This is a genomic window from Paenarthrobacter nitroguajacolicus (genome assembly GCF_031455195.1).
GTDB classification, from domain to species: Bacteria; Actinomycetota; Actinomycetes; order Actinomycetales; family Micrococcaceae; genus Arthrobacter; species Arthrobacter nitroguajacolicus_D.
This window is the reverse complement of the sequence record NZ_JAVDSH010000003.1, coordinates 1-115,343: the sequence shown is the minus strand read 5'-3', so window position 1 is coordinate 115,343 and position 115,343 is coordinate 1. Positions and strand designations below refer to the sequence as shown.

Annotated in this window: 96 protein-coding genes, 2 tRNA genes and 1 riboswitch (1 of these 99 running past the window's edge); of the genes, 62 read left to right on the top strand and 36 right to left on the bottom strand. The window is 63.4% G+C overall.

Annotated features, from left to right (window positions below; translation table 11 throughout):
- Positions 1 to 507, top strand: the 3' portion of a protein-coding gene (locus tag J2Y68_RS07885; RefSeq protein WP_309991902.1) for a hypothetical protein. Its footprint begins 405 nt before the window's first position; 507 of the gene's 912 nt are visible here — the last part of the coding sequence; its start codon lies off the left edge, out of view; its stop codon occupies positions 505 to 507.
- Between the two features lie 31 nt (positions 508 to 538).
- On the top strand, positions 539 to 931 hold the full coding sequence (locus J2Y68_RS07880) for a Sec-independent protein translocase family protein (protein ID WP_309991900.1): 393 nt from the start codon (positions 539 to 541) through the stop codon (positions 929 to 931).
- Positions 932 to 978: 47 nt separating this feature from the next.
- Here the strand turns inward: J2Y68_RS07880 and J2Y68_RS07875 are convergent, their stop codons facing one another.
- Genes J2Y68_RS07875 through J2Y68_RS07865 form a run of 3 tightly spaced genes read right to left on the bottom strand, consistent with a single transcriptional unit; the run spans position 979 to position 4,106 of the window.
- Positions 979 to 2,106 (bottom strand): Mrp/NBP35 family ATP-binding protein, encoded by a 1,128-nt coding sequence (locus J2Y68_RS07875; protein ID WP_309991897.1) that lies wholly within the window; start codon positions 2,104 to 2,106, stop codon positions 979 to 981.
- Between the two features lie 4 nt (positions 2,107 to 2,110).
- Positions 2,111 to 2,842, bottom strand: a complete 732-nt coding sequence (locus tag J2Y68_RS07870) for a DUF1003 domain-containing protein (RefSeq protein ID WP_309991894.1) — start codon at positions 2,840 to 2,842, stop codon at positions 2,111 to 2,113.
- Positions 2,823 to 4,106: a magnesium transporter MgtE N-terminal domain-containing protein gene (locus tag J2Y68_RS07865; protein ID WP_211714270.1), complete on the bottom strand. Its 1,284-nt coding sequence runs from the start codon at positions 4,104 to 4,106 to the stop codon at positions 2,823 to 2,825. Before J2Y68_RS07865 ends, J2Y68_RS07870 begins: the two co-directional genes overlap by 20 nt.
- A gap of 76 nt (positions 4,107 to 4,182) precedes the next feature.
- Here J2Y68_RS07865 and J2Y68_RS07860 point away from each other — a divergent pair, with 76 nt between their 5' ends.
- Positions 4,183 to 4,992: a YflT domain-containing protein gene (locus tag J2Y68_RS07860; protein ID WP_309991889.1), complete on the top strand. Its 810-nt coding sequence runs from the start codon at positions 4,183 to 4,185 to the stop codon at positions 4,990 to 4,992.
- A gap of 86 nt (positions 4,993 to 5,078) precedes the next feature.
- Here J2Y68_RS07860 and J2Y68_RS07855 read toward each other — a convergent pair whose 3' ends face one another.
- Positions 5,079 to 6,662, bottom strand: a complete 1,584-nt coding sequence (locus J2Y68_RS07855) for an aminopeptidase P family protein (RefSeq protein WP_309991887.1) — start codon at positions 6,660 to 6,662, stop codon at positions 5,079 to 5,081.
- Between the two features lie 80 nt (positions 6,663 to 6,742).
- On the opposite strand from J2Y68_RS07855, the gene J2Y68_RS07850 reads away from it, so the two are divergent.
- The gene (locus J2Y68_RS07850) at positions 6,743 to 7,588 is read left to right on the top strand and encodes a PHP domain-containing protein (protein ID WP_309991885.1); all 846 of its coding nucleotides are present in this window, start codon (positions 6,743 to 6,745) and stop codon (positions 7,586 to 7,588) included.
- Positions 7,589 to 7,601: 13 nt separating this feature from the next.
- Positions 7,602 to 8,210: a MarC family protein gene (locus tag J2Y68_RS07845; RefSeq protein ID WP_309991882.1), complete on the top strand. Its 609-nt coding sequence runs from the start codon at positions 7,602 to 7,604 to the stop codon at positions 8,208 to 8,210.
- A 10-nt stretch (positions 8,211 to 8,220) separates the two neighbouring features.
- Here the strand turns inward: J2Y68_RS07845 and J2Y68_RS07840 are convergent, their stop codons facing one another.
- From J2Y68_RS07840 to J2Y68_RS07830, 3 genes are all read right to left on the bottom strand, one after another.
- Positions 8,221 to 9,099 carry a DNA-methyltransferase gene (locus tag J2Y68_RS07840; protein ID WP_309991879.1) on the bottom strand — a complete coding sequence of 293 codons (879 nt, stop codon included), beginning with the start codon at positions 9,097 to 9,099 and terminating at the stop codon, positions 8,221 to 8,223.
- A gap of 8 nt (positions 9,100 to 9,107) precedes the next feature.
- On the bottom strand, positions 9,108 to 10,832 hold the full coding sequence (locus tag J2Y68_RS07835) for a DEAD/DEAH box helicase (RefSeq protein ID WP_309991876.1): 1,725 nt from the start codon (positions 10,830 to 10,832) through the stop codon (positions 9,108 to 9,110).
- Between the two features lie 276 nt (positions 10,833 to 11,108).
- Entirely contained in the window at positions 11,109 to 12,611 is a 1,503-nt protein-coding gene (locus J2Y68_RS07830) for an RNB domain-containing ribonuclease (protein ID WP_309991874.1), read from the bottom strand.
- A 279-nt stretch (positions 12,612 to 12,890) separates the two neighbouring features.
- On the opposite strand from J2Y68_RS07830, the gene J2Y68_RS07825 reads away from it, so the two are divergent.
- Complete coding sequence (locus J2Y68_RS07825) at positions 12,891 to 13,958, top strand: TerC family protein (protein WP_309991872.1); 1,068 nt, start codon at positions 12,891 to 12,893, stop codon at positions 13,956 to 13,958.
- A 110-nt stretch (positions 13,959 to 14,068) separates the two neighbouring features.
- Here J2Y68_RS07825 and thiE read toward each other — a convergent pair whose 3' ends face one another.
- Positions 14,069 to 14,755 carry a thiamine phosphate synthase gene (gene thiE / locus J2Y68_RS07820; protein ID WP_309991870.1) on the bottom strand — a complete coding sequence of 229 codons (687 nt, stop codon included), beginning with the start codon at positions 14,753 to 14,755 and terminating at the stop codon, positions 14,069 to 14,071.
- 27 nt (positions 14,756 to 14,782) lie between these two features.
- A riboswitch (TPP riboswitch) is annotated at positions 14,783 to 14,902 on the top strand.
- On the opposite strand from thiE, the gene thiO reads away from it, so the two are divergent.
- From thiO to J2Y68_RS07805, 3 genes are all read left to right on the top strand, one after another.
- Positions 14,895 to 16,148, top strand: coding sequence for a glycine oxidase ThiO (thiO, locus tag J2Y68_RS07815; protein ID WP_309991868.1), 1,254 nt, complete (start codon positions 14,895 to 14,897; stop codon positions 16,146 to 16,148). (Overlaps the previous riboswitch by 8 nt.)
- A complete protein-coding gene (gene thiS, locus J2Y68_RS07810) occupies positions 16,145 to 16,381 on the top strand; it encodes a sulfur carrier protein ThiS (RefSeq protein ID WP_211714260.1) in 237 nt (78 codons plus the stop codon). The genes thiO and thiS overlap by 4 nt, the downstream gene beginning before the upstream one ends.
- Before the next feature lie 3 nt (positions 16,382 to 16,384).
- Entirely contained in the window at positions 16,385 to 17,182 is a 798-nt protein-coding gene (locus J2Y68_RS07805) for a thiazole synthase (protein ID WP_211714259.1), read from the top strand.
- Between the two features lie 71 nt (positions 17,183 to 17,253).
- Here the strand turns inward: J2Y68_RS07805 and J2Y68_RS07800 are convergent, their stop codons facing one another.
- The 3 genes from J2Y68_RS07800 to J2Y68_RS07790 are packed head-to-tail and all read right to left on the bottom strand — an operon-like array spanning position 17,254 to position 18,603.
- The gene (locus tag J2Y68_RS07800) at positions 17,254 to 17,556 is read right to left on the bottom strand and encodes a hypothetical protein (RefSeq protein ID WP_211714258.1); all 303 of its coding nucleotides are present in this window, start codon (positions 17,554 to 17,556) and stop codon (positions 17,254 to 17,256) included.
- Positions 17,557 to 17,593: 37 nt separating this feature from the next.
- Positions 17,594 to 17,818: a DUF3107 domain-containing protein gene (locus J2Y68_RS07795; RefSeq protein WP_211714257.1), complete on the bottom strand. Its 225-nt coding sequence runs from the start codon at positions 17,816 to 17,818 to the stop codon at positions 17,594 to 17,596.
- A 50-nt stretch (positions 17,819 to 17,868) separates the two neighbouring features.
- A complete protein-coding gene (locus J2Y68_RS07790; protein ID WP_309991863.1) occupies positions 17,869 to 18,603 on the bottom strand; it encodes a TetR/AcrR family transcriptional regulator in 735 nt (244 codons plus the stop codon).
- Between the two features lie 6 nt (positions 18,604 to 18,609).
- On the opposite strand from J2Y68_RS07790, the gene moeB reads away from it, so the two are divergent.
- Together moeB and J2Y68_RS07780 are read left to right on the top strand one after the other, a co-directional pair.
- Positions 18,610 to 19,812, top strand: coding sequence for a molybdopterin-synthase adenylyltransferase MoeB (gene moeB, locus J2Y68_RS07785; RefSeq protein WP_309991861.1), 1,203 nt, complete (start codon positions 18,610 to 18,612; stop codon positions 19,810 to 19,812).
- A 38-nt stretch (positions 19,813 to 19,850) separates the two neighbouring features.
- Positions 19,851 to 20,840 (top strand): SDR family NAD(P)-dependent oxidoreductase, encoded by a 990-nt coding sequence (locus J2Y68_RS07780; protein ID WP_309991858.1) that lies wholly within the window; start codon positions 19,851 to 19,853, stop codon positions 20,838 to 20,840.
- Between the two features lie 9 nt (positions 20,841 to 20,849).
- Here J2Y68_RS07780 and J2Y68_RS07775 read toward each other — a convergent pair whose 3' ends face one another.
- Positions 20,850 to 22,169, bottom strand: a complete 1,320-nt coding sequence (locus tag J2Y68_RS07775; RefSeq protein ID WP_309991855.1) for a glutamyl-tRNA reductase — start codon at positions 22,167 to 22,169, stop codon at positions 20,850 to 20,852.
- A 158-nt stretch (positions 22,170 to 22,327) separates the two neighbouring features.
- On the opposite strand from J2Y68_RS07775, the gene hemE reads away from it, so the two are divergent.
- The 10 genes from hemE to J2Y68_RS07725 all read left to right on the top strand — a co-directional run bounded on the left by hemE (position 22,328) and on the right by J2Y68_RS07725 (position 33,617).
- Positions 22,328 to 23,443, top strand: a complete 1,116-nt coding sequence (gene hemE, locus J2Y68_RS07770; protein ID WP_309991854.1) for a uroporphyrinogen decarboxylase — start codon at positions 22,328 to 22,330, stop codon at positions 23,441 to 23,443.
- Positions 23,444 to 23,448: 5 nt separating this feature from the next.
- Entirely contained in the window at positions 23,449 to 24,948 is a 1,500-nt protein-coding gene (gene hemG, locus J2Y68_RS07765; protein ID WP_309991851.1) for a protoporphyrinogen oxidase, read from the top strand.
- A 72-nt stretch (positions 24,949 to 25,020) separates the two neighbouring features.
- On the top strand, positions 25,021 to 25,722 hold the full coding sequence (gene hemQ, locus J2Y68_RS07760; protein ID WP_309991848.1) for a hydrogen peroxide-dependent heme synthase: 702 nt from the start codon (positions 25,021 to 25,023) through the stop codon (positions 25,720 to 25,722).
- Complete coding sequence (locus J2Y68_RS07755; protein ID WP_309991845.1) at positions 25,719 to 26,942, top strand: ferrochelatase; 1,224 nt, start codon at positions 25,719 to 25,721, stop codon at positions 26,940 to 26,942. Before hemQ ends, J2Y68_RS07755 begins: the two co-directional genes overlap by 4 nt.
- Positions 26,939 to 27,937 (top strand): hydroxymethylbilane synthase, encoded by a 999-nt coding sequence (gene hemC, locus J2Y68_RS07750; RefSeq protein WP_309991843.1) that lies wholly within the window; start codon positions 26,939 to 26,941, stop codon positions 27,935 to 27,937. Before J2Y68_RS07755 ends, hemC begins: the two co-directional genes overlap by 4 nt.
- Entirely contained in the window at positions 27,924 to 28,799 is an 876-nt protein-coding gene (locus J2Y68_RS07745; protein WP_309991840.1) for a uroporphyrinogen-III synthase, read from the top strand. Before hemC ends, J2Y68_RS07745 begins: the two co-directional genes overlap by 14 nt.
- The gene (hemB, locus tag J2Y68_RS07740; RefSeq protein ID WP_211714246.1) at positions 28,796 to 29,776 is read left to right on the top strand and encodes a porphobilinogen synthase; all 981 of its coding nucleotides are present in this window, start codon (positions 28,796 to 28,798) and stop codon (positions 29,774 to 29,776) included. The genes J2Y68_RS07745 and hemB overlap by 4 nt, the downstream gene beginning before the upstream one ends.
- Complete coding sequence (locus J2Y68_RS07735; RefSeq protein ID WP_309991836.1) at positions 29,776 to 30,855, top strand: LLM class flavin-dependent oxidoreductase; 1,080 nt, start codon at positions 29,776 to 29,778, stop codon at positions 30,853 to 30,855. Before hemB ends, J2Y68_RS07735 begins: the two co-directional genes overlap by 1 nt.
- A 43-nt stretch (positions 30,856 to 30,898) precedes the next feature.
- Positions 30,899 to 32,218, top strand: a complete 1,320-nt coding sequence (gene hemL / locus J2Y68_RS07730; RefSeq protein WP_309991834.1) for a glutamate-1-semialdehyde 2,1-aminomutase — start codon at positions 30,899 to 30,901, stop codon at positions 32,216 to 32,218.
- 112 nt (positions 32,219 to 32,330) lie between these two features.
- A complete protein-coding gene (locus J2Y68_RS07725; protein WP_309991832.1) occupies positions 32,331 to 33,617 on the top strand; it encodes a glycoside hydrolase family 3 N-terminal domain-containing protein in 1,287 nt (428 codons plus the stop codon).
- 86 nt (positions 33,618 to 33,703) lie between these two features.
- Here J2Y68_RS07725 and J2Y68_RS07720 read toward each other — a convergent pair whose 3' ends face one another.
- The 4 genes from J2Y68_RS07720 to J2Y68_RS07705 all read right to left on the bottom strand — a co-directional run bounded on the left by J2Y68_RS07720 (position 33,704) and on the right by J2Y68_RS07705 (position 37,216).
- Positions 33,704 to 34,441 (bottom strand): amino acid ABC transporter ATP-binding protein, encoded by a 738-nt coding sequence (locus J2Y68_RS07720; RefSeq protein ID WP_211714242.1) that lies wholly within the window; start codon positions 34,439 to 34,441, stop codon positions 33,704 to 33,706.
- Positions 34,438 to 35,202, bottom strand: coding sequence for an amino acid ABC transporter permease (locus J2Y68_RS07715; protein ID WP_211714241.1), 765 nt, complete (start codon positions 35,200 to 35,202; stop codon positions 34,438 to 34,440). The genes J2Y68_RS07720 and J2Y68_RS07715 overlap by 4 nt, the downstream gene beginning before the upstream one ends.
- Positions 35,203 to 35,214: 12 nt before the next feature.
- Positions 35,215 to 36,165 carry an ABC transporter substrate-binding protein gene (locus tag J2Y68_RS07710; protein ID WP_309991829.1) on the bottom strand — a complete coding sequence of 317 codons (951 nt, stop codon included), beginning with the start codon at positions 36,163 to 36,165 and terminating at the stop codon, positions 35,215 to 35,217.
- A gap of 340 nt (positions 36,166 to 36,505) precedes the next feature.
- Positions 36,506 to 37,216 carry a 3'-5' exonuclease gene (locus tag J2Y68_RS07705; RefSeq protein ID WP_309991826.1) on the bottom strand — a complete coding sequence of 237 codons (711 nt, stop codon included), beginning with the start codon at positions 37,214 to 37,216 and terminating at the stop codon, positions 36,506 to 36,508.
- A gap of 66 nt (positions 37,217 to 37,282) precedes the next feature.
- On the opposite strand from J2Y68_RS07705, the gene J2Y68_RS07700 reads away from it, so the two are divergent.
- Genes J2Y68_RS07700 through J2Y68_RS07690 form a run of 3 tightly spaced genes read left to right on the top strand, consistent with a single transcriptional unit; the run spans position 37,283 to position 44,531 of the window.
- Entirely contained in the window at positions 37,283 to 37,699 is a 417-nt protein-coding gene (locus J2Y68_RS07700; RefSeq protein ID WP_309991823.1) for an MGMT family protein, read from the top strand.
- Positions 37,696 to 41,028 carry an ATP-dependent helicase gene (locus tag J2Y68_RS07695; protein WP_309991820.1) on the top strand — a complete coding sequence of 1,111 codons (3,333 nt, stop codon included), beginning with the start codon at positions 37,696 to 37,698 and terminating at the stop codon, positions 41,026 to 41,028. The genes J2Y68_RS07700 and J2Y68_RS07695 overlap by 4 nt, the downstream gene beginning before the upstream one ends.
- The gene (locus J2Y68_RS07690; RefSeq protein WP_309991817.1) at positions 41,025 to 44,531 is read left to right on the top strand and encodes an ATP-dependent helicase; all 3,507 of its coding nucleotides are present in this window, start codon (positions 41,025 to 41,027) and stop codon (positions 44,529 to 44,531) included. Before J2Y68_RS07695 ends, J2Y68_RS07690 begins: the two co-directional genes overlap by 4 nt.
- 3 nt (positions 44,532 to 44,534) lie before the next feature.
- Here J2Y68_RS07690 and J2Y68_RS07685 read toward each other — a convergent pair whose 3' ends face one another.
- Complete coding sequence (locus J2Y68_RS07685; RefSeq protein ID WP_309991814.1) at positions 44,535 to 45,791, bottom strand: macrolide 2'-phosphotransferase; 1,257 nt, start codon at positions 45,789 to 45,791, stop codon at positions 44,535 to 44,537.
- Between the two features lie 172 nt (positions 45,792 to 45,963).
- Between J2Y68_RS07685 and nudC the strand changes: the two genes are divergently transcribed.
- The 3 genes from nudC to J2Y68_RS07670 are packed head-to-tail and all read left to right on the top strand — an operon-like array spanning position 45,964 to position 49,705.
- Complete coding sequence (gene nudC, locus J2Y68_RS07680) at positions 45,964 to 46,953, top strand: NAD(+) diphosphatase (protein ID WP_309991811.1); 990 nt, start codon at positions 45,964 to 45,966, stop codon at positions 46,951 to 46,953.
- Positions 46,950 to 49,082 (top strand): ATP-dependent DNA helicase UvrD2, encoded by a 2,133-nt coding sequence (locus tag J2Y68_RS07675; RefSeq protein ID WP_309991808.1) that lies wholly within the window; start codon positions 46,950 to 46,952, stop codon positions 49,080 to 49,082. The genes nudC and J2Y68_RS07675 overlap by 4 nt, the downstream gene beginning before the upstream one ends.
- On the top strand, positions 49,082 to 49,705 hold the full coding sequence (locus J2Y68_RS07670) for a M48 metallopeptidase family protein (protein ID WP_309991806.1): 624 nt from the start codon (positions 49,082 to 49,084) through the stop codon (positions 49,703 to 49,705). The genes J2Y68_RS07675 and J2Y68_RS07670 overlap by 1 nt, the downstream gene beginning before the upstream one ends.
- A gap of 65 nt (positions 49,706 to 49,770) precedes the next feature.
- Here the strand turns inward: J2Y68_RS07670 and J2Y68_RS07665 are convergent, their stop codons facing one another.
- Positions 49,771 to 51,207, bottom strand: coding sequence for a zinc-dependent metalloprotease (locus J2Y68_RS07665; protein ID WP_309991803.1), 1,437 nt, complete (start codon positions 51,205 to 51,207; stop codon positions 49,771 to 49,773).
- A 212-nt stretch (positions 51,208 to 51,419) separates the two neighbouring features.
- Here J2Y68_RS07665 and J2Y68_RS07660 point away from each other — a divergent pair, with 212 nt between their 5' ends.
- From J2Y68_RS07660 to J2Y68_RS07640, 5 genes are all read left to right on the top strand, one after another.
- Positions 51,420 to 52,556 (top strand): YlbL family protein, encoded by a 1,137-nt coding sequence (locus tag J2Y68_RS07660; protein ID WP_309991802.1) that lies wholly within the window; start codon positions 51,420 to 51,422, stop codon positions 52,554 to 52,556.
- Positions 52,557 to 52,682: 126 nt separating this feature from the next.
- Positions 52,683 to 55,679, top strand: coding sequence for a UPF0182 family membrane protein (locus J2Y68_RS07655; RefSeq protein ID WP_309991799.1), 2,997 nt, complete (start codon positions 52,683 to 52,685; stop codon positions 55,677 to 55,679).
- Positions 55,680 to 55,813: 134 nt separating this feature from the next.
- Positions 55,814 to 55,887 (top strand) — tRNA-Met (locus tag J2Y68_RS07650).
- A 220-nt stretch (positions 55,888 to 56,107) separates the two neighbouring features.
- Positions 56,108 to 56,181, top strand: a tRNA-Met gene (locus J2Y68_RS07645).
- Between the two features lie 97 nt (positions 56,182 to 56,278).
- Entirely contained in the window at positions 56,279 to 57,133 is an 855-nt protein-coding gene (locus tag J2Y68_RS07640) for a GntR family transcriptional regulator (protein ID WP_309991796.1), read from the top strand.
- A 111-nt stretch (positions 57,134 to 57,244) separates the two neighbouring features.
- Here the strand turns inward: J2Y68_RS07640 and J2Y68_RS07635 are convergent, their stop codons facing one another.
- Both J2Y68_RS07635 and J2Y68_RS07630 read right to left on the bottom strand, forming a co-directional pair.
- On the bottom strand, positions 57,245 to 58,033 hold the full coding sequence (locus J2Y68_RS07635; RefSeq protein WP_309991793.1) for a PspA/IM30 family protein: 789 nt from the start codon (positions 58,031 to 58,033) through the stop codon (positions 57,245 to 57,247).
- A 100-nt stretch (positions 58,034 to 58,133) separates the two neighbouring features.
- The gene (locus J2Y68_RS07630; RefSeq protein ID WP_309991790.1) at positions 58,134 to 60,191 is read right to left on the bottom strand and encodes a TPM domain-containing protein; all 2,058 of its coding nucleotides are present in this window, start codon (positions 60,189 to 60,191) and stop codon (positions 58,134 to 58,136) included.
- A 320-nt stretch (positions 60,192 to 60,511) separates the two neighbouring features.
- On the opposite strand from J2Y68_RS07630, the gene J2Y68_RS07625 reads away from it, so the two are divergent.
- The 6 genes from J2Y68_RS07625 (at position 60,512) to J2Y68_RS07600 (ending at position 66,988) form a co-directional block, all read left to right on the top strand.
- Positions 60,512 to 62,152: a trypsin-like peptidase domain-containing protein gene (locus J2Y68_RS07625; protein ID WP_309991788.1), complete on the top strand. Its 1,641-nt coding sequence runs from the start codon at positions 60,512 to 60,514 to the stop codon at positions 62,150 to 62,152.
- Between the two features lie 260 nt (positions 62,153 to 62,412).
- Complete coding sequence (locus J2Y68_RS07620) at positions 62,413 to 63,216, top strand: electron transfer flavoprotein subunit beta/FixA family protein (protein WP_309991785.1); 804 nt, start codon at positions 62,413 to 62,415, stop codon at positions 63,214 to 63,216.
- Between the two features lie 13 nt (positions 63,217 to 63,229).
- On the top strand, positions 63,230 to 64,183 hold the full coding sequence (locus J2Y68_RS07615) for an electron transfer flavoprotein subunit alpha/FixB family protein (protein ID WP_309991782.1): 954 nt from the start codon (positions 63,230 to 63,232) through the stop codon (positions 64,181 to 64,183).
- Positions 64,184 to 64,188: 5 nt separating this feature from the next.
- Entirely contained in the window at positions 64,189 to 64,968 is a 780-nt protein-coding gene (locus J2Y68_RS07610) for a PIG-L deacetylase family protein (RefSeq protein ID WP_309991779.1), read from the top strand.
- Positions 64,969 to 65,042: 74 nt separating this feature from the next.
- The gene (locus tag J2Y68_RS07605) at positions 65,043 to 65,588 is read left to right on the top strand and encodes a gluconokinase (protein ID WP_211714223.1); all 546 of its coding nucleotides are present in this window, start codon (positions 65,043 to 65,045) and stop codon (positions 65,586 to 65,588) included.
- Entirely contained in the window at positions 65,585 to 66,988 is a 1,404-nt protein-coding gene (locus tag J2Y68_RS07600) for a GntT/GntP/DsdX family permease (RefSeq protein WP_309991776.1), read from the top strand. The genes J2Y68_RS07605 and J2Y68_RS07600 overlap by 4 nt, the downstream gene beginning before the upstream one ends.
- Positions 66,989 to 67,074: 86 nt before the next feature.
- Here J2Y68_RS07600 and J2Y68_RS07595 read toward each other — a convergent pair whose 3' ends face one another.
- The 4 genes from J2Y68_RS07595 to J2Y68_RS07580 all read right to left on the bottom strand — a co-directional run bounded on the left by J2Y68_RS07595 (position 67,075) and on the right by J2Y68_RS07580 (position 70,157).
- A complete protein-coding gene (locus J2Y68_RS07595) occupies positions 67,075 to 67,905 on the bottom strand; it encodes an anti-sigma factor (protein ID WP_309991773.1) in 831 nt (276 codons plus the stop codon).
- Position 67,906: 1 nt separating this feature from the next.
- A complete protein-coding gene (gene sigK / locus J2Y68_RS07590; RefSeq protein WP_309991771.1) occupies positions 67,907 to 68,512 on the bottom strand; it encodes an ECF RNA polymerase sigma factor SigK in 606 nt (201 codons plus the stop codon).
- Between the two features lie 189 nt (positions 68,513 to 68,701).
- Entirely contained in the window at positions 68,702 to 69,169 is a 468-nt protein-coding gene (locus tag J2Y68_RS07585; protein ID WP_309991768.1) for a tRNA (cytidine(34)-2'-O)-methyltransferase, read from the bottom strand.
- A gap of 43 nt (positions 69,170 to 69,212) precedes the next feature.
- Positions 69,213 to 70,157: a J domain-containing protein gene (locus J2Y68_RS07580; RefSeq protein WP_309991765.1), complete on the bottom strand. Its 945-nt coding sequence runs from the start codon at positions 70,155 to 70,157 to the stop codon at positions 69,213 to 69,215.
- Positions 70,158 to 70,268: 111 nt separating this feature from the next.
- Here J2Y68_RS07580 and J2Y68_RS07575 point away from each other — a divergent pair, with 111 nt between their 5' ends.
- The 4 genes from J2Y68_RS07575 (at position 70,269) to J2Y68_RS07560 (ending at position 73,988) form a co-directional block, all read left to right on the top strand.
- Complete coding sequence (locus J2Y68_RS07575; protein ID WP_397334722.1) at positions 70,269 to 71,210, top strand: diacylglycerol/lipid kinase family protein; 942 nt, start codon at positions 70,269 to 70,271, stop codon at positions 71,208 to 71,210.
- An 82-nt stretch (positions 71,211 to 71,292) separates the two neighbouring features.
- The gene (locus J2Y68_RS07570; RefSeq protein ID WP_309991759.1) at positions 71,293 to 71,961 is read left to right on the top strand and encodes a hypothetical protein; all 669 of its coding nucleotides are present in this window, start codon (positions 71,293 to 71,295) and stop codon (positions 71,959 to 71,961) included.
- A gap of 65 nt (positions 71,962 to 72,026) precedes the next feature.
- Positions 72,027 to 72,698, top strand: coding sequence for a helix-turn-helix transcriptional regulator (locus tag J2Y68_RS07565; RefSeq protein ID WP_309991756.1), 672 nt, complete (start codon positions 72,027 to 72,029; stop codon positions 72,696 to 72,698).
- Between the two features lie 66 nt (positions 72,699 to 72,764).
- Positions 72,765 to 73,988: a cysteine desulfurase family protein gene (locus J2Y68_RS07560; protein ID WP_309991753.1), complete on the top strand. Its 1,224-nt coding sequence runs from the start codon at positions 72,765 to 72,767 to the stop codon at positions 73,986 to 73,988.
- Positions 73,989 to 74,003: 15 nt separating this feature from the next.
- Here the strand turns inward: J2Y68_RS07560 and J2Y68_RS07555 are convergent, their stop codons facing one another.
- Complete coding sequence (locus J2Y68_RS07555; protein ID WP_309991750.1) at positions 74,004 to 75,242, bottom strand: NAD(P)/FAD-dependent oxidoreductase; 1,239 nt, start codon at positions 75,240 to 75,242, stop codon at positions 74,004 to 74,006.
- Between the two features lie 176 nt (positions 75,243 to 75,418).
- On the opposite strand from J2Y68_RS07555, the gene mnmA reads away from it, so the two are divergent.
- Together mnmA and J2Y68_RS07545 are read left to right on the top strand one after the other, a co-directional pair.
- Positions 75,419 to 76,540, top strand: a complete 1,122-nt coding sequence (gene mnmA, locus J2Y68_RS07550) for a tRNA 2-thiouridine(34) synthase MnmA (RefSeq protein ID WP_309992597.1) — start codon at positions 75,419 to 75,421, stop codon at positions 76,538 to 76,540.
- A gap of 93 nt (positions 76,541 to 76,633) precedes the next feature.
- Entirely contained in the window at positions 76,634 to 78,259 is a 1,626-nt protein-coding gene (locus J2Y68_RS07545) for a gluzincin family metallopeptidase (protein ID WP_309991747.1), read from the top strand.
- 20 nt (positions 78,260 to 78,279) lie between these two features.
- Here J2Y68_RS07545 and J2Y68_RS07540 read toward each other — a convergent pair whose 3' ends face one another.
- Positions 78,280 to 79,107: a caspase family protein gene (locus J2Y68_RS07540; protein WP_309991745.1), complete on the bottom strand. Its 828-nt coding sequence runs from the start codon at positions 79,105 to 79,107 to the stop codon at positions 78,280 to 78,282.
- A gap of 246 nt (positions 79,108 to 79,353) precedes the next feature.
- Here J2Y68_RS07540 and J2Y68_RS07535 point away from each other — a divergent pair, with 246 nt between their 5' ends.
- The 4 genes from J2Y68_RS07535 (at position 79,354) to J2Y68_RS07520 (ending at position 84,925) form a co-directional block, all read left to right on the top strand.
- On the top strand, positions 79,354 to 80,982 hold the full coding sequence (locus J2Y68_RS07535; protein WP_211714210.1) for an ABC transporter substrate-binding protein: 1,629 nt from the start codon (positions 79,354 to 79,356) through the stop codon (positions 80,980 to 80,982).
- 132 nt (positions 80,983 to 81,114) lie between these two features.
- Positions 81,115 to 82,206, top strand: a complete 1,092-nt coding sequence (locus J2Y68_RS07530; protein WP_211714209.1) for an ABC transporter permease — start codon at positions 81,115 to 81,117, stop codon at positions 82,204 to 82,206.
- 2 nt (positions 82,207 to 82,208) lie between these two features.
- Positions 82,209 to 83,222: an ABC transporter permease gene (locus J2Y68_RS07525; protein ID WP_309991739.1), complete on the top strand. Its 1,014-nt coding sequence runs from the start codon at positions 82,209 to 82,211 to the stop codon at positions 83,220 to 83,222.
- Positions 83,219 to 84,925: an ABC transporter ATP-binding protein gene (locus tag J2Y68_RS07520; protein ID WP_309991737.1), complete on the top strand. Its 1,707-nt coding sequence runs from the start codon at positions 83,219 to 83,221 to the stop codon at positions 84,923 to 84,925. Before J2Y68_RS07525 ends, J2Y68_RS07520 begins: the two co-directional genes overlap by 4 nt.
- An 81-nt stretch (positions 84,926 to 85,006) precedes the next feature.
- On the opposite strand, the gene J2Y68_RS07515 is transcribed toward J2Y68_RS07520, so the two are convergent.
- Positions 85,007 to 85,663: an NADPH-dependent F420 reductase gene (locus J2Y68_RS07515; protein ID WP_309991734.1), complete on the bottom strand. Its 657-nt coding sequence runs from the start codon at positions 85,661 to 85,663 to the stop codon at positions 85,007 to 85,009.
- Between the two features lie 160 nt (positions 85,664 to 85,823).
- Here J2Y68_RS07515 and J2Y68_RS07510 point away from each other — a divergent pair, with 160 nt between their 5' ends.
- Positions 85,824 to 86,213 carry a chorismate mutase gene (locus tag J2Y68_RS07510; RefSeq protein WP_309991731.1) on the top strand — a complete coding sequence of 130 codons (390 nt, stop codon included), beginning with the start codon at positions 85,824 to 85,826 and terminating at the stop codon, positions 86,211 to 86,213.
- A 3-nt stretch (positions 86,214 to 86,216) separates the two neighbouring features.
- Complete coding sequence (locus J2Y68_RS07505; protein ID WP_309991728.1) at positions 86,217 to 87,251, top strand: uroporphyrinogen decarboxylase/cobalamine-independent methonine synthase family protein; 1,035 nt, start codon at positions 86,217 to 86,219, stop codon at positions 87,249 to 87,251.
- On the opposite strand, the gene J2Y68_RS07500 is transcribed toward J2Y68_RS07505, so the two are convergent.
- Genes J2Y68_RS07500 through J2Y68_RS07475 form a run of 6 tightly spaced genes read right to left on the bottom strand, consistent with a single transcriptional unit; the run spans position 87,248 to position 93,494 of the window.
- A complete protein-coding gene (locus J2Y68_RS07500; RefSeq protein ID WP_309991725.1) occupies positions 87,248 to 87,973 on the bottom strand; it encodes a DUF4166 domain-containing protein in 726 nt (241 codons plus the stop codon). The genes J2Y68_RS07505 and J2Y68_RS07500 overlap by 4 nt on opposite strands.
- An 11-nt stretch (positions 87,974 to 87,984) precedes the next feature.
- A complete protein-coding gene (locus J2Y68_RS07495; protein ID WP_309991722.1) occupies positions 87,985 to 89,277 on the bottom strand; it encodes a DUF58 domain-containing protein in 1,293 nt (430 codons plus the stop codon).
- 32 nt (positions 89,278 to 89,309) lie between these two features.
- Positions 89,310 to 90,350 (bottom strand): AAA family ATPase, encoded by a 1,041-nt coding sequence (locus J2Y68_RS07490; protein ID WP_309991719.1) that lies wholly within the window; start codon positions 90,348 to 90,350, stop codon positions 89,310 to 89,312.
- Positions 90,347 to 91,549: a DUF4350 domain-containing protein gene (locus tag J2Y68_RS07485; RefSeq protein WP_309991716.1), complete on the bottom strand. Its 1,203-nt coding sequence runs from the start codon at positions 91,547 to 91,549 to the stop codon at positions 90,347 to 90,349. The genes J2Y68_RS07490 and J2Y68_RS07485 overlap by 4 nt, the downstream gene beginning before the upstream one ends.
- Positions 91,546 to 92,229, bottom strand: coding sequence for a DUF4129 domain-containing protein (locus J2Y68_RS07480; protein ID WP_309991714.1), 684 nt, complete (start codon positions 92,227 to 92,229; stop codon positions 91,546 to 91,548). The genes J2Y68_RS07485 and J2Y68_RS07480 overlap by 4 nt, the downstream gene beginning before the upstream one ends.
- A complete protein-coding gene (locus tag J2Y68_RS07475) occupies positions 92,226 to 93,494 on the bottom strand; it encodes a DUF7847 domain-containing protein (RefSeq protein ID WP_309991711.1) in 1,269 nt (422 codons plus the stop codon). The genes J2Y68_RS07480 and J2Y68_RS07475 overlap by 4 nt, the downstream gene beginning before the upstream one ends.
- 223 nt (positions 93,495 to 93,717) lie before the next feature.
- On the opposite strand from J2Y68_RS07475, the gene mtrA reads away from it, so the two are divergent.
- From mtrA to secA, 7 genes are all read left to right on the top strand, one after another.
- Positions 93,718 to 94,392 carry an MtrAB system response regulator MtrA gene (gene mtrA, locus J2Y68_RS07470; RefSeq protein WP_211714198.1) on the top strand — a complete coding sequence of 225 codons (675 nt, stop codon included), beginning with the start codon at positions 93,718 to 93,720 and terminating at the stop codon, positions 94,390 to 94,392.
- 163 nt (positions 94,393 to 94,555) lie between these two features.
- Complete coding sequence (mtrB, locus tag J2Y68_RS07465) at positions 94,556 to 96,340, top strand: MtrAB system histidine kinase MtrB (RefSeq protein ID WP_309992593.1); 1,785 nt, start codon at positions 94,556 to 94,558, stop codon at positions 96,338 to 96,340.
- Positions 96,337 to 98,055 (top strand): LpqB family beta-propeller domain-containing protein, encoded by a 1,719-nt coding sequence (locus tag J2Y68_RS07460; protein WP_309991707.1) that lies wholly within the window; start codon positions 96,337 to 96,339, stop codon positions 98,053 to 98,055. The genes mtrB and J2Y68_RS07460 overlap by 4 nt, the downstream gene beginning before the upstream one ends.
- A gap of 89 nt (positions 98,056 to 98,144) precedes the next feature.
- Positions 98,145 to 99,146, top strand: coding sequence for a ComF family protein (locus J2Y68_RS07455; protein ID WP_309991704.1), 1,002 nt, complete (start codon positions 98,145 to 98,147; stop codon positions 99,144 to 99,146).
- Between the two features lie 142 nt (positions 99,147 to 99,288).
- Entirely contained in the window at positions 99,289 to 100,017 is a 729-nt protein-coding gene (gene hpf / locus J2Y68_RS07450; RefSeq protein ID WP_211714290.1) for a ribosome hibernation-promoting factor, HPF/YfiA family, read from the top strand.
- A gap of 29 nt (positions 100,018 to 100,046) precedes the next feature.
- Positions 100,047 to 101,336, top strand: coding sequence for a winged helix-turn-helix domain-containing protein (locus tag J2Y68_RS07445; protein WP_309991700.1), 1,290 nt, complete (start codon positions 100,047 to 100,049; stop codon positions 101,334 to 101,336).
- Between the two features lie 42 nt (positions 101,337 to 101,378).
- Positions 101,379 to 104,120: a preprotein translocase subunit SecA gene (gene secA / locus J2Y68_RS07440; protein ID WP_309991699.1), complete on the top strand. Its 2,742-nt coding sequence runs from the start codon at positions 101,379 to 101,381 to the stop codon at positions 104,118 to 104,120.
- Positions 104,121 to 104,228: 108 nt separating this feature from the next.
- On the opposite strand, the gene J2Y68_RS07435 is transcribed toward secA, so the two are convergent.
- Positions 104,229 to 104,651 carry an Rv3235 family protein gene (locus J2Y68_RS07435; RefSeq protein WP_309991696.1) on the bottom strand — a complete coding sequence of 141 codons (423 nt, stop codon included), beginning with the start codon at positions 104,649 to 104,651 and terminating at the stop codon, positions 104,229 to 104,231.
- Between the two features lie 152 nt (positions 104,652 to 104,803).
- A complete protein-coding gene (locus J2Y68_RS07430; RefSeq protein ID WP_309991693.1) occupies positions 104,804 to 105,577 on the bottom strand; it encodes a LysM peptidoglycan-binding domain-containing protein in 774 nt (257 codons plus the stop codon).
- A gap of 140 nt (positions 105,578 to 105,717) precedes the next feature.
- On the opposite strand from J2Y68_RS07430, the gene J2Y68_RS07425 reads away from it, so the two are divergent.
- Entirely contained in the window at positions 105,718 to 106,290 is a 573-nt protein-coding gene (locus J2Y68_RS07425; protein WP_309991689.1) for a hypothetical protein, read from the top strand.
- On the opposite strand, the gene J2Y68_RS07420 is transcribed toward J2Y68_RS07425, so the two are convergent.
- Positions 106,287 to 106,508, bottom strand: coding sequence for a helix-turn-helix domain-containing protein (locus J2Y68_RS07420; protein WP_211714191.1), 222 nt, complete (start codon positions 106,506 to 106,508; stop codon positions 106,287 to 106,289). The two genes, J2Y68_RS07425 and J2Y68_RS07420, sit on opposite strands and share 4 nt — an antisense overlap.
- A 155-nt stretch (positions 106,509 to 106,663) precedes the next feature.
- Here J2Y68_RS07420 and J2Y68_RS07415 point away from each other — a divergent pair, with 155 nt between their 5' ends.
- From J2Y68_RS07415 to J2Y68_RS07400, 4 genes are read left to right on the top strand one after another with little or no spacing between them, the layout of a single operon-like run.
- Positions 106,664 to 107,308, top strand: coding sequence for an SAF domain-containing protein (locus J2Y68_RS07415; protein WP_309991687.1), 645 nt, complete (start codon positions 106,664 to 106,666; stop codon positions 107,306 to 107,308).
- Complete coding sequence (locus J2Y68_RS07410) at positions 107,305 to 108,615, top strand: AAA family ATPase (protein ID WP_309991686.1); 1,311 nt, start codon at positions 107,305 to 107,307, stop codon at positions 108,613 to 108,615. Before J2Y68_RS07415 ends, J2Y68_RS07410 begins: the two co-directional genes overlap by 4 nt.
- Before the next feature lie 57 nt (positions 108,616 to 108,672).
- The gene (locus J2Y68_RS07405) at positions 108,673 to 113,529 is read left to right on the top strand and encodes an NAD-glutamate dehydrogenase (protein WP_309991684.1); all 4,857 of its coding nucleotides are present in this window, start codon (positions 108,673 to 108,675) and stop codon (positions 113,527 to 113,529) included.
- A 32-nt stretch (positions 113,530 to 113,561) separates the two neighbouring features.
- Positions 113,562 to 115,031, top strand: a complete 1,470-nt coding sequence (locus J2Y68_RS07400) for a sensor histidine kinase (protein WP_309991682.1) — start codon at positions 113,562 to 113,564, stop codon at positions 115,029 to 115,031.
- Positions 115,032 to 115,343 lie beyond the last annotated feature (312 nt).

The window sequence follows — 115,343 nt, the reverse complement described above, 5'->3', positions numbered from 1 at the left end:
GGGGCGTGGAGCGCTGGACCAGTGGACGCCATGGATCCGACGTTCAAGGCCGGCAGCACCATGAGCCTGACTGCGTCGCAACTGGACGCCCTGCGGGACCAAGGGTGGGCCTGTCCGGAACTCCTGGCGATGGGCTTCCACGTCGTCTCTGCCCAAGCCTCGATGCTCAACGGACATCCCGCAGTTGAAATCCATCTCGAAAGAAACGGCCATTACGCCACAATCACGGAGGAGCACCTGCCACCCGCCCGGCAATCCGCTGGCCAGTCGGGCACTGCGCAGCTCTCCGTCACCCAGGGAACGCCGTGGAAGGCTGTCTACGCCATGCCCGCCGCCGTGATCAGTTACGCCTCTGACTTGCCTCCGGAAAGCGCTGATGATGCGGTCCCCGAAATCGTCCGGGCCGGCGATTCCATGACGCGGGAGGGGCACGGGGAGACCTCCGAGTCCTGGTACGGGCGACTCCTGCGCGGCCTCCAGACCCTCCTCCGTCCCGCCGGTTTATGAGCGGCACCACAGACAAGGTAATCTTCGTAGCGTGTTTGGAATCAACGGCCCGGAGTTCATACTCCTTCTGATTATCGGCGTACTCGTGATCGGTCCCAGCCGTTTGCCCGAATACACTCAAAAGCTCGCCAACCTGGTCAAGGAAGTCCGCCGGATGGCATCCGGCGCACGCGAGCAGATCAAAGAAGAAGTCGGCATAGACATCGATGAGGTCGACTGGAAGAAGTACGATCCGCGCCAGTATGACCCCCGGCGCATCATCAAGGATGCACTCCTGGAGGACGACACCAAGCCGGTCAGTGCCGGTGCGCCGGTCGCCGCAGCGGCTGCCTCTGCTGCGGACACCAAACCCAAACCTCCGGCGAGGATCATCGAGCGGCTTGCAGATGGCGAAGCCGCGCCTTTCGACACTGAAGCCACCTGAGGCGAACCGCAGCGGTTCGCTCGCCTGGACATGCCAGGCTGGGCCGGTCAGCGGGGTTGGATTCCCAGAGGCATGCCGGATAGTCCACGCGGCCGGTTAGCCAAGGCTGAGGCAATACCCTCCAGGGCCTTAGCGGCAGCCGTTTCCGGCGCAGCCAAGACCACGGGCTTTCCGGCGTCCCCGCCTTCCCGCAAGCGGATGTCCAGGGGAATCTGGCCCAGCAGCGGAACGTCGGTGTCCACGGTGGCGCTCAACCGCTCAGCCAGGGTGGCGCCACCGCCGCTTCCGAACAATTCCATGCGGCCGCCGTCGGGCATTTCCAGGAACGACATGTTCTCGATGACGCCGGCAACTTTTTGACCCGTCTGGGTGGCTATGGTTCCGGCGCGTTCAGCAACGTCAGCGGCGGCTGCCTGCGGTGTGGTGACCACCAGGATCTCCGCGTTGGGCAGTAGTTGCGCCACGGAGATGGCGATGTCGCCCGTGCCGGGAGGCAAGTCGAGGAACAGCGCGTCAAGGTCACCGAAATACACATCCGTGAGGAATTGTTCCAAGGCCCGGTGAAGCATGGGGCCACGCCACGCCACGGGCGTGTTGCCTGCCACGAACATGCCGATGGAAATGACTTTCACGCCATAAGCCACCGGAGGGAGGATCATGTCGTCAACCTGTGTGGGCTTCTGAGTGATTCCCATAAGGGCTGGAACCGAGAAGCCATGGACGTCCGCATCCACTATTCCGACGCGCAGGCCCTGGGCTGCCAGGGCGCAGGCGAGGTTCACGGTAACGGAGGACTTGCCCACACCGCCCTTCCCGCTGGCAACCGCGTACACCTTGGTCAACGAACCCGGCTTGGTGAACGGAATTCCGCGCTGGCCGCCGGGACCACGGAGCTGCTCCTTGAGTGCTTCGCGCTGGGCCGGTGTCATGACCTTGAGTTCCACGTCCACCCCGGTCACGCCCGGCACCCTGGACAACGCCGCAGTGGCGTCCCCGGTGATGGTTTCGCGCAAGGGGCAACCAGCGATGGTCAGGAGGACAGCAACGTGGACAGCGCCGGCACTATCGGCAGACACCGATTCCACCATTCCGAGCTCGGTGATGGGGCGGCGGAGCTCCGGATCAATGACGGTTGCCAGGGCAGCACGGAGCGCCTCGGCAGATACGGTGCTCATACGCTCAGGCTCGGCTTTCGGGGTTTTCGGGTGTTTGCTTGGCGGTGGAATGCTGTGGGCCGGCGGACCGCGGCGGACGGACCTTGGGGATCTGCTGGGTGCGGGGTCCGCGCGACTTGTCCCGTTTCTCCTTCAGCTTCTCCTTGACTTTGTCTCCCGAGGATTCGCTGCCGTCGGTGGCCGGATCATGCTCGCGAAGTTCTTCCTGGGCGTCGATGATGTCTTCCAGGAGGCTCCGCAGCTCGGCGCGGACGTAATCACGGGTGGCCACTTCACGCAGGGCAATGCGCAGCGATGCCAGTTCCCGGGTCAGGTACTCGGTATCGGAAAGGTTGCGCTCGGCGCGCTGGCGGTCCTGCTGGAGGGAGACACGGTCGCGGTCATCCTGTCGGTTTTGTGCCAGGAGGAGCAGCGGGGCTGCGTAGGAAGCCTGCAGCGACAACATGAGGGTCAGCAGGGTGAAGCCAAGCTCCATCCGGTCGAATTGCCACTCGGTGGGCGCAAAGGAGTTCCAAGCCAGCCAAAACACACAGAACACCGTCATGTAGACGAGGAACGTCGGCGTGCCCATAAACCTGGCGAAGCCCTCAGTGGCGTTGCCGAAAGCGTCCGGGTTGGGGGAGAACTTAGGCAGGATGCGTTGGCGCCCGCTCAGGGGAGTGTCCAGGCTGCTGCCCGAACGTCCAGTGGACTTGGGTGATCGGGTGGCGTTGTTATCAGCCAATGCGGCCTCCAAGTCTCCTTATAGGGGCGTCGTCCTCGTGGGCGCGCCAGTCATCCGGCAACAGGTGATCCAGCACGTCATCAACAGTCACCGCCCCCACAAGGCGGCCGTCGTCGTCGACAACTGGAAGTGAATTCAGGTTGTAGGTGGCCAACGTCCTGGCTACCTCGCTGATGTGGGCCTGGTCCGAGAGCGGCTCAAGGTTTTTATCCACAAGGTTGCCCAGCGGCTCCGGCGGTGGGAAACGCAGGAGCTGCTGGATATGCACCACGCCGAGGAAACGGCCCGTGGGTGTCTCCAGCGGAGGGCGGGCAATGAAGATCGACGACGCCAGGGCAGGGGAAAGCTCCTCGCGCCGGACGTGGGCGAGGGCCTCCGCGACCGTGGCCTCGGGCGGGAGGATGACAGGGACAGGGGTCATGAGGCCGCCGGCGGTGTCTTCGTCGTACTCCAGGAGCCGGCGCACATCCTCGGCTTCCTGCGGCTCCATGAGCTGCAGGAGCTCCTCGGCCTGCGCTGTGGGGAGCTCAGCCAAGAGGTCAGCGGCGTCGTCAGGGTCCATCTCTTCAAGGACGTCGGCGGCGCGCTCCACGTCCAGGGCCGAGAGGATCTCCACTTGGTCGTCCTCGGGCAGTTCCTGAAGCACGTCCGCGAGGCGCTCGTCCTGGAGCTCGCTGGCTACTTCGAACCGGCGTTTATCGCTCATTTCCTGCAGGGCTTCGGCGAAGTCGGCAGGCTTAAGATCCTCGTGGGTGGCCACGAACTGCGTCGCCGCCTGTGGTTCGTTGTGGGCGCCGGTCTGGGCGTCGGCCCAGTCGATGATCAGGGTCTCGTTGCGGCGAAGCCGGCTCAATGGCGACAGGGAATGGCCACGGCGGACGAAAAGTTTGCTGACGAACCAGTCCTTGGACCTGTGTTGGTCCATGGCGATGTCCTCGATGGTGGCATCTCCACTGCCGTCCGCCAAGGTAACGCGGCGATCGAACATCTCGGCGACCACCAGTGTCTCGGCTCCCCGCTGCTCGAAGCGGCGCAGGTTAACCAGGCCGGTGCAGATGATCTGCGTTTGGTCGATGGACGTAATGCGGGTCATCGGCACGAAAACGCGCTTCTTGCCCGGCACTTCAACCACGATGCCCACCACATGGGGGGCTCCACGGGTGCCCCTGGAGAGCACCACGACATCGCGCAACCGGCCAAGACGATCGCCCAGGGGGTCGAAGACGTCCAAGCCGAGCAGGCGCGCGACAAAGACGCGTGAGGGATGTGTGCTCATGTTTACAGGCTACCGAGTCTGCTCTCTTTTAGCTGAATTCCAGCCGCTTCACATGTCCATGGGACACAATGGGGCTATGTCTAACATTTTTGGTGGTCCCAAAGCCGTCGAGGAGTCCCGGAGCGTCCCCCAAGGAGACACCGTTGGCTCGTACACTTCGTATTTGGATGCCCAAAAGGCGGTGGATTACCTGGCGGACCAGCAGTTCCCGGTTCAGCTGGTGTCGATCGTGGGCAACGACCTCAAAATGGTGGAGCGGGTGACGGGTCGCCTGAGCTACCCGAGGGTGGCTTTGTCAGGTGCCTTGAGCGGTATGTGGTTTGGCCTTTTCGTCGGCGTGATGCTGTCCTTCTTTACCCCGGGCGGCGGACCGTTCTCCATCATCACCTCGGTCCTGATGGGCGCGGCCTTCTTCATGCTGTTCGGCATCGTCACCTATGCCACCCAGCGCGGGAAGCGCGACTTCACATCCACCAGCCAGGTGGTGGCCACCAACTATGACGTCATCGTCGCCATTGAAGCAGCCCACGAGGCCCGTCGCCTGCTCCACCAGCTCCCGATGAACCCCTCGCAGGCGGGAGCGCCGCAGGCCACCAACTACAACCAGCACAGCGCTCCGCTGCAACAGCCGGGCCAGGCGCCCGAGCGGCCGTCCACCTGGAACGACCCCTACGGTCAGCGCGGTAACGGTGAAGCCGGCGCGCCGGAAAGCGGTAACACCCACGCCGGTGCTGCGCCGTCGAATCAACAGCCCCCGGCAGCTGTCCGCTACCCTGACCTGCCCGACGGGCGCCCGCAGTATGGTGTCCGCGTGACGGAGGGCCAAAACGCGCCCCAGGAAGACGGGCAGCAAGCCGGGTCCGAGGACACACCCAAGCAGCAGTAGCCCCCGGCAAAGCACAAAGGGAAGGCCACCGGATCTCCGGTGGCCTTCCCTTTTGCGCTGTTGGCGGTTCCCTTGAGCTGCTGGGGCTAGCCCTGCGCCTCCTGGTAGATACCGGCCATCCAGGATTCAACGTCGTCTGCCTTGCGGGGCAGGGCGGCGCTGAGGTTGACCGGGCCATCGGCAGTCATCAGGATGTCGTCCTCGATCCGGACACCGATTCCGCGGTATTCGGCAGGGATCGCGAGGTCCTCGTCCTTGAAGTACAGGCCGGGTTCGATGGTGAAGACCATGCCCTCGGTGAGGATCCCGTCCAGGTAAAGTTCACGCTTGGCCTGTGCGCAGTCGTGGACATCCAGTCCGAGGTGGTGGCTGGTGCCGTGCGGCATCCAGCGACGGTGCTGCTGGCCTTCGGGGCTGATGGCTTCCTCCACGGAGACGGGGAGCAGGCCCCACTCGGCGAGGCGTTCGGCCAGGACGGTGGTTGCGGCCGTGTGGATGTCGCGGAACTTCACGCCCGGTTGCGCGGCTGCGAAACCAGCATCAGCTGCGTCCAGGACGGCTTCGTAGACCTTGCGCTGGACATCAGTGAAGGTGCCGGTGGCGGGGAGGGTACGGGTGATATCGGCAGTGTAGAGGGAATCAGCCTCCACGCCTGCATCGAGGAGGAGGAGTTCGCCTGCGTTGACCTTGCCCGTGTTCCGGGTCCAGTGCAGAACGGTGGCGTTGTTTCCCGAGGCGGCGATGGTGTCGTAGCCAAGCTCGTTGCCTTCCTCGCGGGCGCGGGCGAAGAAGGCGCCCTCTACGACACGTTCGCCACGAGCGTGGGTCAGGGCCCGCGGAAGGGCACGAACGACGTCGGCGAAGCCCTCCACGGTGGCCGCCACGGCGATCTTCATCTGTTCGATTTCCCACTCGTCCTTGAGGAGGCGCAATTCGGAGAGTGCTTCGCTGAGCTTCTCGTCCAGGGCGTCGAGTTCGCCGAGGTCAAGGGTTTCGGGGTCTTTGGCGGTGTTGTAGCGGGCGGTGTCCACCAAGGCGTCAATGTTCTCGTCCACCTTGCGGACAAGGCGAATCGAGATACCACCGATTTCCGGGGCACCCACGTTCTTGGTGATTGCCATTTCGAGTTCGGCGATGTGGGCGGTGGGCAGTCCCAGGCGGGCCTCGAATTCCGCCAACGTCGGACGTGCGCCGATCCAGAACTCACCGGAGCGTGAGTCGGCGTAGAACTGTTCGGTATCCCGGCCCGCCAACGGACGGAAGTAGAGCGTCGCGGTGTGGTGACCGCCGTCGTCCCCCTTGCCTTCAGCCACCGGCTCAAGAATGAGGACGGCGTCGGGCTCGTGGTCCAGGCCCAAGCCCGTGAGGTGCGCGAAACCGGAGTGGGGTCGGAAGCGGTAGTCGCAGTCGTTGGAGCGGACCTTCAGCGGACCGGCCGGGATGACAAGACGTTCGCCTTTGAACAGTTCGGAGATAGTACGACGGCGGCGCGCAGCGTGGTCTGCAACGGCGTCGCGCGCAGGGGTCACCTGCGGGGCGGCAGCCCAATTGCTGGCCATGAATGCTTTGAAAGCATCGGATGTTGGCCTCTGTGAGCGGTTGTTAACGCGCTCCTGCAGCGGCTGGGAATTTGCGGAGTCCATGTTTTGGGTGTTTTCGGCATCGTTCACCGTTACATCGTCCCACCAGTTCGGTGAGGAGGCCAACGGCGCAACGCTCCAAGGAGCCCCGCATCCCATAGGCTGGGAAAGTGAGGATAGACCTGCATGCGCACTCCAATGTTTCCGATGGAACCGAGACACCCTCCGGGGTGATCATTTCCGCGGTATCGGCTGGCCTGGACGCCGTGGCGTTGACGGACCACGACTCCACGGATGGCTGGGAGCAGGCGGCGGCAGCTGCCCTGGAACACGGTATTGAGTTTGTCCCTGGCATGGAGATCTCCTGCCGGACGGAGCAGGGCATCAGCGTGCACTTGCTCAGCTACCTCCACGACCCGGCCCACCCGGGCCTCCTGGAGGAAATCACCAAGTCCAAGGATGCGCGCCTCACCCGCGCCGAACATATGGTCACGCTGCTGTCGGAGGACTACCCGTTGACCTGGGACGACGTCATCCACCACGTGGCGCCCGGTGCAACGGTGGGCCGCCCGCACATCGCCGACGCGCTGGTGGCCGCCGGAGTGGTCGCGGACCGCACCGAAGCCTTCACGTCCATCCTTACCTCGCATTCGCGCTACTTCGTCCAGCACTATGCGCCAAACCCTGCTCTCGCCGTCGAGCTGGTGCGGGCGGCAGGTGGCGTTCCGGTGTTCGCCCATCCGGTAGCTTCGTCCCGGGGACGGATCGTGGGGGAGGGCACCTACCGTGAAATGATCGACGCCGGCCTGCTCGGAGTTGAGGTGGACCACCGGGACAACCCGGAGGACGGCAGGCGGTTCCTTCGCGATCTGGCTGCCGCGCACGGGCTGCTGATGACGGGATCCTCCGATTATCATGGCGCCGGCAAACCGAACCTCCTCGGCGAAAACACGACGCCGCCGGAGGTATTGGCGCGGATCGAGGAGTTGGCAACGGGCAGCACGGTGGTTCGGTGAAGGGGGCCCGCTGATGGACCTGCAGTTGCTGGCCTCGGTGATCGTTACCCTGTTCGTCATCATGGATCCGCCGGGTACGGTGCCGATTTTCATGTCACTGACGGCCCAGATGTCATCCAAGGACCGGAACCGCTCGGCTTTCCAGGCTCTTCTGGTGGCGACGGGCGTCATTGTGGTTTTTGCGATCTTCGGCCAGTCGATCCTGAACTACATGCACATTTCATTGGCCGCCCTGCAGGGTGCCGGTGGCCTGCTGTTGGTACTCATTGCCCTGCAGCTGTTGACTGGGTCCACCAGTGGCGAGGAAAACGCAGCCAAGTACAAGAACGTGGCATTCGTTCCCCTCGGTACGCCGCTGATGGCCGGACCGGGAGCCATCGTGGCGGTCATGGTGTTTGTCCAGCAGTCCGAGGACCTGTCCGGCTACCTTGCCGTAGGCCTGGGCATCGCCGCGGTGCTCGCCTCGCTGTACCTGGCCATGCGGTTCGCCGGCGTGGTCCAGCGGGTGCTCGGGGAGAACGGAGTGGAGCTGGTCACCCGGATTGCGGGCCTGTTGCTCTCTGCCATCGCCGTACAGATGATCGCCGACTCCGTGACAGCTTTCGTGAAGGGTGTCGCCTGACCGTTCCTGGCTAGGGGGCGGTGGCTTGGTCCTGGTGGAACACGGCCTTGCTGCCCAGGCGTTTCCGCATGACCTCAATGGCCTGTTCATTCTGGTCGACGCACACGAAGTTTCGGCCCAGTTTGGCCGCGACAGCTCCGAGGGTTCCGGAACCGGCAAAGAAGTCCAGGCACCAGTCGCCCTCGCGGCTTGATGCGGAAACAATGCGGCGGACCAGGCCTTCGGGTTTCTGCGTGGGGTAGCCGGTCTTTTCCCGGCCGGTCGGCGAAACGATGGTGTGCCACCAGACGTCCGTGGGCAACTTCCCCAGTTCGCGTTTGGCGGGGGTCACCAGGCCCGGGGCCATATAGGGCTCGCGGTCCACTTCGGCGTTGTCGAAGTGGTATTTGGTGGGGTTCTTCACGTACACCAAGATGTTGTCGTGCTTGGTGGGCCAGCGGTTTTTGGCCCGGGCTCCGTAATCGTAGGCCCAGATGATCTCGTTCAGGAAGCACTCCCGGCCGAAGATGGCGTCGAGCATCACCTTGGCGTAGTGCACCTCGCGGTAGTCCAGGTGCAAGTACAGGGTGCCGTCGTCTGCCAGCAGGCGCCAGGCTTCCACGAGCTTGGGCTCCAGGAACGACCAGTAGTCGCTGAAGGCGTCGTCATAGCTGTGCAGGGCGCCCTTGATGGTGTCGTAGGAGCGGCCCTTGAAGCCCACGCGGTCGCCGTCGCCGTCCGAGTTACGGACCATCCGGGTTTCCTGGCGTCGTTGGACCCGACCCGTGTTGAACGGAGGGTCCACGTAAATGAGTGTGAAGGCGCCGTCCGGCAGCGTTGGAAGGAACTCCGCGTTATCCGCGTGCACCACCAGGTTGCCGCCGTCCGGCGCCCAAACAGTTTCAGTCATTGAGGGATTTAGGCCTCGGTGCTGCCGGACTGGGCAGCTGCCGTCTCACTGGAGACCACTTCGCCGTTGCGGCGACGGGTCCGGGTGCGACGTGTGCGTGCAGGCTTCTCGGAGTTGTCCGTTGCCGTGCCCGTTTCCGACGCAACGGCAGCCGGGGCTGCTTCGCCTTCGGAGGTACGACGGCGGCGCGTACGGTTGCGTCCGCCCTCGCCGTTGGATTCGCCGGAGTCGGTCTTGCCCGAACGGCCACGGCCGCCATCGCGGTCGCCGTCGCGTCCGCGGCCACCGTCACGGCCACGCCCGCCGTCCCGGGAGCCATTGCGGTCCGAACCACCAGAGCGGGAGTTCTTCTTGCCTGTCTCACCCAGGTCCTCCAGGACCTCGGCGTCCACACCTGCCAGGGTGCGCTTGTTCCGGGGCAGGCGTCCCTTGGTGCCCTCGGGAATGTCAAGGTCGGTGTAGAGGTGCGGCGAGGAGGAGTACGTTTCAACGGGCTCAGGAACACTGAGTCCCAGGGCCTTGTTGATGAGGCCCCAGCGGGGCATGTCGTCCCAGTCAACGAACGTGACTGCGGTGCCCTTGTTGCCGGCGCGGCCAGTACGGCCGACACGGTGCAGGTAGATCTTCTCGTCTTCCACGCATTGGTAGTTGATCACGTGCGTGACGTCATCAACGTCGATGCCACGGGCGGCGACGTCGGTGGCAACCAGGACGTCCACCTTGTTGTTGCGGAAGGCGCGGAGGGCCTGTTCGCGGGCGCCCTGGCCGAGGTCGCCGTGAATGGCTGCAGCCGCGAACCCGCGGTCAACGAGTTCCTCGGCGACCTTAGCGGCGGTGCGCTTGGTCTTGGTGAAGATGATGGTCCGGCCACGTCCGCGGGCCTGCAGGATGCGGGCAACAACTTCGGTCTTGTCCATGCTGTGCGCACGGTAGATGAGCTGGCGGATGTCCCGCTTGGTCAGGCCCTCATCGTTCGGGTCTGCTGCACGGATGTGGGTGGGCTGCGTCATATAGCGCCGGGCCATTGCGATCACGGGACCGGGCATGGTCGCGGAGAAGAGCAGCGTCTGGCGTACGGCGGGAGTGCCGGCGATCAGGGTCTCAACGTCCGGAAGGAAGCCAAGGTCCAGCATTTCGTCGGCCTCGTCAAGAATGACCATCTTGACGTTCTTGAGGCTCAGGTGCTGCTGCTTGTAGAGGTCGATGAGTCGGCCAGGGGTGCCCACTACGATCTCGACGCCCTTCTGCAGCGCATCGATTTGGGGTTCGTACGCCCGGCCGCCGTAGATGGTGGCGATGCGTGCGTTGCGCTTGCGTGAGGCCGTCTGGAGGTCGTTGGCGACCTGCACGGCAAGTTCGCGGGTGGGGACGATGACCAGGGCCTGCGGTGCACCGGGGACGGCGAGCTTCTCATAGCCGGCGTCGTCGCGCCCAGAGACCCGCTGAAGCGCGGGAATGCCGAATCCGAGCGTCTTGCCGGTACCCGTCTTGGCCTGGCCAATGATGTCATGTCCGCTCAAGGCGACAGGGAGGGTCATGGCCTGGATGGGGAACGGGTGGGTGATTCCGGCGTCGGCCAAGGACTCAACGATGTCGGCCCGGACGTTGTAGTCCGCGAACGACTTTTCTTCGATCTCGTGGGGCGTCTCGTCCGAGACGATCGTTTCCTCGGGTTCGATGGTTTCAGTTCCGGTGGAGTCCGTCAGGACTTCGTGGGTATGCAATTCACTCACAGGGAGTTTCCTTATTCATTTGGGCAATGGCGCTGCATGCTCAACGGAGCGGTGGAGCCGTACCGGAGCACGAACGGGCGCGCAAGCAAGTCCAGTGGAAGCCGATCGCGGGCTATCTAAGTACTGGCACTGGTGACCAGTTGGTACATCTCAAGATCGCGTAGGGGCGGGCTTGTTGAGTTCAAAAATTAACTGAATCAACGACCGGGCATCCATTACTACACGCCCAGTCTATCCTCTGGGAGCCGGAAAGCCCGGATCCCGGGTGGAACGGTACTACGGCAGCAGTTCAAACCGAATCTCACGGCTTGCGATGTCAGCCTTGACGAGCCGGACGCGGACTTCGGTCCCGGACTCCAGTTCGCCATCGCAGCGGGCGGTCACGGCGGGTTCCCTTATCTGGACGATTCCGTAGGGGCCGCCGTTCCCGTTGGCCTTCCCGGTGCCGTTGCCCTTGCCGTTCCCATTGCCGTTTCCCGATCCGTTTGGCTTTGAGCCGGAAATGACGACGGCATCGAACTCCTGGCCGATGTGGTTGGCGACCAGCGCCGCCTCCACCGTGTCCAAGGCGGCACGTTCGAGGCGGCCAGCCAACTGGTCGGACGAGGCCATGATCTCGGGCAGGGATGGCAAGGCTTCCCGGGCCCAGGCAGGGATGTCGTGGTTGTTGCTCAGTGCCTCGCAGATGACCAGGACGAACCGGTCAATCAGGCGCCGCAACGGTGCAGTCGTATGGGCGTACGGTGCGCCGATCGCTGCTTGGATGACAACCTCAGGTACCTCACCGTCGAAAGGTGTGTAGTTGGCACCCCTGAACAATGTCCCGGCTGAGTGCAGGATGGCGAGTTGCTTCGGGTCTGATGCGTCCAGGGTCCGCAGGTATTCGCCGTAGCTGATCCGTCCGTTCCAGGGTTTACCAAGGGCCGTGGTCTGCGTTTTGAAGTGCCGCAGGGAGCGTTCGTCCGGTGCGGGCATGGTGCGCAGTATGCCAACCTTGCCGTCCAGCATCAGCTGTGCTGCCGCCATCCCGGTCATGAGTGAAATCTGCGCGTTCCAGTCCTCCACCGGCAACGACGGGGCAGCAACGATCCTGTACCCGCCGCCGTCGGCCGCTTGGACGATCTCCTGTTCGGGCATGTTCAGGCTCGCGCCGCCGCGGAGGCGTTCGAGTTCAACCCGCTTCAACCCCACTTCCTTGAGGAGCTGCAATACGGGCGGTGCCGTTCCGTCGTCGATCTGCTCCTGGACGCCCTTGTAACTTAGCTTGGCCCGGCTGCGCACGGTGGCGCGGCCTACTGTCACCGTCACTGTTTCGGCCTGCGCGTCCAGGACGAAATCCCAGACGAAGGCGCCACAGTCCTGCTCTGCCAGCAGGCTGCCGGCATGTTCGCTGATGACTTCCGGGTGCAGGGGAATGCGTCCATCCGGAGCATAGAAGGTCTGGCCGCGCCGGCGTGTCTCCGTGTCGAGGGCACCACCGGGAGCCACGAAGGAGGGAACGTCGGCGATCGCGTAGAGGACCTTGTAACCGTCACCGGCGCGCTCTATGAACAGCGCTTGGTCCAGGTCTGTCGACGTGGCGGGGTCGATGGTGACAAACGGAATGTCCCGAAGGTCGCGTTCAGGCAGCTTCAGGTCCGCCACGGCTTCTCGGGCTTCTTCCACTGCCCCCGCGGGGTAGGCGCCTGGGAGTTCCAGCTCCGTCCGGAGTGCGGCGAGGGCCGCTGCGAGCTGGTCCGACGAGTCGTCGACGTTGGGTGCAATCCGATGATGTGACACGAAAATCAGGGTAGCCCGAAACAGGCGGATAGTCTTGGACGCTTCCAGGAACATCAGAGTCCGGCAGCTGTTCCGGCGCATGTTTCCGGACTTGAATGGAGACCAACGAAGACCGTTGCCACAACAGGTGAAGCATGCTTCACTATTTCCACGGAGGGGAGTATCCCCTGATTGTTCCGTCGTCAGTCCGGCCGGCTCAGTCCGGCCCGGTGGAACAGGCTCCTGCGGGCGCCGGGAAAGACCTCCAGTTGGGTTTACTGACTGGAAGCGGGTTTCCTGATGAATGCTCCCTTATGGGCTTGGTTGGCTGTTATCGGCGTCATTGTCCTGATGCTGGCAGTTGACCTGTTCGCCCACCGTAAAGCGCACGTGATCAGTGTCCGGGAAGCGGCCCTCTGGTCGGCCGTGTGGGTGGCCTTCGGTGTCGGCTTCGGTGTGCTCGTGTGGCAGCTCTACGGGGCGGAGTTTGGGCAGCAGTACTTCGCCGGCTATCTGATCGAGAAGTCCCTCGCCGTTGACAACGTGTTTGTCTGGGCCATCATTTTCACGTACTTTGCCGTACCGCGTGTATATCAGCACAGGGTCTTGTTTCTGGGGGTCCTGGGAGCCTTGGTCTTCCGGGGGATCTTCATTGCTGCAGGATCGGCCATCATCGCCAGTGCCGGCTGGGTGCTGTACCTGTTCGCGGCGCTCCTGCTGGTCACCGGCTACCGAATGATCCGGCACCGCAATGATCCGCTGGACCCGGAGAAGTCCAAGGCCTTGGCGTTCTTCCGCAACAGGGTGCCCATGACCAACGACTTCCACGGCCAGCGGTTCCTGATCCGCAGGAACGGCGCCCTGCTCGCCACCCCGTTACTCGCCGTACTTGTCCTGGTGGAAGTCACGGACATCATCTTCGCTGTCGACTCCATCCCGGCCATCTTCGCTGTCACAGATGAGGTTTTCCTCGTCTTCACCGCGAATGCTTTTGCGATCCTCGGACTGCGTGCAATGTACTTCCTCCTGGCCGATCTGATCCATAGGTTCATTTACCTCAAGATCGGCCTGGCACTGGTACTGATCTGGGTGGGCATCAAGATGCTCCTCAAGATCGACATCTATTACATCCCCACCCCCATCTCGCTGGCAGTCATTGCCGCGATCCTGGGTGTATCCATTGCGGCCAGTCTCTGGGCGACCCGGGGTCAGGGCCGCCGGGAACTTCCAGCACCGGCGAAGCCTCCCTTCGGAACGGCTACCATCCAGGATATGCAGGCACTGGATCCGCTGTTTGGATACCGCCGCAGCACCTCCGGCGCACGCATTGATGACGAACCGCCAAGGAGCAACCATGACCGGCGATAGCGACCCGGAGGCATACCCGGCCGTGACGTCACCCACGGTCCTGCCACGGCGCCTCGGCCAACGTGGACCTTCCTGACCAACCACCGACAGTGTGCGGCCCTTGAGGACCGTTACGCGGCGGCGTCCAAGGCTTCGAGCAACGCCTTGGCCGCCGCCGTCGGGTCTCCTGCTTCCGTGATGGCACGGACGACGACGATCCTGCTGGCTCCCGCAGCAAGGACCTGTTCCACGTTGCCCAGGTCAATGCCCCCGATCGCGAACCAAGGCAGCTGCACGGCACCACCTGTCGCTTCGTCGGCACGCTTCATCGCTTCTGCGGCATATGTGACCAGGTCCGGCCCTACTGCTTCGCGCCCCGGTTTGGTGGGTGTCGCCCAGACCGGACCAACACAGAAGTAGTCCAGGCCGCCGTCGCCGGTCGAAGCCGCGATGGCAGCATTGACCTGCTCCGGAGTATGCGTGGAAAGCCCGATCGCGGCAGGGGAGGGGAGGAAGGTGCGGGCAACCGTCAAGGGCAGGTCCTTCTGGCCCACGTGGAATACAGGAGCCCCGGAAACACTGGCAATATCGGCCCGATCGTTGACAGCCCACAGCCGTCCATGCCGCTCGGCCACACTGCGCAGGATGGCCAAGAGTTCCAGTTCTTCGGCTGCCTCGATCGACTTGTCCCGGAGCTGGATAATGTCCACCCCACCTTCGAAGGCGGCATCGATGAAGTCTTCGAAATCGCCCTGCCGCTTCCGGGCATCGGTGCACAAATAGAGTCGGGCTGAGGCGAGGGATTCAGGCTGGGTCATGGGAACCAGAGTAGTTCCTCTAAACTGGGCACGTACTGCGGGAGCCGCGACGTTCGACTTTGTGACCGTCCGGCTGAGAGGGCTTCAGAGCCGACCGCTTGACCTGATCCGGCTAATACCGGCGTAGGGAAGGGAACACATGGCAGACGCCATTCATGCAGATGTGGCCATCATCGGCGGCGGCATCATCGGATTGGGCATCGCCCACCAGGCGCGCAGGCTGGCCCGCTCAGTCGTCCTCATCGACCCCCACCCCGCCAGCGGCGCAACCTTCGCAGCTGCCGGGATGTTGGCACCCGTCAGTGAACTGCACTACCAGGAAGAAGACCTCCTGGAACTCATGGTCGAATCCTCGCGGCTGTGGCCGTCTTTTGTCGCCACACTCACCGGAGGCGTGGACGCAGCCGGATACCGCACGACGCCGACCCTCGCCGTGGGTGCCGACGCCGCCGACCGACGGGCGCTCGCAGACCTCCGTACGGTACAGACGGCTGCCGGCCTGGGCGTGGAACCCCTTGCCCTCCGGGACGCGAGGGCGCGTGAACCCCTGCTCAGTCCACAAATTTCCTGCGCCTTCGACATCCCCGCCGACCACCAGGTGGACCCGCGCAGGCTCGCGGACTGCCTCCTGGCCGGGCTGGCCGCGCATTCGCCGGATGATCCCACGTGGGTCGCGGGGGCGAACCATGGATTCGCCCTGGAAGCCCTGGCGGAGCGCGTGCTGTGGGACGAGGGGAGGGTTGCAGGAGTCGAACTCGACTCGGGCGTCAGCGTGGTTGCCGCCGAGACCGTGGTCGCCAACGGGCTCGGCGCAGCCGGCTTGACGGGCCTGCCCGAGGGACTCACGCTTCCCCTGCGGCCTGTCTATGGCGACATTCTCAGGCTTCGGGTTCCGGAAAGCCTGCAACCACTGGTCACCTCCACCGTGCGGGGGATAGTGCGGGGTGTTCCGGTCTACATCGTCCCCCGCGACGACGGCACGGTGGTGATCGGTGCCACCCAGCGTGAGGACGGACTGTCCACGGCGTCCAATGCCGTCTCGGCCGGTGGCGTGTACCAACTCCTGCGCGACGCCCAGGTCCTGGTCCCCGCGGTCGCGGAACTGGAACTCCTCGAGGCAACAGCCCGAGCCAGGCCAGGGACGCCGGACAACGCGCCTTTGCTTGGCCGCGTCGCCGGAACCGAGGGCGACATCGAGGGCCTGGTGGTTGCCACCGGGTTCTTCCGTCACGGAGTCCTGCTGACACCGGTAGCCGCAAGGATTGTCGGCGAACTGATCAACGGCTCAGCCGATCCACGGTGGGCCCCTTTCCGCCCTGACCGCTTTACGGCCAGCGCCCCCGATCCACGGAACTTCATCCCAGCACACGTCCGCAGCAAGGAAACCGCATGAACATCAAACTCAATGGATCCGACCATGCAGTGGCCGATGACGCCTCTGTCAGCACGCTCGTCACCGCCATCACCGGCCGTGTCCTGGACCACCGCGGACAGGCGGCCGACGGCGGCAAGCTGGGTGTCGCCGTCGCGCGCAATTCCGAGGTGGTGCCACGCAGCCAGTGGGCGGCAACAGCGCTCGCCGACGGCGATGAACTCGAACTCGTTACAGCAGTCCAGGGAGGCTGAACAATGACCACAACAAGCACTGCCCCCAGCACCGACGCCTTGGTGATCGACGGCGTCGACTTTGGTTCGCGACTGATCATGGGAACCGGGGGTGCCCCGAGCCTGGACGGTTTGGGCGCTGCGCTCCTGGCCTCCGGCACGGAGCTGACCACCGTTGCCATGCGGCGCTATTCCCCGGCCGAAACCGGGTCGCTCTTCCAGCTCCTGGTGGACCACAACATCCGGGTGTTGCCCAACACGGCCGGCTGCTTCACAGCGAAGGACGCCGTCATGACCGCCGAACTTGCCCGCGAGGCGCTGGAGACCGATTGGGTGAAGCTGGAAGTCATCGCGGACGAGCACACACTCCTGCCCGATGCCGTGGAACTGGTGGAAGCCACAGAGCAGCTGGTGAACCGCGGATTCAAGGTCTTCGCTTACACCAATGACGACCCTGTCCTTGCCCTGCGGCTGGAAAACCTCGGCGCCACCGCGGTGATGCCCCTGGGCTCACCCATCGGCACGGGCCTGGGAATCCTGAACCCGCACAACATTGAGCTGATCGTGTCGCGGGCGTCGGTGCCCGTGGTTCTCGACGCCGGGATCGGAACCGCTTCCGATGCGGCGCTGGCGATGGAACTGGGCTGCGACGCCGTCCTCCTGGCCACCGCCGTGACGCGCGCGCAGAACCCGGTGCAAATGGGAGAAGCCTTCAAGCACGCCGTCATAGCCGGCCGTTTGGCCAAAAAGGCGGGCCGGATTCCCCGGCGGGAACACGCTCTGGCGTCCTCCGCCATGGAGGGACGGGCCGAGTTCCTTTAGGGGTACTGGGAGCGCGTTAACCACCAATGGCCATCACCCGCGCGGGTGATGGCCATTGGTGTCAGGTGCCGTTAGAGCCGGAGGGCCTTGGTGAGGGCCTCGGTATCGTGCTTGGTCCGCGTCCGGCCCAGGTAGACCACTACGGCCGCAGCTGCTGCGGTTCCAATGACGATGGGGAGAACCCACGGAATCCACGTGACCCCCGGCTGGTAGCCCAGGCCGGCGCTGATGAAGGCAATCCAGCTCAGCGCCGCAACAGCCGTTGAGACACCCACCGGAAGGGCGACGCCGTATCTGCCGTGCCGCTTGTCGTTGGCCCAGACAATAAAGCCTGTGGCAATGGCTGCAAGAACCACCACGACGAGTGAAAGCATGAAGACTCCTTAGCGGACGACGGGTGTTGGGGGACTGCTAGAGGGCGCCGAAGCCCACGCGGCGGACTTCCTCGGCGCCGATCTCCACATAGCCCAAAACGCTGCCAGGAACGATGACCTGGCGGCCCTTCTCATCCGTGAGGCGCAATTCCGAGCCCTTGGACACGGCCTCCGCCACGATCTTGGCAACGGCGTCGGCATCCAAAGCGGATTCGAGCACAATTTCGCGGCCAACGTTCTGAATGCCGATCTTTACTTCCACAGCAAGGCCTCCAAGCCAATCAAGTGTTAAGTCAGTCCTCTATTTGTAGCTTAGGACTCTTTGGGGAATCGACTGATTCCGCGCCAAGCTAAACGATAGATCAGATCACTGGCCACATCGAGGTCCAGGTTTCCGTCCGTCTCAAGCCAATACCGGGCGCTGACCTGCGCCATTCCTGCCAGGCCCCGGCCCAGGAGCTGCGCTTCCAAGGGCGGTAGCTTGGTGTCCTCGGCGATGACGTGGGCTACGGCGTCCGCGAACGTTTTGTTGAACGTTTCCAGACGGGAACTGACGTCGGGATCGTTGATCAGGTCCGACTCAAACACCAGGCGATGGGCTTGGTCGTCGTCGGCAATGAACCGGTAGTAGGCCCGCATCACTGCCTTGACGCGCTCTTTGTTGTCCGTGGTGGAGTTCAGGGCGCTCAGCATCAGGTCCGTCAACGTTGCGAGATGGCTGTCCAGGAGCGCCATGTAGAGCTCGCGTTTGGACGGGAAGTGCTGGTAGAGCACCGGTTTGCTCACACGAGCGGTCTCTGCGATTTCGTCCATTGCTGCGCCGTGGAACCCGTTGGCGACGAAGACTTCCAACGCTGCGTTAAGCAACTGCGCGCGACGCTCGTCCCGCGGCAATCTTGGCGAACGAAGCGAACCGGTCCGTTCCTGCTTCGCGGGTGCTCCATCGTTTGCCCGTGTGCCGTCAGCCACAGTCTGCCGCCTTTCCTTTGCAGTTATGACCACTCTACCGGTGGGTAATATGACCGGGCGGTATCTGCAGGCATACATTGGGGTATGGCCTCAATTGCTGCTGTCCGCACCGCTGCGCCCACCGTCCTTCCGCCCCTTGTGGAACCGGCCGCCGAACTTACTCCGGCCGAGGTGGAGCGGTACTCCCGGCACCTCATCATTCCGGAAATCGGCGCTGTGGGCCAACGCAGGCTTAAGAATGCGAGAGTCCTTGTCATAGGCGCCGGCGGGCTTGGCTCCCCGGCCTTGCTGTACCTGGCTGCAGCGGGAGTGGGAACCCTGGGAATCGTGGACGACGACAACGTGGACCTCAGCAACCTCCAACGCCAGGTCATCCACGGCGTGAAGGACGTGGGTACGCCCAAGATCGAGTCCGCCCGCAACGCCATCGCCGAGCTCAACCCCTTGGTGGACGTGGTCCTGCACAACGTCCGCCTGGACTCCTCCAACGCCTTGGATTTGTTTGCGCAGTATGACCTCATCCTGGACGGTGCCGATAACTTTGCCACGCGGTATCTCGTGAACGACGCCGCCGCCATCCTCGGCAAACCCTACGTGTGGGGCTCCATCTTCCGCTTCGATGGGCAAGTCAGTGTCTTCTGGGCCGAACACGGACCCACGTACAGGGACCTCTATCCCGAAGCGCCTCCGGCCGGTTCCGTACCGTCCTGTGGTGAGGGCGGCGTGTTCGGCATGTTGTGCGCGGCTGTTGGATCGCTCATGGTGACCGAAGCCGTGAAGCTGATTACCGGCGTCGGCCGTTCCTTGCTGGGACGCGTGGCACTCTTTGACGCCTTGGGCGGCAGTTGGCGGGAAATCAAGGTGTCCAAGGATCCAGAAGCCGAACCAATCACCGAACTGACCGACTACGAGGCCTTCTGCGGCATCACTCCCATCTCCGCCACCGACCAGGACCACACCGTCACTGCCACCGAGCTTGCAGGGATGCTGGCCGAGCGGGCGTCGGGGGAGCGGGACTTTGAACTGGTGGATGTCCGTGAATCGGGCGAGTACAGCATCGTCAATATTGATGGTTCCGTCCTCATCCCGCAGGGCCGGATCCTGGCCGGAGAAGCGTGGGCCCACCTGCCACAGGATAAGGACATCGTGTTCCACTGCAAGGCCGGCACCCGCTCGGCTGCGGTCCTGGATGCGGCGCAGAAGGCCGGCTACACGCGTGTTAGCCATCTCGACGGCGGTATCCTCGCTTGGGTGCGTGAGGTGGAACCCCACAAGCCCGTCTACTGAGCGTTGCCCGTTCCGGCTTTTATCTGCAAAGCTCAACCATGAGCGAAGAACTGGCAGAAACCCTGCAACACCCTATTGGTTCCGGTTTTGGACACGGTTCCACCGCCCGGGAAGTCATTGACGGGATCGACCTCTCCGGCAAGTCGGCTATCGTTACTGGCGGATATTCGGGGCTGGGCCTGGAGACAGTGCGGGCGCTGGCCTCAGCCGGCGCCGCCGTGACCGTCCCCGCAAGGCGCTTGGAGCATGCCAAGGAAGTGCTTGCCGCGGCCGGGCTCGCCGATTCGGTCACAGTAGAAGAAATGGACCTGGCCGACCAGGCCAGCGTCAAGGCATTCGCGCTGCGATACTTGGCCGGGCACGGTTCCTTGGACATCCTGATCAACAACGCCGCCATCATGGCCAGCCCGGAACAACGGGTAGGTCCGGGCTGGGAGGCGCAGTTCGCGACCAACCACCTGGGGCATTACACCCTGGTGAATGCCTTGTGGCCGGCCCTTGCCGCCTCGGGTGACGCCCGCGTCATCTCCCTCTCATCCACGGGCCACAAGTTGTCGCCCATCAGGTTCGACGACGTCAACTTTGACGGCGGCTACGACAAATGGCGCGCCTACGGCCAGGCAAAAACGGCGAACGCCCTCTTCGCCGTGGAATTGGACCGCCTCGGCAAGGACTCCGGAGTCCGGGCCTTCGCCGTTCATCCGGGTGGCATCATGACCGAGCTCCAACGGCATTTGCCCAAAGAGGAGATGGTCGCAGCGGGGTGGATGGATGCGGAGGGAAACGTCCGCGAAGGATTCAAAACGCCGGAACAGGGCGCTGCCACCTCAGTATGGGCCGCGACTCTTCAGGCGCTGTCCGGTAAGGGCGGCGTCTATTGCGAGGACTGCGATATTGCCAATCCCACGGACAAGGAATCGCCGTTGGCGAGGTACCAAGGCGTGGACGCACACGCCATCGACAAGGCCGATGCCACCAGGCTATGGGATTTGTCCGCGAAGCTGACAGGGATCAACGCTTTCGCCTAACAGGCGGTGTCAGGCGCTTTCGGAGCGGAGCTGCCCATGATCCACAGGGCACTCCGCGGCCGGGGCTGCGGCCGGTTGCTCAACCTGAATGCCGTACAGGGCCTCCAGCGCTGCGACGTACTCCTCCTGCTGGCCGTTGGCGGCCAGTTCACGGGCCCTGACGGTGGGAATGTGAAGGAGCTGCTTGACCATCCGGCGCAACGCGAATTCGACTTCCTCCGCGGCAGCCGTGCAACCGTGGCGGGCGCGGACCTTCTCCATCTCCGCATCCAACACGTTCATGGTGTGCCGGCGCAACGCGACGATGGCCGTGTCCACGGAGCGTGCCTCGCGCTCGGACTCAAAGGAAGAGGCCGCACCGGTCACGATCGCGCTGGCCTGGGACAGCGATTCTGCTTGTTCCTGTGGTGCGGCGAGCCGGACCGACTCGAGGGTGAGGAGTTCAACGCCGTCGAGTTCGCCAACGGCGGGATCAAAGTCATGGGTCAAGGCGAGGTCGATCGCAATCAACGGCTTATCCGACTCTGCCCGGACGCGTGCCAGGTCCGCAGCTTCCACGCGGTTGTCTGAACCGCTGCACCCGATCATGACGTCAGCTGCTGCGACAGCGGCGGGCAACGTCTCGGCGTCGAGCGCTGTACCCCCGCGGGTGGCCACGAAAGCCTCGGCGCGGCCGGAGGAAGAATAGACCGAGATCGCGGTGCAGCCGCGTTCGCGCAGGAGTGACATGGTGGCACCCGCATACGCGCCAGTGCCGAAGACCACTACTTTCTTGGTGGACCAATCATCGTTCTCGGCGAGGTCGGTAGCGAGGTCCAAAGCAACGGAGACAATCGACAAGCCGCGGGAGCCCAACGCGGTCTGCGCACCCACGTCCTTGGCGGTCTTGGATGCAGCCTGGAAAAGCCGGACCAAGCCGGAGCTCGCTGTGCCTTCCTGCTGGGCAGTGATCAGGGCGCGACGGACCTGGCCTGCGATTTCGCGCTCACCCACTACTGCCGAATCCAGTCCAGCGCTGACGGCAAAGAGGTGCCGGGTGACTTCGGGACCGGTGTGGGTTGCAAAAGAGCGGGAGACGAGTTGCTCGTTCAAGCCACTCAGTTCGCTGATCTGGGAAACCAGGGCCGAGCGGGCTGCTTCGAGATCAGCCCCGTTGGCCGTTTCGCCGTAAACCTCATAGCGGTTGCAGGTGGCCAGAACCACCGCTCCGGAAACCACAGGGGAATCGGTGAGGGCTGCGGAGGCAAGCCCGGAGGAACCGTTGCTCAACTGAGCGACAGTTTCGAGGTCGATGTCGGCGTGTGTAGCCACCAATGAGAAAAGAACCACAGCAACCCCATCATAGCTTTTTCGTAGCCCGGTAGAACAATATGGCGCCGTGGTGATCCACACGCTGACGCGTGATCCCCGCCATAGCGGCCCCCTTGGGGCGCGACGTGACAGCTTGTCGTTATCTTTTGCCCCGGATTTTCGGCACAATCGAAGGCATGACTTCTAGCTCGGCAGCATCCCAGAGTACGGCCTCCAACGCCCCGGCGGGAGCCCTCGGCCCCAACCACCCGCTGAAGGACGGCCGTACCCCGGACTCACCGCTGATCACGGCATACCGTGGCGGCAAGCCGTCACGCAGGCCTGTGTGGTTCATGCGCCAGGCTGGCCGCTCCCTTCCTGAGTACTTGAAGGTCCGCAAAGGCGTTGCCATGCTGGACTCGTGCCTGCGCCCCGAACTCGCCGCCGAGATCACGCTGCAGCCCGTCCGGCGCCATGACGTCGATGCCGCCATCTTCTTTTCGGACATTGTCATTCCCTTGAAGCTTGCAGGCGTCGGCGTGGACATCGTCCCCGGTGTGGGCCCGGTCCTGGACAAGCCCGTCCGCACGGCCGCCGATGTCGCCGCGCTTCCCACCCTGACATGGGAGGCGCTGGAGCCAATCCGTGAGGCCGTGCGCCTGACAGTCGCGGAACTGGGCAAGACTCCGCTGATCGGTTTCGCGGGTGCTCCGTTCACGCTCGCTGCCTACATGGTTGAGGGCAAGCCCTCCCGCGACCACCTCGGCCCGCGGACCATGATGCACGCCGACCCTGAGACGTGGAATGCCCTGGCCAACTGGGCCGCCGATACGTCGGGAATGTTCCTCCAGGCGCAGCTTGAAGCAGGCGCCTCGGCCGCGCAGCTCTTTGACTCCTGGGCAGGTTCCCTGGGCCTTGCCGACTACACCAAGTACGTAGCACCGGCCTCCGCCCGGGCGCTCGACCATGTCCGGGACCTCGGCGCTCCGTTGATCCACTTTGGCACGGGCACGTCCGAACTCCTGGTTGCCATGCACGATGTGGGGGTTGACGTGATGGGCGTGGACTACCGCCTTCCCCTTGATGAAGCGAACCGTCGCCTCGGCGGGACCGTTCCGCTGCAGGGCAACATCGATCCGGCACTGCTGTCCGCGCCATGGGATGTCCTTGAAGCGCACGTCCGCGAGGTCATTGCGGCCGGCTCGCACGCCCCGGGCCACGTCCTGAACCTCGGCCACGGCGTTCCTCCGGAGACGGATCCAACCGTCCTGACCCGAGTCGTGGAACTCATCCACTCGATTCCGGCAGAGTAGGGCCCATGCGCGGCGTACATCCAACGCCTACAGCCCTTCCGGCAGGACCACGTGCCGTGGTGGTGGGTGGTGGCGTCTCAGGGCTGCTGGCTGCGCGGGAACTCGCCATGGCCGGCATGTCGGTCACTGTCCTCGAGGCAACTGGCGCGTGGGGTGGTTGCGTGGGCAGCCATGTTGTTGCAGGGCTCCAACTGGACAGCGGCGCAGAGTCATATGCCACGAGGTCCTCGGCGGTAGCCGACCTTGCGCGGGAGCTCGGACTCGGCGACAGGATCGTAGCCCCGCACCCCGGTGGTGCCTGGGTGCAGTTGCCCGACGGCCCGCAGGAATTGCCTAAAACCGGGGTCCTCGGCATTCCGGCGAACCCGTGGGACCCAGAGGTCCGGCGTTCACTGGGTTTCTTCGGTGCGCTGCGGGCCTCCTGGGATCGTTGGTTGCCGGCGTCATTGGGAACGTCCTCGGATGTCACCAGTGTTGCCTCCCTTGTGCGGACCCGGATGGGCAGGAAGGTCCTGGAGCGGCTTGTTTCCCCGGTGGTAGGCGGTGTCCACTCCGCGGACCCCGCACTCCTGGACGTGGACATGGTTGCGCCGGGGCTGCGGGCCGGAATCCGAACGCACGGCTCGTTGTCGGCGGCCGTTGCAGCCCAACGCAAGGTTGCTGCGGTCCGCAGTGGCAAAGATGCAGCAGCCCAGCAGGGTGGCTCCGGGCTGGCCAAGGCGGGTTCCGCCGTCGCCGGTTTAGAGGGTGGCATGAACACCTTGGTGACGGCGTTGGTGGCGGACCTGCGCGGGCGGGGTGTGGACCTGCTCGCGGATACTGCCGCAACGGACGTCGCGAAGACCGCTGCCGGTTGGCGCGTCACCGCCGGCGATTCCACGTACGACGCCGACCATCTGGTAGTAGCGCTCGACGGCCCGTCGGCGGTGGCATTGCTGGAAAAGTCACTGCCGGCATTGTCCGGTCTGCGTCCGGCACCAGGACCCTTGGTGAGCCTGGTGACGATGGTGGTGGACGTGCCCGAACTTGATCGACGACCCCGCGGAACCGGCATCCTGGTGGCGCCACAGACCCCAGGGATCACGGCGAAGGCGCTGACGCACGCCACGGCTAAATGGGATTGGCTTGCTGGGGAAGCCGGTCCTGGAACCCACGTGCTGCGGCTGTCCTATGGTCGACGCGAGGATGCCGGTGGATCCCCGGATGTGGTCCTCGATGACGAATCCCTCCTCTCGGCGGCCTTGGCTGATGCCTCGCAGTTGTTGACGGTGCCGGTATCCCGTGCGGATGTTGTGGATTGGGATGTGGTGCGCTGGGCAGGTGCCCTGCCGTTCGCCGCCGTCGGTCATAAACAGCGCGTGGCGCACGTCCGTGAGGTATGCGCCGCTGCTGAGGGGCTGACTGTGGTCGGGGGGTGGTTGGCCGGTAATGGCTTGGCGGCCGTCGTGGCGGATACACGGAAGCAACTTGGCCAAGCTGTCAAGGATGGGCCCGCTTTTGCGTGATTTACATCACTTCTACGCTCTGTAGAACTGATCCGTTTCGACTTAGCGGCTGGCACGGGGCAAACTTGAACCATGAGCCACACTTCTGCCGAATCTGTCACTAAAACTGCTGGAACCGACGAGCAGTTCTTCACGCTTTGGACCGTCTTCAAGCGCTCGGCCGACGTCCTGCGCAGCGGCGATGCTGTCCAGGAATTCGAAGCGCTGACCGAAACGCTCGCCGATGGCGGCGTGGTCCTTCGCGGTAGCTATGACGTGTCGGCAATGCGCTCGGACGCCGACATCATGGTGTGGCTCCACGGCGCCAAGCCGGAGGACCTGCAGTCCGCCGTCCGCTCCATCCGCCGCAGCAAGCTGTTCGCAGGAACGGAGATTGTCTGGTCCGCCATGGGCGTGCACCGCGAGGCCGAGTTCGCCAAGAGCCACGTGCCCGCGTACGCCCGAGGCGTCGAGCCCAGCACCTGGCTCTGCGTCTACCCGTTCGTCCGCTCCTACGAGTGGTACATCCTGCCGGCCGAAGAGCGCGGCGCCATGCTCCGCGAACACGGTTTGCTGGGCCGCGAATTCCCGCAGGTCATCTCCAACACCGTCTCCTCGTTCGCGCTGGGGGACTGGGAATGGATCCTTGGACTCGAGGCACCGGAACTGGTGGATCTGGTTGACCTGATGCGCCACCTGCGCGACAGCGAAGCCCGCAACCACGTCCGTGAAGAAATCCCGTTCTACACCGGCCGCCGCGTCAGCGCCGCCGAGATTGCTGAGGTCCTGGCATGAGCGAGTTCCCCATTTCCACCGAACCCAACAGCGTGACCGAGCGTGGCCGCCAGGAACCCAAGCAGTACGACGCCGTCCTGCTGGCTTCCTTTGGTGGACCCGAAGGCCAGGAAGACGTCATTCCCTTCCTGCGCAACGTCACCCGCGGGCGTGGGATCCCGGACGAGCGGTTGGAAGAGGTGTCGCACCACTACCGCGCATTCGGTGGCATCAGCCCCATCAACCAGCAGAACCGCGAGCTGAAGGCAGCGATCGAAGCGGAGCTGGCACAACGCGGGATCGAGTTGCCCGTCCTTTGGGGCAACCGTAACTGGGACCCCTACATCGCCCCCGTTTTGCAGGACGCTTACGACGCCGGCCACCGCCGGATCCTGATGCTCACCACCAGCATCTACTCCTGTTACTCCAGCTGCCGCCAGTACCGCGAAGACATCGGCGTTGCCCTGACCGAAACCGGCCTGGACGGCAAGCTCGAGGTCGACAAGATCCGCCAGTACTTCGACCACCCCGGGGTAGTCCAGCCCTTCCTTGAGGGAACCGCCGCCGGTCTGGAAGAGATCCGCGGGAAGCTGGCTGCTGCCGGAGAAGCCGATCCGGACTCGAAGATCCGTGTCCTGTTCGCTACCCACTCCATCCCCACCCGCGATGCCGAGGCCGCCGGTCGTTCCGACGATGAGCCGCGCGAGTTCGCCGAAGGATCAGCCTACGCGGCCCAGCACCTTGCCAACGCCAAGGCCATCATGGACACCGTGGCACCCAACGTTGCTTGGGACCTCGTGTACCAGTCACGCTCGGGCGCACCGCACATTCCCTGGCTGGAACCGGACATCAACGACCACCTTGAGGAGATCGCTCCTGAAGGTGTCCGGGGCGTTGTCATTGTGCCCCTGGGTTTCGTCAGCGACCACATGGAAGTTGCCTGGGACCTTGACACGGAAGCACTGGAAACGTGCAAGAACCTCAACATCGAGGCCACACGCGTTCCCACTCCGGGCACGCATGCAGCTTTCGTTTCCGGCCTCGTGGACCTCATTTGCGAACGTACCGTGGAGAACAACATCGCCGATCGTCCGCATGTCACCGACCTCGGACCGTGGTACGACGTGTGCCGCCCCAACTGCTGCGAGAACTTCCGCGGTGCCAAGCCCGTCATTGCCGAAGTGGGTACCCGCGTTGGCATCGGCCACGACGCGTACGCCGCGTCGGAGGCCGCCAAGTGACCGTCCGCATTGGCACCAGGGCCAGCAAGCTGGCCCTGACTCAAACGCAGCAGACTGCCGATAAGCTGGCTGCTGTCGGCGGCTTCCCGGTAGACCTCGTGCACATCCGGACCGAGGGCGACGTCAAGACCGGTTCCCTCTCCCAAATGGGCGGCACGGGCGTGTTCGTGGCGGCACTTCGGGATGCGTTGCTGGCTGACACCTGCGATGTTGCCGTGCATTCCTTGAAGGACCTGCCCACAGGGGCGGCCCTTGGCCTGAGTATCGCTGCGACGCCAAAGCGCGTTGACGTGCGGGATGTCCTCTGCGCGCGCGACGGCATGACTCTCGCGGACCTGCCGGGCGGGGCGAAAGTGGGCACAGGCTCACCCCGCCGTGCAGCCCAGCTTCGGGCCGCGCGCCCGGACATCGAGGTCCTCGATATTCGAGGCAATGTGGACACCCGCCTCGGCAGGGTCCCGGGCCTCCCGGGAAACACCACGTCCGAGGTTGTTCCCGGTAAGTCATGCGACCTCGACGCCGTGGTGCTCGCCGCTGCCGGCCTGGAGCGAATGGGCCGGCTGGACACCGTCAGCGAGTTCTTCGAAACCGACGTCATGCTGCCCGCGCCGGGGCAGGGGGCGCTGGCCATCGAATGCCGGACGGAAGATGCTCCGCGCCAGGCAGGCACGACGGAGGGCTCCAACGCCGTGTTGGCCCAAGCGCTTGCCGCGTTGAACGACGACGACACGCGCCTTGCAGTCGCAGCCGAGCGAGCGGTCCTGGCCAGGCTTGAGGCCGGTTGCGCGGCTCCTGTTGGGGCCTTTGCCTTCCGCAAGGGGAGCATGCTTCACCTGGAGGCTGCTGTGTGCTCAGTGGACGGCACCAAGACCGTGCGCGAGAAAAAGGCCACCGACGGCCTGACCGAAGTGGGAGCCACCCTGCTGGGCATCGAGGTAGCTGAGTTATTGCTCGCTGCCGGTGCCGCGGAGATTGCGGACCTTGCCGCATCCTAAGCCCCTGGAACCAAAGGCCCTGGCTGGCCGGCGCATCCTGCTTGCCAGGACCGCCGACCGCGCCCGGGCTTTGGCTTCGCTCCTTACCGGAGCTGGCGCGGAGCCTGTAGTGCTTCCACTGATCGACTTTGAACGGGCCGAAGACCAGTCGCCCTTGGATGCCGCTGTTGACCGGTTGTCAGCGGGAGGTTTCGACTGGCTGGTGGTCAGCAGCATCACCACCGTGCGGGTCCTCCTGGAGCAGGCTGCCGAACGCGGTGTCGCCCTTGCCCATCTGGTCCCGGCCGGCACCAGGGTGGCTACCATTGGCGAGTCCTCAAGGCGGGCTCTGGAATCCGTTGGACTCGCAGTAGCGCTGGCCCCAACCGAGGCACAGTCGGCCGAGGGCCTCCTTGGCCTCTGGACAGCGGCGCCCGCGCAGGTCTTCCTGCCCCAGGCCGATATCGCCGCACCGGGCCTCCGTGAAGGCCTGGCCGCCAAGGGCGCCGATGTCACCGCCGTGACCGCCTATCACACGGTTGATTACCCGGCCCGCACTGAGCGTCGCCTGACGGCGGAACTGCCGTCCGCCGTCGTGGTTCAAGACCACGCGCCGCGGATGGTGAGCCCCGCGGAAGCGCGTGAGGCCTTCGATGCCGGGACGATGGACGCAGTGGTGCTCGCCTCGCCCAGCGGCGCACGGCGCATCGCCAGGGACTTTCCGGAACTGGGCCGCTGCCAGGTCATCGCGATTGGACGTCCGACGGCGGCGGCAGCCTCCCAGCTCGGACTCACCGTTGCTGCCACCGCCAAAGAACCAACACCGGACGGCATCGTGGCCGCCCTGGAATCTGTTTTCGCCAACGAAGGGAACCCGCAATGAGCTTTCCAAACCATCGTCCCCGCCGCTTGCGCACAACTCCCGCCATGCGCAGGCTGACCGCCGAGAATCGGCTGGCCCCCGCAGACCTGATCCTCCCGGCCTTCATCCGGGAGGGCCTTACCGAACCGAGTCCCATCAGCTCCATGCCGGGCGTCGTCCAGCACACTACCGACTCCCTGAAGCGCGCTGCCGCCGAGGCCGTGCAGCTGGGTGTGGGCGGCATCATGCTCTTCGGCGTACCCGCAGTACGTGACGCGCAGGGCACTGCTTCCCTTGACCCTGACGGTGTCCTGAACAAGGCAATCCGCGACGTCAAAGCCGAAGTCGGTGACGACCTGGTGATCATGGGCGATGTTTGCCTGGACGAGTTCACCGACCACGGCCACTGCGGTGTACTGGACGCCGAGGGCTACGTGGACAATGACGCCACGTTGGAGATCTACGGCCAGATGGCGGTGGCCCAAGCTGATGCCGGCGCGCACGTCCTGGGCCCGTCGGGCATGATGGACGGCCAGATCGCCGTCATCAGGCAAGCGCTGGAGGAATCCGGCCACAAGAACACCGCAGTCCTGGCGTACGCAGCCAAGTATGCGTCCGCTTTCTACGGCCCGTTCCGTGAAGCCGTTGATTCCCAGCTGAAGGGTGACCGCCGGACCTACCAGATGGACGCGGCCAACCGTCGCGAAGCCATCCTCGAAGTTGAGCTGGACCTGGAGGAAGGGGCGGACATGGTCATGGTAAAGCCGGCCATGAGCTACCTGGACATTCTTGCCGACGTCGCAGCCATGAGCCCGGTACCCGTCTCGGCCTACCAAATTTCAGGCGAGTACGCCATGATCGAAGCGGCTGCCGCCAATGGCTGGATTGACAGGCGTGGTGCCATCACCGAGTCCGTGCTGGGGATCAAGCGGGCCGGCGCCGATACCGTACTGACCTACTGGGCCTCCGAACTGGCAGGCTGGCTGAAGGAGTCCTGATGACCTCCCTTTCCTCCGACCCCACCGCGCCGTTAGCGGCCAACCAGATCCTGCTCGGGCTGAACACCTTCGGCGACGCAGGACTCGACGCCGACGGCAATCCCAAGGAACACGCGCAAGTCCTGAGGGAGCTGCTCGAAGAAGCAAAACTGGCCGACGCCGTCGGCATCCACGCTTTTGGCGTCGGTGAGCACCACCGCCGTGATTTTGCCGTGTCCGCACCGGAGGTTTTCCTCGCCGCGGCGGCGGCCGTGACGTCCCGGATCCGACTCGGCTCGGCTGTCACGGTGCTGAGCTCAGATGATCCCATCAGGGTGTTCCAACGGTTCGCGACGGTGGATGCGATATCGGATGGCAGAGCCGAAGTGATGCTCGGAAGGGGCTCCTTCGTGGAGTCCTTCCCGCTGTTCGGCCTGGACCTGGCCGATTACGAGGTCCTCTTCGAGGAAAAGCTCGAGCTGTTCGACAAAGTACGGGCGCAGAAACCCGTCCATTGGGAAGGGCGCACGCGGCCCAACGTCAGCGGGCTCCAGGTGTACCCGAAACTGCAGCACCATCTGTTGCCCGCATGGATCGGCGTCGGCGGAACACCCGAATCAGTCCTGCGCTGCGCTGAATACGGATACCCGATCATTTTCGCCATCATCGGGGGAGAGCCCCGCCGCTTTGGGCCTTTGGTGAATCTCTACCGCGAGGCCATGGGGAAATACGGCCATCCGATGCGCCAGATCGCAACACACTCACCGGGTTTCATCGCCGATACCGACGAGGCCGCCCGCGAAGAACTCTTCCCGCACTGGCTTGAGCAGCGCAACAGGATCGGCGCCGAGCGCGGCTGGGGCCCGGGCAACAGGGGCGAATTCGATGCGATGTGCGGACCCGAAGGCGCGCTCTACGTTGGCTCTCCAGAAACCGTGGCGCAGAAGATCGCCCTGCTGAAGCGGAACCTCGGAGTGGACCGCTTCGACCTCAAATACAGCAATGGGACGTTGCCGCACCAGTCCATGATGCGCTGCATTGAGCTCTATGGGACACAGGTGGCCCCACGGGTCGCTGAGCTGCTTGCCGGAGCCTCGTAGGCGACGGCTCTGGCTCTGATGAATCACTGAAAGAATAGGAACCATGACTTCAAACACCCCCGTCTCCGATCAGCTCTTCGACCGCGCCCGGTCCCTTATGCCCGGTGGCGTGAACTCCCCGGTCCGTGCCTTCGGATCCGTGGGTGGAAACCCGAAGTTCATGGTTTCGGCCAAGGGTGCCTACCTCACGGATGCAGACGGCAAGGAATACGTTGACCTCGTGTGCTCCTGGGGGCCCGCCTTGCTGGGCCATGCCCACCCGGCCGTCCTCGACGCCGTCCACGCGGCCGTGGACCGTGGCCTTTCCTTCGGTGCTTCCACCCCGGATGAAGCCAACCTGGCCGCCATCGTCAAGGAACGTGTCTCCGCCGTCGAACGCCTGCGGATGGTGTCCACCGGCACTGAAGCAACCATGACTGCTGTACGCCTGGCCCGCGGCTACACCGGCCGCAACCTGATCATCAAGTTCGCCGGCTGCTACCACGGCCACCTCGATGGACTGCTCGCCGCGGCCGGTTCGGGCGTCGCCACTTTGGCATTGCCTGGCTCGGCAGGTGTTACCGAAGCTACTGCGGCGGAAACCCTGGTGCTGCCCTACAACGACCTCGCCGCGGTCGAAGCTGCCTTTGCCGCCCATGGCGAAAACATCGCGGCCGTCATCACTGAAGCGGCTCCGGCCAACATGGGTGTCGTCACCCCGGGGGAGGGCTTCAACGCCGGCCTTTCCCGGATCACGAAGGAACACGGTGCTCTGCTCATCCTCGACGAAGTCCTTACTGGATTCCGCACTGGCTATGCCGGCTACTGGGGTCTGACCGGCCGGCAGGAAGGCTGGGCGCCGGACCTTCTCACTTTCGGCAAGGTCATCGGTGGCGGTATGCCGACGGCGGCACTTGGCGGGCGTGCCGATGTCATGGACTACCTCGCTCCGGTTGGTCCGGTCTACCAAGCCGGAACGTTGTCCGGGAACCCGGTGGCCATGGCCGCCGGCGTCGCCACGCTGACGAACGCGACGCCTGAGGTCTATGCCCACGTTGATGCCCGTTCGCTGGAGCTTTCAGCGGCCCTCTCGTCCGCCCTGGACGCCGCCGGAGTAGACCACTCCATCCAGAGGGCAGGGAACCTGTTCTCCGTCGCGTTCGGCACCTCCGCCCAAGGCGTACACAACTACGACGACGCCCAAGCCCAGGAATCGTTCCGCTACGCGCCGTTCTTCCACTCCATGCTGGACTCCGGTGTCTATCTTCCGCCGTCCGTATTCGAAGCCTGGTTCCTGTCTGCAGCCCACGACGACGCAGCAATGAGCCGGATCTTCGACGCACTCCCGGCAGCTGCAAGAGCTGCTGCGGCCGCCTCGGCCTGACCCGGTCACCGTGCCCCGGGGAGCTGCCCTACGTAGCTCCCCGGGGCATTGTTGTACCTGCACGGGGTAGGCTCGTATTGGAAACCCAACCCCAACGAATTAACGGTTTACCATGCGCAAGACCCAGACAATTGCATCCCTCGGAATGAGCATCGCGGCGGCTGGAGCTTTTCTCGTCATGGCGTCCGGCTGCTCTGCAGGCAGCGGCGGTTCCGCCCAGACCCCGGCGGAGGCGCCGCCGTCGGCCTTTTCTTCCCCGTCATCAGCCGCTCCGGTCCCCAGCACCGCAGCACCGACGCCATCCGCACCGTCTTCTGCTCCAGCGGCTCCTGCTCCAGCCCCAACGCCGACCACGAGCGCCCCATCCGCGGCTGAACAGCAGCTGGCCACGTTGGACGTGGAACAGCGTGTTGGACAGTTGTTCATGGTCGCTGCCAAGGCCACCGGCGTGGAGCCTGCAACCATGGAAGCGCTGAACAGCTATCACGTGGGCAACGTGTACTTGAGCGGACGCAGCAAAGCCGGAACGGCGCCGGTAACGTCGGTGGTGTCATCGTTGACCAGCACGGTCTCCGCTGCCACCACCGGTGGTTTGCCACTGTCGGTTGCCACAGACCAGGAGGGAGGTTTTGTGCAGGTCCTGTCCGGTCCAGGTTTCTCGCAGATGCCCACAGCGCTGGTGCAGGCCGGAGCTGGGCCTGCCAAGCTCCGCGCAGATGCCGCTGCCTGGGGCAAGGAGCTACGCAGCGTTGGCGTCAACGTGAACCTGGCCCCCGTCCTTGATACCGTCACGAGTCCCGAATTTGCGCCGTCCAACGCCCCGATCGGGCACTTCCAGCGTGAGTACGGCTTCACACCCCACGACGTTTCGGTGCTGGGCAATGCCTTCGCCGACGGCATGAAGGATGCCGGCGTCGCTCCAGTGGTGAAACACTACCCGGGCTTGGGCCGCGTGGTTCCGAACACCGACGTGAGCAGCGAGGTCCGCGATACTGCCACCACCCGTTATGATCCCGCCCTGGAGCCGTTCCAGGCGGCCATCAAAGGTGGCGCCCGGTGGGTCATGGTCTCAAATGCTTACTACGACAAGATCGATCCCGCCAACATCGCACCGTTTTCGCCGACCATCATGGAGACTATGCTGCGTACCGACGCCGGGTTCACGGGAATCGTCGTGTCGGATGACCTCTGCAGCGCCGCGCAGTTGAAAGCATGGACGGATGCGGACCGGGCACTGAATTTCTTTGCCGCCGGGGGAACCATGCTGGTGTGCGCCGACCCTTCCAGCATCCCCGCCATGCACCAGGCTGTAGTGAAGAAGGCCCAAACGGATCCGGCCTTCCGTGCCAAGGTGGACGCCGCCGCGCTGACCGTACTGCGGGTCAAGGCCGGCCAGTAGCTTCTGGTTCCCAACGCACGAAACCCCGCCTCGCGCTGCCCCGAAGGGGGCATGCAAGGCGGGGTTTCTTGTTGCTTGGGTAGCTTCTAGAGGACGTCTGAAAGGAAGCCCTGAAGGCGCTCCGTGCGCGGATCCGTGAACAGCTGTTCCGGCGGACCCGACTCCACAACAACACCGGCATCCATGAAGGTCACCACATCGGAAACGTTGCGGGAGAAGCCCATCTCGTGGGTCACCACCACCATGGTCATGCCACCCTTGGCCAAGTCAGTCATGAGGGCCAGGACGCCCTTGACGAGCTCCGGGTCCAACGCAGATGTTGCCTCGTCGAAGAACATCACCTCCGGCTTCATGGCCAGCGCGCGGGCAATAGCCACACGCTGCTGCTGGCCACCTGAGAGGTTGGCTGGCCGGGAGTCCGCTTTGTGCTTCAAACCCACCAAGTCCAGCTGGTTCAGGGCCTCGTCCCGCGCCTGCTCCTTGGACATGCCACGGAGTTTGCGCAGTGCCAGCGAGATGTTCTCGGCCACCGTCTTGTGCGGGAACAGGTTGAACTGCTGGAAGACCATGCCGATCCGGCGGCGCAGCTCATCAGGGTTGTCCTTGAGAACCGAGCGCCCGTCAAGCAAGATGTCGCCCTGGTCCGGCTCGATGAGCCGGTTCATGACGCGAAGCAGCGTCGACTTGCCCGAACCTGAAGGACCAATCACCGAGGCGGTGGTGCCCTTCTCGACGTGCAGGTCGATGCCACGCAGGACGTGGTTGCTGCCGAAGGACAAGTGGATGTTCTTGGCCGTCAATGTGCCTGAAACGAATTCACTCATGCTTGGGCTCCTTTTCCAACGACGGCTGCTGCTTCGTCCGGTTCTTTCTTCTCCGGACGGCCGGTCCGCATCCGGCCATCAATCCAGTTCACGAAGTGGGTGAGCGGAATGGTCAGTGCCAGGTAGAAGATGGCGGCAGCTACATAGGGGGACAGGTTGCCTGTATTGGCCGCCGCGTCCTTGCCGATCTGGAAGATCTCACGCTCAGTTGCCAAGAGGCCCAACATGAAGACCAGCGACGATTCCTTGATCAACGCGATGAACTGGTTGACCAGGGCCGGGAGCACGCGGCGAATACCCTGTGGGACCACTACCAGGCGCATGGAGGAACCGTAGCTGAACCCGAGGGCACGGGTGGCCTCAAGCTGGCCCTTGTCCACGCTCTGGATACCGGACCGGAAGATCTCACCGATGTAGGCACCCGACATCAGGGACAGCGCCGCGATCGCCATGGGGTACGGGCTGGTTGAGCCCGTGAGTTCACGGATGATCGGGCCGAAACCGAACCCGATCACCAGGATGGTCAGCACCGGTGGAAGCCCGCGGAGAATGTCAGTGTAGATGCGGGCTATCCACCGTGCCGCTGCGTTCCGGGAAATCCCCATGAGGGCGAGCAGCATCCCGAGCGCTGTCCCGATGACGCCGGAGACGACAGCCAGCACGATGGTGTTGGGCAAGCCGACGGCGAACATCTTGGGAAGGACTTCGCCTATCGCCTTCCAGTCAAAGAAGCTTTCGGCCAGTTGGTTGAGGATATCCATGGAACGTCCGGGTTACTTTGCGGGGATCTGGACGGCCTTGCTGCCCGGCTTCCAGCCCTGGGGGGTCTGCTCGGCAGCAGTCGGACGGTCCTTGTACCACTCGGCCGTGAGCTTGGTCCAGGTGCCATCGGCGATGACAGCGTCCAGGCCGGAGTTCAGGGCATCGATCAGGGGCTTGTTGTCCTTGTTCACTGCGTACGCGGTGAAGTTCTGGGTGTTGACAACCTTTTCGGCGATCTTGGTGTTGTCGCCTTCCTTGACCTGGCCCTCTGCCTGCTGTGACGGAGCCACCCAAGCGTCGATCTGGCCGTTCTTTACGTTGCCGTAGACCGTGTTGTAGTCAGGGAAACGGACAGGCTCGATCTTCAGGGTGTTGGTCATGTAGTCATCCTGGACGGTGCCCTGGACAACGCCGATGCGCAGGCCTTCCTTGATGTCGGCGAAGCCGGTCACCTTGGAATCCTTCTTGGTCACGACGGCCATGTAGCCAAAGTCGTAACCGTTGGTGAACCCGACTGTCTTGCGGCGGGCGTCCGTGGTGGAGATCGAGGAGGATCCGACGTCGAACTGCTTGTTGCCCACCTGGGAGAGCAGCGCTGAGAAGTCAGTCGAGGCGAACTCGACCTTCAGGCCCAGCTTGTCGCCGATGGCGCGGAGCAGCTCATTGTCGTAGCCGGTGAACTTACCGGAAGGATCAATGAAGATGTTGGGCGGGGCGTCCGAGAGGGTGCCGACTCGAAGGGTGCCGTCAGTGATGAGGCCAAGCTTGGACTTGTCGATCTTGTCCAAGGGGGTGACGTCAGCGGTGGTGAAGGAGTCGAGGCTCTTCTGGTCGCTGCCGGCGAGGGCGTCGGTGGGGGTGCCGCTCGGGGTGGAGGTTCCACCGCCGCATGCTGCCAGGGAGATCACCAGGGCTGCGGCCACTGGGGCGACAGACAGCCACTTAGGGGCTTTGAATTTCATGAAGAAAATCACTTTCATCGGGTCACGGAGACGTATCGCGTTGGGCGGGGAACACGGCAGCGAAACGAAAGTTGGCTGCCCTAGCAGACTTCAACCCGCCAAACTTAATTATGTCACCAGGGCACCAACGCATAGTGAATCGAATAAGTGGTTGCTTACCCTCGATTTATTCGAATAAAGTTCCCCGGGGAGACCACATCGACGATGGGGTATTCAGGGGGCTGGCCCTCTCGTGGAATCCACGCACGACCGGGCCCCTGGTGGAGGTTCCCGAAGTCCCTTGTGACTTGCGTCGCAGAACGTCATCCGCGAAGGACGGTTCCGCGTACGTACCTTGCGGTTAGAAGCCTCCCCGGCTGGCGTCCTCGGGCGGTAGGACAGGCCATTCACCCTCGATAACGGCTGTCGGCTTGCTGCGGCGGAGATACTGCTGGAAGTCAGCAGCCTGCGATGCCGCCCAGTCCACCTGCAACTGGTGGAGTGTGGACGCGGGCATCTGCAGCTTGGGAAACTTGCCGGCCATGGCGTCCAGCACGCGGAGCGTCGCGAGCGCATCTGCCGCGGAAGTGTGCGCATTGGTGAGGTCCACCCCATATTCCTCGCACAGCGCCGTCAGCGTTCGCTTGCCCTTGCGGTAACGGTCCACCTGTTTGTTCATGACGTAGGGGTCCAGGACGGGGAAGCGGCTCAGTTGCGGAACGCCGTAGCGGGCGGACTCGGCCGCCAGCACAGTGAAATCGTAACTCGCATTGAAAGCAATCACCGGGGTGCCGTCGTCGAACAGCCGCTGCAATACTTCCGCCACCTCCCGGGTGACCTCGGCCGCAGGGCGGCCCTCTGCGCGCGCCTTCTCGGTGGAAATTCCGTGAACTTCGCTGGCCTCGAGGGGGATCTCGACGCCGGGATCCGCCAGCCATTCATGCTCCGCGATGAGCTCCCCGCGTTCATCCACCACCGTGATGGATGCGGTGACTATCCGCGCGGACCGGGAGTTCTTCCCAGTGGTCTCGAGGTCGAACGCGGCGCGGGAGAGGGTGTTCCAGGAACTCATGTCTTCAAGCTACCGGCTGGCTCCGACACTATTTGGGCACGACACTCCTGCCGTTACGCTGAACACATGCGGATGGAGTATGTGACAGCGGTGCTGGCCGTTGTGGACCTCGTTCCGTCCGGTTCGGCAGTGTCCTACGGGGATGTGGCCGAGCTTCTGGGCGCGGGTGGCCCACGGCAGGTCGGCTCCGTCATGAGCCATTACGGCAGCCCCGTAGCGTGGTGGAGGGTGCTGCGGGCGAGTGGCGAGGCGCCTGCCGGGCACGAATCCGATGCCCTGCGGCACTACCTGGCAGAGTCCACCCCGCTGCACGGCGCGTACCAAGCATTCATGCTGACGGGCGAGGGCCGTTGGCGCGTGGACCTGGCTGCCGCGCGCTGGGCGCCCACGGACGCGGAATTTGACCAACTTGATGTGATCTCGGACCAGTTGGAGCGTCAACTCCATATTTTGTCGGTGCCCGATGATGAAATGACTGTGTGACCGCGACAAGTACCAAACCCCGCAAAGCTTCGGCCGCACTCCGTCTGCTGCCGCCGCGCGAAACCCACTACGCGGCACCATTTCTATCCCCGGACCAGCAAGCAGTGGTTTCGCTTCCGCAAGGAAGTGGACCCGTCCTTGTTCCCGGGGGTCCGGGAACGGGCAAGTCCACAGTGCTCGTAGAATCTGCTGTCCGCCGCGTCCGCGAGGATGGCTTGGACCCCGGAAGCATCCTCATCCTTGCCCCGGCACGGCATGCGGCGGCAGGCCTGCGTGACACCTTCACGGGGCGGTTGGACCGAAGCCTCAGTACGACGCCGGCACGGACGTGGGCTTCCTATGCCTTCGATGTCATCCGGCGCGCCAAGGCAGAAGGCGTCCTTCCGCTGGCGCGGCCACCAAAGCTCCTGTCCGGGCCCGAACAGGACCTCATCATCAAAGAGCTACTGGAGGGCCACTCACGTCCGGGGTTCCATCTGCCCTGGCCGGAGGACCTCACGGCCGCCCTTCCCACGCGCGGTTTCCGCCACGAGATCCGCCAGTTGTTCGACCGCATCATCGAATCGGGCCGAACAGCCGAGGACCTGGTTGGCCTGGCCTATGAGTGTGGCCGGCCGGATTGGATGGCGGCGGCGGAGCTGTACAGCGAGTACAGGGATGTCCTGGACCTGCGAATGCCCGAGGCCTTCGACCCCGCCGGAATCATCACCACCGCACGCCAGATTTTTCAGGATTCGCCGTCGTTCCTGGCCGCCGAACGCGAACGCCTCCAGCTCATCCTCGTGGACGATGCCCAGGAATCCAACCCTGCCGTGTTCGAGCTCCTCGCCGATGTGGCAGAGGGCAAGGATGTTGTGGTGGCCTATTCGCCGGATACCGTCGTGCAGGGTTTCCGGGGTGCGCGTCCGGACCTCGTTGCGGAGTTGCCATCCCTGTTGGGCGGCGTCAACCGGGAGGTACTTGAACTTCCCCTCTGGGTCACGCACCGCCACACGCCGGCGGTAGCCGAAGCCTGGACGCGGGTCGCCGCCCGCATTTCACAGCGTTCCGGCGGTCAGCTCGCCCGACGAATGGAACAACCGCCACTGTCAGAATCCGGGGAGGTCACATCCGCGGGGGAGGGCCGCGTTGAAGGGCACGTTCTTCCCTCTGCCGTCCACGAGATGCGCTACGTGGCCCAACGCATCCTGGAAGCGCAGCTCCGGGAGGGGCGGGAGTTCAGCGATGTCGCGGTGATTGTTCGCAACGGCGGGCAGATTTCGCAGTTGCAGCGCTATCTGGGCGGCCAGGGTATCCCCGTGCGCGTCCCTGTGGCCGACTCCGCCGTCCGCGACGAAGTCGCCGTACGTCCTCTTTTGGAGGTCTTCGCCATCGTCCTGGACCCTGCCAAGTTGACCCCCGAGACAGCGGTTTCCCTTCTGACGTCGCGGATTGGTGGCGCCAGCGCTATCGAACTGCGCAGGCTGCGGCAGTCGCTGCGCCGCGAGGAACTGCTGGGCGGCGGTGGGAGGTCCAGCGACGCTTTGCTCGTGGAGGCGCTGCTCCAGCCAGGGGCCTTGGCATCGCTGGGCATCGAGGGCGGTTCGGCGCGCCGGCTGGCACGAATGTTCGCTGCGGGGGCCGCAGCCGCTGCGCAGCCCGGGGCCAACGCCGAGTCCGTTCTCTGGGCCCTATGGCAGGCCACCGGGTTGTCCTCCCGTTGGGCGGACGCAGCGCTTGAAGGCGGCACCGCCGGGGCGCGTGCGGACCGGGACTTGGATGCCATGATGGCCCTGTTCCATACGGCAGAACGGTTCGTGGACCAGTTGCCGGGCTCCGGTCCCGAACAGTTCCTCGAGTACTTGATGAACCAGGAACTTCCCATGGACACCCTCGCGGCCCGTGCCCAGCTTGAGGCCTGCGTTGAGATCATGACACCGGCCAGCGCTGCAGGCAGGGAATGGCCGGTGGTGATCGTTGCCGGTCTCCAGGAAGGTGTTTGGCCCAACACCCGGTTGCGCGGCGAACTGCTCGGCAGCACCGTGTACGCCGACGCTGTGGAGCATGGAGTGGACTACGCCCTGAGACGAGGACCCCTGAGCCGACTCCGCGACATCCGCTACGACGAACTGAGGAGTTTTTCGACTGCAGTATCGCGTGCCCGCGAGGTCCTCATTTGCACCGCTGTATCTTCTGAAGACGAGCAGCCCTCGGCCTTCCTGGACTACGTGGCGCCACTGGGCGGGGGCGAGTACCGGCGCGATTACACGCCCGTGGACCGTCCCATGACCCTGCGTGCGCTCGTCGCGGAGTTGCGGCAGCATGCGCAGTCAGGCGAGTCCGGTCCCGGCGGGCCGGAAGCCGGGCGGGAGGCTGCGCGGATACTGGCCCGTCTTGCCAGCACCGAGCCCCCTGTCCCAGGCGCGGACCCGGACACCTGGTGGGGCCTGGCCCCGCTGAGCTCCGAAGCGGCCGTGGTGCCGCCCGGGGGCACAGTGTCCGTTTCACCCTCGAAAGTCGAAGCCGTCCACAAGTCTCCCCTTGATTGGTTTGTCCAGGCCGCAGGAGGAGAGGCTGCCACGGATTTCGCGCGCAGCCTGGGAACCCTTGTGCACAGCATCGCCCAGGAGCTCCCCGAGGCGTCCGGTTCCGAGTACGTGGCAGAGCTTGTCAGGCGCTGGCCCACCCTTGGCATGAAAGACAACTGGGAGGGAAAGCTCGACTTCCAGCGGGCTGAGCTCATGGTCCGAAAGCTGGCCCAGTATGTGCTCCTCATGCGCAGTGATGGAAGGAGCCTGCTGGCGGTCGAGCATGACTTTGAAGTCCAGCTGCCCGATGTCCACGTGGATGCCGTTGACTCTGGCGAACCAGGGGCAGCGAACTCGCGGCACGCGGTACTCCGCGGCCAGGTGGATCGTTTGGAGATCGATTCCGAGGGCCGGCTGGTCATCGTGGACCTCAAGACCGGAAAACGCCAGCCCGGTAAAGCCGAAGTGGCCAGGCACCCCCAACTGGGGGCATATCAGGCCGCAGTCCTTCAAGGTGCCTTCCGGGACGCCGGAACCGGCACGGAAACGCCCGACGCCGGAGCAGTTGACGGCACTGTCCCCGGGGGAGCCGTGCTGGCCCACCTCGGAACCAAGGCCAAGAGCCCCGCCGTGCAACAGCAGGAGCCCCTGGACCCTGCCGATAACTGGGCTGGGGGCCTGGTCAATGAGGCTGCTGCGTTGATGGCTGCGGCGACGTTCGAAGCCCGGCACGACCCCAGCAAGGGCGGTCATGGTGGCCATGGTTGCCGCCTCCCCGATATCTGCCCGTTGTGCGCCAGAGGAAAGCAGGTCACCGAATGACAATCGAGCTCCTGGATGGTTCTGCCTCCAGCACTCCTGGCGCGGAGGACGTTCCTGAGCCCCGGTTCACACCATCCCAACTGGCTGACATCCTGGGTGAGAAGAACCACCCCACGGACGAGCAATCAGCCATCATTGCCTCCTCCCTTGCACCGCGCCTGGTGATCGCTGGAGCCGGTTCCGGCAAGACCGCCACCATGGCGGACCGCGTGGTGTGGCTGGTGGCAAACGGCTGGGTGCGCCCGGAGGAAGTCCTTGGCGTGACTTTCACCCGGAAGGCCGCAGGGGAGCTTGCCAGCCGCATCCGGACCAAGCTGGCCACACTGCAGCGGATTGCCGCCGAAGACGATGGCAGCGTCGGGTTCCCGGAAGGGCTGATGGGTGCCGATGACCTCGAACCCAAGGTCTCCACCTACCACTCCTACGCAAGCGGCATCGTCTCCGACTACGGCCTGAGGTTGGGCATTGAACGCGACGTCGTCCTGCTGGGCGGCGCCCAGTCCTGGCAGCTCGCCAGTGAAGTCGTGGAGGCTTACGACGGCGACTACGAACACTTCACCGCAGCCAAGTCAACCCTGGTCAATGCCGTCATCCAGCTGGCGGGGGAGTGTGCCGAACACCTTCAGGATCCGGCCGCTGTCAGGGAGTGGGTCCTTGAACGCGTCCACGCGTTCGAAGAGCTTCCGTACGTAGCGGGTGCGAAGAAGAACCCCACCCAGGCTGCAGGCGAGCTGGCGTCGATGCTCCGGACGCGTGCCAGCGTCGCGGACATGGTGGTCCGGTACCAGGATGCAAAGCGACAGCGGGGTGTCCTCGATTTCGGTGACCTTGTGGCGCTCGCCGCCAGGATTGCCAGCGACATCCCCCTTGCTGCCACCACCGAACGTGCCCGTTACAAGGTGGTGCTGCTGGACGAATTCCAAGACACCTCCCATGCCCAGCTCGTCCTGTTCTCCCGTTTGTTCGGACAGGGCCATGCTGTCACCGCGGTGGGCGACCCCAACCAATCGATCTATGGCTTCCGGGGTGCTTCGGCGGGCCAGCTCTTCCATTTTGTGCAGGAGTTTCCCGTCAAGGACTTTGACGGGGCAGGAGGCACTGAGACGTACTCCGTGGCTCCCACGTCGTACTTGACCACTGCCTGGCGCAACGGCCGGAACATCCTGGAGGCGGCCAACACCATAGCCTCGCCCCTGAACAAGGCCGCGGGGACGGATGGGCCGGCAGGGGAGAGGGAATCAGCCACCACCGTCTCGGTCCCGGCACTGGTTCCCAGCCCGGCGGCGGCTGACGGGAGCGTCGTGATCGGGCGTTTCAGCACCGATGAGGACGAAGCCGCCGTCATCGCCCGCGATGTCCGGCGCTACCAGCGGACCGTCTTCGAAGAGGAGAAGGATGGTACGCCCGTCCGTCCCACGATGGCCGTGTTGTGCCGCAGGCGCGCCCAGATGGAGTGCCTTCGTCGTGAGTTCGAGCTGCAAGGAATCCCCTACGAGATCGTGGGCCTGGGAGGCTTGCTGGACACGCCGGAGATCGTGGACCTGGTGGCCACCCTCCGGGTCCTGGCAGACCCGGGACGTTCTGATGCCCTGATGAGGTTGCTGGCCGGTGCACGTTGGCGCATTGGTCCGGCGGACTTGATGGCTTTCAGCGATTGGTCGCGTTCTCTGGCCCGTCGCCGGTCTGCCCCCGCTTCCAACCCCGACGCCCTCGATGCCAATGAGGAGCCTGCCGCGGTGGTGGTTGAAAGCGACATCACCGACGCTGCGAGTCTGGTGGAGGCACTGGACTTCCTGCCCAAGCCCGGCTGGACGTCCGGGCACGGAAGAAGCTTGAGCGAGGCCGCCTTGGAACGCCTGGCCAGGCTCGCCTCGGAACTTCGCTTCCTCAGGAGCTACATCGGCGACGACCTCACCACGCTCCTCGGAGAAGTGGAACGGGCCATGCTCCTCGATATCGAAGTGGCCGCCAAACCAGGTATCAGCATTCACCAGGCGCGCCGCAACCTGGATGCGTTCCAGGACGCTGCGGCCGGGTTCCTGCAGACGTCGCAGCGTATCGACCTGTTGGCTTTCCTGTCCTGGCTGGAGGCGGCGGCATCAGAGGAGGGCGGATTGGACGTCGCCCCGGTGGAGACCAACAGGGAAGCCGTTCAGTTGCTGACCGTCCATGCCTCCAAGGGTCTGGAGTGGGACGTTGTCTTTGTTCCCGGGCTCAACGCCGGCTCGTTCCCCAGCAACCGGGATTCCCGATGGAGCAGCGGAGCTGCAGCATTGCCGTGGCCGTTGCGTGGGGACCGCGCCGACCTTCCCCAGTGGGACCTTGACCAGCCTGACCAGAAGGGGTGGCTGGACGCAGAGAAGGATTTCAAGTCCGAGGTCCAGCATCACGGCGAGGCAGAGGAACGCAGGCTGGCATATGTGGCCTACACCCGGGCGAAATTCGTCCTGTGGGCCTCCAGCGCAGCCTGGAATGGTTCACGCTCGGGGATGGCCTCGATGTCGGGTTTCCTTTCAGAACTGGCACCGCTCGCCGGGTTGGAAGGAGACGGCGCAGAGCCGGGACATTCCCCCAGGAATGGGCGGGCGGTCATCCATCCGGAATCCGTAGCTGAGGAAGTCCTGCCGGAGGAAAGCCCGTTGACCGCGACCCTTGAGGTAGCCCGGTTTCCCTATGATCCTTTGGAAGGCCCGTCCGATCCCAGGACCGGCGCGCGTCTCAGGCTGGTTCCAGGGCGTCGGGCTGCCATGGACCAGGCGGCGGCTTTGGTTCGCGAGTTCATCGAACGCCCCAGCCCTGGTGTCGCCCCCGATGAATTGAGTGGCGTTGCCGGAAAGTGGTCCGAGGAAGCCGAACTCCTGCTGGACCGCCAGCGGATGCGTACCTCAGTCCAGGATGTCCACCTGCCCAGCCACATCTCTGCTTCCCTTTTCGTGGACCTCGGTGCTGACCCAGCGGCTGTCCTGTCCCAGCTCCGCAGGCCCGTGCCCCGGGAGCCTGGCATCTCTGCCCGTAAGGGTACGGCGTTCCATGCATGGGTGGAGGAGTACTTCGGGACAACTGGCATGCTCGACCTTGACGAAGCGCCGGGCTCCGACGCCCACATCGACGCGGCCTACGGCCTGGACGACATGGTGTCGGCGTTCAAAAAGTCAGAGTGGGCCCATCGTGCCCCCGCATTCGTGGAAGTTCCCGTGGAAACCCGCATTGGCGACGTCGTGGTCCGCGGACGTATCGACGCTGTCTTCCGTGACCCGGACGGGCGTTGGCAGCTCATCGACTGGAAGACCGGCCGCCGGCCCTCCGGCCAACAGCTGGCTTCGCGTGCAGTTCAGCTCGCCGTGTACCGGCTCGCTTGGGCACTGCTGCAAGGGGTGCCCCTCGACGACGTCAGTGCCGCGTTCTACTACGTGGTTGACGACTCCGTGGTGAGGCCCCATGATCTGGGCACAGCCGAAGAACTGGAGGAGATCATTGCGCGCGCGTTGAAGAACAGCGACTGAGGCCTACGAGCGGTCGACTGAATGCAGTGGTGTCACGTTAACCACGCTGATGGCGGCAGTTGAGGTTTCGTCATGGTCCACGTGGGCTCCCGAGCCGGCTTCGCCCCCGTTGTCCAGGGCCTCTGCGTTCTCGTCCCCGATGATTTCCGGGTCCACTTCGTCATTCGCTGGCTCAGCGGGTGTGGCGCTGGCCGGTTCGGCGGTGGCGGGGATGGCCGCCACCGAAACGGATGGTCCGACGTCGGGAATCGCCATGACGCTGACAGGCGGCTGCGAGGCGGCCGCCATTGCGAGCTCGTGAGCGGCTGCTTCGTCTTCAGCGGCCTGGGCCGCTTCGTCGCGTCGGGCCTGCTCTTCGATGTCGTTTGCCAGGGTTTGGAGCATGGACTCCGCCTCGGCCGTCATGCTTTGGTGTCCGGCGGCCATTGCCTTTACGAGGTATTGGGCCAGGGCGAACTCGGCCAGCAGGGCGGCGCGGCGAAGGAGGTGGTTATCAGGAGTCTCGCGGCGTGCCTGGGTGTAGTGGCTCAGGACCGCTTCGACAAATGACGACTCGTTGGAGGCCACCAGCCAGGCAAAATCATCGGCGGGATCGCCAATGCGAAGATCGGTCCAGCCGGTCACCGCGGTCACGGAGTCGTCCTGGACCATGAGGTTGTCCTCGTGAAGGTCGCCGTGTACTACCGAGGTGTTGAACCGCCACAGCGCGACGTCTTCGAGTGCGTGTTCCCAGCGGCGAAGCAATGTTGCCGGAATCTTGCCGGTGGTGGCGGCCTGGTCGAGTTCGTTGAGCTTGCGTTGCCGGAACTCGTTGGCAGAGTAACTGGGAAGGTCTGCGCTGGTAACGAGCGTCAACGGCAGGTCGTGGATGGCTGCCAAAGCGGCACCGACTTCACGCGCCAATGCCGGAGTGCCAGCCGAGAGTTCCTCGATGGATAGCATCCCGCCTTGCAGATGGGCGTAAACGAAGGTGGTGAGCGCGCCCTGCCGCACCGTGCCTGCGATGGTGGGGACGTGGAACGGCAGCTCAGCCCGGATGGCGGGTGCGAAGGCGCGGAGCACCATGAACTCGGTCTCCAGCCGGGTGCTTGCTTCCGGATGGCGCGGCGAACGGACGCGCCAGCGCTTGCCTTCCGCGTCGAGCAGCAACGCCGAATCGAAGTCGGCGTCGTCGTCGGGGGAATAGGCTGTAGCCGTCGGCGCCAATCCAGGCACCGCCGCGGTTGCTATAGCGGCCAGTTCGAGCGGTGTTCTTCTCACGTGTTCCACGGTAGATTGAGTGCGGCCTCAGGCCATGATGCAGCGCGGCGAGTCTTCAGATCCGCAGTAAAACAGGGCAGAATGCGTCGTTCCATCGCCATCCTGTCCGGGTGTCCACAAGGTGGGGACCGGTCAAATGTTTTTTGTCGGTACGAGTCAGTACGGTAGATACATGAGTTATACGGAGTCCCCGGCACTGGCCAACCACCTTATGGACACAGTCTTGCCGGTCCGACCAGCAATGGTGGACCGCGGCTCGGCCGCCCGTATGAAGCCTGGCATGGTCGAGGAACTCATCGCCTCCGGGAGTGCCCGGGCCATGGTGATTTCGGAGCGCAAGGCGCTGGTCACCGAGAACGGCCTTTGGTTTGGTGACGCCACGACGCTCTGGAACGCCCTCCAGGAAGCCGACGCCGGTGCTGTCACGGCCATCTACCTCGGCACCACCCTCACACCGTCATCGTTGGCGGAAGGCACTCCCGTCCTGCTGTTCACAGTGAATCAGCCCCTCGCGCCGGGCACGGTGACTGTACCTTCGGATGTCCAGTGGGCAGGCTTCCGGGAGGTTGCCGCACGGCTGGATGCCATCGATGCTGCATTGTTCATCGAGGCCAGCGCCATTTCCAACTGGCACGCAAACCACACCCATTGCCCCAAGTGCGGGAATCCCACTGACATCGAAGCCGGAGGGTGGGTTCGGCGGTGTCCGAAGGACAACTCGGAGCATTATCCCCGCACTGATCCGGCCATCATTGTCACGGTTGTGGGCCCGGACGGTCGCCTCCTCCTGGGCGGCGGCGGACCTGCCGATGCCAGAAACTACTCCACCCTTGCAGGATTCGTGGAGCCGGGCGAGTCCTTGGAACAGGCTGTCGTGCGCGAGATCGGGGAAGAAGTGGGCGTCCGCGTGACCGCCTGCCAGTACCTCGGATCGCAGTCCTGGCCTTTCCCCGCCTCGCTCATGTTGGGGTTTACGGCCACCACGGACGACGCCGTGGCGCGCCCCGACGGCGTCGAGGTCACCCGTGCGCGGTGGTTCAGCCGTGAGGAACTGCAGGAAGCGGTCCTCAGTGGCGAGATCACCATCTCCACGCGCCTGTCCATTGCACGCTCCCTGATTGAGCACTGGTACGGCGGCGTCATCGAAGACCTCCAGCCGTGACAGCAGACCTTTTCGACGCCAGTACGTCCCTCGAGGAACGCATTCTCGGTGGCCTGGATGAAGAGCAGCGTGAAGTAGCCGGCACTTTGACAGGTCCCCTGTGCGTCCTTGCCGGCGCGGGCACCGGCAAGACCCGGGCCATCACGCACCGCATCGCCTACGGTGTGCACTCGGGGGTGTACAGCCCCCAGCGACTGTTGGCGGTCACGTTTACCGCCAGGGCCGCCGCGGAAATGCGAAGCAGGCTTCGGGACCTCGGCGTCGCCAATGTCCAGGCCCGAACGTTCCACGCCGCAGCCCTGCGGCAGCTGCAGTTCTTTTGGCCGCAGGCTATTGGCGGCACGCTGCCGAGCCTGTTGGACCACAAAGCCAACATGATCGCCGAGGCCTCCCGGAGGCTGCGCCTCAGTACTGACCGTGCCTCCATCAGGGACCTGGCTGCGGAAATCGAATGGGCCAAGGTGTCCATGCTGACACCCGCCAACTACCTGGAAAACGCCCAAGGCAGGGGAACCCCCGGAGGCTTCGACCTGACGGCAGTGTCCCGGGTGTTCCAGGCGTACGAGGATATCAAGACGGACCGAAACGTCATCGACTTCGAAGACGTCCTGCTTATCACTGTGGGGATCCTTCAGGAAGACCCGAAAGTGGCAGCAACCGTTCGGGAGCAATACCGGCATTTCGTGGTGGACGAGTACCAGGACGTTTCGCCCCTCCAGCAAAGGCTCCTGGACCTGTGGCTCGGGGGGCGGGACGAGCTCTGCGTGGTGGGTGACGCCAGCCAGACCATCTACTCGTTCACCGGGGCTTCGCCAAAGCATTTGCTCGGATTCAAAGCGAAGTTCCCGGGCGCTACCGTCGTCAAGCTCATCAGGGATTACAGGTCCACCCCGCAGGTAGTTAAGTTGGCGAACGAGCTCCTTGGCTCGCGGCGAAGTGGAGGCCCGGCGGCTGACGCTGCCTGGGCTCCGCCGCTGCAGCTCATCGCGCAGCGACCCGCAGGTCCGGAACCGCGGTTCATGGAGTGCCCTGATGACGAAGCGGAGGCTGCCGTAGTAGCGGGCCGAATCCAGGAATTGCTCAATACCGGGGTCAAGGCCAGCGAAATAGCCATCCTGTTCAGGACAAACGGACAGTCCGAGGCTTACGAACAAGCACTGGCTTCAGCGGGGATCGGCTATCAGCTTCGCGGCGGTGAACGCTTCTTCGCCCGAAAGGAAGTCCGGGACGCAATATTGCAGTTGCGTGCCGCTACCCGTGCCGTAGCCGAGGGCCCCCAGGAATCGCTGGGCCAGGTGGTGCGGGATATCGTCGCTTCGCTTGGTTACACCGACGCGGCCCCACATAACGGGGGAGCCCTGCGGGAGCGGTGGGAGTCCTTGGCCGCGTTGGTCGCGCTGGCCGACGAACTTGCTGTGAGCCGCGGAGAGTCCTTCACCTTGGCCGAATTCGTCAACGAGCTCCAGGAGCGGTCGGTTGCACAGCATGCCCCCACCGTTCAGGGTGTCACGCTGGCCTCACTCCATGCTGCCAAGGGCCTTGAGTGGGATGCCGTCTTCCTGGTGGGCCTCAGCGAAGGCTTGATGCCGATCTCCTTCGCTGATACTCCGGAGGATGTGGACGAAGAGCGCCGGTTGCTCTACGTGGGCATCACCCGTGCGCGTGAGCACCTCACTATGTCCTGGTCTACCGCGCGTACTCCGGGTGGCCGGGCCAACCGGAAACCCTCGCGCTTCCTGGATGGGCTTCGTCCGGATTCGGTGGCTTCCGCAAATGCACGCAGCAAGTCGGGTCCTGTGCGGCGCAAGGCTGCCGCTCCGGCGTCGTGCAGGGTGTGCGGGAGCATGCTCGCCAGCGGAGCTGAGCGTAAGATCGGGCGTTGCAACCAATGTCCTCCTACGTATGAGGAGCAGACTTTCGATGCCCTGCGGCAATGGCGTAAGGAAGAGGCCCAGTCGGCGGACGTGCCTGCGTATGTCGTCTTCACCGATGCGACGCTGACCGCGATTGCCGAGGCACGGCCTTCCTCCCTTGAGGAGTTGGCAGGCTTGGCGGGTATTGGCCCCTCCAAACTTGAGCGCTACGGTGAGGCCGTATTGGCTGTGCTCGCTGAGAGCACTGAGCTCTGATGGGTCGCCCACCTTCGGCTGCGGCCGGCATCCCGTTGGTCACTGAAGATGGCGCTCCGGTGGTAGTACGGAGATCGGCCCGCAGGCGCAGGACGGTCGCTGCCTTTTGGGAAGACGGTAATGCCGTTGTGGCCATTCCGGCGAGCTTCACCACATCCCAGGAACGCGAATGGGTGGGGCGCATGCTGTCCAAACTCAAGAAGCAGGGGGAGCGCCAGGCAGGTGCTGGCAGGCGACGTCCTGCGACGGACCAAGCATTGGCGAGTCATGCCGCGCATCTTTCGCGGACGTATCTTGGCGGGCGGGCAGTTCCGACGTCGGTCCGCTGGGTTGGAAACCAGAACTCGCGTTGGGGTTCGGCTACTCCGGCGGATGGCACCATACGGCTTTCGAACAAGCTCCAGCCCATGCCGCAGTGGGTTATCGACTACGTCCTCGTGCATGAACTCGCCCACCTGCTGGTCGCCGGACACAACGCCGACTTCTGGCGGTTGGTGGAGGCTTATCCCGAAACGCAACGCGCCAAGGCATTTCTGGAAGGTGTGGCCTTCGCTACGTCCCGGGGGCTGCCGACCAGTACGGACAGCAACGGCCACGAGGAGGCGGCCGGCGACGACTGCTGATTCCGCAGGAGCATTTGAGGCAACAGTGGCCGCCCCGGGAGGGGACGGCCACTTGTTGGTACTGCCTACTTATTCGGTGACTGCGGATCCGTGTCGTCCGTCTCCGACTCGTCCTCCGTTGTCCCGCGGGTTGAGTCCGGTGCTTCCCCACCATCGGTGTCGTATCCGCCGTTCAGCAGCTTCTGCAGGGCGTCATCCACTTCGCTGTCGCTGGCCTCGGCAAGACGCCGTCGTTCGGAGAATCCCTTGGGATCGTCCAGGTCCTCACCAGTCGGGAGCAGGTCGGGGTGGTGCCAAATGGCGTCGCGTCCGGCGATGCCACGTTCTTCCTTCAGCGTTGCCCATAGGGTTGCAGCTTCCCTGAGTCGCCGGGGACGCAGTTCCAGGCCGACCAGGGAGGCGAAAGCATGCTCCGCCGGGCCGCCCGTTGCGCGACGGCGACGGACTGTTTCACGGAGAGCTGTAGCGGACGGCAAAACGTTGGCGGTGGCTTCTGCAGTCAGCTCATCCACCCATCCTTCGACAAGGGCGAGTGCCGTCTCAAGCTTTTCGAGCGCGGCGGTCTGAACAGGTGTGCGTTCAGGGGTGAAGACTCCCTGCGACAGGGCTTCCTGGATTCCCTCGGGATTGCTGGGATCAAGGTCGCGGGCCAGGTCTTCTATACGCGACATGTCAATGTGGATGCCGCGGGCGTAGGCCTCAATGGCACCGAGGAGGTGGCCCCGCAGCCAGGGAACCTGCACGAAGAGGCGGGCGTGTGCCGCCTCGCGGACCGCGAGGAAGAGCCGGACGTCGTTCTCCGGAAGGCTGAGGCCTTCACCGAACTTCGATACGTTGGCGGGGAGCAAGGCCATTTCAAGGTCGGCCAGCGGAACACCGATGTCTGTGGAGCTGACCACTTCGGCGGAGAGTGCACCGATGGCTTGTCCCAGCTGCATGCCGAAGATCGCTCCGCCCATGTTTTGAAGCATGGACGAGGCGCCGCCCATCATGGACTTCATTTCTTCGGGCATCTGCTGGGTGAGCGCGTTGGACAGGGCATTGGCAATGCTGTTCGCCACCGGCTCTGTCAGTCGCTTCCACGTGCCAAGGGTGGCTTCAACCCACTCGGCCCGGGACCAGGCACGGCCAATGAGGCCGGTGGCGGAAAGATCGGTGACGGGATCGAGCCAAAGCTCTGCGAGCCGAAGCGCCTCGTCGATTTCCTTGGCCTGGTGGGCGCTGACGGAGGGATCACTGCCAGCGGCTGCAACACGCCGCGCATTTTCGTGGGCAAGCTGCCAGTTGACCGGGCCGTCGGAGGACGAGCTCATCATGGCCTGGACCTGCGCGAACATCTGCTGAAGGAGCTGGGGATCGTTGGGCAGTCCCGCCGCCTTGGCCAGCTCAGCGGGATCGATGTTGCCCATGCCCTGCCCGCCCATCAGGTTCTGGAGCATTTCTGCCAGCGGATCCTGGGGATTCTCGTCGTCATTGGACGGATTGTTGGGGTTGGAAGTCATGGTGCCGCCGATCGTCGAACTGGCTGGTGATCTCTTTCACCGTACCGCGCGCGCCCAACGCTGTCTGCCCGGAGGGGGCGTCGTTCGCTGTAGGCAAAGCAGTGCCACAACGTCTGAACGCGTACTGTTGATGTTTGGTATAAATGCCGCCGTCGCCTTCGGCGGCCAGAGCCATGTAACCGGAAACTCAACGCCGGCATAGAGAGGTCCCAATGCTTACTTCGCCCAGCCCCGAGGGCTCATTGGACCCGCGTCAAGTGCACGACGCCGATCCCTCCTCCGTGCCTCCGGCACCTCCCCGGGACAGCCGGTTCATGGTCATGGTTATCTCCGGCCTGTTGGCTGTGGGTCTTGGAGTCGGCGCCGCGGCCCTGCCCGTGCCGTACGTTATTGAGTCAGCCGGTCCCACCTTCAATACGTTGGGTAAGGACGGCGACAAGCCTGTCATTACTATTTCCGGCCGGGAGTCGTTCCCTGCGAGTGGCAACCTGGACCTGACAACTGTGGTCATGACCGGCGGCCCCAAGAGCCCGGCCACTATCTTCGATGTCTTCCGTGCGTGGGTGGACCCGTCCAAGGCCATTTATCCAGAGGAACTCATCTACCCCAAGGGCACTACCGCGGAGCAGACCGTCCAGCAGGGCGAAATCGCCATGGAGACGTCGCAGGAGAATGCTGTTGCCGCGGCGTTGCGGGAGCTGGATATCCCGTTTGAACAGCGGTTGACCGTCGCTGGCCTGTCCGACCCGTCGCCGTCGACAGGGAAGATCCAGGAAGGCGACCGACTCATCTCCATTAACGGCAAAACCATTACGTCCATGGGCGTGATCCAGGCGGAACTGGCCGCTGCGGCGGGAGCCCCTGCCGCCGTCGTCGTTGACCGGAAGGGCACCCAAGTGACCGAAACCGTCACGCCCACCAAGAACGATGCCGGACGCTACGTCCTGGGCGTGCTGCTCGCAAGCGACTTCACGTTCCCGTTCGATGTCCGGATCTCGCTGGATAACGTCGGCGGGCCGAGCGCCGGAATGATGTTTGCCCTGGGGATCGTGGACAACCTCACACCTGGCGACCTCACGGGCGGCAAGCATGTAGCCGGTACCGGAACCATCACTGCGGACGGTGCTGTAGGGCCGATTGGCGGCATTGCGCAGAAGATGATCGGGGCGCGTGGTCATGGGGCAACCATGTTCCTTGCTCCGGCCGCCAATTGTGCCGACGTCGTAGGCCACGTGCCGGACGGTTTGCAGGTGGTTAAGGTCGAAACGCTCGCCGACGCGACCTCCGCGGTGGAACGGCTTGCGTCGGGGCAAGACACGGCGGGCCTTCCCACCTGCACAAACAACTAGACTGACGGTGGAACTTAGCTTTACTGCCACTCGTGGCATATATGACGGCCTCCGCCATATCCCAGCGGCAGAGAAAGTCAATCACTCGCACACCGACTGTTCACTGACACCAATGAGGTACAGAGTTTGTCCCGTCCCGCCAGCTCCAACCCGCCCGGAAGATCACCGCTGAGACGAGGTGCCCTGACGCCGACGCTCATTGTCGTGGCAGTGGCCGTCGTCGGGTTCATTTTCTTCGCCAATGTCTGGACTGACGTCCTTTGGTACCAGCAGCTCGGCTTCTTCGAAGTTTATCTGCGCGAAAACCTTGCCCGGATCATTACTTTCCTCATTGGTTTCGCGATGATGTTCGCAGCTGTGTTCTTCGCCATCCGGATTGCTTACAGGTCCAGGCCCGTCTACGCTCCCGATGCCGAGTCCAGGGACAACCTCAACCGCTACCAGGCGCAGCTTGAGCCTGTCCGCCGAGTGGTCATGATTGGCCTGCCTATCCTGTTCGGGCTCTTCGCGGGCAGTGCGGCCGCCAGCCAGTGGCAAAAGGCCCTGTTGTTCTTCAACCAGGAACCTTTTGGCCAGACAGATCCGCTGTTCAACCTCGACATCAGCTTTTACCTGATGACACTGCCGTTCTTGGGATTCGTCACCGGATTCCTCATCAGCATCGCCGTCGTGGCTGGAATCGCGGGCATACTGACGCACTACCTTTACGGCAGCATCCGGCTCATGGAACGCGGCATCTTCACCAGCCGCGCCGCCCAGATCCACATCGCCGTGACCGGCGCCATTTTCCTGGTTCTCCTTGGTATCAACTTCTGGCTGGACAGGTACACAACAGTCCAGAGCAATTCAGGCCGCTGGGCCGGTGCCCTCTACACCGACGTCAACGCGGTGGTTCCCACCAAGGCCATCCTTGCGGTAGCCGCAGCGCTCGTGGCGATCCTCTTCATCATCGCCGCAGTCATCGGACGCTGGCGCCTGCCAGTGATCGGTACTGCAATGCTGGTCATCACAGCCATTCTGGCCGGTGGCGTCTACCCGTGGGTCATCCAGCAATTCCAGGTCCGGCCTTCGGAAAATACCCTGGAAAAAGACTTCATTGACCGCAACATCAAGATGACGCGCGCGGCCTACGGCCTGGACAAGGTTGATGTGTCGGCCTACAACGCCACCACCAACGCAACGTCCGGTGCACTGGCCGCGGACGCCCAAACAACGGCGAACATCCGCCTCCTGGACCCGAACCTCATCTCCTCGGCGTTTGCGCAGCTTGAACAGTTCCGTCCTTACTACCAGTTCCCGCAGTCACTCAACGTGGACCGCTACGTGGTGGACGGCAAGGTCCAGGACACCGTGATCGCGGTTCGCGAACTGAACCCCGACGGACTGAGCGCCAACCAGCAGACATGGGTCAACAGGCACATTGTCTACACGCACGGATATGGCGTCGTCGCCGCAAAGGGCAATAAGTTCACCGTTGACGGCAAGCCGGAATTCCTGCAGTCGGGCATCCCCTCCAACGGCGTCCTCGGCAACGACACCTCCTACGAGCCGCGCATCTACTTCGGTGAAAACTCCCCGGAATACTCCATCGTGGGGGCACCAGACGGTGCGCCCAACCGCGAGCAGGATCGGCCGGTTGGCCGTGAAGGCGGGGGCGAAACGCAGTACACCTTCAATGGCAACGGTGGGCCCAACGTGGGCAACTGGCTTAACCGGATCCTTTACTCCATCAAGTTCCAGTCCTCCGACCTGCTGCTCTCGGATGGCGTGAATGCAGAATCCCAGATTCTCTATGACCGCAACCCCCGCGAACGCGTTGAGAAACTGGCTCCCTACCTGACCGTGGATGGCAACGCCTATCCGGCTGTCGTTGATGGGCGGGTTAAGTGGATCGTTGACGGTTACACCACCAGCCAGTACTTCCCGTACTCGCAACCGCAGCAGCTGCAGAACGCCACCGCCGATTCACAGACCAACGCCGGCCGTACCGTCGCGCTGCCCAACAGCTCCGTGAACTACATCCGGAACTCGGTCAAGGCAACTGTGGACGCCTATGACGGCTCCGTGAATCTCTACGCGTGGGATGACCAGGACCCCATCCTGAAGGCATGGCAGAAAGTCTTCCCTACGGTCATCAAGCCCTTCTCTGAAATGTCGGGCGACCTTATGAGCCACGTCCGTTACCCGGAGGACCTCTTCAAGGTCCAGCGTGAACTCCTTGGCCGCTACCACGTCACGGATCCTGACAGCTTCTACCAAAACAACGATGCCTGGAGCGTCCCGAACGATCCCACCGTTTCGGAAGCCGTCAAGCAACCACCTTTCTACATGTCGTTGAAGATGCCGGATCAGGACAAGCCCGCTTTCCAACTGACGTCCTCGTTCATCCCGCAGACGGTCAACGGCAGCGCGAGGAACATCCTTTACGGGTTCTTGGCAGCCGACTCTGACGCCGGAAACGTCAAGGGCGTAAAGGCGGACAGTTACGGGCAGCTAAGGCTCCTGCAGCTTCCTACCGATACGCAGGTACCCGGCCCGGGACAAGCACAGAACAAGTTCAACTCGGACCCCACCGTGTCCCAGGCTTTGAACCTCCTGCGCCAGGGCGCTTCGGATGTGTTGAACGGCAACCTGCTGACCCTGCCGGTGGGTGGCGGCCTGCTCTACGTTCAGCCGGTCTACCTGAAGTCGACAGGTGAGACGTCCTACCCAACGCTCCAGCGTGTCCTGGTTGCGTTCGGTGACAAGATTGGCTTCGCGCCCACACTGGATGAGGCACTCAACCAGCTGTTCGGCGGAGACTCCGGTGCTTCGGCGGGCGATGTCGCAAACAATGGACAGACGCCCACTGCTCCTCCGGGCACCACCACGCCCCCGGCGGGCCCCAGCGACGCGAAAGCGGACCTGAAGGCAGCCCTGGATGATGCCAACAAGGCCATCCAGGACGGTCAGGCAGCCTTGGCCAAGGGCGACTTTGCCGGATATGGTGCCCAGCAAACCAAGCTCTCCGAGGCGCTGAAGAGGGCCGTGGACGCAGAAAACCGCTTGGGTGCCACTCCTGCACCAACCACGACGCCGGGAGCTACTCCGAGCGCGACCCCGTCGCCTTCGCCCAGTAGCTAAGAGCAGCGCGTACGGCGAGGGCCGGTGCCAGCCCCTTTTGGGGTCGGCACCGGCCCTCGCTTGTTCAGGGAGATGCAGATCACGTAGCCAGGATTTGGTCTGCCATTCACCGGACGGTAATGTTGTTCTTGCGACGCGGGGTGGAGCAGTTCGGTAGCTCGCTGGGCTCATAACCCAGAGGTCACAGGTTCAAATCCTGTCCCCGCAACTGGAGAAAGGTCCGGATCAGTAAACACTGATCCGGGCCTTTTGTTTTGCCCAGTACACGGGGCTCGATCGTCGCTCACGTTCCGCGTACTTGGGTGTGATCGTCGCTCACGTTCCGCGTGCAACGGGGGAGCGACCTTGGTATCCGGGCGTGATCTGCGGCACCTTATGCACTGGCTGGTCAAATGCACTCCGCAGGTGCGGTAGAGTTGTTCTTGCGACGCGGGGTGGAGCAGTTCGGTAGCTCGCTGGGCTCATAACCCAGAGGTCACAGGTTCAAATCCTGTCCCCGCAACTGGAGAAAGATCCGGATCAGTGACACTGGTCCGGATCTTTTGCTTTAAGGGCTGATTGGGCCACCGATGCTAGCATCGAAGCCGACTGGCTGCGCAATGAAAACTTTGCCGCCTGACGAATCCCAGACTGCGCCAGGAACAGAGGAGACGGCCCCGTTGGTCAATGAAGACCCCCACCCTGACCTTGAGCGTCGGCTCCTTCAACGGGACAGCCCTGTGGCCGTTTACCAGCAGGTGGCCGATGTCCTGACGGAACAGGTCAGCCGTCTGGAACCGGGGGCCCGAATACCCACGGAAGAGTCCCTCATGGAGGAGTACGGGATCAGCCGTACCACGGTCCGCAAAGCCATAGAAAAGCTCGTGGTCAAGGGTCTCCTGATCCGCAGGCAGGGCAAGGGGACATTCGTGATGGCCCAACGACCGGTCAAGATGCTTAATCGCCTGGCCCCCTTCATGGAGACGTTTACAGCGGCCGGGATGAAGACCGTCAAGGGACTCATCGAATACAAGTGGATGGAAAAGGACCAGTCGGTGCCGGCCAAGCTGGTCTCCGACGACAATCTTGTCCTGGTCATTCGCCGCTCGTACTCAAGTGCGGGCTGGCCCTACGCCATAGCTGAGATATTCATACCGTCGCACATTGGACGCCACATCAGCCTTGCTGATGCGGAACGAAACTCGATTTACCAGGTCATCCAGGACAGGACCCTGAAGCCACTGCAGCGGGCCGAAATCACGGTAACGATGCATGCGCCCCCAGAGCACCTCGCTGACGCGTTGAACGTACGCGGGTTTCCCCTGGTCCCTCGCTTGGAACGGACCACGCTCGGACCCCACGGCGAGGTCCTGGAGTGCACGGTGACCTACTTCCACCCGAAAGGTTTTGAAATCCGGGCGGAAGTGGCAACGGACGTCAGCCCAGGCCAGGACCAACCGCTGCCGGCTGGATAGTTGCACTGCAGGCCCAAAAAGGGGCGACAAAAAAGTGGGTGGGATCCGTTTACGGTTCCCACCCACTCCTAGGGTTCAGTATGGTGCCGGAATGAATGTGCCGGCGGCTTCCTAGAGCTTGTCGAAGTCGGCTTCGTCGACGGTCGATCCGCTCGAGGCGGGGGTGCCAGCGCCGATGGCAGGCTTGGCGCCGCCTGACTTGAGGGCTGCGAGGCGGGCCTCGATTTCGGTCTGCTCGCCCAGGTCCTCCAACTGGTTGAACTGTGCGTCAAGGCTGGAGCTGGCAAGCTCCTGCTGGCCGAGGACCTTGGCCTCTTCGCGGCGGATCTTCTCTTCGAAGCGGCCTACTTCGCTGGTGGGGTCCATGATGTCGATGCTCTTAAGGGCATCGTGTACCTGTGACTGGGCAGCGGCGGTCTTCGAACGAGCAACGAGTTCATTCCGCTTGGCGGTCAGCTGGTTGAGCTTGTTCTTCATCTGGTCAAGACCGGTCTTGAGCTTGTCCACAACCTCGGTCTGGGAAGCGATGCTTGGCTCTGCCGTCCGTGCCTCGGATTCGGCAGCCATCTGTCGCTGGATGGCCACCTTGGCGAGGTTGTCGAACTTCTGGGCGTCCGCGGCGTCACCGGCAGCGCGGTATTCGTCTGCCTTGCGTGATGCGGCGAGTGCCTTGTTGCCCCAGTCCTGGGCGTTCTTGATGTCCTCGTTGTAGTCCGCCTGCAGCATCCGAAGATTGCCGATGGTCTGGGCCACCGCTGACTCGGCCTCGGCAATGTTGTTCGTGTAGTCGCGGACCATCTGGTCCAGCATTTTCTGAGGGTCCTCTGCCTGGTCGAGCAAGGCGTTGATGTTGGCCTTTGCCAGCTGGGAGATCCGACCGAAAATGGACTGCTTAACCATGGTGTTGCCTTTCGTCCTGCTCAGTGAATGCCCACTGAAATCAGTGATCAGTTGTTGTACCGCTTCTATTTGGGGCACGGACCCCGCTTAGTTTGTAGGTCTAGAAGCTGCCGGAATCGCCGCCACCGAAGTCGCCGCCACCGCCACCGAAGTCGCCACCGCCCGAGTCGCCGCCAAAGAAACCTCCGCCGCCCCCGCCGTCGTTGTGGCCACCGCCCCAGCCACCTCCGCCGCCGTTGAGGATGGAGTTGATGAGAATCCCGCCGAGGATGGCTCCTCCGAGGCCGCCTCCTCCGCCTCCGCCACCGCCGAACATGCCTCCACGGCCGTAACCCTGGTCCGCGTAGCCGAACTGGTCGACGTCCGACTGGGCAAGTTGGGCTGCCTGGGCAGCGAGTGAATGGGCCTGTTGGGCGTAGGTGAGGGCCGTAACTGGATCATTCCGGGAGATCGACAGGGCGTAATCCAGGTTTCGCTGGGCCTCGGCCAGACGTGTGCGCGCCTCCGTGCCCACGCCGCCACGCCTGGCCGTAATGTAGTCAGACGTTGCGCTGATCTGCGCCTGCGCGGCCATGATGGTCTGCTGCAGCGAAGCCTGTGCGCGGCGCGCTTGCTCCTGCTGGTCCCGAATGCCGGACAGGGACTGGTCCAGCGCCTGGTGCGCAGACTCAACGCGGCTGAGCGTTGCAATGGGATCGATCTTTCCGCCTTGTATCTCGGTTTTCACCTGCGCCAAGGCGGCTTCGACACCGGCAACGGGTCCTGCGAGTTCAGGATGTTCCCCGGACTGGATCATGGCCCTGGCCTGGGCGAGGTCCTGGCTGGTTTCCGCGACTGCACCTTCGAGGGAGGAGCGGGCCTCGTCGAGGCTTCCGGCTGTCTTCGAAATGGCGTCAATCAACACGTTGGTTTGGTGCAGGCTTTCCTCTGCGGCGCGAACAGCGACGGCGGCGAGGCTGTTCTCGCCTGCAGCCAACTTCTCCTGCGCGGCCGTTGCGGCGTTCTGCACGAAGGCGAGCCGCTCCTTGGCCTGGAGGATGTTATCCGATACCTGCGTCAGGGCGGACTCGGCGTACTTCGCGCGAAGGCTTTCAAGCGACTGCTCAGCGCTGGCAATCCTGGAATCTGCCTCCTTGGCGCCGGAATTGACGGCGGCCAAAGCCTGCGGAGCGTTTTTCTCCAACTCCCGCAGCGAGTCGAAGTCGGCTTTTTGGTCGCGGAGGGACGCCAACGCTGCCTCGGAACGGCGGATGATCTCTCCAAGCCAGGTCCGTTGCTGCTCTTCAGTGTCGGGAATATGGTCGTCGAGCTGTTGCTGCAACTTGAACGACTCAGTCATGTGGTTCTTGGCCTCTTCCAAGGCCTTGGTGAAGTTGCCAATCGCGGAGTCGCCATACTGTGCCTGGGCGAAGCCGAGTTCCTGCTCGCTGGACTTGATGGCGTCATCGGCTTCAATCAGCAGCGAACCGCTCTTCTGCCTCAGCTCCGGAATGCTGAGGCCCGCCAGTGGGTCAAGCTGTTCGCCCTGCGGACCGTAACTTGCACTGACCGCCTTGGTACCGGCTTTCTTGCGGCGGTTCCGGAGGTAGAGGTACGTGCCGGCACCGCCCGCCGCTACGACGCCGACGCCAACCAGGACGCCGACCCCTGCGTTACCGCTGGGCACAGTTCCACTGCCACCGCCGGCTGCATCACCGATAGCGGCTGCAGTATCGATCGCGGCCTGGGCATAGTCCTTCTTGCCTCCGGCGAGGTTCGGTACCACGGCGTTCTGTGCGATGGCGGATTGCTTGGAGTAAATGGCGCTCCCGGAGTTCAGGGCGAAGTTGTACTGGCCAGCCGTGGAGATCGCGAGAATGGCGTCCGGTTTGCCCATGCCCCTGTTGTCGGCAACGGCCTTTGTCCACGCCTTGGGATCCGAAGGATTCGTGAACGAGTCCACCGTCACCACGTACAGGTTGTACTTGTGGTCCTTAAGTGTCTTTTGGATGGCGTCCTGAACTTCGCCTTTTCGGCTTCCCAGGACATTGGCGTCATCGACGATGTTCTGTCCGGACGGTATCGTCACGGGATCGGCAGCAAAAGCCGCGCCGGCCGGGAGGGCCAACAGTCCAGCCACGCCCATAACACCGAGTACGCGTTTAAATATTGACCGCATGTGCAACCCTTCAGCACGTCTGCGACTGGAACAAGGCGTACCAATCGTCACAGAATGCTCAGCGCCCCCACGCATGGTGTAAAGCCGCAGGTCGCTGTGGCAATTCCTCTTGATTCTATGGTGCACCCCATAGCCCGTCCACAGCGGTGAATATGCCACCAGCGAAATATAGGAGAAAGCAGGGTTGTTGACCCGTTGAGGGCAATCCAGGGAACCCCGGACCGGTCGTCCTGCCCTTTCAGGAAGCTCCCAGCGAACGTCCGCTTTTGTTCCAGTAAATGGGTACATAGTTGATGAAGACGAGGACGAAAGGAAGACCCATGACGGAGAACCCAGCGCAGGGCACCGCACCAGAGAACCGTGAGCCGTCAGAGCCGCGGGCCACTTCGGGCGAGCACAACGATGCCAACGCTACCCAGCAGCAGCCTGCCTGGACTTCAGGGCAGGCCGGATCGGCCCAGGGCCCAGCTCAGCCGACAACTCCCATTCCGGCATATCAGCCGCCGGCCGGACAGCACCAGCCGCCGGCACCGAACCCCCACTACTACGGCGCCCCGCAGCAAGGTCCAGCCCAAGCGGCTCAGCCTTCTGCCCAGCCGCAGGATTCGACGCAGCGTCCTGCGTACCCCTCGCAGCAGCCGTTCTACGGCGGTGGCCAAGCCAACAATCCGGGTACGCATTTCAGCAGTGCTCAGGGACCCCAGCAGGGACCGGGATCGCAACACACGCCGGGGCACTCGTCAGCAGTCGCCACCAAGCGCAAGCCGGCATTCGGCGTCGGGACACTGGTGGCGAGCATGCTCGCTGCTGGCCTGATTGGCGGCGGGGTAGTGGCAGGCAGCAACGCGTTGTGGGACAACAACAACTCTCCGGCGGCCGCGACCGGAAGCCAGTCCAGCACGGTCATCGTGAACAACAAGGACGACGTCAACGTCATCACCGCCGCAGCAGCCAAGGCCTCGCCCAGCGTGGTAACCATCAAGGCAACCAGTGGCAACGAAGGCGGTACCGGCTCCGGCATCATCCTCGACGACCAGGGCCACATCCTGACCAACACCCACGTGGTAACGCTGGATGGGGCGACGTCGAACGCGGCGATCGAGGTCCGGACCAGCGATGGCAAGGTGCTCAAGGGCAATGTAGTAGGAACGGACCCTTTGTCTGATCTCGCCGTCATCAAGGTGGACAACGCGTCGGGCCTGGTTCCCGCATCGTTGGGTGATTCTTCAAAGATCAACGTGGGGGACACCGCCGTCGCCATCGGTTCGCCGCTGGGCCTGACCGGGACGGTCACGGACGGCATCGTTTCGACCCTGAACCGGACCATCAGCGTTGCTTCGTCGGCCGCTCCGAAGGAGGGCACAGACAACTCGCAGGGCGGTGACCAGGGCTTCCAGTTCGCCCCTCCAGGCGGTGGCCAGAGCCAGTCCACGGCGAACGAGGGATCCATCTCCATCAACGTGATCCAGACTGACGCCGCGATCAACCCGGGTAACTCCGGCGGTGCCTTGGTGAACAGCAAGGGTGAAATCATCGGCGTGAACGTAGCCATCGCCTCCGCTGGCAGTGGCACGTCCGATTCGTCCAGCGGCAACATCGGCGTGGGCTTCAGCATCCCGATCAACCATGCCAAGCGCGTGGCACAGGAGATTATCGACACCGGCAAGGCCAGCCACGGCCAGTTCGGCGTGTCGGTGCGGGCCAAGTCTTCCACCGGCAGTGACTCGAGCTTCTCGGTGGGGGCCGAGGTTGCTTCGGTGACGTCCGGCTCGGCCGCAGCGAAGGCTGGGCTCAAGGTGGGCGACGTCGTTACCAAGTTTGGCGACTACACCGTCAGCGACCCCAACCAGCTGACTGCAGCGGTCCGGGAACAGCCGGCCGGAGCCAAGGTGAAGGTGACCATCCTCCGCGGCGGCCAGTCGCAGGAAGTCGAGGTTACCCTCGACGCTGCCCAGCAGTAGGCGCCGCCCACCAGTAGGCGCCGCGCAGCAACAGCGCGAAGCACGGAAGTACGACGGCGGGCCGCACCTCTTGGGGTGTTGCCCGCCTCGTCGTCGTCCCCGGCCCGGTGGCCCGCAACAGGGGTTAACGCTGGGAGTGGAATTCTGCGGGCAATATGCTTAGCTAGGACGAGCCCACGCGCTGGGCAATTCACGGCCACGCTTCTGCGGTTGGCCGTCCACAAGCATGGAAGGCTGCTTCGAAGACAGTGGAAGAGACATTGAAGATTGTCGTTCTGGTCAAGCACGTCCCGGACGCGCAGTTCGACCGGCACATCACCGGCCCATACAACACAACCGACCGTGATGAGAGCATCCTGTCCGAATTGGACGAGTACGCCCTCGAGGCCGCGCTGCAGCTCGCAGAAGAGCGTGGCGGTCCCAAAGCCGGTAATGAGGTCATTGCCCTGAGCATGGGTCCTTCGGGGGCCGTCAATGCCGTGAAGAAATCCCTTCAGATCGGCGCGTATTCGGGTGTTCACCTGAGCGATGACGCGTTGGCGGGCTCGGATGCTGCGGCCACGTCGCTGGCCCTTGCCGCTGCAATCGGCCACCTTTCGGCAGACGGCCGCCCTGTGGACCTCGTCCTCACGGGCATGGCATCGACCGATGGCGAGACTTCACTGGTTCCGGCCCAGCTGGCCGAGCGGTTGTCGTACCCACAGGTGACATTCGCATCAAGCCTGGAAGTGACGGGCGGTCAGGTCCGCGCTCGCCGTGACGCCGGCCATTTTTCGGAGACAGTCGAAGCGGACCTTCCGGCCGTGGTTTCGGTCACGGACCAGATCAACGAACCCCGTTACCCCAACTTCAAAGGCATCCTGGCGGCCAAGAAGAAGAAGATCACTTCCCTGACGCTGTCCGACATTGGGCTGGACGCCTCCCAGGTCGGCCTGGCCGGTTCCTGGACAGTGGTGGAATCGGCTGATGCGCGTCCGCCCCGGACCGCGGGCACCATCATCACAGACGAAGGCGACGCCGGCATCAAGCTGGTCGACTTCCTGGCCGCACAGAAGCTGCTCTAAGGGGATCCCAACCATGGCAAATGCACTTGTTTTCATTGACAACCCGGGAGCCGCTCTCAAGAAGAGCAGCCTGGAGCTCCTGACCATCGCCCGTTCGCTGGGGGAGACCGCCGTCGCAATCACCGGTGAACTGACCGACGACGTCGCTGCCACCCTGGGTGCCTATGGTGCCTCCACGGTGTACCAGCCGTCGCTGGCGAACCTTGACGAATACCTTGTAGGACCGAAGGCCGCGTACCTTGCGGCAGCTGTGAACGCTTCGGGAGCCACCGCAGTGCTTCTCGATAACTCGCCTGAGGGCAAGGAAATTGCGGGCCGGCTCGGCATCAAGCTCAGTGCGGGTGTGATCACGGATGTGGTAGGCGTCGAAGCTGATGGCACTGCGCACAAGTCCGTGCTGGCTGGTTCCTACACCACCACGGCCAAGGCCACAACGCCGGTGACGGTGCTTTCGGTCAAGGCCAACAACGTTGAACCTGTAGCGGCTGCGGAATCGGTTGCCCCGGCAACCGCCACGGTTGAGGTTCCGGCCGACGCCGCAGCCAACTCTGCCCGCATCGCCGCCCGGACGGAAAAGCCGGTCAGTGGACGGCCGGACCTCAGCGAAGCCAGGATCGTTGTTGCCGGCGGACGTGGCGTGGACGGCGACTTCGGTCCACTGGAAGAGCTCGCAGACGCCTTGGGTGCCGCAGTGGGGGCATCCCGTGCTGCCACTGACGCTGGCTGGATTGGTCACGATGCCCAGGTCGGCCAGACCGGTGTCACGGTTTCTCCGCAGTTGTATATCTCGGCCGGCATTTCCGGAGCCATCCAGCAGAAGGCTGGTATGCAGACCTCCAAGGTCATCGTTGCCATCAATAAGGACGCCGAGTCACCGGTGTTCGAGATCGCGGACTATGGCATTATCGGTGACCTGTTCAAGGTCCTCCCGCAGGCCACCGCGGAAATCAAGAAGCGGAAAGGCTGATCCCTTTGCCTACTGACGTCCCGTCAGCAAAGAGCCCGTTCGATGCCTCCACGGAGCGTGTCGAGCGGGTGCTTTGTTTTACCGCCCATCCTGACGACATCGATTTCGGCGCTGCGGGGACCATCGCGGCCTGGACTGCAGCCGGTGTCCAGGTCAGCTACTGCATCATGACCGACGGCGATGCCGGCGGTTTTGATCCCGTGGACCGGGAACGCATCATCGAGTTGCGGGCCGAGGAGCAGAAGCGGGCCGCCGCGTTGGTGGGTGTCACGGACATCCATTACCTTCACGAGCGCGACGGATACCTTGAACCGACACACGGCGTTATCAAGCAGGTTGTGAAGCTGATCCGTGAGATCAGGCCGGACATCGTGCTGACCATGCACCCGGAAAGGAACTGGGACCGCCTCCAGAAGAGCCACCCTGACCACCTTGCCGCAGGGGAAGCAGTGACCCGGGCGGTGTATCCGGCGGTGGAGAATCCCTTCGCTTATCCGGAACTGGCTGAGGCAGGCCTCGAGGCCTACAAGCTGCCCTGGCTCTGGTTTATTTCAAGCCCGGAGGCCAGGGAGAACCACTTCGTGGATGTCTCGGCCCACGTTTCGGCCAAGCTGGACGCCATCCGGGTCCACGCGAGCCAGCACCCCGATGTTGAGGCTATGGAGAGGGTGGTCCGCGGCCTGATGCACCACAACGGACATCGTGCAGGACTGCCGGAGGGGACCAGCGCCGAGGGCTTCCACGTGGTGTCAGTCAACGGGTCCAGCACTATCGCCGGCTTCTGATATTGCCGTGATGTAACCCGTGTCATATGCTTGGTCTCGGTTAAATCATATTTATTCGAGGAAGGCAGACTTTGATGGCGAAGACTGCGCAACAACCCGTACTGGTGATTATGGGAGTCTCCGGTTCCGGCAAATCGACTGTAGCCGGCGTTCTCGCTGGAAAACTTGGATGGGATCTCGCCGAGGGCGACGACCTTCATCCCGAAGCCAACGTAGCCAAGATGCAGTCGGGGCTTGCCCTCACTGATGAGGACCGTTGGCCTTGGCTGGGCATCATTTCGGATTGGATCCGTCAGCGCACGGACGCCGGAATCCCGGCAATCATTACGTGCTCGGCACTGAAAAAGAAGTACCGCGACGTTCTCCGCGGCGAAGGAGTGGTCTTCGTTTTCCTGCAAGGAAGCAAGGACAAGATCTCGGACCGACTGGCCTCCAGGCACGGGCATTTCATGCCGCCGTCGCTTCTGGAATCGCAGTTTGACGCCCTGGAGGAACCCACCGACGACGAGAACTACATCTCGCTATGCGTTTCCGCGTCGCCCGCCGAAGAAGCGGATGAAGTCATTGAGCGGCTTGGTCTTCGCCCCGCAGGCGCCAATACCGGAACGAGTGCTTCGTGAAGGCCCTGGAAACCGCGACGGAGGTCCAGCAATGGACCGCGCACGACACGCAACTCCTCGTGGTGGCGGCGTTGGGAATCGCCTTGATCGTAGTGCTGATCGCGAAACTCAAGATGCACCCGTTCCTCGCCCTTGTCCTGGGTTCAGCCTTTGTGGGGCTGGCATCAGGGGTGGAGCTGGGGAAAGTCATCACCAACTTCGAGGACGGTGTAGGCGGTGTCCTGAAGGAAGTTGGCCTGCTGATCGCGCTTGGCGCCATGCTCGGGAAGTTGCTCGCCGATTCCGGCGGTGCCAACCGGGTTGTCGATACTTTGCTGGCCAAGGCCAGCGGCAACAAGCTGGTCTGGATGATCACGCTGGTTGCTGTCATCATCGGCCTGCCCATGTTCTTCGAGATCGGGCTCGTCCTGCTGCTCCCGGTCATCGTGCTGGTCACCCAGCGATCCAAGATGAAGCTGATGCGCATAGCCATCCCGGCTTTGGCTGGCCTGTCGGTGCTTCACGGCCTCGTGCCGCCGCACCCCGGACCGCTCATTGCCATCAGCGCAGTGAAAGCGGAACTGGGAACAACGCTGGGCCTGGGCATCTTGGTGGCTATCCCTACCGTCATTATCTGTGGCCCGCTTTTCTCACGCCTTGCTGCTCGGTGGGTACCCGTGGACGCTCCTGCCGTTGCTGGTGGCATTGACACCCAGCACACGGCGGACCTGAGCGATGTCAAGCGCCAGCCTTCCTTTGGCGTGACGCTGCTGACCATCATTTTCCCGGTTGTATTGATGCTCTTGAAGGCCTTGGGCGGCATCATCTGGCCGGACGCGGCAACTGCTCCTGGCATCAGGATCTTCTTCGACTTCGTCGGCCAGCCCTTGGTGGCCATGACGCTTGCCGTGCTCCTGGCCATCGTCACCTTCGGGTACGCCGTAGGGTTCACGGGAACCAGAATCACGGCCAAGCTGGGGGAGAGCCTTGGGCCGATCGCAGCCATCCTCCTGATTGTGGGTGCAGGTGGCGGTTTCAAGCAGACACTGATTGGCGCGGGAGTCGGAGACGCGGTCAAGAAGTGGGCAGAAGGCGCAAACATGTCCGTCCTGGTCCTGGGCTTCATCGTCGCAGTGGCCCTCCGCCTGGCCACCGGCTCTGCAACAGTTGCCACGGTGACCGCAGCCGGTATTGTCGCACCCCTTGCCAGCAGCCTGAGCCCAACTCACGCGGCATTGCTCGCGTTGGCGATTGGCGCCGGCTCACTGTTCCTCTCGCACGTCAACGACGCCGGTTTCTGGCTGGTCAAAGAACTGTTCGGCCTCACCGTGGGGCAAACGTTCAAGACCTGGTCCGTCATGGAGACACTGATTTCCGTCGTTGGATTCGGCTTCGTGATGCTGCTGTCCCTGGTGTTATAGCTTCCGAAACGCAGTAAGACGCCCGACGGCGGCGTCCCTCTTAGGTGGGGTGGCCGCCGTCGGGCGTTAAGTCAGCAGGTCAGCGCTCAAGCGGAAAGAGCTACCACCAGCACCGGGGCTGTGGTGGGCGCTTTCGACCCGCCCGCTGGTTCCACCGTGATGGCTACGGAGGACGCCGAAGAGAGGCCCTTCACAACCGCCGGCTTCGATAGCGTCTGCGCATCCATGGTGCCCTGCGGTACGGGTGCGGATCCGTCCTTCGGCAGCGTCCACAACTGGTAGACCTTGCCCTCAGGCGCGGGCGCTACGCCGTCCATGAGGACCACGAAGGAGTCCTTGGCCGAGGATGCCGAGATGGTGGCTGTGCCGCCGCCGGGAACGGCTGCGGACTGCTTCTGGACGTCCTGCGCCTGCAGGACCTGGTTGACGGGATCGTTCTGGGCGGAGACGTACGACCCCACGCCAATCCCACCAATGGCGATGGCCGCGGCGGCTGCCGCTCCCACAATCCATCGACGCGCGCCGCCACTGCGGCGTTCTTCGCGCTTCGCCCTGGCGGCCGCAAGTTCGTCGACGGCGGGGCCAGCTACCGCGGGCGTTTCCGGTGCGGAGGCGGGCGCCGCGGGGGCGTCCTTGGCGATACGGTCCAGAATGTTGTCGAAGAGACCCGCGGGCGGCTCTTCCTCGGGCGCAAAGCCGGCGGCGAGTGTTTCGCGGGCCTGGCGGACCCGCTCATGGAATTCAGGACCCTCGGGAGCGGTCTTGACGAAGTCGTCGATGATGGCCCGTTCCTCGTCACTGACGGCGTCCAGGGCATAGATTTCCGCCAGCTCAAGGACACGGCCCTCGGCGAGGTCGGTAGCGATGTCGTTGGCAAACATTCTGCGGATAAAGCCTCCACCAGTGTTTTCACTCATATCAACCCACCCCCAGGCAGGTCTTCAGACGCAGCAGTCCGTCGCGGATGCGGGACTTGATCGTGGGAACGGCGGCACCAAGGTGCTCGGCAACTTCCCGGTATGTCAGGCCGCCGTAGTAGGCGAGCCGGACCGACTCGCGCTGGGTGTCAGTCAGGGTGGCAAGGCATCGGCTGACGGCCTCGGCTTCGAGGTTGCTGTCCGCCTCCTCAGCCACCAGGTCCCTGTCCGGGTCCAGGCTCGCTGCGCCGTACTTGGCCTCACGATCCGTTGCGGACTGCACGGCGCGCACGCGGTCAATGGCACGACGATGAGCAATGGTCATGAGCCAGGCCAGCGGGCTTCCTGCGGCCCGATCAAACTTCGCAGCGCCTTGCCATACCTGGATGAAGACCTCCTGGGTAGCGTCTTCACTGAGGTCCGGGTCAATCAACACCCGCTTGGCCATGCCAAATACCCTGCGTGAAGTGAGGCGGTAGAACTCTGCGAAAGCCTGCTGGTCCCCTCCGGCCACAAGGTGGAGCAGGCCGGTGAGCTGCGAGTTCAGGTCTGTCGCAGTATCGGCCGGCTCGAAGACCGGAGCGGAGGGTTTGTTGGGGATGTCCATCACCGTCCAGCATATGTTGTCCCGTTTGAATACGGCAGCATGAGACGTTGGTGTTGCGGGCGCGGCGAGGCAGTGCCTTGTTACCATCGCGCTGGTCTGCTGCACGCTCACGTAGGCTCCCTCAGTGAATATCCGGGCCAGGGGTTGTCCCTGCATAAGGTATTCGGTGCTGTGGGGCACTTGGATGGGCTAGAGTTTGGCGCCCGCGAATCCGTTCTGCCGCCATGCCTCGAACACTGCGATCGAGGCTGCATTGGCCAGGTTCAGTGAGCGGAGGGAAGGCTTCATGGGCAGGCGGACGCGTGCGGTGACGTGTGGGTCCTGCTTGAGCCATTCCGGCAAGCCCACCGATTCGGGGCCGAACATGAGCACGTCGCCTTGCCGGTAGCTGATATCCGTGTAAGACGTTTCGCCGTCGGCGGTATACGCGAAGACGCGCTCTGGCTGCAGGGCCGACCACGCAGCGTCGATGTCTCTATGGACAGTCACGACAGCAAGGTCGTGGTAGTCGAGGCCGGCACGGCGCAGCTTGGCATCGGAAAAATCGAAACCCAAGGGCTCCACTAAATGGAGCTCTGCTCCGGTGATGGCCGCGAGGCGGATAGCGTTGCCCGTGTTGCCCGGGATTTCTGGAGTGTGGAAGAGGATGCGGAACACCGTCCCATCTTAGTCAGGCATCCATGGAGCTCCGGGCTTGGGCCTAATGCATCCCGCGGAGGAGGCGTGCCAGAACCGGTACCACTACCGTGTTGGGTGCCGGTCCGGAGCTGAGGAACTGCTTCAACCCCCGGGCCAGTCCCGCGCCATTGACCACTTCCACCGGGTTGTGGGTGGACTGGCCCTTACCGTACTGGTCGATGACAGGTTCATGGAGGTTGCCGTCAGGGCTGTGCAGGACCACCCAACCGGTGACGTTGAGTTCAGGAAAGATGTCCTGCATGTGGCGGACAATGTGGGCCAGTTGCGGGGGCGCGACCGATCGGCCGCCGTGCCGCAATGACTGGCCGTCCCATGCGTAGGCCCCCTTGGGGAGAAGCATCGAGCCCACCAGTGCCAGCCGGTAGCCGGACAGGACGGCGTGGTCGATGTGGTTGTTGTCCGAGGGCGAGCGGAGACCGTTGATCAGGCGGGCCGCGGGAATGGCGGTCAGGACTTGCCGGCTGATGAGTTGGACCGTTCTCATTTCGCGTTGGATGCGCGCTTCGGCGCCAAAGATGCCGCGCTTGCGGGGTATGCCGTGGACTTGCCGGGCCGCCTCTGCCGCGGAAATCAGGGGAACCTCGTTGGGGTCCTCAAAGCCGGGGACGTAGACCGGGGGATCGCCGGCTGTGTTTCGTTGGGCTTGGGGCCGTTTGATGTTGGTGGTCGATCCCGGACCAGGTGCAGGCGCGCCCGTGTAGTCGCCTGGCCGCGGTTGGCTGGCGGCCGACGCTCCGCTGGCGTAGCGGCGGTCGTATTCAGCCCTGCGCTGTGGATCGATAAGTGTCTCGTAGGCCAAGGTCACCCGCCGGAACATTTCCGCTTCTCCGCCGTGATCGGGGTGTGCCTTGCGGGCGGCCTTGCGGTAGGCCACTTTGATCTCCTTGTCCGTCGCGGTGACGGAGACACGGAGAACCTGATAGTGCGAACTGCTGCCCTCGGCCAAGCACGGGCCCTTCTCTTATGACGGTCCGCGCAAGAAAGGCGCGGCACTGGCAAGTTTATCCAGCTACGTGGTGAACGAGTGTACGAGGGTGCGTGGTTCCCGGCTGGCATAATGCAGCCTGTGACTGCTCCGGCGCTACCCGTCCCTCCTTCCGGCACGTCCGGGAACATTGTCCTGGCGATAAATCCTGCCGCTTCCTTTGGGCATACGCGCCAGGCCGGGCATCAGGCCGCAGGACACTTTCGCGCCGCAGGTTGGAACGTCGTCGTGCTCGAGACTGACGGCTACGCCGCCTTGGCGGACGTGGTCGACCAGACGCTGGCCGGGACCGAGGTGGCTGCGTTGGTGGTGGTGGGAGGCGATGGCATGGTCCACCTGGGGGTCAACGCCCTTGCCGGCCTCGACATCCCCTTGGGCATCGTGCCCAGCGGTACCGGCAATGATGTAGCGCGCTTGCTGAACCTGCCGCTCCATGACGCCACCGCTGCATGTCGGCAGACGCTGTCCGCGTTGGCAGCCGGTGGCCGGAAGGTCGACGTCGGTCGGGTCACTGTGGAGGGGCGCACCACGTACTTTGCCGGGGTGCTGTCTGCCGGATTCGATGCCGCGGTGAACGATCGGGCCAATTCGTGGCGCTGGCCGCGGGGCAAAAGCCGATACAACCTGGCGATGCTTCGGGAGCTGGGCTCCTTTCGGCCGATCGAATATTCGGTGACCGCGGACGGCAAGCAGTGGACGCAGCGGGCGTTGCTGATCTCCGTGGCCAATGGGCAATCGATTGGGGGTGGCATGAGGATCACCCCCGATGCAGCCCCTGACGATGGATGGTTGGACCTGTTTGTGGTGCGGCCGCTTTCAAGGTTGCGCTTCCTGGCAGTTTTTCCCAAGGTGTTCGCCGGGAAGCATACTGACCACCCGGCTGTACAAATCCGAAGGGTGAGGCGAGTGCGGCTGTTGGCTGCGGGCGTGGTTGCTTATGCCGACGGCGAGAGGCTTGGCGAATTGCCGGTCGACGTGGAAGTGGTGCCGGGCGGCTTGCGTGTCCTCGCCTGACGCGAGGGCGGAGCGCCCAGCCGCAGGCGGATAGACTCGATCGCGTCAGGGACTGGAGAAGCCGGAAGGGGCTTGAGCGAGAGTGTCAGGGAATGTTCGACGGCGGCTGGCCGGGTCGGCTGCCATAGGCGCAGTTGGTGTCCTGCTGGCCTCTTGCAGCGTCAACGTCCCGGACCCGGAAGCACCGAAGCCGTCGCCGTCGGAGTCCACGCTTTCGACCCCCACCATTACGCCCGGGCATGATGCGGAGGCTGTGGCCGCCAAGGACCTGCCTATGACCGCAGGCGGCACGTTGGCCGCAGGGGATCCTGTGACAGTCTCCAGCCGGATGGAGGAGGTGCCGGGGTGGTCACTGGTTCATTCCGGCCTGCAGGGCGAAGTCCGGTACAAAAGGGCCGACGGATGCGCGTTGGCGATCCGGGTCAGCGTCAACCAGGGTCCGTTGGTGGTGTCAGGCGACGACGACGCTTCCACTAAGGCGCTGTTCCATTACCTGGATGCCGGGATCGCCGCCGAGACCCTGAAGCCCACCTCGCTTCGGTGGGGGCAGGACAATGACAAGCCGCAGCACAGCGTGGAGTTCCTCGCCCTGGATTCTTCTTCCGGGGGTGCCGCGGCGACGGTGCTGGCAAGGTTGTTCAGCGCGCCGGCGTCGTCGGTGTACATTTCCCTCGCTTGCCCGAACCCAGGAGCGCTGGCAAGCGCCCGGGTGGAGATGGATTCCAAGCTCGCCGTTGTTCCACCCTCCTGAGTGGTGGCCGTGGATACGCGGCACTCTTAAATCAATGAGTTTCTTTTTAGAGTTATCCTGTGTGCATGGGCACCTCCTCCGACCTCCCCTGGCTCCGCAGGATTGCCGCCGTGGCCTCCCTGGGAGAGGAAAACCGGCGCGCACTCTATGAATACGTTGTGAGCGCCCGGGACGCAGTGGGACGGGATGAGGCAGCTGCGGCCCTGGACCTTCCCCGCAGCACAGCCTCGTTCCACTTGGACCGCTTGGTTACCGGAGGACTACTGCGCAGTGAGTTCAGGAAGCCGACTGGCAAAACCGGTCCCGGCTCCGGGCGACCGTCGAAGCTCTACAGGCCGGCACTCGAAGAGGTCAGTGCTTCCGTGCCCGAGCGGAACTACGATCTCGCCGGGGAACTCATGGCATCGGCCATCGCCCGCTCACAGGCGGAGAACGTGCCAGTGTCCCGGGCGCTGCTCGATGTGGCACATGCATCCGGCCGTGAAGCCGGACGCCCGGGAGACTTCATCGGCGCCCTTTCGGACCTCGGATACCAGCCCGCTCCCGACGACGGCGGAGGGTACCTGTTGCTCAACTGCCCCTTTCACCGGCTCTCAAGAAACCACGCGGACGTGGTCTGCCCCATGAACGGTGCTTTCCTCCGAGGGGCCGCGGAAACATCGGGCCTGGCCGCCGGGACGGTGGTGGCCGGAACGGACCCCGGGCACTGTTGCGCACGGATCACCAGCACCGCCTGAGGCCGAGGACCTGAAGCTGCCCGGTGGAATCGGGCGCGGTGCAGCCACGCCCGGTAGAATTGAAAGGTGCCTGTATACCTCGATCACGCTGCCACCACGCCCCTTTCGGCTGAAGCGCTCGCCGTCATGACGCGTGAACTGGCGCGAACAGGCAATCCATCCTCGCTCCACGGCGCAGGACGTCGTGCACGCCGCGCGGTGGAGGATGCCCGCGAAACGCTGGCTGCGGCGGCCGGCGCGCATCCATCGGAAGTGATCTTCACCTCGGGTGGAACTGAAGCTGACAACCTGGCCGTCAAGGGCCTGTTCTGGGCCCGCCGCGACGAAAACCCCCGCCGGACCCGCATCCTCTGCTCCGCCGTCGAACATCACGCAGTCATGGACACCGTGGAATGGCTGGAGCGCCACGAGGCAGCCGAAGTTGTGTGGCTCCCGGTGGATAGTGAAGGCGCCATCCGATTGGACGTCCTCCAGCGCGAAATCGAACGCGACCCTGATTCGGTTGCGCTGATTACCGTGATGTGGGCCAACAACGAAGTCGGGACCATCCAGCCGGTGGCGGAGGTTGTTGGGCTGGCAAAGCCACACGGAATCCCGGTGCATTCGGACGCCGTCCAGGCATTCGGTTCTGTTCCCGTCGACTTCCGTGGATCGGGCCTGTCGGCGATGTCCGTGTCAGGCCACAAGCTGGGCGGACCGGTGGGCGTGGGTGCTCTCTTCCTGGGCAGGGCCGTGACGTTGACTCCGGTTCAGCACGGTGGTGGGCAGGAGCGGGACGTGCGCTCGGGAACGCTGGATACGCCTGCGATCGCCGCGTTCGCTGCGGCCGCCGAAGCAGTAACCGCCCACTTGGCGGAGGAGCAGGATCGGCTGGCTGGCCTCCGCGACCTCCTGGTCGAAGGGGTCCTGGCGGCCGTTCCCGACGCTGTGCTGCGAGGGGCGCCCGGCGCTGGCCGCCTGCCGGGCAACGCCCACTTCACGTTCTCCGGATGTGAAGGGGATTCGTTGCTCTTCCTCCTGGACCTGGCAGGAGTGGAATCATCCACGGGTTCGGCATGCACCGCGGGAGTGCCGCGGCCTTCGCATGTCCTCCTTGCCATGGGTTTGGATGAGGACACGGCCCGCGGAGCACAGCGCTTCACCTTGGGCCACAGCTCTACAGAGGCTGACGTTGACGCACTCCTCAAGGCGCTGCCGGAGGCGTGCGCGCGGGCACGACAGGCCGGCATGGCCGGCCACGAGTCCAGCATTCAAACGGCTGCGACGGTGGCGAGGCAGCACCAGGCCTGAGCTGCTCCGCGCCTGTTACGGGGTGGGAAGAAGTTCTTCGAGCGGCACTGCCGGATCGGTCAGCCGGTCCATGCTGACGCGGACGCGGCCCGTGATGAGGGCCTTGATCGCCTTGTGCACACGGCGTTGGTTGACACTCATGCCGGCAACCACACATCCGTCTTTGACCCAGAACGCGATGAAGCTTTCGTCAGTCAAGGCGCCACGAATCACAGGCGAAAGGCCCGAGGCCAGCGAAGGGAAGCCCGAGTATTCCATGCTCGCCTCGAACTGGTCGGTGTAGAAGTAGGGCACCACATCAAAGGTGGCGTCCTGGCCCAACATCGACCTCGCCGCGGTCTTGCCGCCGTTGAGCGCATTGGACCAGTGTTCACTGCGGTGGTGTTCGCCGGTGAACGGATGGAGGGCGTTGGCCACATCGCCCACGGCAAAGACGTCCGGGGCGCTGGTGCGGAGTCCGGAGTCCACCAGGATGCCGTTGCGGATCGCCAAGCCTGCCACTTCCGCCAGGGCAGTGTCCGGGACGACGCCGACAGCAATGATGACGATGTCGGCCGGTAGCCTTTCGCCGCTGTCGGTGACGACTGCCTCCGCCGTTCCGTCGCGTCCCTCGATTCGCGCCGCGCTCGCTGGAAGCCTGAAGGAGACACCTTGTTCCAGGTGAAGGTGCTGGAAGTAGCGCCCCAATTCCGGCCCGATGGCGGCGCTCAACGGAATGTCTTCCAGTCCCAGGAGCGTCACGTCATTGCCGTACGTGCGGGCTGCCGCCGCCAACTCCATGCCGATCCAGCCGGATCCGATCATGACCACTTTCCGGCCGCCGTCTTGAAGGAGGCTTTGCAGGCGCAGGCTGTCGTCGAAAGTCCGAAAGGTCATGACGCCCCCGAGTTCCGCACCCGGAAGGGGGATGGCCCGGGGACGCGCACCGGTTGCGATGAGCAGTTTGGCGTATTCCAGGTGGTGGCCACTTAGCAGCGTTATCTGGTGGCTGGCCGGATCCACCGCCGTCGCGGCGTTGCCGAGCAGGAGTTCGACGCCGTTTTCTTCGTACCAGCCCGCCAAAACCACCGGTACGGAATCTTCGCCGGCCTTTCCGAGCAGGAATTCCTTGGAAAGGGGAGGGCGGAGGTAGGGGATGCGGTTCTCGGCGCAGAGCAGGGTAATGGGTCCATTAAAACCTTCGGCCCGCAGGGTCCGGGCAGCAGTGGCGCCGGCCAGGCCGCCGCCGGAAATGACCATTCGTTCTGTAGCCATGTCAGCTCGATTCTAAAATCAGTAGTTCTAATTTTAGAATCTGGAGTGGGGGTGGTCAAGGCATTTAGCACACTCCGGCTACCGCGAGCTAGAATGGACGGGCACACTGGCCGTTCCGGGCCGGACACAGGGCAGTCCCAAACACACAGAAAGCCAGCATGCGAGTACTTGCAGCAATGAGCGGCGGAGTCGACTCCGCCGTGGCAGCCGCCCGCGCCGTAGAGGCAGGGCACGACGTCGTCGGGGTCCACCTCGCGTTGTCGCGCATGCCGGGGACCCTTCGCACCGGAAGCCGCGGTTGCTGCACCATCGAGGACTCCCGTGATGCCTGGCGTGCGTGCGATGTCCTGGGAATCCCGTACTACGTCTGGGACTTCTCGGAACGCTTCAAGGAAGACGTTGTCCAGGACTTCATTGACGAGTACGCCGCCGGGCGCACTCCCAATCCGTGCATGCGCTGCAACGAACGCATCAAGTTCGCCGCGTTGCTGGAGAAGGCCATTGCCCTGGGTTTCGATGCCGTGTGCACCGGCCACTATGCCAAGGTCATCGAAGACGCCGACGGCAACCGCGAACTCCATCGCGCCGCTGACTGGGCAAAGGACCAAAGCTACGTTCTCGGCGTCCTGACCCACGAGCAGCTCAAGCACTCCATGTTCCCGCTCGCCGATACGCCGTCCAAGGCTGAGGTCCGCGCCGAAGCTGAGCGTCGGGGCCTGTCCGTGGCGAACAAGCCGGACAGCCACGACATCTGCTTCATTTCCGACGGCGACACCCGTGGCTGGTTGGCCGAAAAGATCGAGATGACAACCGGCGATATCGTCGATGAAACCGGCACCAAGGTCGGGGAGCATCCCGGCGCCAACGCCTTCACGGTGGGACAACGGCGGGGCCTGAAACTTGGGACGCCCGCAGCCGATGGCAAGCCCCGGTTTGTCCTGGAAATCCGTCCCAAGGAAAACAAAGTTGTGGTTGGCCCGGAAGCGCTCCTTGCCATCGATGAACTTCGAGGCATCAAGGTTTCGTGGGCGGGGCTGCCCATTACAGAAGTTGCCACTGGTGCTGAGTTCGACTGCTACGCCCAGGTCCGCGCCCACGGCGATCCCGTGCCGGCAGTTGCACACGTGGAAGCTGTAACCGACGACTCCGGCACTGAACGGGCTGAGCTTGTCGTTACCCTGACGGATCCCTTGCGTGGTGTGGCGCCCGGCCAGACAGTCGTCCTCTACCAGGGGAGCAGGGTCCTGGGGCAAGCAACCATCGACGCCGCCCGTTCCCTTCAGCGCGCAGCACTCTAAGGACCATTGCCTCCGGATTGGACGGCCTCCATACTGGGCTAAGCCGCGCTTCCGCTGCGGTGTTTGGGGTCCGCAATCGGGATGGCGATGACTGTGGCATTTCCAAAGAAGGGCCCGGGAGACGTTAAAGCCGGGCAGATGGTCACGGTGACTGTCCTGGCTGAAGGGCCGATTGGAGCGGCCGGTGCTGCTCCGCTGACGGCGCGGGTTCGGATCCCTGTGGAACGGCTGAGGCGCGGACCCACCGGGCACCGCTACGCCATTCACATTCGGAAGTGGCGCGGTACCAACGTATCCCCGGTGACACTTACCCGTCAGGGGGACCCGTGGCAGTTGGTCGACGAGCCACCACCGCACGGACTACGGGAATTGCTGGACGACACCCGCTTCCTGGCTCAACATGTGTACGGGGTGGCGATGAGCACCCTGGACATTTTTGAAAGCACGCTGGGCAGGCGCATGCCGTGGAACCCGGAGGGGCGCGTGGTCCTCAAAGCACGCGACCTGGTCACTGCCACCGATACCGGATACCAGCGTGGAAGCAACGTCATCCGCTTCGGCTCGGTGGATCGGATGGGATACAAAGTTCCCACGGCCCTCTACAGGGACATCGTGGCCCACGAAGTGACGCACGCGATCCTGGACGGATTCCGTCCGGCTTGGGCCGATGAGCTGGCCACCATGGAACAGTTGGCGATGCACGAGGCGTTGGCCGACATCGTGGCCATCCTTTCGGTCTTTTCTTCACAGGAAGTTGTCTACCGCCAGCTCGAAGCGGCCGGGGGCGGTTTCGAAGCGGGGCAGGTGGTTGACGACTCGGTGATGATGCGATCGCTTTTCGATTTCGCACGCGACCTGTTCGCCCGGGGCCCACTCCGTGAGCCGTTCGTGGGGGCCGTTCCGGACCAGTGGCAGGAACTGCCTGAACCCCATGCACGTGGCGCCGTGGTGGTGGGTGCGGTGCTCCGCGCTGTGCAACGACTCTGGTCCGAAAGGAACGCCAGGCTGGGGGAGGCGCAGAGCCTCCAGCAAAAAGCCGAGTCAGGCTCGATGGTGGCAACCCGTGTCCTGCGCATGGTTATCCGGGGCCTTTCATACATGCCGCCGGTGGACGTGTCTTGGCGTGATCTCCTGCGGGGCATCATTGCGGCCGACCTGGACATGGTTCCCGAGGACATTCATGGGTACCGTGAGGCGCTGCAGGCGGAGTTCTCCGCAATCGGCATCCGGCGGGTGTCCATGTACAACATCAGCGGCGTGGACAACTACCAAGGGCTCCGTTATCCCATCCGCCTTTCGGCACTGGGATCGGACCCCCAGGAAGTGCAGCGATTCGTGTGGGAGAACCCGAGGCTACTTGAGGCGGCAAGGCTGGAGCGAAGAACTCCACTGAGTTCCACCCGCGTCCGGACATCGGAGCGTGTGTCTCCGGACGGGTTCATCATTTCCGAGATTGGGGCTTCATTCATCCAAACGGTACGGATGAGTCGGCGCGAAGCGAACGTGCGCCTCGGACTGAGGACCGAAAGGGATTACGTGGACATCCGTGGTGGCGGGCTTCTGCGGTTCGACGCCGGTGGGCGGCTGGTGTACGCCGCACTCAAGCCCGTGATGGACCGGGACCGCCAAGGGCAGTTATTCGGCTCGGACCAACAGCACGACGCTGAGCAGGCTGCGTCCTCGGGCGTGCGGGACAGGTTTCACGGCACCGGCGACTAGGGGGCACCCAACGCGGGCCGTCAAGCCCCCCAAGCGGCCTTGCGGGCTGCCTTCGAGGCTTCCAGTTGCGCCACTTGGTCGAAGCCGCCGGCCTTCAGGCCTTTGCTGACCAGCTTCAGGATTTCCGCCCGCCCCAACGTCCCATCGCCCTGGAGTGACTTCAGGAAGTTGTAAGTGAAGGCACCGTTATAGCGGCCCTCGATCAACGCATCTGCGGCCGTTTGATCGGATCGGCAGGCCGCCATCAGCACGGGAGTCGAGAGCTTGGCGGACTTGACCAGGTCACGCAGGCTTCGGAGCTCCTTGTCCTCGTTCGCTATCGCAGCCTCCGGCGTTGGCCCGGGGAGGAAGCGCGGACGCCTGCCGGGAAGCAGGTCCAAGGATTTAAGCCCGGTGCCGCTGTGGCAGGTGTCCAGGACAACGTCCATGAGGACACCTTCGGGCAAACGGGCAAAAACGGCGGCCAGTTCATCATCGGAGATCACAGTGTTCGGGTCCCACGCGTCGCCGCTGCTGGTGATGTCATGGCAGGCGAAGGCCTCGTCCAGGCTATCTTCCTCGTCCCCGTTGGTATCAGGGATTTGGGTGCCATGGCTGGAAAAGGTGAAAACGAGATGGGTCGTCTTCCCCGTCTCCGCCGCTTCCACCAGTTTGTTCAGCTCCGCCATGACGGCCTGCTTTGTTGCCTGTTCGTCGCAGAGGACAGTGATGGCCGAATCCTGGAAGCCGTAGGTGTTCGCCAGGACAGCTGCCAGGTCCTTGGCGTCGTTCACGCAGCCCTGGAGCCAGCTCGACTGCGGCAGGGAAGCGAATTGGTTGATGCCTACGCAGAGGGCTGCCTTATCCATGTGCCTGTCCTTCGAACCGTCATCCCTTGACTGACCACCCGGGATCAACGATATTCCGACCCCTGCGGGTGGGCAATGGCTGCCGGGCGGGGAAGAAAGCTACTGCAAGGTAAATTTTGTGTCTCGAATCACAAATTCCGGGGCTCCCAGCCTGGGAAGTCTGGTTGAATCGTGGAATCAAGAGTGTCCGCCGTCACAAATTTTCCACGGCGGCACGCCCAATCCATCGAACAGAAGGTTCACCAGATGGCACTGAACAAGAAGGCCCTGCACGGCGTTATCGCGCTGGCGGGCATCTCCGCATTCGCCTTGACGGCATGCACCGGCCCCTCCGGAGGCGGTTCATCATCCGCCCCGGCTGCCGCCGGCCCCATCGCCTACGGCACCACGGACAAGGTCACCTCCCTTGACCCGGCAGGTTCGTACGACAACGGTTCGTTCATGGTGATGAACCAGATCTACTCGTTCCTCCTCAATTCCAAGCCGGGCAGCGCCGATCCCGTACCCGACCTCGCCGAATCGTCGTCGTTCACAGCCCCTTCGGAATACACGGTCAAACTCAAATCCGGGCTCAAGTGGGCCAACGGCCACACTTTGGATTCCAAGGACGTCAAGTTTTCATTTGACCGCCAGGTAGCCATCAACGATCCCGCAGGCCCGGCGTCGTTGCTGACCAACATCGAAAGTGTCAGCGCCCCGGATGCCACCACCGTGGTGTTCAAGCTCAAGAACGCGAACGACCAGACCTTTGGCCAGGTCCTCAGCAGCCCTGCCGCTCCGATCGTTGACGATGAAGTCTTCCCGGCGGACAAGATCCTCTCCGACGATGAAATCATCAAGGCCAACGCTTTCTATGGCCAGTACACGATCGACAGCTACAAAAAGAACGAACTGGTCAGTTTCAAGGCATTTGCCGATTACAAGGGTGTCCTTGGCAAGCCCGCGAACGACGCCGCCACCATCAAGTACTACGCCAGCCCCACCAACCTGAAACTGGAAATCCAGCAGGGCGCCATCGACGTAGCTTTCCGCAGCCTCAGCGCAACCGACGTCGATGACCTCCGCAAGGATTCCAAGGTCAAGGTGCTCACCGGACCTGGTGGCGAAATCCGCTACATCACCTTCAACTTCGACACCATGCCGTTCGGAACCAAGGCCACCGGCGCAGACCCCGCCAAGGCACTTGCCGTGCGGCAGGCCATCGCCAACCTCGTTGATCGGCAGGCCATCGCCGACCAGGTCTACAAGGGCACCTACCTTCCCCTGTATTCCAACGTCCCCAACGGATTCCTCGGCGCCAACGAGTCGTTCAAAGACGCTTACGGCGATGCCGGTAAGCCCAGCCTGGACAAGGCCAAGAAGGTCCTGACGGATGCAGGCATCAACGAAAAAGTTGCGCTGAACCTTCAGTACAACCCGGACCACTATGGCGGATCGTCCGGAGACGAATACGCCATGGTCAAGGAGCAGCTGGAAAAGTCCGGCCTCTTCACTGTGAACCTGCAGTCCACGGAGTGGGTGACTTACAGCAAGGCCAGCCGCGCCGACGAGTACCCGCTGTTCCAGTTCGGTTGGTTCCCTGACTTCAGTGACGCCGACAACTACCTAACCCCGTTCTTCCCGGAGGGCGGCTTCCTGAAGAACCACTACAACAACGCTACGGTCAACGACCTCATCGGAAAGCAGCTCACCGAAGCGGACAAGTCCAAGCGTGAAGCGGACATCAAGGATGTCCAGAATGCGCTGGCAAAGGACATCTCCACCTTGCCCCTGCTCCAGGGTGCCCAGGTGGCAGTTGTCGGCAGTGGCGTGAACGGTGTCGATAAGACGCTGGATCCGTCCTTCAAGTTCCGCCTCGGAACTGTTTCCAAGTAAGCGCACCTCAGTAATGGGAAGGGAAGGCGGGACGCTGACCAGGTGTCCCGCCTCCTTTGCTGACCAACCCAACGTGGCCAGCATGTATGAGCCAAATCCCGCGCAATCCACGGGCAGGAAATACAGGTAATAATGACAACACTTATTGAGGTGCCCGAGGCTGAGCCCGGCATCGTAGCTCCAAAGAGCAAATCCAAAGCCGGGGGTGGCCTCGGTAGATATATCGTGGTCAGGTTCTTCCTGATCATCCCCACGGTCTTTATCCTTGTGACACTCGTCTTCTTCCTCATGCGGGTCATCGGCGACCCCATCACCGCAGCACAGGGCGGCCGGCTTCCTCCGGATGTCCTGGCCCAGCGTATTCATGACGCCGGCTACGACCGGCCCGTCCTGGTCCAGTACTTCGAGTACCTTGGCCAACTCCTGACCGGAAACTTCGGTACCACCATCACAGACCGGCGGCCCGTCGTCGAGGTGCTCACCACCTTTGGTGCTGCGACGCTGGAATTGTCCATCAACGCGCTGATCGTTGCGCTCGCAGTGGGAATTCCGTTCGGACTTATCGCCGCCCAACACAGGGACAAGACGCCCGACGCAGTGCTGCGGTTCTTCGCGATCCTTTGCTACGCGACACCCGTCTTCTTCTCGGGACTGCTGCTGAAGCTCACCTTCTCCGTTTGGTTGGGATGGTTCCCCGTCGCGGGCCGTGCTTCAACCCGCACGGAACTGACCATGGGCGGACTCGCGGCGCCGTCGGGCATCTATTGGTTGGACGCCCTGCGCAGCGGCAACTTCACTGCACTGGGAGATGTCGCATCCCACGCAGTCCTCCCAGCCATCGCCCTCGGCTTGTTGACCGCGGGGGTGTTCCTGCGCCTGGTGCGGACCAACGTGATTGGCACTCTCGGCAAGGACTACGTCGAGGCCGGTCGTTCCCGGGGCGTCAGCGAATACAGGCTTGTGACCAAGCACGCCTACAAACCGGCACTGATTCCCATCATTACCGTCATGGGCCTCCAGATCGCGTTGATGCTGGGCGGTGCCATCCTGACGGAAACCACCTTCGAGTGGAAGGGCCTTGGGTACCAACTGGTGCAGTACCTGAACGCCCGCGACTTCGTGGCCGTCCAAGGCATCGTGGTGCTGCTGGCCATCATCGTGGCCGTCACCAACTTCATCGTGGACATCATCGCCGCGCTCATCGACCCCCGAGTGAGGTACTGACCATGAGCACACCAACGCTCACCCCGCCACGGCAGCCCCTGTTCTCCCGGCTACCGGTGGTGTCCCACCTCAGGAAAAGCGTAGGGCTCCAACGCGGCATGCTCATTGTGGGGGTAGTCCTGAGTGGGCTGTTCATCCTGACGAGCATTTTCGCTCCACTGCTGGCACCCTACGGATACTCCCAGCTCAGCGATGGCTCCGGCTCCTTCCCCACCCAGCAGGCTCCTGGTGGAAAGCACCTGCTGGGAACCACTGTGGGAGGCTACGACGTCCTGTCGCGGGTTATCTGGGGTTCGCAGACAGCCGTAACCGTCATCATTGTGTCTGTTGCCATGTCCCTGTTCCTGGGTGTCGCACTGGGGTTGCTCAGCGGGTACTTCGGTGGCTGGCTTGACCGGATCCTCGTAGTGGTCGCAGACGCCATCTATGCTTTCCCCACACTGCTTCTGGCGATCGTGATCTCCATTGTCATCAGCCGTGGCCAGTCCAGTTTCTGGGGCGGTATCTTTTCCTGCGCGTTCTCCATCACCGTTGTGTTCGTGCCACAGTACTTCCGGGTGATACGCGCCGAAACCATCCGCCTCAAGGCTGAACCATTCGTGGAGTCGGCCAAGGTCCTGGGCGCGTCGAGCCTGCGCATCATCGGACGGCACATCTTCAAGAACGCCACCAGGACGCTGCCACTGATGTTCACCCTCAACGCATCCGAGGCCATTCTCACCCTGGCCGGCCTGGGCTTCCTGGGCTTCGGCATCGAACCGACGTCAGCGGCCGAGTGGGGTTTCGACCTCAACAAGGCCCTGGCTGACACCTCGTCCGGAATTTGGTGGACGGGTGTCTTCCCCGGCATTGCAATCGTCTTGACCGTACTGGGGCTGACGTTGGTCGGAGAAAGCATCAACGACCTTAACGACCCCCGAATCCGTGGCCGCAAGCGCGCCGGCAGGACCCCGGTACCGTCCGCAAACCCGGAAACAGGAACGCCGGAGACCCCGGCAGAGGCAGGAAAGCCATGACCACCAACCTTGGAAATGTGTCAGATCAGGCCGTTGTTGGTGAGCCCGTGCTTGCCATTGACCGTCTCCAGGTCACGTTCGCCACCGATGGCGGGGACGTTCACGCCGTCAAGGACGTCAGCCTTGATGTGAAGGCCGGTGAAGTAGTAGCCATTGTGGGCGAGTCGGGATCGGGAAAGACCGTCACGGCAAAGACCATTCTGGGTTTGCTTCCGGAAACGGCCATCAGCTCAGGCGCCGTCGTGATCAACGGCCACAACGTGATCAGCGTCAGCAAATCCGCGCTCAGGAAAATCCGGGGCAGGGACGTCGCCATGGTCTTCCAGGAACCATCCACGGCATTGAATCCTGTTTTTACAGTGGGATGGCAAATTGCCGAAGGTATTCGGGCCCATACAACGGACGGGAAACGTGTTTCCGCCAAGGAAGCCAAGAAAAGGGCCACCGAGGCGCTGCGTAAGGTAGGTATCCCGGACCCGGAAACCCGGGTCAACTACTACCCGCACCAGTTCTCCGGTGGCCAAAAACAACGTGTCGTCATCGCCGCGGCGCTCGCGTTGAACCCGGGGCTGATCGTTGCCGATGAACCCACCACGGCGTTGGACGTCACAGTCCAAGCCGAAATCCTGCAGCTCCTGCGCGACCTCCGGGACAACTACGGCACCTCCATTGTGCTCATCACGCACAACATGGGCGTTGTGGCTGACCTCGCTGACCGTGTGGTTGTCATGTATCAGGGCGATGTGGTGGAAGAGGCGCCGTCCCGCGTCCTTTTCGCCGAACCCCGGCAGGAGTACACCCGCAAGCTCCTCGCCGCGGTGCCCCATTTGGGCCGACACTCGGCCTCTGAGGGTGCCCGGGGGCGTCTCCACCAGGATGGCAAGGTGCTGGTCGAGGCGAAGAACCTGACCATCGAGTACCCGGGCCGGTTCGGCCGGCACGGGTTCAAAGCCGTGGACAACGTCAGCTTCACGGTGTCGGAGAACGAGGTCTTTGGCCTGGTGGGTGAGTCCGGCTCCGGAAAGTCCACCATCGGCCGCGCCATCGCAGGCCTGAACCGGACTACCGGTGGCAGCTTGAAGGTTCTCGGCTACGAAATGCTGGACTTCAAGGAACGTACTTTCCGTCCACTGCGGAAGGAGATCGGATTCGTTTTCCAGGACCCGGCGGCCTCATTCAACCCGCACCTGACCATTGGTGAGTGCGTGGCGGAACCGCTGATCATCCACACGAAACCGAGCGCCGCCGAAGCGAGGAAAAAGGTCGGTGAGCTGCTCGAATCAGTCCAGTTACCGGCGTCGTATGCTCAACGCTACCCACACGAGTTGTCCGGTGGGCAGCGGCAACGGGCTTCCCTCGCGAGGGCGCTGGCGCTGAACCCGCGGCTTTTGATCGCCGACGAACCCACCTCGGCCCTGGACGTGTCGGTGCAGGCCAAAGTCCTGGACCTCTTCAAGGACATCCAGGAGCAGTTCGGCTTCGCGGCGCTCTTCATCAGCCACGACCTCGCAGTGGTGGACATGTTGTCGCATTGGGTGGGAGTGCTCTACAAGGGCCAGCTGGTGGAGCAAGGGATCGGCAACCATGTGATGGGTTCGCCTCAGCATGACTACACCAAGCGGCTTATCGCCTCGCTGCCTGTGCCGGACCCGGACGAACAAGCACGACGGCGGGAAGCGCACCGGGCGCTGCTGGGCGGCTAAGCCGGCATTCCTCCCGGCGCAAGAGCCACGGCAAAGGCACGCCCCCATGTTTGGGGGGCGTGCCTTTGCTGCAGGATGGGCCTATTCGGACACGATGCCGATGTTGAACATCTTCCCTTGGTGCTGCTGCATGAAAATACGCAACCAGAGGGAGAGCCACATCTCCATTGCGCGTGCGGCGTCCAGGCCGCCCAGGTCCCGGATGTGCGGGGGAGTCCAACCGAATTCCTGGAGCAGGCCGGAGACCACAGCCTTGGCGTCAGCGTCGTCACCGGCCATGAAAATGTCGTGTGGGCCCGGGAGCCGGCCAGGATCCACCATGACCGGTGCGGTGACGGTGTTCAGCGACTTCACTACCCTGACTCCGGGGTGGGCCCTTTGGATGGTTTCGGCGATGCTGTCCGTATTGCAGACCGTGAGCGGGGGAGGGAACCCCTTTGATGAATCCAACGGGTTGGAGACGTCCAGCAGGATCTTGCCATCCATGGTGGCGTCGCCCGCCTCGGCCAGGACAGACAGGCTAACGGTACCGGGTGTGGCATTGATGATCAGGTTGGACTGTGCGCAGGCTTCCGCGAACGAGCCTGCGCTAGCCCCTGCACCGGCTTTGGCGGCCCATTCCGTGCCCTTGGGGTTGCCGGCCTCGCGGGAACCCATGGTGACTTCATGGCCCAAGGTGACCAGTTTTCCGGCGAGCGCGTGCCCGACCATTCCCGTACCCAGCACAGCGATTTTCATGGGAGCTCCTTTGCCTAACCTGCAGTGATGGTGCCATTCTGCTCCGTTTCCGGCAGCAGGAACACCGCCCTCAGCGGCTCGTCGGGCGTGGTGCGTGCTTCGCCTGTGGAGGGCAAGTAACACCGGCGGTGTCCCGTCCCCACACCCTAGACTGGGGTGCATGACCGAGTACAACAATGTCCTTCCCGATGACGCCGATTCCTTCGACCCGGCAGCGAGTTCCCTGGCCGGCCAGGTGGACCGCGCCGTCATGGATGAGTTGCTTTCCATCCGGTCCAGTATCGACAACATCGACGCCACCCTGGTTTTCCTGCTCGCGGAGCGCTTCAAGGCCACCCAGAAGGTAGGAGTCCTCAAGGCCACCCATAAGCTTCCTGCCGGGGATCCGGGCCGGGAATCCGCCCAGATCGCACGGCTGCGCCGGCTCGCTGAGGACGCGCACCTTGACCCTGCCTTCGCGGAGAAGTTCCTGAATTTCATCATCAGCGAAGTGATCCGCCACCATGAGGCTATTGCCGAGGATCACCAGATCTCCAGCCAGCAGGCTTGATCCGTGTCCTCAGCGAATGACCTGCGTGCCAGCGCCACGGCACTGGGCCCGTGGCCCGGTGGCGACCCGGCAGAAGCAAACCGGATTATCCGTGGCGAGTTGGGCGACCCGCATCTACCATTCCTGCCTGAGCTACCGGACAGGGGCGTGGGAGCGGACGCTGTGGGCCGAACGGGTTCGCTCCTGGTGGACCTGGCCATCGATGTCCAGCCGCATGGGTGGCGTCTGGTGGACAGGCCCGGCAAGGATGCCCAACGCGCACGATCGGCCCTGTCAACAGACATCAACATCCTGGCCGACATCGCCGGGGCCGAGGATGTTTCGGCCACGGCCCTGAAAGTCCAGATGCTGGGCCCCATGAGCCTGGCTTCGAGTCTCTACCTGCACAACGGCGAACGGGCTCTCCTGGACTACGGCGCCAGACGCGACGTTGCGGAGTCCCTGGCTGCTGGCGTTGGCGACTATGTACGGAGGCTCTCAGCGGCGGTGCCGGGCGCAGGGATCGTGGTCCAGGTGGACGAACCGGATATCGCCGCGATCATGGCTGGAACCATTCCGACGGCGAGTGGTTACCGGACCCTGCGGTCCATCCCCGGGGAGGAAGTGACCGACGCGTGGAGGTTGGTCATCGACGCGCTCAAGGCTGCGGGGGTGGTGGAAACCGTTGTGTCGGTTCCGGAGATTGAGGCACCCATTGACCGTGTGCTTGCTGCCGGAGCGGATGGCGTTGCCGTGCCGCTCAGGGCCCTGACAACCCGGCAGTGGGAACAGCTTGCCGCCGCCGTCGAAGACGGGAAACGCTTGTGGGCGGGTGCCCTGCCAACAGGCGATCCCCAAGCGACCCTGCCCCGGACAGCAGACGTGGTGGAGTGCATCTGGAAGCCGTGGCGCCAACTCGGCTTGCCGGCATCGCAGCTGGCGGGGGTGCGGGTCACTCCTTCCACGGGATTGGAACACTTCACGCCGTCGTCGGCCAAAGCCGTCCTGGCCAAGTTGACGAACGTGGCTGATGGTCTGGACCAACTTATCCAGGGCTAGATCCGTTCCTCCCAGCGGTCCGGTTCCGCATACCGTGGGAGCGTTGTGCCGGGTGCCGTGCCAGGCAGATAGGGTGCCAGGCGGTAATCGAACCGCCCGGCATACACCAGGACCAGGCCGATCTGCGGCTGGATGACCTTGACCTGGATCCGGTGCTTGCCTTCGGTGCCGTCCCACCATTGTTCGGCGTAGGCCCGGGCGTCCAGGGCCGCAGGCAAGGGTATACGCAGCGGCCCCAGCAGGAGCCGGCTGGCTTTGGACACTCCACGTAGCCGGCCCTCTTGAGTGACACCTACATCCAGGTCCGTGACCAGCCGGCGATACCGCCCTACATGGTCCACCAAGCGGGCTTCCACCCCAGGTACCCGTTGCTCGCCGGACGTCGGAACGGCGCTGGTCGTGTCATGGAAAAGCCTCGTTCCGGACGGGAAGTAGATCTCCCGGCGGGCCGTCAGCGCCGGGCGCCCGAATGGATCAACATGGGCATGGTTTTCGATCCGGAACGGTATGCCTTCGCCGTACTCGGGGAAGAAGGCCTGCTCGCTTCCGGTCAACGCGAGCAGGGGCCGCAGCCACTTCTGCCGGCACCCCACAACATCGAAGGTCCCCTCGCCTATGCCGTAGGTGCCTGAACCAGCCGAAAGTGAAAAATACTCCTGAAGCTCTGGCGCCAGCTTTTTGAAGTCCTCACCAAGGGCGAGTTGGTAGATGGGTCCGTTCATGGGTGTCCTTCCTAGAGCCGTCCGGCGGCTTTCAGCCGGATATAGGTGTCAGCGAGGAGCGGCGGAACGTCGAGGGGGTCGGCGTCCACCACCTCGGCTCCCAACTGTCGCAGTTGGGCAGTAACGGCGGCCCGTTCCAACAGCGCGCGCTCAGCGGCGGCCGCACGGAAGACCTGGCTGGCCGTGGCCCGTTGTTCTTTCATTCCGATGAGGAGGGGGTCCCGGACTGAGGCCACCACTACCGCGTGTTGACGCGACAACTGCGCAACTGTGGGGAGGAGCCCTTCTTCGGGGGCACCGCCGTCGAGCGCCGTCAACAAAACCACCAGGGAGCGGTGCGCCGAGACGGCCCGCACCTGGCCCGGTATCTGCTGCCAGTCCAGTTCGATCAGTTCGGCTTCCAACGGGGCCATGGCCTGGACCAACTGTCCCAGCAGGTTGCCCTTCGACGCCGATTCGACGCGGGCGCGCAACCTGCGGTCGTAGGCGAGGAAGTCCACCCGGTCTCCGCCCCGCTCGGCGAGCACAGCCAGCAACAACGCGGCTTCGATGCCGGTATCGAGGCGGGGCTCATCGTTGATCCGGGCCGCAGCCGTGCGGGAAGTATCGAGGACGACGACGACGCGCCGGTCCCGCTCCGGGCGCCAGGTCCGCACCACTACGGACGTCCGACGCGCCGTGGCGCGCCAGTCGATGGACCGGACATCGTCTCCACGGACGTAGTCCCGAAGGGAATCGAACTCCGTTCCGGCGCCGCGGATCTGCACGGCCGCCTTGCCGTCCAGTTCCCTGAGCTTCCTGAGCTTGGACGGCAGATGCCGCTTTGAATGGAAGGGCGGCAGCACCCGAAGCCGGCCAGGGAGCAAGCGCGTGCGCTGCCGGGCGGCCAGGCCCAAGGGCCCCATTGAGCGAATGGTCAGGTGCGGGCTTTCCAAGTCCCCGCGGCGCCGGGGGACGAGGGCCACGGTCAGGCGGCGCCGCTCACCGGACGGGACCGTGATGCTTTGGACAGGGTTGATGGCTCCAGCTGACGGCTGCCATGCATCACGGAGATGGGCCCGCAGCGTACGGCGTGTGGGATTGGATACCATCACAACGGATTCCACCTGGCCCTCAAGCGTCACGTTGCCGGGTGGTCGTCGTTCCAAGCCCAGTTTGGCCGGAGACACCGCCACTATGAGGTCAAGGACCAACAGAAGCAGGAGTCCGAGGCCGACAAGCAGAACGGTGCTCCACGCCGGAAACACCACCAAGGGAACCAATCCCAGCAAGGCCAGGAGTACGAAACGTCCTGTGATCGCCACTTACGCCGCCCGGTCCTCGAGTAGACCTGGAATCATCGCGGCACCGGGACGGACGCCAGGATGCTGCCCAGGACCTCATCCACCTGGATGCCATCCATCTGGGCTTCCGGCCGCAGGCCCACCCTGTGCCTCAGGCAGGGCAAGGACAACGCTTTGACATCGTCCGGGGTCACGAAGGACCTGCCCGACAGCCACGCCCACGCTTTGGACGTGTTGAGCAATGCGGTGGCACCCCTGGGCGAGACGCCGAGCTGGAAGGACGGAGCGGACCTCGTGGCCCGCACCACGTCCACGATGTAGGCAAGAATCTCGGGAGCAACGGCCACCTGCGCTACTGCCGCCTGGGCGGCGGAGAGCTCGATGGCGCCAGCCACCGGCCGTACGCCGGCCGCGGCGAGGTTGCGTGGATCAAAGCCGCCGGCGTGGCGTCGGATGACCTCAATCTCCTCGGCCCTTCCGGGCAAGGGCATGGTCAGCTTGAGCAGGAAACGGTCGAGCTGGGCCTCCGGCAGCGGATAGGTGCCCTCGTACTCCACAGGATTCTGCGTGGCCGCCACGATAAAGGGCGCCGGCAACGGACGGGACACCCCATCGACCGAGACCTGGCGTTCCTCCATTGCTTCCAGCAGCGAAGCTTGGGTCTTGGGCGGCGTCCGGTTGATCTCATCCGCGAGCATGATGTTCGTGAAGACAGGGCCTTCGCGGAAAGTGAATTCGGACGAGTGGGAGTCGTACACCAGGGAACCCGTCACATCGCCCGGCATCAGGTCCGGGGTGAATTGCACGCGCTTGGTGTCCAGGCTAAGCGCCGTGGACAACGCCCGCACCAGGAGTGTCTTCGCCACACCGGGCACACCCTCCAGGAGCACGTGGCCACCGCAAAGCAGGGCGATCAGCATACCCGTCACTGTGGCATCCTGGCCGACGACAGCCTTGCCCACTTCCGCCCGGACGTTGAGCAGCGACTGCCGTGCAGGGTCTTCCCCTGCAGGGCGTTCCGGTGCCTGCTGTGGTGCGGCACCGCCTGCGTGTTGGCTGTTGCTGTCCGTGTAGCTGTTCGGCTGGCTGCTCATCGGGCGGTTGCCTCCTCTTCGATTCGTTCGATCTGTTGGGCCCACTGAACCAGTTGGCCTTCGTTTGCGGGCATGGCGTCGATTAGGACTGAACGTATTTCGGGTGCCGGCCTCCCTAAGCGGTGGGAACAGGCGTCCAGGATAGCTTCGGTGGTGGCGTCGGCCCCGAGGTTGAAGTGGCGGGCCAAGCGAGTGAGGGTTCCTGCCCGAAGATTGTCCGCCGCGCGCCCTACAGCCCGGGAGTCCTGGTACAGCCTGGCCCTGCCCTCCGCTGTTTCTGCTGCTTTGACCACCACGGGCAGGGGTTCAAACACCAGCGGACCCATGCGCCTTCCCCGCCAGGCAATGGCCAGGACGGCCACGAGGCCAAGCCAAGGGCCGGCGAATGCCAGCCAACGTGGTGCCAGCTCGTTCAGGGTGGGCCTTGAATCGGATGCAGCAATATCTTCGATGCCGGGCATGTACCAGACAAGCTCAGCGTTGTTCCCCAAGGTCCGCAGTGCCAGGGCGGCGTTGCCCTCAGAAGCAAGGTGCCCGTTGTCCAACACCTCGGTGCTGCCGATCACCACCACCCGGCCGTCGGCTGATGCGGCGTACACTCCCGGTCCGCCGTCCCGGATGGGGTAGCACACTACAGGCCCCCAAAAGACAGGTCCTTGCGCGGAAATTTTGCCGGCCGCCGTGGCATCCTCCTGGTCGCAACGCGGTTCGATCACCGTGGTTGCTTCAGGAACGACGCCACCCGGGCGAAAGTCCGGCCCCAGTCCACCGAGGCTCCGCAACCTTGGCTTGACCAGCACCAACCGGTCCGCCGCAGCGGCTACGTCACGTACTTGGTCCTGGTCGAGGAAGCCACGTGGATCGTAGAGAAGCACCGTGGCTTCGGGGTTTGCCGACAACGCAGCCTTGGTCTCCTCCAACGTGTCGGTCGGAGTGACGGAAACGCCATGGCGTCCCAGGATTTCTGCCGTTGCCATGGCGCCATCCGGGGCCGGATTCCGGGCGGACAGTGGGCGCTTATCGCCGTTTCCAGTGACACTGGTAACGGCGAGATAGGCCACCAGGCCGGCGAGGAGGGCACCAATGGCGATCCATGCCAGGTTTTTCCGGAACCAGTCCGGGAAGGCTCGCCGGGAGGAGCCATCGGCCGGTGCCGGTCCATCCGAATGTAGTGCGTGTTCCTGCGGGATAATCGTCATCGTGGCACCGCGAAGCCAGCAGTGGCCTGCCCTGCATAGTCGGGCCTCATTGCAAGGACGTCGGCGTCCAACTCCCGCAACGAACTGTAATCGGCTTTCGTCGCGCCCGCTTCGCCATAGCGCACCGCGTCGAACACGCGGGCCGCAGCATCCAGCCGGCTTTGTGCAGCGCCAAAAACACTTCCCAGCTGGGCTGCAGCTTCATCTGCGGTCCTGCCGGCCCGGACATCGATCACGTCCCGCTCTTCGGCGGACCTGACCAAGGCGCGGAACAGGTCGACGACGGCGGCCGGCCAGTCGCCGTCGTCGGCCGCAGTTGCGGCGCGCCTCCGGTACCCGTCCGCGTCCATGCTGTGGTCGTCGCCGTAGATGTCTGTGTCCGCCGCTTTCCGCCGTGCATTCAACCTCGGCCGGACCACGAAGATGGCCACGATAATGACCGCTACGGCCAAGGCGAGGATCGTGGGGACGGCAAGGTCGGGTCCCGGACCGGACAACTCCCCATCAAAGGATGAGAGCCAGTCCAGGAAATCCCGCCACATCTGGTCAACCCAACCGGGGCGGGCATCCGGGTACTGGGTTTTAGCGAGTTCTTCGGCGGCCCATCGGCGCGCTTCGTCGCGATCCGGAACCACAGGTGGCTCCAAGGCCGCAAGTACATCCCAGCCGATAAGCCTCATGCGGGTGGACGCTGACCGGGCGGGGTGTAAGGAAAGTGTCCACCGCCCGGCGGCTGGCCGGTACTACCGGGCTGGGAGGACGGAGCGCCCGGGATGCCGTCCGGGTCAGCGCCGGTCTCCATCAACCGCATCAGCTCGACATCCAGTCCATCCCGACGCATGCGGAGGTCCATGTACAGCAATGCCAGGACCGACGCTTGAAAGGCGAAAGTCACCGACCCCACCAAAGCCCCGATTGCGGACGAAATCACCGTAGTGACCACCATGGTGGAGGCAACTGTTTCCTGGTCGGGGTGGGGCGAAACCACCCCTCCGATGGCGGTGGCGGCCAGAGAAGCCGGAATCTGCACGATCTGGGCAATGATTCCGACCATGATCGCCACGACGAGGGTGATCCCGAAAATACGCCACCAGTTGTTCCTGGTCAGCTGCCAGGACCGCAGGAGCCCGTCGTAGACGCCTGTACGTTCCACGACGATGGCCGCTGGGGCGAGCATCAGCTTCAGGCCAATCCAAACAAAAAGGACGATGGAACCCAGCCCCACAGGCAGGACAACCAGCAAGGCCGCCGGTCCCATCGCCGTAAACAGCAGCACAACGATCCCCGCTACGGCAGCCACAGCGAGCAGCCCGCCCACGGTCAGCAAGGCGGCAACGCCCAGAAGCGGCCAGACCCTCCGGCCGGCAAGCATCCACATCTGCTTGAAGCCGGTCCTTCGATTGAGGACCGACCTCGCCACCGGGACCACCAAAACACCCTGGAGGACCGAGCCCAGGAAACCGATCAGTACTGAGATACCCAGGGCGCCTGCCATCACGGCAAAGACCGGGCCCATCGCTTCGAGGAACTCCTCCTCCGAGTTGACGGTCTCAAGGGATGAGGTCATCTGGACCATCCCTACCGTGACCGCCCCGATCAGGACGGCCCCGATGGCTTGCACGATCAGTGCCGAGCCAAACATCGCCGCAGCATTGCGTCGGATCGTTTGGAAGGAGCCATCGAGGATCTCGCCGAACTGCAACGGTCGCAGTGGAATGACACCGGGCTTCGGGGGAGCAACATAGAGGGGCTGACCATAAGGAGCTCCGGGCGCCCAGCCTGGCGCCGGCTGGCCCGGTCCACCAGCCTGCGGAGCCGCCCACGCGGGAGGGCCGCCCCATTGTGGCTGGTTGCCCCAGGCGGGCTGGTTGCTTGGCGGTGGTTGGTTGCCCCAGGCGGGCTGGTTGCCTGGCACCCCATCCTGGCCGTGCTGTGGTTGTGACACGATATCCTCCCCATAAGACCCGCTCCGCCGACGTCCGACGTCCCCCACACGGACCTTCGCCCCCAGCCTATAGTCCCGCCGTCGTGGCTCCTAGCCTGTCGCCGCGCCGCCTCCGGCAAGCGTGCGCGCGCCGTGGTGCGTTACGGTGGAATTGCCCTGGGGGCGCCATGCCGTGCGCCGTGCCCAACGGGACAAAGACTTGGCGATAAGGGAATATATAACTATGAAGGCACGCATTCTGGTAGTGGACGACGACGAAGCACTCGCGGAGATGATTGGCATCGTCTTGCGCAACGACGGCTTCGAGCCCGTTTTCTGCGCAGATGGCGGACAGGCCTTGGAAATCTTCCGTTCCTCGAAGCCCGATCTCGTGCTCCTGGACCTCATGCTCCCCGGTTCGGACGGCATCGAAGTGTGCCGCCAGATCCGCGGTGAGTCGGACGTTCCGATCGTCATGCTCACGGCGAAGTCCGATACGTCGGATGTGGTCCGGGGCCTCGAGTCCGGTGCCGACGACTACGTGCCCAAGCCCTTCAAGCCCGCCGAACTGGTGGCGCGTGTTCGTGCGCGCCTGCGTCCGGGCGAACAGAAGGCCCCCGAAACACTGCGTATCGCGGACGTAACCATCGACGTCGCCGGTCACTTGGTGACCCGTGGCGGGGAGCGCATTTCGCTGACGCCCCTCGAATTCGACCTCCTTGTGGCCTTGGCCCGGAAGCCGTGGCAGGTCTTCACCCGCGAGCTCCTCCTCGAGCAGGTGTGGGGCTACAGGCACGCCGCCGACACGCGGCTGGTCAACGTCCATGTCCAGCGTTTGCGCTCAAAGATTGAACGCGACCCGGAAGCGCCAGAAGTTGTCTTGACGGTGCGTGGTGTCGGATATAAAGCAGGTTCCTGAGTCCGTGGCCGGCGAGGCCGGCACGGCAAAAGGGGATGCGGCCCCCGAGGTTTCTGGAACGGCCGGTGTCGAAGATCCGACGCCGGCTACTTCGGCTAACCCCGAACCGCCGGAGTCATCCCCGGAGCAGTCCCCGCGTCAGGTACGGAACCTCTCGTGGTTCGTGACGCGTGGTCGGATTTGGACGCGTCGGGCCCTGATCCTGGTCCTTCGGGTGTCGCGGCTGGTTTCCACCGGCATCCGGCATATCCGGCCCGGCCTGCGCTTCCTGTGGAGGTCATTGCTCCGCCGGTGGCGCCGTTCCCTGGAATTCCGGACGGTCCTCACCACCTTGCTCCTTGCAGTGACCTCATTCGCCATTGTTGGCGCGTATCTGTCCAACCAAATCGCCAACAACCTCTTCCAGGAGCGCCTCGCCCAGGCGGAATCCGAGTCGCGGTACAACGTCAAGCAGGTCCAGGACACGTTCGACGGCGCCCAGGTCACCGACCAGTCGAGCGTCATCACCCTGGTTTATGACACCTTGACGGCGGTGGAAGGCCGGGGATCGGTGATCCAACGCCGATACGTCTTTGAAGCCAAACCCGAGCAGACCAAGCCCCGAAACCGGTGGGTCGAGTCGAGGGCCTCGGACCAACTGACCGTTCGGGTCATACCGCCGGAGTTGCGCAAAGCCGTCCAGGAAGGCGGGAAGCAGCAGTTCTGGGCTTCCACGCAGTTCCCGGTGGGCAACGAGGACCGGCCCGGCATCGCCGTCGGAAACCTGGTGACGTTCAACGGCACGGCCTATGAGCTGTACCTGATCTACGACCTCAATTCGGCCCAACAAACCCTGAATGAGATCCAGAATGTCCTCTGGGCCGGTGGTGCCGCCCTGGTCCTCATGATTGGTGCCATTGCCTGGTACGTCACCCGAAATGTGGTCAGTCCCGTGAGCCACGCGGCAGTGGTCTCGGAAAAGCTGGCCGCCGGACAGCTCCAGGAACGCATGGTGGTCAAGGGCGAAGACGAGGTTGCAAGGTTGGGCGCCTCGTTCAACCACATGGCTGCAAGCCTCCAGGAACAGATCACACAGCTGGCAACGCTGTCGCAGATGCAGCAGCGCTTCGTCTCCGATGTCTCCCACGAGCTCCGCACCCCGCTGACTACGGTGCGCATGGCCGCGGAAGTGCTCTTCGACGCCCGTGACGAGTTCGACCCCATGAACAAAAGGTCGGCGGAGCTGCTTTATCACCAGGTTGAGCGCTTCCAATCATTGCTTTCGGACCTGCTTGAGATTTCCCGGTTCGACGCCGGCGCCGCTGTCCTCGACGCCGAACCGCAGGACATTTTGCAGGTTATTTCCCACGTCATAGACGGCGCGGCGCCCGTGGCCGAGGAATACGGTTCGGAGGTACGGCTGAGCGCCCGCCAGAAGAGCATCGTCGTGGAAATGGACTCCCGGAGAATCGACCGGATCCTGCGTAACCTGCTGCTCAACGCACTCGAACATGGTGAAGGCAGGCCTATCCATATTTCAGTGGCAGCCAACCACGATGCTGTGGCCGTGTCCGTCAGGGATCACGGCATAGGCATGAGCCAGGCCGAGGCAGCAAGGGTTTTCGACCGCTTTTGGCGGGCGGATCCTGCCCGCGCCCGAACCACGGGAGGAAGCGGCCTTGGTCTGTCGATTGCTGCTGAGGACACCAAGCTGCATAACGGATGGCTGCAGGCATGGGGTCGCAAGGGTTCGGGGTCCAATTTCCGTCTGACACTGCCGCTGCGCCAGGGCGGCACCATCGTCAAGTCGCCGTTGCTTCTGGAGCCCGCTGACTTCGAATTCCCCGGATCGCCCAGCGAACGCCACATGCTGGTGCTTGGTACGGGATCCGCGGGCAGTCCCGTGCAGCCGGGTCCGGATACCGGACGGAGACCGCAAACGGGTGACGGAACAGGAGAGGCACCGTGACGAGTACGCGCTTCCGTCGCACCAAGGCAGTCGTTGCCATTTTGGCCATGCTGGTTCTTCTGCTCACGTCGTGTGCACAGATTCCCAGATCAGGTCCAGTTGGCAAGAGCAAGGATGAGGGGGCGGGCAATCCGAATGCGCCGGTGTTCTTCCCTGCCGCTCCCCGGGCCGGTTCCAGTCCGGAAACAATCATCGAGGATTTCTACATGGCCGGCAGCGGCTATGAGGACGATTACCCAGTTGCCCGCCAGTTCCTGACACAGGCGCAGTCGGTGACTTGGAAGCCTGACAAGAGGGCCCTCGTTTTCCGTGAGGCGCACGTGGTCAAGACGGCCACGGAGAACGAATACCTTTACGAACTTGACCTCGCCTACTCCGTGGACGCCGACGGTGTTGCTACCCAGTTCCCACCGGGAACCAAGGAGACAATTCCCCTGACGGTGGAACAGGTAGAGGGGGAGTGGCGCATTTCGAAGGTCCCGGACGGCACGGCCATTGCGGAAGAAACGTTCAAGGTCATTTATGGGGCGAACCCCATCTATTTCTACGATCCGACCTTCACCTACGCGGTTCCTGACTATCGGTGGTTCATTAAGAAGAACACTGTCAAGTCGATGACCAGCGCCTTGTTGGCCGGACCGGCTCCCTACCTTCGTGGCGCGGTGGTCAGCGCATTCCCGTCGGGGATGAAGCTGGCCCGTGAGTCCGTGCCCGTGGTCTCAGGCGCTGCGCAGGTGGACCTTTCCGCGAAGGAACTGTTCGATGCCTCCGCGGAGGATCGCCAGAGGATGCAAAACCAGCTGGCCCTGACGTTCAGGAGCCAGCCCGATGTCATCAACGTCCAACTTCGGGCAGACCAGGACCTGGTCCGTGTCGAGGACAACGGAACGGTTCTGCCGCCGGTGCTGGACAAGAACGTTCCTGCCCGCCAGATCGCCGTGAGCAATGGTGACCTGGTGCGGTACGAGAACAACAGGGTGACCCCGCTCCCGGACATCCAGTCGGTGGCAGGCTTGGGGCCGCATGCCCCTGCGGAGTCGCCAGTGTCCCAGACGGCCGCCTTCCTCAATGGCGACAGGACCACCCTCTACTCCATCGAACCCGGGCAGCCTGCGCGCCAACTGACCACCAGGAGCACACTGACCGGTCCATCCTTCAGCCCTCATGACTGGGTCTGGACGGCGGGCCCGGGTGCCAACGGTGCTGCCGAGGTGGTGGCCTACAAACCCACCGGGGTTCCGCCGGGCACCACCGTGCCGGCCGTTACCATCACCCCGTCCTGGCTCTCTGGCCGGACAGTGAAGGATTTCCGGGTGTCCAGGGAAGGGACCCGGGCCCTGGTAATTTCGGAGGCCAACGGCAAATCCGCGGTACAGATAACGGGGATAGTCCGTACTCCCGACGGCGTGCCCAAAGACCTCACTACTCCGGTCACCCTCCTAAGCACCGGTACGGCAAATCAGGGCGTGTGGATCAACGGCTCAACAGTTGCCGTGATGTCCGGTTCGGCGACGTCCACCGTGGTTCCGGAATTGCTCAGTTTGGCTTCGGGGGAACCCCAGCAACTCGCTCCGTGGGACGGCCTGACCAGTCTCAGTGCCGGCAACGGATCTGAGCAGATCTATGGTCAGTCGGATGCAGGGATTTTCCAGCGGGTCGGCAACGGTTGGGAGCTCCAACTCAAAGGACCCACAGAACCGGCGTTTCCTGGCTGACGTCTTCGTCCGGCCGCATTCAGGCCCCCTTTTCCACATACGGCGCCGATGGCCTTCCGCACACCCGGGGGCTGGCACAGGCTGACGGAATGACTTCCTTCCCTCCCACCCCAAAGGCCGCCCGCCGCCGTCGTCGCGAAGACCCTGACCTCCGGGCACCGGTCACTGGCCGTGCACGTCGTCGTGGGCTGGACAGGCAACCCATCGGCCGGCTGCTTTTCGCGCTCCAAAAGACCCTGGCTGAACTGCTGGCCCTGCTGGTCCCTGTGGAGTGTGTCTGCTGCAATGCCGAAGACACCGTCCTCTGCGGATCGTGCGCAAAGCGGGTCCGCCAACTGTGCAGGGAGCCCTTTCGGGCGGAGCAGGAGGCCCCCGCCTTGGTCGATGTTGACGGCACGGCGAAGATCGGGGTGGTGGCTGCCGGGCCGTACCGCGACGAACTGGCGCAGTGTCTGCTTTCCTTCAAGCACTATGGCCAGTGGCGGCTGGCCGGTGTATTGGCCCACTGCCTTGGCAAGGCAGTGGACTCTGCGACTGGCGGCCAGCAGGGCTATCGCCTTGTCCCCGTACCAACCAGTGCATCGGCGTTCGCGAAGCGAGGATTCAGTCCTGTGCACCTCTTGCTCCTCTGGATGCGGTTGCGGAGGATGCATCCGCAATGCCCTGCCTTGGATGCGCTTGTGAAGACGGCGCGTCCCATCCGGCATGGGCTCAGCCGGTTCTCACCCGGCAACCCTGCTGCCTGGTTTGCCAACGTCGTGTTGGGCCGCGACGCCGGCAATGATCAGGGCGGGCAAAAGGGGCTGGGGCGGGGCGGAAGGGCCAGCAGGGTGAGGGGATCCATGCGTGTGCGGCATCGATGGAGCAAGGAGCTCAAAGGTGCGCGGTGCATCCTGATCGACGACGTGCTCACTACGGGGGCCACCCTTGCCGAGGCGGCGCGGGCCGTGACGGCGGCGGGCGGTGTGGTTTGCGGTGCCGTGGTTCTCGCGGCCACGAGGCCACCAGCCTACGCCTCCGTAGTAACCGGCGACGACCCCAGGGTGGTTGATAAGACAAAATCAAAAAATAAACGGCTAAAGGATGAATAACACGTGACGATGAACTAACGTCGGTTGTGGGTACCAAGAACAGATGTACCTGTCGATAGCGGCTCGGAAAGGGGCTCGACTGTCCGTCAGACCAGCCCCCAACAGAGTCGTTGTCGTGTCACCGAGTTATTTGGAGGGCACCATGGAGTTCATGATCAGCGGACGAAATCTGACAGTTTCTGACCGCTTTCGCGAATACGCCGGCGAAAAAATCTCGAAGATTGAATCGCTGGGGGATAAGGTCCAGCGAGTAGACGCCAAGGTTTCCAAGGAAACCAATCCCCGGCAGACGCCGGGCCAGCTCACCGTCGAAGTGACAGTCCTGGGCCGAGGCCCCGTTATCCGTGCCGAGGCCACAGCCGCTGACAAATTCGCTGCCTTCGATCTTGCGTACAACAAGCTGCTCGAACGGCTTCGCCGTGCAAAGGACCGCAAGAAGGTCCACCACGGCCGCCACACACCCAAGGCCGTGCGGGAAGCCACGGCAACACTGGAGCCGGCCAGCGCGAGCGAGCCGCTCTACGTCGAGGCAAGCAATCACCAGGAGTCGGAGCCGCAAACTGATGAGCGTTCTCCCTACGAGATTGAGAACGACATCCCGGCAGGCGATTCACCCGTCCTGATCCGCCGGAAGGTATTCCCCGCAGCGTCCCTGACACTTGACGACGCTGTGGACAGCATGGAACTGGTTGGTCACAACTTCTACCTGTTCCTGGACAAGGAAACCAACGCGCCTTCGGTCGTTTACCGGCGCAGTGGCTGGACCTACGGTGTGATTACCCTCGATTCCACATGCGAACCCGGCGAGGAAGCCGTGGAAGAGAAGATCCACGCCTATCGCTCGGATGACCAGGCCGCTACGGCCAAGTAAGGCGTCAACTCCTGCATGAAGGGACTTCAATGACCGCTTCGCTGAGCCTCTCACAGGCACGGCGGATCGCATTGGCAGCTCAGGGTTTGGCAAAGGAACGGCCCACCGGCCCCGTGACACCACGGGCGGTGGGCCGGACCTTTGCCCGGCTCCAGTTGGTCCAGATCGATTCTGTGAACGTAGTGGCACGCAGCCACTACCTTCCGTTCTTTTCCCGATTGGGCAATTACGACCCGGACATCCTGCACATCATGGCCGGCCGGAAGCCGCGCAAAATGATGGAGTACTGGGCGCACGAGGCCAGCTTCATCCGGCCGGAGCACTTCCACGACCTGCTTCTGTGGCAAAAACGCGCCTGGGTTGGCGCACACCATCTGGATCCCTTGGAACGCCGGGGGATGGAGGAACGCATACTCGCAGCCCTTGCCTCAGGGCGCCCAATGACCGCATCTGAGCTGACGGCGAAGCTCGGACACGTCCACGACGCTGCACGTGATCAGTGGGGTTGGAACTGGAATATGGTCAAGCGCGTGCTGGAGCACCTCTTTGAAGAAGGAAAGGTCTCCGCGGCTTCAAGGACCCAGCAATTCGAACGCAAATACACCCTGACTGCCAGGGTCGTCCCTGACCTGCCGCCCGCGGTGCTTGATCCCGAGGCATCCTTGGACCGCCTGATCGAGGCCGCTGCCCAAGCCCACGGCATTGGCACGGTACGGTGCTTCTCCGACTACTTTCGTACGCCGGTGAAGGCCGGAGCGGAATCGGTCCGGCGTTTGGTGAAGTCCGGCCGGCTGGAACCTGTGTCAATCCGTGGCTGGGACCGTGAAACCTTCAAACACGTTGAGGCAAAGATGCCGCGAAGAGCGGAAGGACGCGCTTTGCTCAGTCCCTTTGACTCCTTGGTTTTCGAACGAAGACGCCTGGAAGAGCTTTTCGGCTTCCACTATCGGATTGAGATTTACACCCCGGCTGCCAAGCGGCGTTTTGGCTACTACGTTCTTCCGTTCCTCCTCAGGGAACGGATCGTAGCCCGGGTGGATCTCAAGGCGGACAGGGCCTCTGGGCAGCTTCTGGTGCGCTCGGCGTTCGGCGAGGCCGGCGCACCGGCGGATACCGCCGTCGAACTTGCCGCGGAGCTTAGCCTCATGGCCCGCTGGCTGGGTTTGGGCGAAGTGGTGGTTTGGCCCGTTGGCGACCTTGCAGCCAGCCTGGCCACGGAGGCGGCAATCCGCAGTGTCGATACTGCTGCGCAAGCACAGCCAGGCAGTCCGCTCACAGGTGAACCCGGCAACGTGGCGTTGGTCTCTCCCGTAGACTGAAACAGCCAGAATTCGGCAGCATGAGACTGGGAGCAATTTCACGTGGCATCACTAATCGAAAAACTTCTCCGCACGGGTGATAAAAAGACACTCAAGCAACTGCGGAACTATGCCGATTCCATCAATGCCCTGGAAGACTCTTTCAAGTCCTTCACGGACGCTGAACTCCGTGAGGAAACGGATCGCCTCCGTGCCCGCCACCAAGACGGCGACACCCTCGAGGCCCTGCTGCCCGAAGCCTTTGCTGCCGTCCGCGAGGCGTCATCCCGGACCCTGGGAATGCGGCACTTCGATGTCCAGCTCATGGGTGGGGCAGCCTTGCACCTAGGCAACATCGCCGAAATGAAAACCGGTGAAGGTAAAACCCTTGTTGCGACCGCACCGGCCTACCTCAACGCCCTTACCGGCAAAGGCGTCCACGTCGTTACGGTGAACGACTACCTTGCCGAATACCAGTCCGAACTCATGGGACGCGTCTACAGGTTCCTTGGCCTGACCAGCGGTTGCATCCTGTCCAACCAGGACCCGACAGTGCGCCGTGAACAGTACGCTGCAGACATCACCTACGGCACCAACAACGAGTTCGGCTTTGACTACTTGCGCGACAACATGGCATGGGATGCCAGCGAACTGGTGCAACGCGGCCACAACTTCGCGATCGTTGACGAGGTGGACTCCATCCTCATCGACGAGGCGCGGACGCCACTGATCATCTCCGGGCCGGCACAGGGTGACACCAACAGGTGGTACAGCGAATTCGCCAAGGTTGTGACGCGTCTTCAGCCCGAGGTCGACTACGAGGTCGACGAGAAGAAGCGGACCGTTGGCGTGCTGGAAGCCGGCATCGAAAAGGTGGAGGACTATCTCGGAATCCAAAACCTGTACGAATCTGCCAACACCCCCCTGATTGGCTTCCTCAACAACGCCATCAAGGCAAAGGAATTGTTCAAGCGGGATAAGGACTACGTCATCCTCGATGGCGAGGTCCTGATCGTCGACGAGCACACGGGGCGCATCCTTGCTGGCCGGCGCTACAACGAAGGCATGCACCAGGCCATTGAAGCCAAGGAAAACGTCGAAATCAAGGCCGAGAACCAGACTCTCGCCACGGTGACATTGCAGAACTACTTCCGCATGTATTCGAAGCTTTCCGGCATGACCGGTACGGCCGAAACCGAGGCCGCGGAATTCATGAGCACGTACAAGCTTGGCGTCGTCCCCATTCCTACCAACCGGGATATGCAGCGCATTGACCAGTCTGACCTCGTCTACAAGAACGAGGTCGTGAAGTTTGATGCCGTGGTTGCTGACATCGCGGAACGCCACGAAAACGGGCAGCCGGTACTGGTCGGAACCACGAGCGTTGAAAAGAGCGAATACCTCTCTAAGCTGCTTGCCAAGGAAGGTATCCGCCACGAAGTCCTCAACGCAAAAAACCACGCACGCGAGGCCTCCATTGTGGCCCAAGCAGGCCGTAAGGGTGCGGTAACCGTAGCCACCAACATGGCTGGCCGCGGTACTGACATCATGCTCGGCGGCAACGCCGAATTCACCGCCATCGCCGAACTCGCCAAGCGTGGCCTCGACCCCGAAGAGAACTCGGAAGAGTACGAGGCTGCGTGGCCCGAAGCCCTGGCATCGGCAAAGCAGGCCGTCAAGGACGAACACGAAGAAGTCCTGAACCTCGGTGGGCTGTACGTCCTGGGTACCGAACGCCACGAATCACGCCGTATCGATAACCAGCTGCGAGGCCGTTCCGGCCGTCAGGGCGACCCCGGCGAATCCCGCTTCTACCTCTCGCTGACAGACGACCTCATGAGGCTGTTCAACTCCGGAGCCGCGGAACGGCTCATGAACAGTTCAGTGCCCGACGACGTTGCGCTCGAGTCCAAACTGGTGTCCCGGGCAATTGCCTCGGCCCAGGGCCAAGTGGAAGCACGCAACGCCGAACAGCGCAAGAATGTCCTCAAATACGATGACGTCCTCAACCGCCAGCGTGAAGCCATCTATGGTGACCGTCGCCGGATCCTCGAAGGCGACGACCTTCACGAAAAGGTCCAGTACTTCCTTGAAGACACCATCAATGCCCTCATCGAGGCGGCAACCGCCGAGGGGACCGGCGACGACTGGGACTTCAACCAGTTGTGGACAAACCTGAAGACTCTTTACCCGGCCACAGTTACTCCCGAGGACATCATCGAGGAGGCCGGCGGCAAGTCCCGCGTCACGGCAGAGTTCCTGAAGGAAGAGATACTCTCCGACGCCCGGCTCGTGTACCAGGCCCGCGAGGAAGCCATTGGATCGGAGAGCATGCGCGAGCTTGAACGCCGCGTTGTACTCTCGGTCCTTGGGCGAAAGTGGCAGGAACACCTCTACGAGATGGATTACCTCAAGGAAGGAATCGGTCTCCGGGCGATGGCCCAGCGCGATCCCCTGGTCGAGTACCAACGGGAGGGCTTCGTCATGTTCCAGAGCATGATGGAAGCCATTCGCGAAGAGAGCATCGGGTTCCTGTACAACCTTGAAGTAGAAGTAACGCCCGCCGAAGACGTAGTGGTTGCCGATGACACTGCTCGTGGCACGCACACAGAGCACCATGATCCCCAAATCCGGGCGGCTGGGCTGCAGGCACCGGAGAAACCGGCCCAATTGCAGTACACCGCTCCCGGCGAGGACGGAGCAACCCAAACCCGGATAGAGGGCCGTGCTTCAGGTCGTTCCGGCAACCCCGCCAAGGCGGCTGGCCAGGAGCAACGTAAACCGGCAAAGAAAAAGCGCCGCTGACCCCCTCCTGAGCTGCGAATCTTAAGGGCGAACCCCGGGCCACAAGGTCCGGGGTTCGCCCTTTTTCCATTGATCCCACTCCTGCGATGCGGATGCCCTCGGCCACCGTCAGCCAATTTCGAGTGCGGTAACCTGCCAAACGCCATCCAAACGTTCCAGCCTCATAGCTACCGCGCGGCAGCGTTGTTCCTCCGCCACCACGATGCTGGCCTCACAGATGGACTCCGAAATGGAGCACACCCGAACGGAACGGACCATCGGACTGCTGTGGGGCTGCTGGCTGCCGCGGACCCTCGCAGCATGTTTTCGGGTGAGGGCCGCCCGGTGCTGCAAGGCTAGGTAGCACTCAGGGTCAAGGGAACGTGAGAGCTGCTGGAGGGGCCGGGTCCCGGCGAGGACCTCCAAAGCGGCCTGGGCAATGCTCCGCGCGACAAGCCGAACATCGACGTCCGTGCCGTTGGAGCCACGAACGGCGCTTGTCCCTCTTCCGCTTTGGCGGGTTGCCGGCCTGCTTGGAGTCGTAACGGTCATGGTCATACCTCGTGCATTCACAACATAGGCTCGGGCGTGGGGACGCCCTTGCCTGGGTGGCTTCTGCTGGGATGACGCTGGATGGAAAACGACGTGCGGTGGGAGCCCCTGAGTGGGCTCCCACGCGAACCTTAAGGTCCGCGGCTGCTGAGCTAGCCGGGGGCAGGAGGTTGCAGGACCTGACCTGGATGAAGCATGGTCGGGTCAGCACCAATCGTGGAGCGGTTCGCGTCGTACCATTTGGGCCAGGACAGCGCGATGTCTACGTCGGTGGCGAAAGGACCCAGCCGGGAAGCCGCAATGGACCACAGCGAGTCTCCGGGTTGCACGATGACGTCCTCTTTGCCAGCGGAAGCGTCCTGCCGTGACGCGGGCAGGCTCAGAAGTCCAGGATCAACAACAGGGGGCTGCGGCCGCCAGCCGGGGTTGATTGCCTCGACCTGTGGTGTAACGGTTCCGACGGGCGCCGCAGTGCCTGCGCTTGGCGCGCTAAGCGAAGTGGGGGTCCATGATGCACCGGTGGAATTGGAGGTCACGGTGTCTGTGGCGTGCCAGCCCGGCTCCGGTTGTGGTGCTGCTTGCGCGATACCGCAGGCCAGGAGGTTCAGGCCGAGCACTGCTGCGGCAAGGCGCAGCATGAAGCCGGGGCTGAACTTGGAGATGGTGCCGGCCATCTTGGGCTGACCTCTTCGCGCCATGGCAGTCGCCAGAAAGGCAAGGCAAAACGACAGGGCCCACCAAGCCACGATGGAGGTGCCTACGGCACTGGCGGCAATGCCTAGAAAGTGTTCAAGGGAGGACTGCTGTTGATGGTTTTCAGCAGCCAACCATTGGCTGAACAGGATGCTGCCCACGAACGCCAGGAGCAAACCGAGCCCGAGTAATGAAGCAGCAAGGGCCAGGTCCCTGCGTAGTGTGTGCGCCATTCCAAGCCCCCAAAGCTTAGTTTGATGTCATTTGACCGTGTTTGACCCATTGTGATGGGTTATGCACTCGGTTGTCCAATCAGTTCCTCCGGATGACGGTTGGATTGTCCTGGGTCCCTAGTGCAGCCTAGTCTGGCCACATGAGATGGGACTCTCTCTTCAGCGATTTGGAAGCACAATTTTCGGCCGAACGCGCCCTCGAATCCGAATCCGAGATAACGGAGCGGGCCCGGGTTGAGCTCGGCAGCGTAGAACTCAACGACCGCCTCCGCGGCGTGGCCGGCTCAGGTATCAAGGTCATGCTGGTGGATGGCACCGTTCTCCGGGGTGGGCTCAGCCATATCGGGAGTGAGTGGATAGTGCTTACCGAAGGGGCGCGGCAATGGTTGATCCCGCATGGATCCGTGCTCTCCTACCAAGGACTAGGGAGGCTGGCCATCAAAGAACAATCCCGCGTGCAACGTTCATTGGGGATCGCTTCCGCGTTGCGGGCGTTGTCCAGGGGCCGCGTCCCACTTGTCGTCTACCTGGCCGTCAGGAAAGGCGACGGCCACAAGCTCGACGGGGTTATCGACAGGGTAGGGAAGGACTACTTTGACCTGGCAGTTGTGGTGCCCGGTGAAGAGAGGCGGGCTGGAAGCGTGGCGGCTGTGGTGACCGTTCCGTTCGACTCCCTAACGGCCATTAGCTCGAACAGCGGTCAAGGATTCTAGCGCTGCGCCGTCTTGGACCTGGACTCTTCGATCATCCGGCTGGCTTCTGCATAACGATCCTGGATGTACTGCTCCAGCATGGTTTCCTCAATACGCCACTGTCCGCGCCCTCCCACCTGTATAGCCTTCAACTCCCCGCTTCGCACCAAGGCGTAAGCCTGGGGGGAGTTTATTTGGAGTTGTTCGGCGACGTCCGCCAGAGTCAGGAATCGGGGCATGGCTCCATTTTGCCATCGGTATTGCTGTTTGGGGTAGTTATCCACAGTTTCGGCCCATTTGGGGCCATTGGCTTTGGGGCAGCCGGTCACGGCCGGTAAGAATGGGGAGGCAGGTACCCGGGACCTGCCCAAACTCATACTGGGGGAGCTGGAAAATGGGTCCAAACGCAGCCGTTGCCGCCGCACGCTTAAAGAAGCCGTCATGGAAGGACCCTCGGCTGCTGGTCGGGATCCTTCTGGTACTTCTCTCCATTGCGGGCGTCGTGGCGCTGGTGGGAACGGCTGATAAGACTATTCAGGTCTACGCTGCCCGGGAGAACATAGCAGTTGGCCAGCGCGTCACCGAAGCCGACTTCTCCATTGTGAAAGTGCGCTTGGACGGCATTGAGTCAAGCTACGTCACCGTCGAAAGTGGACTGCCGTCGGACAAGGTCGCGTTACAGAGGGTAGCGAAGAACCAATTGATTCCGCAGGACAGCCTGGGTACGGCCGACCTCCTGAACCGCAAGCCGGTGGCTATCTCCGTGGATGAAGAGCTTCCCACCCAGGCAGTCCCTGGGGCTCGGGTGGATGTATGGGTTGCCATGCCGGGAACCGACAGATCATTCGCGGAGCCTGAGTTGTTGTTGCCGGGCGCAGAAATCGCACAGGTGATGGAGGGCTCCACTACCCTGGGTGCCTCGAAGACCAAAGTGGTGCTGGTGCTGGTGACGGATGAGCAAATGCCCAGGCTGCTCGGTGCGCAGGCCAACGATGCCAAGGTGTCCGTAGTCTGGAACCCGGCGGGGTTGGTCCGGTGAGCATTCCCGTGATAACCGTTGGCGCGGCTGAAGAGGATGTCGTGGGTGGGCTTGAGCGCTTGCACGGCCCGGTAACGGTTGTCCGGCGTTGTTCCGAGCTTGCCGAGATGATTGCCGCATGCCAAAGCGGACTTGCCCTGGCTGCCGTCGTTGTCGAAGGCTGCCGCGAGTTGACCTCAACGCTCGTTGACCGCCTCGCGGCGGTAGGTGTATCTGTAGTAGCCCTCACGGATGATCCGGAGGAAGCGCGGCGACTCCAATCCATTGGCGTTGTCGTCGCCGTTCCGGGAATCGATCCATCCGCCCTCGCCGACCACATCTCCCAAGCAGTTGGGCGTGTGGCATCAGCTGCTGGACCAGGCTACGGATACGGCAGTGGATTCGCGGATCCGTCAGCGGATCTTGCATCGGTGGCGGCGCCGGAAGCTTTGGAGGAACCGCCGCGCGGGCAAGGGGAGATCATCGCTGTCTGGGGGCCAACAGGTGCACCCGGCAGGACTCTGGTGGCAGTCAACATCGCGGCAGAACTCGCGGCGGACGGCAAATCCGTGATCCTGGTGGACGCTGACAGCTATGGCGCCAGTGTTTCGGCGGTTCTGGGCCTGTTGGATGAATCAGCTGGACTGGCCCAGGCGTGCAGGCTTGCCGATCAGGGCTTGCTCGATGACAGGGCCTTGGAGTCTGCGGCTGCGTTCGTGTTCACCACAGCAGGTGCTTTCCGTGTCCTCACGGGGACCACGCGCGCGGATCGTTGGACTGAACTCAGGGCAGCGGCGCTGTCCGTGGTTCTTGACCTTGCCCGGCACGCGGCGGACTTCGTTGTGGTGGACACAGGATTTTGCCTCGAGTCGGATGAAGAACTGAGCTTCGACACAATGACTCCGCGGCGTAACGCGGCGACCCTCCGCAGCCTGGAAATGGCCGACGTGGTGCTCGCCGTGGGAGCAGCGGATCCCGTAGGCATACCGCGCCTGGTTCGCGGCTTGGCCGAACTGGAGGCCACCATTCCAGAGGCGTCCCCCCGAATAGTGCTGAACAAGGTCAAGCGGTCCACCGTGGGCCATTCGCCCAAAAGGCAATTGGACGAAGCCTGGGAGCGGTTCGGCCCCGGTCCGGGCATCGATGCGTACTTGCCCGCGGACTCGGCTGCCTGCGAGCTCGCCCTTCTGACTGGCTCCGTTTTACTCGAAGCCGCCCCGGATTCGCCCCTCCGTCAGGCAATCGCCCAACTGGTTTGTGCACCTGTCCAGCGAAATCGCAATTCTTTCAGGCGATCAACCAGAGTCCTGCGGTTCCTTAAGCGCTAGGCTCAACATGTGGGCTGCAGAGTCGCAGCAATCAACTTGTGATGGAGGCGTTTGTCGATGTCGTCAGGATCCAGCGTGGAGGATCGGTCCGATGCAGCAGTTGTCCGTGAAGGGTTCTTCGGTGACTACTATGAGCATCTCGCAGAGGAGGACTCCCGCGCCTACTCGCCTGAGCTGTTGATGTCGCGGGCATCCCATCACAGGACTGTTGCCCAGTCCCGCCGACCAGGCAACGCCGTGGTGGAAATCTCCGCCGAATCCGACCGAAGCGTCGTCTACATCGTTACCGACGACATGCCCTTCCTCGTTGACTCGGTCAACGCAGAGCTTGTTCGCCAGAACTGCGCCATCCGACTCGTGATGCACCCCTTGTTCGTGGTTACCCGCGATCGGGTGTCCGGGGAACTGGCCAAGATCTCCAGGGTCCCCTCCAATGTCGGCATCTCCAGCGGCGATACAGCAGCCCTGCCCAGTGTGGCCCACCTGCTCGGTGACGGCGACAACGCATCGCACATGGAATCGTGGATCGCTGTCGAGATTGACCGCGTTAACGATGAAGTCCGCGAACAATTGGTCTCCGGTCTGCAACGCGTCCTGGGCGACGTCAGGGCAGCAGTCGAAGACTGGCCGAAAATGCGCAGCAAGGCACTCGAATTGGCTGAGGCGCTGGGGGGCGTATCCCATCCTGAACAGGTTGCCGAGCTTCGACAGGCCCAAGACCTGTTGCGATGGCTGGATAACGGCAACTTCACTTTCCTGGGGTACCGGGAATACGACCTCGTCAATGAAGACGGCGAAGACGTCCTTCAACTGCGGGAAGACAGCGGTCTGGGACTTCTCCGCGCCGGAGATTCCACCCGCCAGGTCCAGCACCTGACGGATGCAGGTCGAAAGCGCGCAAGGGAGAAGCGCGCCTTGGTCATCACCAAGGCCAACTCGCGCTCCACCGTCCACCGGCCTGCCTACCTTGATTACATCGGCGTCAAAAGCTTCGATGCCCTGGGCAATGTGAACGGCGAAAGGCGCTTCATTGGGCTCTTTGCCACGAGCGCGTACACCGGATCCGTGCGCAGCATACCGATTGTGCGCGACAAGGTGGATGCTGTCCTGCGCAATGCCGGGTTCCCGATCGACTCGCACTCCGGCAAGGATCTCTTGGGCATCCTCGAGACGTATCCCCGCGATGAGCTGTTCCAGATTGAGATACCTGATCTCGCTGCCACAGCCACAGGCATCCAGCGCCTGCAGGAACGTCGGCGCACCAAGCTGTTCCTCCGACCGGACATTTACGGCAGGTTCATGTCAGCGGTGGTCTACCTGCCCCGCGATCGCTACACCACCAGCGTCCGACTCCGGATCGAGCAGGAACTCCGCGAAACTTTCCAGGCCGAGAGCATTGACTACGAGGCGCGGATTACCGAGTCGGCTTTGGCCCGTGTCTTCTTCAGGATCAGGTTGCCCCGCACCGCGGAACTTGCCGAGGTCAATGTAGAAGAGCTCGAACACCGCCTGATGCGGGCATCGAGGTCCTGGAGCGAAGGTATTGCTGAAGTCCTGCGCGAGAACCGTCCCGCGGCGGAAGCCGATGTCTTGTCGGCGCTGTGGGCTGAGGCATTCCCGGCCGGTTACCGCGTGGATTACGAAGTCGAAGATGCGCTGGAAGACATCGAGCGTTTCGAGAAGTACGGTGCCCAGGCGGAAAGGGCCGGGGGAGCCACCAGGCAAGTCAAGCCCGGCGTACACGTTTACCTTCCGGAGGGTGCCGGTGAGGCGTTGGAAGAAGACGCACGCGTCAAGCTCTATTTGATGGAGCCCAAGAGCCTCAGCCAAATCCTTCCCTACTTCCACAACCTTGGCCTCGAAGTGTTGGACGAGCGGCCCTTCGAGATTGAAACCGCAGACAACCGGGATTTCTTCCTTTACGACCTTGGGCTCAAGTACCCTGCCGGGGTTGATCCCCTGACAACGGGTGACCTCCTGGGCGATTCGTTTGGGGCTGCGGTCACTGGGGCGGTGGAGTCGGACAACTTCGACCGGTTGGTGCTCCGCGAAGGCATGCACTGGCGGCAGGTGGTCGTGCTTCGTGCGTACGCCAAGTACATGCGGCAAATGGGCAACACCAACTCCTTCGGATTCATCGCTGACACACTCCTCGGGAATCCCGATGTAGCCCGGGGCCTCAATGAGCTCTTCTCGGCGCGCTTCGATCCCGCCGTCCCTGAGGACCTCAGGCCCGAACGCCAGGCCGCTGCGCGGAACGCACTCGCGGAATCCATTGAGCAAGTAGCCACCTTGGACGCCGACCGCGTCCTTCGGACCTTCGTCAACCTCATCGAGTCGACGTTGCGGACCAACTACTTCCAAAACAAGGACTACGTCAGCTTCAAGCTCGACCCCACCTCGATCGACGGGCTTCCTTTCCCACGTCCCATGTTCGAGATCTGGGTCTACTCCCCGAGGGTGGAAGGGGTGCACCTGCGCTTTGGGAAGGTGGCGAGGGGTGGCCTTCGCTGGTCGGATCGCCGGGAAGATTTCCGCACGGAGATCCTGGGCCTTGTTAAGGCCCAGACTGTCAAGAACGCAGTGATCGTTCCCACCGGCGCCAAGGGCGGGTTCTTCGCCAAGAAACTGCCCAACCCTGCCGTGGACCGGGCGGCTTGGATGGCCGAAGGTATTGAGAGCTACAAGACTTTCATCCGGGGTCTGCTGGACATCACCGACAACCTCGTCACCTCAGCGGACGGCGAGAGGCTCGTGCCGCCGTCGGACGTTGTCCGTCACGACGGTGACGACTCATACCTGGTGGTGGCAGCTGACAAGGGAACCGCAACGTTCTCGGACACCGCTAACGGACTGGCTGCCGAATACGGTTTCTGGCTGGGCGACGCCTTTGCCTCCGGCGGTTCCGTCGGTTACGACCACAAGGCCATGGGCATCACCGCACGTGGCGCCTGGGAATCCGTCAAGCGGCACTTCAGCGAGTTGGACCTCGACACCCAATCCGAAGAATTCACGGTGGTCGGTGTGGGCGACATGTCAGGCGATGTCTTCGGCAATGGCATGCTGCTTTCCCGGCACATTCGGCTGCTTGCCGCTTTTGACCACCGCCATATCTTCCTGGATCCGACCCCCGATGCGGCGGCGTCCTTCGCCGAAAGGCAGCGGCTCTTCGACCTGCCGAGGTCTTCCTGGGATGACTACGACCGCTCCCTCATCAGCGAAGGCGGCGGCGTCTACGCACGGCAGGCCAAGACCATCCCGGTTTCTGACCAGGTCCGCAAGGCGCTGGGCCTGCCCGATGGAACCACTCAGCTAAGCCCGCCGGAACTACTCCGTGCGATCCTGCTGGCGCCCGCCGACCTTCTCTACAACGGCGGCATCGGGACCTACGTCAAGGCCAGTACCGAGACGCATGCTGCGGTGGGGGATAAGGCAAATGATGCGATTCGCGTGGATGGCCGCGACCTCCGGGTCAAGGTGGTGGGCGAGGGTGGAAACCTCGGTTTGACCCAGCGCGGACGAATCGAGGCCGCCCTGCAAGGGGTCATCCTTAATACGGATGCGATTGACAACTCGGCCGGCGTAGACTGCTCCGACCATGAGGTCAACATCAAGATCTTCGTGGACCGCATGGTGGCAGCCGGCAAGCTGGAAGCCTCGGACCGTGCGTTGTTCCTGGCCGATATGACCGATGAAGTGGGACGGCTGGTCCTGCAGGACAACATCGACCAGAACATCCTGCTCCTCAACGACCGGACACGGGTTGCGGACTGGAGCCCGAGCTACGAGCGCCTCATGGACTGGCTCGAGAAGTCCGCAGACCTCAAGCGCGACCTTGAAGCCTTGCCCACCACCGATACCCTGCGTGCAAGGTTGGAACAAGGCCAGGGCCTGACGTCTCCGGAGCTGGCTGTCCTGGCCGCCTACGCAAAGATCGAACTGGGCGCTGCCCTCCGGGACAGCAACCTCGCCGATGATCCGTGGTTCGCGGACACCATCCGCAACTACTTCCCCAAGCAGTTGCGCGAAAAGTTCGACGCCGAATTGGACACCCATCCGCTGCGGCGCGAGATCATCGCCACTGTGGTTGCCAACGACATCATCAACCTGGGCGGCATCACCTTCGCGTTCCGGGCCATGGAAGAAACCTCGGCCAATGAAGTGGCGGTCGCGAAAGCGTTCGTGGCCCTGCGCGAAATCTATGACCTCGATCCCATGGTCGCCGAACTGAATGCGCTCCCTGCGTCCTTCCCAACAGAACACTGGAGTGAGGTCCACCTGGACGTCCGCCGGTTGCTTGACCGCGCGGTGCGGTGGGTGCTGGGGCAAGGGATGGCGTCCCAGCCCATTTCCGAGGTCGTGGAATCGTTCAAGCCCATGCTGGCTCCGCTGCGCGCAAAGCTGCTGGACTACCTGCGGGGCGAAGACAAGGTGCGCATCACCGGCTGGTTGGAGAGGGCACGCGGCTGGGACCTGCCGGATCACCTGGCGCACAGGTGGGCGGAGCTGTTCGAGAGCTATGCCCTCCTGGATATTGCCCGGATCGCCCGGACCGGAAACGACACGGTCGAAAACGTCGCCCACGTCTACTACACGGTGTTCAACCGCTTCCACGTCGATTCACTGCTGGAGCGCATCAGTTCGCTTCCACGTGACGACCGCTGGCAAGCCCTGGCCCGTGCGGCACTCAGGGATGACCTGTATTCCACGGTGGCAGACATGACGACGTCGGTACTTGAGTCGACGGAGTCCGGCGCCTTGGCGGAAGATCGTCTCAAGGCATGGGAAGGGCAAAATGCCGAGCAGCTCGGCCGGGCCAAGACCATGTTTGACGAGGTCAACGCACTCGAAGCCGACGACATGGCGTCACTGTCGGTAGCATTAAGGCTCTTGAGGTCAATCGTTCGACGCTAGGAGCAAGTCCCGGCGTCGCAAATGGAGGTGCAGTGGCAATCTTTACAGACCCCATCAGGGAACACGCTGATTTCGGGCCTGGAGATGCCGAATGGCTGCACCTCCTCGTCGGTGACTGGCAGATGGTCGCCGACCTGGCTTTCGCGGACCTCGCTTTGTGGTTCCCGCATCCAGAGCTCGGCTACATCGCCCTCGCCCACGTGCGTCCGTCGACATCGCACACGGTGTTCCACGCGGATTTCGTGGGTGAGGGCATCCGCTCTGACCTCCGCCCGTTGGTGGACAAGGCGTGGAACAGCCGATCCATCGAACGATCCAGCGAAACGAGCTGGAGCAGCGAGATGGCATTGCGCGTCGAGGCAGTTCCCATGGTGCGCAACGGCCGAACACTGGCAGTTGTCACCTCGCACATGGACCTGTCCAGCTCACGGATGCCGTCCCGGTTGGAACTGACCTATCGCCAGTGCGCGTACGACCTCCTGCGGATGGGAACGCTCGGGTTATGGCCCGACTTTGCCTCACCCACGGGGTCCCGTCGAGGAGCGCCCCGGGTCGGTGACGGGCTTATCAGGCTCGATGCCGATGGCATTGTGCAGTATGCCAGCCCCAACGGAGTGTCCGCCTTCCGCCGACTCGGTGAAGTGGAAACGTTGGAGGGGCGTTCCCTGGCCGAAGTGACTGCGGGCCTGCTCAAGGATCGACGCATGGTGGACGAAACCCTGCCATTGGTTGTCACGGGCCGGATGCCCTGGCGCAGTGAAATCGAATCCAGGGGCGTGAGCCTGTCCCTCCGGGCCATTCCGCTGCGCGACGAGCAGCATAGATTTGGTGCCCTGGTTCTGTGCCGTGATGTTTCGGAGCTCCGCCGACGGGAAATGGAACTCGTTACCAAGGATGCCACCATCCGGGAGATACATCACCGGGTGAAGAACAACCTGCAGACAGTGGCCGCCCTGCTGCGCATGCAGTCCCGCCGGATGGTCAGCGACGAAGCCAAGCAAGGGTTGGAGCAGGCCATGCGGCGCGTGGCCACCATTGCCCTGGTTCATGAGACCCTTTCGCAGGGCCTGACTCAGAGCGTCGATTTCGATGAGCTGATTGGACGGCAGTTCCGGTTGTCGGCTGAGGTTGCCTCGCCGTCCCAGCAGGTACGGACAGAACGTTCAGGCCTGTTCGGCGAATTGCCCAGCGATTTTGCCACTCCGCTGGCATTGGTCATCAATGAACTCGTCACCAACGCCGTGGAGCACGGGCTGGAAGGACGAACGGGAACCGTGTGGTTGTTGGCTGACCGGGCGGACGGGGAGGGGAACGACGAATTCCTGACTGTTACCGTTGCCGACGACGGCGTTGGATTGCCCGATGGGCAATACACGGAGGGCCTGGGCCTTCAAATTGTCCGCACATTGGTCACCAGCGAGCTCGGGGGATCGATCCAGTGGAGCCCGCGTGACGGGGGCGGCACCGCCGTCGAAATCGTCTTGAACCTGGCGCGGTCCTAGGGCCCGTTCGTTGGGCCCGTTCCTTGGGCTCGGTCCTTAGGGCCCAACGTGCGGGGACCCGGGGGGACTCAGGGTAGCGCGACCCTTGGGTAGCTTGGGCCGGACCTAGGGAGGGGAGTATCTGAGGATAGCCACGACCCTTGGGTAGCCTGGGCCGGGCCCATGGTGAGCTGAGGCGTGGCGGGTTAACACGGAAGGGCGCGGGCCCCACGGGGCGCGGGCGGCCCGGGTTTTTTAGGTTTCGATGTAACGCGGCGCGCGCGCGCGGGCCCGCCGCTGGGGGGCCGGCGGGCGGCTTCGCGCCAGCCCCCC

Coding starts and splice junctions, on each gene's coding strand:
- J2Y68_RS07520 (WP_309991737.1), top strand. CDS start 83,219: ATGACCACCAACCTTGGAAATGTGTCAGATCAGGCCGTTGTTGGTGAG.
- J2Y68_RS07710 (WP_309991829.1), bottom strand. CDS start 36,165: ATGAAATTCAAAGCCCCTAAGTGGCTGTCTGTCGCCCCAGTGGCCGCA.
- J2Y68_RS07595 (WP_309991773.1), bottom strand. CDS start 67,905: ATGAGTGAAAACACTGGTGGAGGCTTTATCCGCAGAATGTTTGCCAAC.
- J2Y68_RS07800 (WP_211714258.1), bottom strand. CDS start 17,556: ATGCTTTCACTCGTCGTGGTGGTTCTTGCAGCCATTGCCACAGGCTTT.
- J2Y68_RS07500 (WP_309991725.1), bottom strand. CDS start 87,973: ATGAACGGACCCATCTACCAACTCGCCCTTGGTGAGGACTTCAAAAAG.
- J2Y68_RS07635 (WP_309991793.1), bottom strand. CDS start 58,033: ATGGTTAAGCAGTCCATTTTCGGTCGGATCTCCCAGCTGGCAAAGGCC.
- J2Y68_RS07755 (WP_309991845.1), top strand. CDS start 25,719: ATGAGCGAGTTCCCCATTTCCACCGAACCCAACAGCGTGACCGAGCGT.
- J2Y68_RS07420 (WP_211714191.1), bottom strand. CDS start 106,508: ATGCCCCGATTCCTGACTCTGGCGGACGTCGCCGAACAACTCCAAATA.
- sigK (WP_309991771.1), bottom strand. CDS start 68,512: ATGGACATCCCCAACAAACCCTCCGCTCCGGTCTTCGAGCCGGCCGAT.
- hemE (WP_309991854.1), top strand. CDS start 22,328: ATGACTTCTAGCTCGGCAGCATCCCAGAGTACGGCCTCCAACGCCCCG.
- J2Y68_RS07735 (WP_309991836.1), top strand. CDS start 29,776: ATGACCTCCCTTTCCTCCGACCCCACCGCGCCGTTAGCGGCCAACCAG.
- J2Y68_RS07435 (WP_309991696.1), bottom strand. CDS start 104,651: ATGACCGTTACGACTCCAAGCAGGCCGGCAACCCGCCAAAGCGGAAGA.
- J2Y68_RS07630 (WP_309991790.1), bottom strand. CDS start 60,191: ATGCGGTCAATATTTAAACGCGTACTCGGTGTTATGGGCGTGGCTGGA.
- hemL (WP_309991834.1), top strand. CDS start 30,899: ATGACTTCAAACACCCCCGTCTCCGATCAGCTCTTCGACCGCGCCCGG.
- J2Y68_RS07665 (WP_309991803.1), bottom strand. CDS start 51,207: ATGACTTCCAACCCCAACAATCCGTCCAATGACGACGAGAATCCCCAG.
- mnmA (WP_309992597.1), top strand. CDS start 75,419: ATGAGCGGCGGAGTCGACTCCGCCGTGGCAGCCGCCCGCGCCGTAGAG.
- J2Y68_RS07480 (WP_309991714.1), bottom strand. CDS start 92,229: ATGAGGCTTATCGGCTGGGATGTACTTGCGGCCTTGGAGCCACCTGTG.
- J2Y68_RS07690 (WP_309991817.1), top strand. CDS start 41,025: ATGACAATCGAGCTCCTGGATGGTTCTGCCTCCAGCACTCCTGGCGCG.
- J2Y68_RS07825 (WP_309991872.1), top strand. CDS start 12,891: ATGAATGCTCCCTTATGGGCTTGGTTGGCTGTTATCGGCGTCATTGTC.
- J2Y68_RS07490 (WP_309991719.1), bottom strand. CDS start 90,350: ATGAGCAGCCAGCCGAACAGCTACACGGACAGCAACAGCCAACACGCA.
- J2Y68_RS07660 (WP_309991802.1), top strand. CDS start 51,420: ATGCTTACTTCGCCCAGCCCCGAGGGCTCATTGGACCCGCGTCAAGTG.
- J2Y68_RS07540 (WP_309991745.1), bottom strand. CDS start 79,107: ATGGATAAGGCAGCCCTCTGCGTAGGCATCAACCAATTCGCTTCCCTG.
- thiS (WP_211714260.1), top strand. CDS start 16,145: ATGAACATCAAACTCAATGGATCCGACCATGCAGTGGCCGATGACGCC.
- hemB (WP_211714246.1), top strand. CDS start 28,796: ATGAGCTTTCCAAACCATCGTCCCCGCCGCTTGCGCACAACTCCCGCC.
- J2Y68_RS07780 (WP_309991858.1), top strand. CDS start 19,851: ATGAGCGAAGAACTGGCAGAAACCCTGCAACACCCTATTGGTTCCGGT.
- mtrA (WP_211714198.1), top strand. CDS start 93,718: ATGAAGGCACGCATTCTGGTAGTGGACGACGACGAAGCACTCGCGGAG.
- J2Y68_RS07485 (WP_309991716.1), bottom strand. CDS start 91,549: ATGACGATTATCCCGCAGGAACACGCACTACATTCGGATGGACCGGCA.
- thiE (WP_309991870.1), bottom strand. CDS start 14,755: ATGACCCAGCCTGAATCCCTCGCCTCAGCCCGACTCTATTTGTGCACC.
- thiO (WP_309991868.1), top strand. CDS start 14,895: ATGGCAGACGCCATTCATGCAGATGTGGCCATCATCGGCGGCGGCATC.
- J2Y68_RS07575 (WP_397334722.1), top strand. CDS start 70,269: ATGCAGCCTGTGACTGCTCCGGCGCTACCCGTCCCTCCTTCCGGCACG.
- J2Y68_RS07535 (WP_211714210.1), top strand. CDS start 79,354: ATGGCACTGAACAAGAAGGCCCTGCACGGCGTTATCGCGCTGGCGGGC.
- J2Y68_RS07875 (WP_309991897.1), bottom strand. CDS start 2,106: ATGAGCACCGTATCTGCCGAGGCGCTCCGTGCTGCCCTGGCAACCGTC.
- J2Y68_RS07445 (WP_309991700.1), top strand. CDS start 100,047: ATGACCGCTTCGCTGAGCCTCTCACAGGCACGGCGGATCGCATTGGCA.
- J2Y68_RS07555 (WP_309991750.1), bottom strand. CDS start 75,242: ATGGCTACAGAACGAATGGTCATTTCCGGCGGCGGCCTGGCCGGCGCC.
- J2Y68_RS07840 (WP_309991879.1), bottom strand. CDS start 9,099: ATGACTGAAACTGTTTGGGCGCCGGACGGCGGCAACCTGGTGGTGCAC.
- J2Y68_RS07605 (WP_211714223.1), top strand. CDS start 65,043: ATGGCGAAGACTGCGCAACAACCCGTACTGGTGATTATGGGAGTCTCC.
- hpf (WP_211714290.1), top strand. CDS start 99,289: ATGGAGTTCATGATCAGCGGACGAAATCTGACAGTTTCTGACCGCTTT.
- J2Y68_RS07670 (WP_309991806.1), top strand. CDS start 49,082: ATGGGTCGCCCACCTTCGGCTGCGGCCGGCATCCCGTTGGTCACTGAA.
- J2Y68_RS07625 (WP_309991788.1), top strand. CDS start 60,512: ATGACGGAGAACCCAGCGCAGGGCACCGCACCAGAGAACCGTGAGCCG.
- J2Y68_RS07565 (WP_309991756.1), top strand. CDS start 72,027: ATGGGCACCTCCTCCGACCTCCCCTGGCTCCGCAGGATTGCCGCCGTG.
- J2Y68_RS07515 (WP_309991734.1), bottom strand. CDS start 85,663: ATGAAAATCGCTGTGCTGGGTACGGGAATGGTCGGGCACGCGCTCGCC.
- J2Y68_RS07615 (WP_309991782.1), top strand. CDS start 63,230: ATGGCAAATGCACTTGTTTTCATTGACAACCCGGGAGCCGCTCTCAAG.
- nudC (WP_309991811.1), top strand. CDS start 45,964: ATGAGTTATACGGAGTCCCCGGCACTGGCCAACCACCTTATGGACACA.
- J2Y68_RS07715 (WP_211714241.1), bottom strand. CDS start 35,202: ATGGATATCCTCAACCAACTGGCCGAAAGCTTCTTTGACTGGAAGGCG.
- J2Y68_RS07805 (WP_211714259.1), top strand. CDS start 16,385: ATGACCACAACAAGCACTGCCCCCAGCACCGACGCCTTGGTGATCGAC.
- J2Y68_RS07640 (WP_309991796.1), top strand. CDS start 56,279: ATGAAAACTTTGCCGCCTGACGAATCCCAGACTGCGCCAGGAACAGAG.
- J2Y68_RS07845 (WP_309991882.1), top strand. CDS start 7,602: ATGGACCTGCAGTTGCTGGCCTCGGTGATCGTTACCCTGTTCGTCATC.
- J2Y68_RS07455 (WP_309991704.1), top strand. CDS start 98,145: ATGACTTCCTTCCCTCCCACCCCAAAGGCCGCCCGCCGCCGTCGTCGC.
- J2Y68_RS07720 (WP_211714242.1), bottom strand. CDS start 34,441: ATGAGTGAATTCGTTTCAGGCACATTGACGGCCAAGAACATCCACTTG.
- J2Y68_RS07530 (WP_211714209.1), top strand. CDS start 81,115: ATGACAACACTTATTGAGGTGCCCGAGGCTGAGCCCGGCATCGTAGCT.
- J2Y68_RS07405 (WP_309991684.1), top strand. CDS start 108,673: ATGTCGTCAGGATCCAGCGTGGAGGATCGGTCCGATGCAGCAGTTGTC.
- J2Y68_RS07790 (WP_309991863.1), bottom strand. CDS start 18,603: ATGTATGCCTGCAGATACCGCCCGGTCATATTACCCACCGGTAGAGTG.
- J2Y68_RS07525 (WP_309991739.1), top strand. CDS start 82,209: ATGAGCACACCAACGCTCACCCCGCCACGGCAGCCCCTGTTCTCCCGG.
- hemQ (WP_309991848.1), top strand. CDS start 25,021: ATGAGCCACACTTCTGCCGAATCTGTCACTAAAACTGCTGGAACCGAC.
- moeB (WP_309991861.1), top strand. CDS start 18,610: ATGGCCTCAATTGCTGCTGTCCGCACCGCTGCGCCCACCGTCCTTCCG.
- J2Y68_RS07725 (WP_309991832.1), top strand. CDS start 32,331: ATGCGCAAGACCCAGACAATTGCATCCCTCGGAATGAGCATCGCGGCG.
- J2Y68_RS07865 (WP_211714270.1), bottom strand. CDS start 4,106: ATGAGCACACATCCCTCACGCGTCTTTGTCGCGCGCCTGCTCGGCTTG.
- hemG (WP_309991851.1), top strand. CDS start 23,449: ATGCGCGGCGTACATCCAACGCCTACAGCCCTTCCGGCAGGACCACGT.
- J2Y68_RS07700 (WP_309991823.1), top strand. CDS start 37,283: ATGCGGATGGAGTATGTGACAGCGGTGCTGGCCGTTGTGGACCTCGTT.
- J2Y68_RS07510 (WP_309991731.1), top strand. CDS start 85,824: ATGACCGAGTACAACAATGTCCTTCCCGATGACGCCGATTCCTTCGAC.
- J2Y68_RS07705 (WP_309991826.1), bottom strand. CDS start 37,216: ATGAGTTCCTGGAACACCCTCTCCCGCGCCGCGTTCGACCTCGAGACC.
- J2Y68_RS07430 (WP_309991693.1), bottom strand. CDS start 105,577: ATGGCGCACACACTACGCAGGGACCTGGCCCTTGCTGCTTCATTACTC.
- J2Y68_RS07425 (WP_309991689.1), top strand. CDS start 105,718: ATGAGATGGGACTCTCTCTTCAGCGATTTGGAAGCACAATTTTCGGCC.
- J2Y68_RS07860 (WP_309991889.1), top strand. CDS start 4,183: ATGTCTAACATTTTTGGTGGTCCCAAAGCCGTCGAGGAGTCCCGGAGC.
- J2Y68_RS07415 (WP_309991687.1), top strand. CDS start 106,664: ATGGGTCCAAACGCAGCCGTTGCCGCCGCACGCTTAAAGAAGCCGTCA.